Source organism: Micromonospora sp. HM5-17 (assembly GCF_003762835.1).
Taxonomy (GTDB): domain Bacteria; phylum Actinomycetota; class Actinomycetes; order Mycobacteriales; family Micromonosporaceae; genus Plantactinospora.
The window spans coordinates 115,343-226,348 of sequence record NZ_RJWA01000009.1; the positions used below are offsets into that span (position 1 = coordinate 115,343).

A 111,006-nucleotide genomic window follows, 5' to 3' on the forward strand; every position below is an offset into this window, starting at 1 on the left:
CGACATCGCCGGACGGCACATCGTGGTGGTCGAGGACATCGTCGACTCCGGCCTGACCCTCAACTGGCTGCTCCGGTACCTGGAGTCTCGCGAGGCGGCCAGCGTCGAGGTCGTCGCGTTGTTCCGCAAGCCGGACGCGATCAAGGTCCCGGTGCCGGTCAAGTACGTGGGGTTCGACATCCCGAGCGAGTTCGTCGTCGGCTACGGCCTCGACTTCGGCGAGCGCTACCGGGAGGTGCCGTACGTCGGGGTGTTGAAGCCCGAGGTCTACGCCCGTTCCTGATCCGTTGTCCCGGTCGCGTACCCGATCGGCTGGTCCGGTACGTTCTGACCGTCCTGATCGCCGCCCTCAGAATGTGGAGCGGACGTACAGCGCGTTCCCAGGAAACGCGGTTACGGTATGCGGTGGTGGCGCGGAAGCAGCGCGCGCCCGGCCTCCTGCCCGGGCAGAGCCGGACACGGTGCCGGCGTCGCGGGCCGGTGGCCGGGGCTGGCTCCGCCGTCACCGGCGCACACTGGGCGCGAGCGCACCTGTCACCCCGGGGGCTCGCAGGCTCGCTCCTCGCGTTCACGGTGTACGGTCGAATGACCGCGGCGCGGCGGGAAGCGCCCCGGTGTCGGAACCGTCCCCATCCGGGAGGGCTCCGGCGGCCGCTCCGGCGGCGACAGGTAGGCAACCAGACGATCAGGACGTCGATCAGGAGGGTCCGGGCGCATCGGCGCTCGACAACAGCATGGAACGTACGCGTTTCTTCCGCCGGCCGGTGGTCTGGATCATCCTGGTGATCATCGGCGCGATCGCGCTCAGCTCTTTCTTCAGTGGTGGCCCGAGCTACCACAAGGTCGACACCACGGTGGTGCTCGACCAGCTCAACAAGGGCGGCATCGAGAAGGCCACCTTCCAGGACAAGGAGCAGACGCTCCAGCTCGACCTGGCGCAACCGGCCAAGTTCGGGGACACCGAGACCGACAAGATCCAGGCCCAGTTCCCGTACGAGGTCGGCAACGAGGTCTGGAACCAGGTCCTCGCGGCGAAGGCCGCCAACCGGATCACCGGACCGGCCGACACCAAGGTCTCCGGCGACAACCTGCTCGTGTCGCTGCTGGTCAACCTGCTGCCGATCGCGATCCTGGTGATCTTGCTGCTGCTCTTCATGTCGCAGATGCAGGGCGGCGGTTCCCGGGTGCTCAACTTCGGCAAGTCCAAGGCCAAGATGATCACCAAGGACACGCCGAAGACCACCTTCGCCGACGTCGCGGGCGCGGACGAGGCCGTCGAGGAGCTGCAGGAGATCAAGGACTTCCTGCAGAACCCGGCGAAGTACCAGGCGCTCGGCGCCAAGATCCCCAAGGGTGTGCTGCTCTTCGGTCCGCCCGGCACCGGCAAGACCCTGCTCGCCCGGGCCGTGGCCGGCGAGGCCGGGGTCCCGTTCTACTCCATCTCCGGGTCCGACTTCGTCGAGATGTTCGTCGGTGTCGGCGCGAGCCGGGTCCGTGACCTGTTCGAGCAGGCCAAGGCGAACGCGCCGGCGATCGTCTTCGTCGACGAGATCGACGCGGTCGGCCGGCACCGCGGCGCCGGCATGGGCGGCGGCCACGACGAGCGGGAGCAGACCCTCAACCAGCTCCTGGTGGAGATGGACGGCTTCGACACCAAGGGCGGCGTGATCCTGATCGCCGCGACCAACCGGCCGGACATCCTCGACCCGGCGCTGCTGCGGCCGGGCCGGTTCGACCGGCAGATCGCGGTCGACACCCCGGACATGGAGGGCCGCAAGGCGATCCTGCGGGTGCACGCCAAGGGCAAGCCGTTCTCGCCGGACGTCGACCTCGACGCGGTGGCCCGGCGTACCCCCGGCTTCACCGGCGCCGACCTGGCCAACGTGATCAACGAGGCGGCGCTGCTGACCGCCCGCGGCAACAAGCGGGCGATCACCAACGAGGCGCTGGAGGAGTCGATCGACCGGGTCGTTGCCGGCCCGCAGCGCCGGACCCGGGTGATGAGCGACAAGGAAAAGAAGATCACCGCCTACCACGAGGGCGGGCACGCCCTGGTCGCCTGGGCGCTGCCGCACGCCGCCCCGGTGCACAAGGTCACGATCCTCTCCCGGAGCCGCTCGCTCGGGCACACCCTGGTGCTGCCGACCGAGGACAAGTACACCCAGACCCGGGCCGAGATGATCGACACGCTGGCGTACGCCCTCGGTGGCCGCGCCGCCGAGGAGCTGGTCTTCCACGAGCCGACCACCGGCGCCAGCAACGACATCGAGAAGGCCAGCGCGCTGGCCCGGGCCATGATCACCCAGTACGGCATGAGCTCCAAGCTCGGCGCGATCAAGTACGGCAGCGGCTCCGACGAGCCGTTCCTGGGCCGCACCATGGGCCACGAGCGGGACTACTCGGACGCGGTGGCTGCCGAGATCGACGCCGAGATCCGGTCACTCATCGAGCTGGCCCACGACGAGGCGTGGGAGATTCTGGTGGAGTACCGGGACGTCCTGGACAACCTCGTACTCGAGCTGATGGAAAAGGAGACCCTCTCCACGGCCGACATGGCGCGGATCTGTGCCCGGGTGGTGAAGCGGCCGCCGATGGCGCCGTACAACGGCTTCGGCAAGCGCCAGCCGTCGAGCCTGCCGCCCGTGCTCACCCCCGCCGAGAAGGAGGCGCTGAAGGCACAGGCCGAGGCGGATGGCGTCCAGGCGACGCTGGGCAACAACCCCTCGTCGTCCCCGAACAACTCGGACGGGGCCCACTGAGCGCCAACCACCGGGCCGTCGGCGAGGGCGCCGGCGGCCCGGCCGTGTCGTCGCCCCCCGCCTCCTCCACCGAGCCGGACGACGAGCTCGACTACCTCGCCGCCCGGCTGGTCAACGGCCGGCTGACCGGCGGGCCGGTCGAGCAGAGCGTCGACCTGGCCCGGATCGAGCGGGCGGTGCGGGAGATCCTCATCGCGGTCGGCGAGGATCCGGACCGGGACGGGTTGCGGCAGACGCCGGCCCGGGTCGCCCGGGCGTACGCCGAGCTCTTCGCCGGGTTGCGGGTCGACCCCGCCCAGGTGCTGAGCACGACGTTCGAGGCCAACCACGAGGAGTTGGTGCTGGTCCGCGACATCGACGTGATGAGCCTCTGCGAGCACCACCTCCTGCCGTTCCGCGGTGTGGCCCACATCGGCTACATCCCGGGGGAGAGCGGCCGGATCACCGGCCTGTCCAAGCTGGCCCGGCTGGTCGAGGTCTTTGCCCGGCGGCCCCAGGTGCAGGAGCGGCTCACCTCGCAGATCGCGGACCTGCTGATGGAGCGGCTGCACCCGCGGGGCGTGCTGGTGGTGCTGGAGTGCGAGCACATGTGTATGGCGATGCGCGGCATCCAGAAGGCCGGCGCCAAGACGATCACCTCGGCCGTGCGCGGGCTGCTTCAGCAGGACGCCAAGTCGCGCGCCGAGGCGATGTCGCTGATCCTCCGCTCCTGACCCGCCCGATCGGACCGGCCCCGGTTCCTCCGCCGGGACCGCCGCCTCCCACCGGAACCGACCGTCGCCGTCCTGGCCGGACCGTCGCCGGCGACCGGTACGCCCGCGTGCGCCCCACTGGTCGCGCGTGGCCCCGTTCGCCCTGTTCGCGCCCTGGCCGCGCCGGCGCGACGTCCCGACCGGGTACCCGGACGACGTCCGTGCCGGCTCAGCTCAGCAGGTAGAACCCGCCGAGGCAGAGCGCGGCGAGCACCGCCAGGACCGACAGTCCGGCGACCGCGACGACGAGCACCTGCCACCAGGTGTCCGGCCGGGACAGGAACGACCGCGCCAGGGGCGGCCGGATCGCGGCCTCCGCCGCCTCCACGCTCGCCCGGGCCCGGCGCAGCGCCGCCCGTACCGCCTCCGGGCCACCCGCCATCGCCTGGGCCGCCGCCACCACCTCCGGCTCCGTGGGCGTCAGCTCCCCCTCCGGCACGCCGAGCCCGCGAAGCCGGGCCTGCTGCGGTACCAGCCGGGCGCGGAGCGCGGTCAGCTCCTCCCGGGCGGCGTGGACGCTCCGGGCCTGCTCGCTCGCTGCCGTGGCCGCCTCCCGGCGTACCGCGTCGAGGCGCTGCGCGGCGGTTAGGTACTCCCGCCAGGCGTCGTCGCTCATGGCGTACGCCTCCTCGGGCGGGCGGCGAAGGGCACGATCAGGGTCGCCCGCTCGGTCCGCCGGTCGTAGAGCAGCGCCCGCCCGGGACGCGGACGCCACGGTACGTTCCGGCCCAGGACCAGCCCCACCTCCCGCTCCGGTACGTCCAGGAAGACCAGGTTGTCGATCGGTGACCCCGGTGCCTCCGTCGGCTCCGGCCCGGACCCGAGGGCGAGCTGGGCGACGAACCGGCTGGCCGCCCGCCACCAGGAGATCAGGTGCAGCCCCCGGGACGGTCCGTCCCGCAGGACGGCACGGAACCGTTCCGGGGGCAGGGCCTCGCGGCGCCACTCGTCCATCCCGAACACCACGAGGTAGCCGGGGCGGGCCTGCTCCAGCGCCCCGGTCAGGCCGGCTCCGTCGACCCGGTCCACCGGGTGCCGTCGGGCGAGGTCGGCGCCGAGCGCGTCCGCGACGGCCCGTCCCTGGTCGGCCAGCGCGGCGACCACGAACCGGACGCTGCCCGCCGGATGCTGGCGCGCCAGGTCGCGCGCGGCCGCGTCCAGGACCTCCGCTCCGGCGTCGCCGGGACCGAGCACCGCGAGATGCTGGCCGGGCACCGGATCGAGCGGGACCGCCGCCATGCGCAGCGGGACGTCCACCACCCGGCCGAGCAGCGCGTGTGCCGACCGTGTGGCCGCCGCGCCGTCGCCGGCGGTCGTGTCACCGACGGGCTCGGCACCGCCGGCCGCCGCACCGTCCGCCCCCGACTTCGGCGCTCCGGTCCCCGCGCTCTCCTCCGTCACCGCGGCGGCCCGCGGGGCCGGAACAGCGGCTCGTGCGGATGCTGCCGGGTCGGGTGGGCCCACGGATGGCTCCTCGGGCCGGGGCGGGGCGAGGTATCCGGTGAAGACGACGGGGGCGGGCGTCGACGGCGGGCGCTCCGCCCAGAGCCGGTGCCGCAGTCCGGCGAGGAGCCTCTCGTCGGCGTGCGGGTCCGGGAACCGGACCACCCGTTCGTGCCCCCGGGTGGCGCCCCGCGGGCCGCCGAGGCCGCCGGCGGTGTTCACCACCGCGGCTCCGAGCGGTAGCCCGGCTGCCGCGTCGTTCGCCGGCTCCAGCACGTCCGCGCCGCCGGGCAGCGCCACCCGGACCGGGAACTGGGCGAAGACCGAGTCCCGCCGGTCCCGCAGCGGGGCCAACGCCGGCGCCGGCCGGCTGGCGAGGATCAGGTGGACGCCGGCGGTACGACCCCGGCGGGCCACCGACTCCAGCCGGGCGAGCGCCTCGGCCCCCACCGCGTCCTGCTCCGCGAGCAGGACGGGAAACTCGTCCAGGACGCAGAGGATCCGAGGCGGCTTCGGCCGGTCGCCGTCGCCCCCCGCCGGGTCGACCGCGGCCGTGCGCCGGTCCAGCTCCGCGTCGAGTTCGCGGAGCACCGCGAGACCGTACTCCCGGTCGGCCTGGACGCCGGCGGCCCGGACGTGCGGCAGCCACGGCCGGTCGCCCTCGGCCGCCTCGCCGTCGGCCCAGAGTTCCTCGCTCTCCGGCAGAAAGCCGTCGGCCTCCGGCCCCGGGCCGCGTTCGGCGGGAACGAACTCGGCGAACGCGGCTCCCTCCGCGAAACTGACCAGGTAGACGGCAAGATCCTCGGGGTGGTACCGGGCGCAGAGGCCGTAGAGGACGTTGACCAGGAAGGCGCTCTTGCCGGCGCCGGCCCGGCCTCCGACCAGCCAGTGCGGGGTGCGTTCGTCGAAGCCGAGCGTCACGGTCCGATCGCCGTCGTGCCCGACCGGGGTGCTGAGCCCGTCGGCCGCGTGCTCGGTCCAGAGCTTCTCCGGTGGATCCGGTAGCAGGTCGGCGAGGGTACGCCGGTAGTCGGCGTGGAACCGCGCGGCAAGTTTCCGGCAGACCCGGTCCAGCAGGGCCGGCGGTGGGGCGTCGTCGAGGAAGACCGGCGCGTTGAGCCCGGCCGGGGGCGGCTGTGCGCCCGGCGTGGTGAACGAGCCGCCCGGCGGGTCGCCGACCAGCGCGTACGGGTTGCGGACCGAGATCATCGTGCTCCGGGGCAGCGGCGGCTGGGTCGTCTCCTCGGTGAGCGGCGGCGGGGGCCAGCCCGCCACCAGCAGGTGTAGTCCGGCCTCCGGGCCCGTGCGGGCCAGCGCGCCGAATCGGGCCAGATCCTCGCCCTCGGTCAGCTCCGGCAGCGAGCCGATCACCAGCAGCAGCGTCCGGTCGTGCCGCTGGTGGCGGGTGTCGGTGGGGCGGGTCGGCCGTACCCAGAGCTCCGCCTCGGCCAGTACGGTCCGCAGCCCGACCTGGTCGGCGACCGGCGGCGGCATCAGGCCGGCGTCGGCGAGCGGGGCGAACGGGGCGAAGAGCTCCCCCTCGGTGGCCGCGTCCACGCCCCGGACCAGCAGCGACCCGGCCGGGGCGGCGGCGAGCAGGCGCAGCAGTACGGCCTGGAGCAGTCCCGCCACCCGGGGATCCCGACTGTCGGCGTCAACGGTGAGATGGCCGGTGCCGAGCAGCGGTACCACCACCGGAAAGCGTGCGTCGTCCAGCGGTTGAGCGACGCCGACCCGGACGAAGGCCGGCAGCCCGGGCCCGCCGAGCGGAGCGTCCGCGGACTGGGCGTCGAGCGGCGCGCCGAGCCAACCCGGGGTGAGCCGGCTCGCCGCGGCCCGGAGCAGTTCGGCGAGCTCGTGCTGCTCGCGCTGGCTGGCGGGGGCCGGCCGGATCGTCTCCAGTACGCCGGCGGCCGCGGCCGTGATGGCGGCGGCCTGCCGGTGCAGCCCGACGGCCCCCGCGCTACCGGGTCCCCAGCGGTACGTGGCGGCGTGGCTGACCCGTTCCCTCCAGGTGTCCACCGCACCAACTCCTCCGCCGTCGGCCGTGGCCGGCGCCTGTTGTTTCGCTGAGACGGTATCCCAGCAGGCCGGTCATCGTTGCGAACCCCGGCGGGCTGTCGAGCCGAGACTGCCAGCATTGATAGCGGAAAGTTATAACGCAATCTCTTATGGTTACCAAGCTGGAATCCGCGGCCATTGGGTACCGGGGCGCCAGCCGATAGCCTCAGGGTGTGGAATCCGCGCACCCCCCGGCCGATTCCCAGGTGTCCCGGCTCCCCAACCAGCGGACACCGGCCGGACCGGCCGTACCCGAGCCGCCGGTCGCGCCGTCTCCGACGCCCCCGGATCCCACCGCCGCGCCCGTCGCGGAACCTGTGGCGGCTCCGGCTCCCCCGCCCACGCCCGCACCACCACCCGCTCCCGCGCCGTCTCCGGCGCCGACGCCCAGCCCGGTGCCGCGCCGCCGCCCCTGGCGGATGGTCCTGACGGTGGTCGCCGCGGCGACCGCGCTCTTCTGCCTGGCCGGTGTCGCCGTCGCCTACACCATCTACGACCGCGTCACCGCCCCCGACCGGAGCGCCCCGGACGTCACCGTCGACAACTACCTACGGGCCTTCATGGTGGACCACAACGACGTCCTGGCCGAGCAGTTCACCTGCGACGACTCCGGGTCCGGGCTCGCCGAGCTGCGCGCCCTGCGCGACGACCTGGCGGCGCGGGAGCAGCGGTTCCAGGTCACCTTCGTGGTGCGGTGGGGCCCGCTCGACGTGCGGACCCGGGGCGACGTCGCCGAGGTCCACGTCGAACTGGTCATCTCGTACCCGGTGGGGAACCTCTCGAGCACCGACCACCAGCCGTGGCGGTTCGTGACGCGCGAGGACGACGGCTGGCGGGTCTGCGAGGCACACCGCGCCTGAGCCGTCCGCCCGACCGCCCGGCACGTCCTCGCGGCTGGCCCGGCCGAGGCGGCTGCGCCCGGCCCCACCCCGCTCGCCGGCCACCGGCACCGCCCCACGATCCAGGCCGGCCCCGGCCGGGCGGGTTCCGGTCGCGGAGCGCTACTCGATCCAGAGCAGGTGCACCGGCACCTCCTGCGTGGTCGGGGGCCGTCCGCTCCACGCCCAGCGGTACCAGTCGAGTTCGGTGGCGACCCGGACGCAGATGTCCCCCTCGGCGCTGGTGTAGACCTCGGTGACCGCCCGCAGGTCACGCTGTTCGCCGGTCTCGTCGACCCGGACCACCCGGCGACCGGAGACCGCGTCCGCCTCGACGACCGGCACCGGCGGCGGATGGCTCGGCGCGTCCAGCGACACCAGCCGGGAGACGACGTCGCCGCGGGCGGGCCGGGGGATGGGAGGCCCGTCGACACCCCACCGCGGCGGATCGCCGAGGACCTCCACCCAGACCCGTTCCGCCGGGACCAGCGGGGCGAAGACCTCGATTCGCTCCGCCTCGGCCCGGTACCACTCCTGCTCCGGCAGCACCGGCACGTACGTCCGGCTGCCCTGCACGACCCGCTCGTCCGCGCGCAGGTCGCTCCGCCAACCCAACCCGGGCAGCCCGATCAGCACCCGCCGGCCGCGCAGCTCGACCCGTTCGTTGGCGGCGACCACCAGCACCGGACGGGGTGGGGCCGGGGCCCAGTCGGGCTGCCCGGCGAACGGATCGGGGAGGGGGTCGTGGTTCATCGGCACGGCTCCGCGCGGGTCACTGGTCGGCGGTGAACGGGGCGCCCCTGGCCTGCATGAACGGTACCGGGTCGATCGCCCCCCGGCTGCTGCGGTCCCGGTTGAGGTGCACCTCGAAGTGCAGGTGCGGTCCGGAGGAGTTGCCGCTGGACCCGACGTAGCCGATCACCTCGCCGGCCCGTACCGTGTCGTTCTTCCTCACCAGCGGCTTCCGCACCATGTGGCAGTATCGGGTGATCACGTCGTCCGCGTGCAGGATGTCGACGAACCAGCCGCAGCCGCCCTTGCCCGGGTAGCCGTCGACGTTGCAGCTCAGCCGTCCCCGGTTGTCGGGATCGCACCGCGAGACGATCACCTTGCCGGCCGCCGCCGCCCGGATCGGGGTTTCCTTCTTCGCTCCGATGTCGACGCCGTTGTGCGACGGCCGGCTGGCGGTCCGGAAGCCGGAGCCGACGGCCCCCGGGATCGGCGCGGTCCAGCCGGAGGCGGCGATGTCGGCACCGTCCGCGCAGGACAGGTCGACGCTGGCGCCGTCCGCCCGGCCCGCCCCGCCGGTCAACGCGCTGACGATCGCCTCCGCCTCCGGCTCGTGCTCGGCGTACGCGTCGGGGTAGGCGCTGACCTGCACCGCCTGGGCCGCCACGGTGAGCGGCCGGTTCTGCCAGTCCGGCACCGTGAGCAGCTTCTCGTAGAACTTCGTCGACGCGTAGACCGGATCCTGCACCTGTTGCGGGGTTCCCCAGCCCATGCTCGGGCGCTGCTGGAACAGGCCGAGCGAGTCGTGGTCGTTGGCCGTGCCCAGGTGACCCAGGTTGCGCAGCGTCGACTCCTGGATCGCCGTCGCCACCGCGATCACCCAGCCCCGGGGCGGGACGTCCAACTCGATCCCCACGTTGATGATGATCGCGGCGTTCCGCATCTGGTGGGCGTCGTACGGAGGGACCAGCGGGAGGTCGCCGTCGACGTCGATCCGCCCCTCCGTGCCGCAGCCGAGGGTGAGCGCGTACGCGTTGTCCTCCTCGACGGCGTACATGGTCATCACGAACGCCGTCGCGCCGCCGGCGCAGCAGAGCAGCGCGAGCACGGCGGTCAGCCCGAGCGCCAGGGTGGCCCGCCGGACCGGCCGTCGGCGGGGAAAAACCATCTCCTACCCACCTCCCCGATCGTCAGCCCCGCTGCCAGTTCACCGTGTCGACCCGCCACCGGCCCTCCTCGGCCTCCAAGCCGAGCCGCAGCTCACCGGTGTCGACCGGGAGCACCACCTCGACCAGGCTGTCGGTGACCGGCACGGTGCGCGGCTCCCCGGTGATCCGCTCCGCCGGTATGCCGGCCGGGTCGACCCCGGCGAGCTTGTCGAGCAACTCCTCGGTGGCGTACGGCCGCAGCCCGTCGTGCCACTGCGCGGCCGTGACCCCGGCGCGCCGGAGCCAGGCGTCGGCGAAGGCGCGGGCCACCTCGGCCGGCTCCGGGGCGCCCGGGCTGGTCCACGGGCTCGGCTCCTCGACCACGGTCAGCCCGTCGTCGCCCGCCTCGGCGTCGCTGGTGCTGATCGGCGGCACGGCCCCGCCGGGCAGTGGCGGCCGGGCGTCCGTGGGGCCGGCGACCAGCCGGGCGGCACCGACGATCCCGAGCACCAGTACGGCGATGCCGAGCGCCAGCCCCAGCCGGGAGCGCAGCACCCGGGTGACGAGGTACTCGACGACGCGGCGCATCTGTCACCTCGCCTCGGATCGGACCCTCGGCGCCCGGGCCGGCGCCGGTGTCGGGTCCGCCGACGGCGTGGAGTCGGGCCGGTAGATGACGTACGACGGGTTCTCGGCCGGCACGTCCGGCTCGGTCCACTCCGTCGGGCGGCGCCGGACCGGCCGACTCCGGGTCCCCGTGCCGACCTCGGGCTCCGACTCGCCGGAGCGGGTGGTGGTCTCGATCTCCGCCTCGGTCCGTTCTCGGCGGGAGTCGACGGTGGGCACCGGCTCCTCCCGTCGGGCCTCCGGTCGGGTCGTGATGGTGGTGTAGGTGCGGTTGTCGTTCTTGACCTGGATGACGACGTCGCCGTCCTCGTCGCCGAGCCGACCGCCGGACCGGATGTCGCGCAGGAACCGGCGGTGCCAGGAGCCCGGCGAGGCGATCACCGCGGCGCTGTCCTTGCCGCCGAGCTGGGTGATCCGGCGGTACGGCCGCAGCAGCAGCCAGCCCACCACGCCACAGAGCCAGACCAGCACCACCTGGAGCCAGCCGGGCAGGGTCGGGGTGCTCATCACCAGGTCGACGGCGAAGAGGTAGACCGCGGCGCCGGTGCCGAAGATGGCGATGTTGAAGACGGCAGCCACCACCGCGTTGCCGAGCCGGCGCAGCCCGGCGCTGGCCGGGCGCATCAGTCCGATCGTGCCCAGGATCGGGGCGGCGATCACCGCCCACCGGAAGAGCAGGAACCCGAGGAGCACCAGCACCGAGGCGGTGATGTCGAAGAGCGCGAAGAGCACCGCGGCGAGGATCGCGATCAGTCCGGCGCCGACCCGGTCGGAGTCCCGTGCCCCGCGCAGGTACTCGTACGCCTCGGGGTCCTCGACCCGGATCTGCTCGGCGACCTTGCGCCACTGGTTCTGCTTCGCCTTCACGGTGGCCGCCCGCGTGTCCGGGTTGTTCCGGACCCGCTCGGCCTCCTCCCAGGTCAGCGACTTGGCGTCGTAGAGCGCCCGACCGTACTTGCGAGCCGTCTCGCTGTCGGCGGAGCCGAGGACCCCGCGCAGCCAGTTGCGGTACAGCATCGTCTCGGTGACCGTGTCGCTGGCCCGCAGCGCCGGCGGCCGGTTGTCGGCGCAGGTGCCGCCGGTCGGCGCGGCGCACTCCTCCGGCGGGATCGCCTTCGGACGCGGCCCGACCGCCTCGTGGACGACGTTCAGGGTGGTGACCAGGCTCTGGTCGGCGAGGTTCGCCGAGCTGACCGGCCACCTGGCGATCGCGGTCACCACCACCATCACCAGGATGGCCCAGCCGGCCGTGGTGATCGCGTTGCTCATGTCGGACTGCCGGGATCGCCAGAGCAGGTAGAGGCCGACCACGCAGAGGGTGATCAGGCCGAAGACGCTGAAGACCCGGTCGTAGACGGCTCGGGTCGCCTGCTCGACCAGCGGGTCGGCCCAGTCCCACATGCTGCCCGGGTCCCAGGCCCGCTCGCGCAGCGCGTTCGAGGCGCCGATGATGCCACCGGCGAACCGGATCTCGAAGTCGGCGAGCTTGTTGACGACCTTGCTGCCGGGGTCGATCACGTCGGAGGCGCAGCCGCCGCTGTCGTCGTACGTCTCGTAGCTGTAGCCGGCGTGGCCGTACTCGGTGTAGAGGCCCTTCAGACCCGGCTTCCTGCTGGCCTCGTGCCGGGTGGCGAAGAAGCCGGCGACGCCGGAGTCGGGCTCGCTCGGCACCGGCGCGTTCAGGCAGTGCAGGTTGGCCTCGCTGACGTCGGCGAGCCGGTCGACGCAGCTCCGGAAGTCCGCCTCCCACTCGGCGGTGGTGCACAGGCCCGCCGGGGCCCGGGTCGGGACCGGGGCGGCGGCCGCCGGAGCGGGGGTGCCGAGCACCGGCCAGACCAGCGTGGCGACGGCGAGCACCCCGATGACGAGGAGCAGGGCGGCGACGCGCGCCCGACGCTCCGCCGGTGAACCCTTCGCAACCTGGACGACGCGGCGCGGGCCGGCGTGACGAGCCGCACGTGGAGGTTGACCAGGGTTCATCGCTCAGTCCTCCAGGTCCGCGGCGGGGGAGGGGGCGTTCGGGGTGGCGGCCTTGACCGCTACCGGGGTGGTGTCGAGGTGCTCGAGCAGGCCCGGCACGTAGGAGACGTCGACCCGGACCTTCTGCACCCGACCGTCGACGTCGCGCATCACGAACTCGCGGAAGCCGAGCCGGTCGGCGGAGCTGGTGTCGACGGCGGAGAGCGAGGCGAGGGTCGCCTCGTACCCGTCGTTGACCGGCACCCGGAGCAGCCGCAACGCCTCGGAGGCGATCTCCTCGTCCTCGGCGATCCGGCCGACGAAGACCGTGGAGACCAGGTTCTGCACGTCCAGCCCGAGGATGTCCTTCGGGTTCTGCGAGGAGACCAGCGCGGCGAGGTTCCACTTACGGGAGTCCCGGGCGAGCCGCACCAGGAACGACCGACCGGAGCGCCACCCTTCCATGAAGTGGGCCTCGTCGAGGCCGACCAGCTTGCGCTGCGACATCGAACCGCCGTAGCAGCGCCGGACCGCGAGCCGGTGCGCGGTGTGCAGCATCGGCAGCGCGAGCGCCTCCTCGGCCGACCAGTACTCCCGCTCGATCTTCAGGTCCGGCAGCCGCAACCCGGCCATGGTGATCACGGTGAGGGTGGCGTCGCCGCCGACCATCTCCTGCGGCGGCCGGCCGAAGAAGAGCAGCGCCAGCGGCATCTCCGCGGTGTCGAGCAGGAGGTTGGCCAGTTCCCGGCCCTCCTCCTCCTGGCCGTTCAGGCAGGCCACCACGTCGTCCAGAGTGGAGCTCTCCTCGGCCGGCACCTGTCGGACCGCGTGTCGCAGCAGGGTCGCGGTGGAGGCCTCCCGGGCCACCTGAGGCGGCACCAGCATCATGCAGATGTCCTGGACCAGCATCCGGCGCTCGGCCCGGGCGTTCGAGACCGCGATCTGGTACTCCCGGTCGCCGGCGGACCCCTCCGGGAACTCGCTGCGTCGCGGGGTGGGGATCAACGCGTACGGCGCCAGCGTCCCCTGCTCGGAGCCGGTCAGGTTCACCACCCGCGAGTACGGCCGCAACTCGGGCATCTGGGCCAGCCGGGCCAGCGGACCCGAGGGGTCGAGCAGGGTCACCTGGACCCCGCGCCGGGCCGCCAGGTAGCCGAGCGCGCCGAGCAGCGTCGACTTGCCACCGCCCGGTTCGGCGACGAAGACGGCGAGGCCGGAGCGTTCCCGAACCTCCATCGGGAAGTGCAGGTCGAGGAAAACCGGCCGGCGGCAGGTGCCGGCGGTCCGACCGATCAGGTCGCCGCGCCGGTCGCCGACGGTGGAGGCGGCCTGCGGCAGCGCGGCGGCGAGCAGGTTGACCGGCATCCGCCGCAGGTAGCCGGTGTTGGCGACCGGCTCGCCGGGAATGAACTCCCGGGCCAGCCAGTCCTGGTTCTTCGGGTGTTGCAGCGAGATCCGCAGCTCCCGGGAGTAGAGCTGGATGAGCCGCCGGGCCCGTTCCAGGCACTCTTCCCGGGTACGACCGCCGACCGCGATCCGGTGCCAGCCGTGCGCCCGGGCGGAGTCGACCGGCAGGCCGGTGGTCATCTCGTCGCCGATGATCAGCGCCCGCTTGGCGAGCCGTTCCAGCTCGGGTGGGGCGTCGATGCCGTGCTCGGCGTAGTCGAGCTGCTGGGACCGGATCATCCGGAGCCGGTGCTCCAGGTTCCGGAACGAGTCCCCGGGGCCGAGGATGTCGACCCGGGTGGAGAGCTCCATCGGCCAGGGCAGCCGCTCGTGGAAGTGCAGCCAGGGCTCGTGGCGTTCCGGGATCTCCAGGGGCTCCATCCGCCCGACGGTGAGGACGGCGACGTGTCGCTCCTCGCCGGTCATCCGGTTGACCAGCTTGACCGTGGAGCCGTACGGGGTGCGGTAGCGCTCGATCTGCTCGGTCAGGGCCAGCAGGTCGCCGCGTTCCCACCGCCCGTTGGTGACCGGCGAGAGGGCGCTGGGCGGCGCCATGCAGAGCGCGACCGAGCGGTAGAGCAGCCACTCCAGCTCGTCGGGCGTGACCTGCCGCCCCCGCATGCCGAACGCGCCGAGCACCTCGTCGAACTGTCCCACGGTGCGGCCCAGCTTGCGGCGTTCTCCGTCGGCCACGCCCCGACCGAAGACCCGGAGAATCCGTTCGACCAGGTTGTTCCCGAGTGACCGGCGGGCGAAGGTGACCCCGAGGTAGGTCTGCCCCTCGGCGTGGTTGACCGAGAGCAGGTGACGCTGGGCCGCGACCAGGTGGTCCGACCAGCTCGGGGCGCCAGGGACCGGGGGCAGCGGCGCCGGGGTGTGCGCGTCGATGGTGCGGGCCCACTCGTCGGCCGGGAACGGCCGGGTGGTTCGCCGCAGGTGGAGCCGGAACCCGGCGAGGCCGGCGTACTGCTCGGAGATGGCCCGCAGCAGCGCCTCGCGCTCGGCGTCCGGCCGGAAGGCCCAGCGCACCTCCGGCAGCCAGTACCAGGCGGTGACGGTGTTCGGGGTGAAGGTGAGGTGGCCGGCGATCTCGGTGATCGCGAGTTCGACGGCGGGGTCCCGGTCGCGGAACCGCACCTTCGGGGGGCGGATCGGCTTCGGTTTCGTGAGTGGGGCGGGCCGCGATCGGGCGGGCTTCGCCTCCCCACCCCGGCCGGCCTTCTTCGCCGTACGCTGCTTCGGCGGCACCACCGGCTCCGTGCCGCGGTCCGGGGCCCCGCTCCGGGACCGCGCCGACGGCCCGCCGGGGTCGTCGGGCTCCCGGACCGGCGGAAGCGGCCCGGAGCGCTCGGGTTCGCGCTGGTGCGGCGCGGGTACGGGGGCGGGGCGGGCGGCCTCCGGCACGGGCGGGACGGCCTCCGGTGCGACGCCGGGTGCCGGTCCCGGCTCCGGACCCCATCCGGCGGGACGGCGGGGGGCCGGCGGCGTGTGCGGGGGCCCGGCCGCTACGGGCACGGCCGGGACCGGCACCGTCGCGGCGGGGGGCGGCGCGACGGCGGTCGGGGGTGGCGTCGGCACGCCGCTCGGGGCGACCACCGGCGGCGGGGGCGGGACCGGGCCGGTGCCGAAGAGGTCGAGGAAGGGCGAGTCGATGTCCGGGTGCTCGATCGGCACCGGCCGGGCCGGCTGGGACCGCGTCGGTTGTGGAGTGGGCCGGGGGCGCTTCCGGGCCGGCGGCTGGGGGGCCTGGAAGACGGCGACGCCGCCGTGCCCGGTGTTGCTGAGCAGCGCCGGGTCGTACTCGGTTTCGTCCACATTGTCCGACGTCAGGTAGTCGGAGTGCTGCGTACCGTGACCATGGCTGTCGGCCCGCCGGCCGGCCGGGTACGGCGAACCCGGCGGAGAGGGGCGCGTCATACCCGTGCCTCGCCGCGGTGGGTCACCATCTCGCTCCGCTCGCTCATGACGTCTCCTCGCTCCGTTCATCGTCGTCATGAGCAGGACGAATGAGTCGACTCATTCCGCTCATGTCACCTGCTCCCGGATCCTGATGCGGGACGCGACCAGCCGGGGGTCGCGTTGCTCCTTCGCCGGCTCGCGGGTACGCCGCCAGTCGGTCAAGGCGGTGCGGATGACCATCCGGGCGGGCCGGTCGGGATCGACGTGCCGAAAGATGAATGAGGTGGTGACGATGGCGAGCGCGATCTCCCAGGCGGGGATCAGCTCGACCTTGAACGTGAAGAGCCAGTGGATGAACATGTAGAGCGGCACCAGCACCATGAACAACCCGTACTGCGCGTAGGGCAGGTGCACGGGCAGGGTGTAACCGGGCGGCCCGAGGTAGACCAGGCGGGCCCGATAGATGTCGTCGTCGGTGCGCAGCCGCATCTGTGGTCCGGTGGCTACTCGAAGATCAGGTTGATCAGGTAGTCGCCGACGAAGAACAGGGTCGCCGCGCCGGCGATGAACGCGAGGCCGAGGATCGCGATCGCCGAGCTGGTCAGCACCTTCGAGATCTCGCCGCGGCTGGCCCGCCCGATGAAGATCACCCCGAGCGCGGCGAGCAGGATCGGTGCGATGTTGGTGGCGAAGAAGTTGACGACGCCATCGGTGTTGATGCCTGCGGGCCCCGGATCCTCCCCGGCCACGATCATGATCGAGTGGAGCGCGTGCGTGGCAGTCGGCGACGCCGTCTCCAGCAGCTCCATGGCGAACATCAGAATCCTCCCCGGTGCGGCGGCGGTCGCCCCCGCACAGTTGTGTCGTGCCCGGTCAACCGGGTCGATCGTGGGGTGTTGATCGACCCTGCGTTTCGCAATCACCGCGTACGGTGACGGTTTCTGGGCGTCTTTGTCCTGTTTCGGCCCGTCTCTTAGGCTTCGGCATCTGGCTGATGCGAGCGTACGGCCCGGGTGTGTTCAGAACAAGCGGCGCCGAGTGACACCAATCCGTCCCGACCATCCGTTTTGCCGAGGCTGGTCGGGGTGGGCCGGACGGGCTACCAGGGACGGCCGGTAACGTCGACCCGTGACCGAGTCAGCGCAGCGCCCAACCGCGCCCGGCGGCGGCCGATCCACCGCGATCGCCGACCTCCTCCGTACCCCCGGACCGGTGGTGATGGGCGTACTCAACGTCACCCCCGACTCCTTCTCCGACGGCGGGCGCTACACCGACCTCGACGCCGCCGTCCGGCACGGTGTACAGATGCACCAGGACGGCGCGCACCTGGTGGACGTCGGCGGGGAGTCCACCCGGCCCGGCGCCGACCGGGTCGACGCCGAGACCGAGGCTCGCCGGGTGCTGCCGGTCATCCGGGAACTCGCCGCCGAGGGCGTGCCGATGAGCATCGACACGTACCGGGCCGGCGTCGCCGCCGCCGCGTTGGAGGCGGGCGCCACCGTCGTCAACGACGTCTCCGGCGGCCTCGCCGACCCGGACATGGCCAAGGTGGTCGTCGAGGCCAACTGCCCCTGGATCCTGATGCACTGGCGGGGGCACTCCAAGCGGATGCAGGAACTCGCCCACTACACCGACGTGGTCGCCGACGTGCGGGCCGAGCTGGCCCAGCGGGTCGCCGACGCGCTGGCCGCCGGCGTCGCCGCCGACCGTATCGTGATCGACCCCGGGCTCGGCTTCGCCAAGACGGCCGCCCACAACTGGCAGCTCAGCGCCCGCCTCCCGGAACTGGTCTCCCTCGGCTATCCACTGCTCTTCGCCTCCAGCCGCAAGTCGTACCTGGGCGCGCTGCTGGCATCGCCGGACGGCACGCCCCGGCCGACCGGAGAACGCACCGCGGCCACCGTCGCCACCAGCGTGCTGGCGGTCGCGGCCGGCGCCTGGGGGGTACGGGTGCACGACGTCCGCGAGACCGTGGACGCGCTGGCGGTCTGGGAGGCCACGGGGCGGCCCCGGGTGGTCGGCGCCGCGCCGGACCAGACGACGACGCCGGTCCCGGGACCGGCCGGCGGGAGGGAGCCGCGGTGACCGACCGGATCGTCCTGACCGGACTGCGGGCGCACGGCCGGCACGGCGTCTACGACGTCGAGCGCGCCCAGGGCCAGGACTTCGTCGTCGACGTGGTGCTGGAGCTGGATCTCGCCCCCGCCGGCCGCTCCGACGACGTCGCCGACACCGTGCACTACGGCGAACTCGCCGACCGGCTCGTCGCGATCGTGACCGGCGAACCGGTGAACCTGATCGAGACGCTCGCCGAACGGCTCGCGGCGGCCTGCCTCGCCGACCCCCGGGTCCGCGCCGCGACGGTCACCGTGCACAAGCCACAGGCGCCGATCCCGCACGAGTTCGCCGACGTGGCGGTCACCCTCACCCGGCGGAGGGAGGCGTGACCCGCGCCCTGCTCTCCATCGGCAGCAACCTCGGGGACCGGCTCGACCACCTGCGGATCGCCGTCGACCGGCTGCGTGACGTACTGCTGGTGGCGTCCGGGGTCTACGAGACCCCGCCGTGGGGGGATCCGGACCAGCCGACGTACCTCAACGCGGTGCTGCTGGTCGGCGCGCCCGAGCTGGGGCCGTACGACTGGCTGGCCCGGGCGCGGGCCGCGGAGGAGGCCGCCGGCCGGGTCCGCGACCCGGGACGGCGCTTCGGCCCGCGCACCCTCGACGTCGACGTGATCGCGGTCTGGACCGAGGAGGGCGAGCCGGTGCACAGCGACGACCCGGAGCTGGTCCTGCCACACCCCCGGGCCCACCAGCGGGCGTTCGTGCTCCGGCCGTGGATCGACATCCAGCCGTACGGGCGGCTGCCCGGCCACGGCTGGCTCACCGACCTGCTTGCCGCTGAGCCGGTCGCCAGCGACGTGCTGGACCTGCGCCCTCGGCCGGATCTGCGGCTAGAGTCGGAAACCGAACGAGACACAGGGGGCGAGCCGGCGTAACCGGTCGGCCGCACGGAGTGACGGAGGTGGGGCGGTGACCGACCGGCGGTCCTCGCCGCGTGGGCCGGCGCCCGACCGGGACCGGATGGGTCCGACCAGGCCCGCCACCCTGGTGGTGGCCGGTCTGGCCGCCGCGGCGCTGGCCTGGCTGCTGGTCTCCAGCTTCTACAGCCGGATTCCGCCCCTGCCCTGGCTGCCGACCGCGACCCTGCTCGGCCTCGCCGTCCTGGAGGCGTACGCCGCGGTCAACACCCGCGCCCGGATCGAGCGCAAGCCGGGCCGCGACCCCGTCGACCCGCTGGTCGTGGCCCGGTTCGTCGTGTTGGCCAAGGCGTCGGCGCTGGCCGGGTCGATCTTCGCCGGCTTCTACGCCGGGCTCGACGCCTGGCTGCTCGTCGAGCGGACCCGGGCCGCCTCGAACGACGTCCCGGCAGCCAGCGCCGGCCTCGCCGCGTCCCTGGCTCTGGTCGGGGCGGCGCTCTGGCTCGAGCGGTCCTGCCGGGTCCCCGAGCGTCCGGACCGGGACGCCGCGGACGCCGACCGGGAGCGGCGCGAGCAGCGCTGAGGAGTCCGCTCGACGTCCCGGGCGATGCCCGCCTGACCGCCGACTCGTCGCACATGGGGGGTTACGTCGAGCGGTGGAGCCGAGTACGGTGCCGACCGGGCCATCCATCGGATCAGCGCGATGGGGACCGGTTCCGCCGGATCGGCCCGATGTTCGACCGCTCCGCACCGCCAGGCCGTCCGGGGTGCGGGGGCCCGTACGGGGCGGACGGGACCAGGAGGCGCGGGCGAGATGGCGTACGACGATTCGATCTACCGGCGGCGGGAGGCCGGTGGCGGGGATCCGGTCGGTGCCCGGGAGGAGTCCTGGTACGGCGGCGACGCCGGCTACCGGGACGGCGGCGAGGCACGCGCCGGCTCCACCCACGTCCGGGGCCGGTTCATGGAGAACGCCGCGCCCGACGTACCGGGCGATCCGGAGCCGGCCGAGCCGGCGCGGCGCCGGGGCGTCTCGCCCACCGGGCCGGAGGACGCCTTCGACGACCCGGAGCACGGCGAGCCGGGGCGGGACCGGATGGGCGTGCACCTGCTCTGGGAGCTGGTCCTGCTGGTCGTGGTGGCGGTGCTCGTCTATCTCTGCAACCGGGACTACCCGGGGCTGCTGCGCGGCGATCGGCTCTCCAGCCTGCTGGTCTTTGGCACGGCACTCGGCCTGCTCACCCTCGCCGCCGCCCTGACCCTCCGGATCGGCGCCCCCAACCTCGCCATCGGTCCGGTCGGGGTCGCCGCCGCGCTGCACTTCGCCGAGAACTCCGACCACGGCGTGGTCGCGGTGCTGATCCCGGCGACGCTGATCGCGCTGGTCGGCGGGCTGGTGGTCGCGCTGCTGGTGGCGGGCTTCCACGTACCCGGCTGGGCGGCCAGCCTCGCCGCCGCGCTGGCGGTGGTCGTCTTCATCCAGCAACGGACCGGCCCGGTCGAGGTCCAGGGCGACTACGACCCGCGGCGGCACGCCCTCTACCTGTTCGGCGGGTTCGCGGCGGTCTCCGTCATCGCCGGGCTCTTCGGCAGCGTCACGACCGTACGCCGGCTGGTCGGCCGGTTTCGCCCGGTCGCCGACCCCGCGCTGCGGCGCGGCGCGGCCGCCGGGGTGATCGTCGTGTTCGGCACCGTGCTGTCGATGGTTCTCGCGGTGCTGGCCGGGGTGCTGCTCGCCGCCGGTGGCAGCGGGCGGGTCGCCCCGACGACCGGGTTCGAGTGGACCGGACTGGCGCTCGGGGCCGCGCTGCTCGGCGGGGCCAGCGCCTTCGGCCGGCGGGGCGGGATCGCCGGCGGGCTCCTCGCCGCCACCGCGCTCACCCTCTTCATCTCGTACGCCGACGAGCGGAACCTCGACATCGCGCCGGCGGCGGTCGCCGCGGTCGTGGTGGCGGCCGGGCTGGTGGTGACCCGGCTCGTCGAGACGTACGGCCGGCCCGGCTCGTCCGACGGTGAGGCCGAACCGGAGTGGGAGCCCGAGCCGGCGGGGGTGGCCCGTTCCGGATGGGGCGGCACCCGGAGCGACCCGGTGCCGGAGCCCTGGGGAGTCTCCCCGTCGAGCCACCCGGGTGAGAGCCGGGACCGCTGGGGTGGCGACCGCTGGGGTGTCCCGGAGCGCTGACCAGGGCGGACGGCAGTGCGGGCGGCTAGGCTCGGCGTATGACCGAGTCAGGCTCCGGGCACCGGCCGCCGAGCTTCGCCGAGCTGGACGCGCTCTCCACGGAGGAACTGCGGGAGCGGGCCTTCGCGCTGGCCCGTCGGCGCCGCGATCTCGGGTTCTTCTGGTCGGTGTTCCGGCACCTGCCGAACGCCGACGAGGCGGCGATCCTGGACGGCTCGCCGAACGCCGCCGGCCCCACCGTGGACGAGGCGGTCGCGCTCTGGCGGGAGTTCACCGGGCACGGCTACGAGGAAACCGCGCCGCTGCTGCGGGCCGCCTTCATCGACTACCTGCGGCGGGCCTGAGCCACGACCCGAGGCGTCCGGGTTCTCTTCCTGCTCCCCGGCTCCCAGCCGGCCCGGGCCCGGGTACGCGGTGGCCGGCGGGGCCGCACCTGACGACCGGCCGGTCCGCCGGTTCCGAGCCGGCTAGGGACCGAGGACGCGCTGCCGGCTCAACAGCCCCACCGGCTCCCCGCCCTCGCCGGTCACCCGCGCGCAGTCGGCGCCGGTGCCGAGCAGCAGGGCCAGGGCGTCGTAGAGCGACGAGCCGAGGGGCACGGTCGGCAGCTCCTCCGCGGCCCCGTTCGGCGGGAGCGGGGCCAGCAGGTCGGCGGTGACCGGGGTCACGGCCAGCCGGCGGATGGCCCGGTCGGCACCGACGAACTCGCGGACGAACGGGGTGGCCGGTTCGCCGAGCAGGACGGCCGGGTCCGCGTACTGCTCCAGCCTGCCGCCCTGGGAGAGGACCACGATGCGGTCGCCGAGCCGGACCGCCTCGTCCAGGTCGTGCGTGACCAGCACAATCGTCTTGCGTACCTCGGCCTGTAGCCGCAGGAACTCCTCCTGGAGTCGGGCCCGGGCGATGGGGTCGACGGCCGAGAAGGGCTCGTCCATCAGCAGCACGACGGGATCCGCCGCCAGCGCCCGGGCCACCCCGACCCGCTGTCGTTGCCCGCCGGAGAGTTCGTGCGGGTAGCGCCGGCCGAAGACCGCCGGATCGAGCCCGACCAGGTCGAGCAGCTCGGCGGAGCGGTTCCGGATCCGGGACCGGGACCAGCCGAGCAGCCGGGGCACGGTGCCGACGTTCGCCAGCACGGTCTGGTGGGGGAAGAGGCCGACGTTCTGGATGACGTACCCGATCCGGCGCCGGAGCTCCACCGGGTCGGCGCGGGTCACGTCCTCGTCGCCGAGGAGGATTCGCCCCGAGGTCGGCTCGATCATCCGGTTGATCATGCGCAGCACGGTGGACTTGCCGCAGCCCGAGGGACCGATGAGCACCACCAGCTCGCCGGTACCGACCGTCAGGCTCAACTCTCCGACCGCCACCGTCTCGTCCGAGTACCGCTTGTGCACCCGGTCGAGGGTGATCGCGGCGGTGTCGGGCGTTCCGGGGCTGCCGGCGGCACCGGCGACGCGGGCCTCCGGGGTAACGTCCACGTATGTCCTTCCGCATGATCGCCCAGGAGCGTCCGGGTAACCCGTGGTTCTCCTGGGACTACGTGCAGGGCAACTCCGACACGATCCTCGCCGCGCTGCGGGAGCACGCCGCGCTGACCGCCCAGGCGGTGCTGATCGCCACGGTGGTGGCGATCCCGCTTGCCGTGCTGGCGTACTGGGTCCGGCCGCTCACCGGGCCGATTCTCGCACTCTCCGGGGCGCTCTACACAATCCCGTCGCTGGCGCTGTTCGCCTTCATCGCGCCGTACCTCGGCACCGGCACCTCGACCGTGCTGGTCGGGCTCGTCGTCTACGCCCTGCTGCTGATCATCCGGAACACCCTCGCCGGGCTCAACCAGGTTCCGCCCGAGGTGCGGGACGCGGCCCGGGGCATGGGGTACGGCCGCCTCGCCCAGCTGCTCCGGATCGAGCTGCCGCTCGCGCTGCCCGGCATCCTCACCGGCGTACGGCTCGCCACCGTCTCGACGGTGGCGTTGACGACGGTCGGCGTCCTGGTGGGGCACGGTGGCCTCGGGCAGCTGATCCTCGGCGGGTTCCGCAACAACTTCTTCCGGGCGGAGATCATGACCGGCACCCTGCTCTGCGTGCTGCTGGCCCTGGTCCTGGACCTGCTTCTGGCGGGGGCGGAACGGCTCCTCACCCCCTGGTCCCGTCGGCGGGCGGAGGCCGGGTGAACCCGATCGACCAGGCGGTGCGCTGGCTCAACGACCCGCTGAACTGGACCAATCCCGGGGGGATCCTCGACCGGCTGGTCGAGCACCTGGGGATCTCGGCGGCGGCGGTCGCGCTCGGCTGCCTCGTCGCCTGGCCGCTCGGGCTCTGGCTCGGCCACATCGGCCGGGGCGGCGGCCTGGTGGTGCTGGTCTCCAACGTCACCCTCGCCATCCCGACCATCGCGTTGCTGACGATCCTGCCGCTGACCCCGATCGGGTTCGGCAAGCCTCCGGTGATTCTCGCGTTGGCGGTCTTCGCCGTGCCGCCGCTGCTGGCGAACGCCTACACCGGGATCCGGCAGGTCGACCCGGAGGTACGGGAGGCGGCACGCGGGATGGGCCTGTCCGGCGGGCAGTTGCTGCGTCGGGTGGAGCTTCCGCTGGCGGTGCCGTACCTGGCCGCCGGGTTCCGGACCGCCGCGGTGCAGGTGGTGGCGACCGCCGCGCTCGCCTCGTTCGTGAACGGGGGCGGACTGGGCCAGATCGTGGCGGCCGGGTTCGGCCTCGGCATCTCGGTCGGCGGGGGCCAGATCCTGGCCGGCGGTCTCCTCGTCGCCCTGCTCGCGCTCCTGGTCGAACTGGTCCTTGCGCTGGTCGAGCGGCTGGTGACGCCCCGACCGCTGCGTCGGGCGGTGCGTCGTACCCGCCGTCGGGCCGATCAGCGGGCCACCGCGGCGATCACCGGGTCCTGACCGCTCCGGCCGGTACGGACCCAGCCGTCACGGTCCTGACCGGTCTGGCAGCGGTGCGGACCGGCAATCGCACCTAGGTTTCGTCCCGTTCATGACGGATGCGAGCGGTTGTCCTGAAACCTTTTGTGACGATTCCATGACAAGGCTCGCCGCGACATTGTCGGCTCGAACCAGAGGATGTTTCGTAGACGGCACGGGCGACCGCATGTCGCTCGTCGGACACGCGGCCGGCCCACCCGGGTCGTGCCGGGACACAGGAGGCGGGCGTTTCATGCGGTTACAGACGCGTCTGGCGATCGGCGCCCTCGGCGCCGTGACGGTGGCCGGGATACTCGGCGGTTGCGGGGAGGCCGGTTCCTCGGGCACCCAGGCCCCGGCGACCGGGGCGCAGGGTGCTGGCTGCGCGCCGGTGGCCGGCAGCACGCTCCTCGTCCTCGACGACGACAAGAAGCTCCAGAACAGCGACAACATCATCCCGGCGATCAACAGCCGCGCGGCCCAACCGCCGTTGGTCGCCGCGCTCGACAAGGTCTCGGACAGCCTCGACACCGCGACGCTGATAAAGCTGAACCGGGCTGTTGACGTCGACCGGAAGTCCTCGAAGGTGGCCGCCGAGGAGTTCGCCGCCGCCCACAACCTGACCGCCGGGATCCCCACCGGCGGTAGCGGTTCGATCGTGATCGGGGCGGCGAACTTCAGCGAGAGCCAGACCCTCGGCGAGCTGTACCGGATCGCCCTCACCGCGGCCGGTTACCAGGCCCGGGTCCAGCAGATCGGCAACCGCGAGCTGTACGAGCCCGCCCTGGAGAAGGGCGAGATCCAGGTGGTTCCGGAGTACGCCGCCACCCTGGCCGACTTTCTCAACAACAAGCTCAACCGGCAGCCGGGCGGGGCCACCCCGCCACCGGTCTCCTCACCGGACCTCAACCAGACGCTGAACGCGCTGAAGGCGCTCGGCGAGAAGGTTGGACTCACCTTCGGCAAGGCTTCCGCCGCGCAGAACCAGAACGCCTTCGCGGTCACCCGCGAGTTCGCCGACAGGTACGGCGTCCGGACCCTCAGCCAGCTCGCCGAGAAGTGCTCCGGGACGGCGACCGTCCTCGCCGGACCGCCCGAGTGCCCGCAGCGGCCGAAGTGCCAGGTGGGGCTGGTACAGGTCTACAACTTCCAGGCGGGTCGGTTCAGCTCCTTCGACGCCGGCGGTCCGTTGACCAAGTCCGCGTTGACCCGAGGCGAGGCCAGCGTGGGCCTGGTCTTCTCCTCCGACGGGGAACTCGCCACCGGCTGAGGCGGCGCGACCGCGGCAGGGCGGTGGCAGCGCGGTGGCCGGCCCGTGGAGCCCCCAGGCCCGGTCGCCGCTTCGGTGCCGGCCCAGGGCCGACTCGCCGACGCGTGACCGGCGTCGGGCGCTGTCCACCGGACCCGCACCGGCCTCCCGTTCGTTCGCGACTGTGGGTAGGCTCCACTGCCATGTCGGCCCGCGAGACCTCCGACGAGTCACGCCGCAAGCCACTGCTGACCGTACTCTTCTGGTCGGGGGTCGGACTCGCACCGATGGCGGCCCTGCTGCTCCTGGTCGGTGACGGTAACGGGCCGCTACGGATCGCCGCGGTCCTCGCCGTACTCGCGGTTGTCCTGATCGGACTGTCGATTGCGCTGCGTGGTGACGCCGACAGCGTTCGGGTGGAGCTGGAGGAAACCCTCCTGGAGGAACTCGACGACCTGCGCGGCGAACTCCGGGGCGAGATCGCCACCGCCGCCCGGAACACGCACAGGACCCTCGGTGAGCGACTGGACGAGGTGCAGGGCAGCGTCGAGGCGCTGCGGGGCCAGCTCGAGGCCGTCCGGTCCGGCCAGGATCCGGGCCGGGTGAGTGCGGGTGCGGCCGTACCCGTGGCGGCCGGCGCGGCGGCACCGGCGGCCCGGGACGCGAACGACTCCGCGCCGACCGGCCGTGCGTCGGCCAGGCATGCGCAGGGCAGCGCCGGTCCGGATCGTTCCGACGTGGCCGAGGGCGGTCGGGGTCGTGCGGCCGTGACCTGGGCGGACAGCCCGCGCGAGGAGGCCGTGCCGGCGGGGTCGGCGGGACGCCGCGGCGGCGCGGCCCGGGGCGCGGAGTACGGCTCGCCGCGCGGCGCGGAGTACGGCTCCGGACGGGACGACGACCGGTACCCCGACGACCCGAGGTCCCCCTACGACGAGGACGACCACCCCGACGGCCGTCGGCGCGGCCGGGGCAGGGGCCGGTACGAGCGGCCCGACGGGCCGGCCGCCCCGGGGCCCGGCACGTACGGGCATTCCGGCGGCGGACCGGAGGCATACTCCGGCGGCGCGCAGTGGCCGCCGCCCGGCGGTGCCCAACACGGGGCGACGGGCAGCCTGCCCCGGCTCGGCCCCGGCGTCGTCCAGCACACCGAGACCGTCCAGGTGACCACCCGGCACACCATCGTCGGCGCCGCCGACGAGGACTTCCACCCCGGCACCGTCTACGGCGGCGGCACCTACGGCACCGTCTACGGCGGTGGCCGGTCCGGCGGCACCTACGGCGGCGGGGTGTACGGCGGTCGGGGCGATCGGCCCGACGACCGGGACGTCGACTTCCCCGACGATCGCGCCGAGGAACCGGAGGAACGGCCGCGCCGGGGTCGCCGGGGCGGTGAACCGGACGAGGGTGGCTCCGGTGGCCGGCGCTTCGCCGGCGTGCGCCTCGGCGACTTCGGCCTCGGCGAGATGCCGTGGCGGAACCGGTCGGCGGAGCCCGACCCCGACCTGGTGACCGGCGATCCCGCCGACGACTCCTACTGGTCCGAGCTGCGCTCGGACGACCGGTGGCCCGCAGCCAGGGACGATGACCAGGGTCAGGAGCTCCGGATGGGCCAGCGGCGGGCCTCGGTCCGCGCCGACGAGTCCGGAGTGGAGATGCGGGTCGAGGACCGCTGGGCCGAGGTCCGCCACGGCGACGAGCGCGGTCGGAGTCGCCGCTGGTCCGACGCCGACGACGAGCGTCGCCCGGGCCGCCGCTGGTCCGACGCCGACGACGAACCTGGCGGCCCGACCGATCGGTCTGGGGCGGGACGCTGGGGCGGAGACAGGGACGACCGGCGGCCCGATCCGCGGGCCGGCCGGGGGCGGAGCTCCTGGGACGACCCGGATGTCGGTCGCGGTTCGGGCCGGCGGGGCGCGTCCGCGCCCGCGCTGCCGGCCGGAGGTGTCGACCCGGTCAGCGCCTGGGCGCCGTCCGGCGCCGAGTGGGGGCCACGACGGTCACCTGAGCCCGAGCCGGTGTCGCGGGGGCGGCGGCACCGGGACGACGAGGAGTACGGCTACCCGCCGGACGACGAGGCACCCCGGGCCGGCGGGACCCGGCGGAGCGCCGACTACGGATACGGCGCCGACTACGGCTACCGCTGACCGGTGCGGTGTCGTCCCCGCTCCCGTCGCACGCGTACCGCCGATCGGCTCACTTGTCGATGTCGCCGACGACGAAGAACATCGATCCGAGGATCGCGATCAGGTCCGGCACCAGGCAGCCGGGCAGCAGCGTGGTCAGGGCCTGCACGTTGGCGTACGAGGCGGTGCGCAGCTTCATCCGCCATGGCGTCTTCTCGCCCCGCGACACGAGGTAGTAGCCGTTGATCCCGAGGGGGTTCTCGGTCCACGCGTACGTGTGCCCTTCCGGGGCCTTGACGACCTTCGGCAGCCGGACGTTCACCGGCCCGCGGATCCGGTCGACCTGCTCCAGGCACCGCTCGGCGAGGTCGAGGGAGACGTACACCTGGTCGAGCAGCACCTCGAACCGGGCGTGGCAGTCCCCGGCGGTCCGGGTCACGACCGGCACCTCCAGCGACCCGTACGCCAGGTAGGGCTCGTCACGGCGCAGGTCGAAGTCGAGCCCGGAGGCGCGGGCCACCGGTCCGGAGGCACCGTACGCGGCGGCGTCGGCGGCGGAGAGCACCCCGATCCCGACCGTACGGGCGAGGAAGATGTCGTTGTGCCGGATCAGCCTGTCCAGGTCGGGCAGGCGACGCCGGACCTCGCCGATCGCCGCCCGGGCCCGGCGGGTCCAGCCGGCCGGCACCTCCTCCTTGAGCCCGCCGATCCGGTTGAACATGTAGTGGATCCGGCCGCCGGAGACCTCCTCCAGCACCGCCTGCAGGGTCTCCCGCTCGCGGAACGCGTAGAACATCGGCGTGATCGCGCCGATCTCCAGGGGGTACGAGCCGAGAAACATCAGGTGGTTCAGCACCCGGTTGAGTTCGGCGAGCGCGGTACGCAGCCAGACCGCCCGCTCGGGGACCTCGATCCCCATCAGCCGCTCGACCGCGAGGACCACGCCCAGCTCGTTGGAGAACGCGGACAGCCAGTCGTGCCGGTTCGCCAGGACGATGATCTGCCGGTAGTCGCGGACCTCGAAGAGCTTCTCCGCACCCCGGTGCATGTAGCCGACGATCGGTTCACAGGAGACCACCCGTTCGCCGTCGAGCACCAGCCTGAGCCGGAGTACGCCGTGCGTCGACGGGTGCTGCGGCCCGATGTTGAGCACCATGTCGGCGGTGTCGAGGCCCGTGCCGGTGCCGACGGTCAGCTCCCGCAGTGCCCCGGTGTCGGCTGTCATGTCGGACATCGTGCCACGCCACGAAGTCCATCGCCGTCGTCCGGTCAGGCCCTCCCGCCGTGCGGCTCTCCGGCCGGGGCGTCGCCGACCGGCTCGAGGGTGGGTCCGACGTCCGGCTCGGGGTTCGCGCCGCCGGCGGTTTCGGCGGCGGTGATGAGCCGGTGGCCGGAGGCGAGTACGGCGATGGCCAGTATGAAGGCGAATCCGCCCAGGTAGAACGGGATGCTCAGGTCTGTCGCGTCGGCGAGCTTGCCCGCGGCGTACGGGGCGAGGCCGCCGCCGATGAACCGGACGAACCCGTACGCGGACGAGGCGACCGGCCGTTCGACCGGCGAGACCAGCATGACGGCCTGGGTGGTCAGGGTGTTGTTGATGCCGATGAACGCGCCGCTGAGGATGACCGCGACGATGACGGCGGCCGGGGTCTCCACGCCGAGCCCGATGACCGCCATGACGACGCCGAGGCCGATCAGGTTGACGTAGAGGACGGGCGCGGTGCCGAAGTGTGCCTGCAGGCGCGGCGCGACGAGGACGCTGAAGATCGCGACCAGCAGACCCCAGCAGGTGAAGACGAGGCCGAGCTGGTGGGCGTTCAGTTCCATCGGGTACGGCGCGTACCCGAGCATGGTGAAGAAGCCCCAGTTGTAGCAGAGGGCCATGACCGCCATGATCAGCAGTCCCCGGTGCCGCAGCGCCTTCAGCGGCGCCGCCAGCGACGTACGCCGGGCTGGCCGGGGCAGGGCCGGGACGGTGACGAGCGTGGCGGCCAGGGCGATGAACATCAGCGCCGCCACCCCGAAGAACGGCCCCCGCCAGCTGATGCTGCCGAGTTCGCCGCCGAGGAGCGGGCCGACCGCGATGCCGAGCCCCAGCGCGGTCTCGTAGAGGATGATCGCGCCGGCGAAACCGCCACTGGCGGATGACACGATGACCGCGAGGCTGGTGGCGATGAACAGGGCGTTGCCCAGCCCCCAGCCGGCGCGGAACCCGACGATTCCCCCGATCGAGTCCGACGTTCCGGCGAGCGCGGCGAAGATGACGATCAGGGCGAGACCGATCACCAGGGTACGTTTGCCGCCCAGGCGGCTGGACACCCAGCCGACCACCAGCATCGCCACGGCGGTGACGACCAGGTAGCTGGTGAACAGCAGGGACACCTGGCTCGGTGTCGCCTTCAGGTTGGCCGCGAGCGCCGGCAGGATCGGGTCGACGAGCCCGATGCCCATGAACGAGATGACGCACGCGAACGCCACGGCCCAGACGGCTCGGGGCTGTCGGAACGGGTTCGCGGCCTTGTCGGGTGGTGCGGTCATGCGGGTTTTCCTCGCTGGTCGTCCTGGTTTCGCTGCGGTTCGCCGGTGGGTGTGTCGGCGAGCTGGGTGTCGACGAGCCGGGCGAGCGCGGGCAGCGCCGCGACGATCGCCGCCCGGTCCGCGGGGTCGAGCTGGCCGAGCAGGTGCGACAGCGCCTCGGCGCGCTGGGCCCGGCGGCGGTGGAGCAGCTCGACGCCGGCCTCGGTCGCCTCGACCAGCACGCCCCGCCGGTCGGTACTGGTGGCGGTGCGGCGTACCAGGCCCTCGCGTTCGAGCCGGCTGACGAGCTGGGTCATCCCCGGCTGCGAGACACGCTCGGCGTCGGCCAGCTCGGTGAGCCGCCGTGGGCCCTCCCGAACCAGCCTGGCCAGCAGCGAGGCGGCGGCCATGCTCAGGTCGCCGAGGGTGGTGAGTTGCCGGACGAAGCGGACGAGCCGTTCGAACACGGCGGCCAACTCGGCTCCCTCGCCGACATGATTCATAACGTCATTATGAACATTGCCGCTTCCGGGCCGCACCGTGAGCTGGCTGACGCCGTCCGCGCCGTCGGGTCGCCGACCGGTCGTTCAGCGAGAACACGGTCGGCAAGGAACGTGGTCAGCGAGGAACGCGGATCACCGGCCCGGTCACCGAGCCTGCGGCGGCGCCTCCGCTGGCGCCTCCGCCGGCCAGGGCGGCAGGACCGCCGCCGGGGCGATCCCGACCGGCTGGAACAGCCACCAGTGGCCGCCGAGCCCGGCCGGGTCGGTCAGCTCGGCCGCCGTCGACGCGGCGGCGAGGGCGCGGACGTAGCCGGCGGGATCGGTCGAGGCGAGAGCGAGCGGTGGGCGGGCGCCGTCGACGCCGAGGGCCCGCAGGGCGGCGCGCTGGCGCACCAGGGCGTACGGCAGCCCGGCCACCGCCGACCCGGCCGCCGCGACCGAGTCGATCGCGACGTGGGCGGTCAGGTCACAGCGCCCGTCCGGCACCGGCGGCACCTGGCGGCCGTCCCGGAACCCGGTGAGGGTGCCGTACGGCGGTCGGGCCTGGCGCAGGTGCCCGTAGTCGACGGCGAGGGCCAGCCCCCGGTCCAGCGCCGCCACGGCGGCGGCCCAGGCGTCGTCGCGGGGCAGACCGATCTCGGCCCGTTCCGGAGCCTCGGCCGGGGCCGCTGCCCCGGACCACCCGGGCGCCGGCTCCGGGGCCGGCCACCACCGGGCGAGCCAGTCCGCCTCGGCGCCGTCGACCGGCCCGCCGGCCGACTCGACGCCGGTGGCGGGCTCGACCAGCACCCGGCGCCACCCGGTCGGCCCGGACTCCACCACCTCCAGCGGCACGTTGTCCAGCCACTCCGTGCCGAGGAGCAGCCCGACGACCCGCTCCGGCAGGTCGGCCCGCCAGTCGATCGCCGGGGCCAGCTCCGGTGGACGCGGGGCGAGTTCGACGGCGGTGAGCCGGAGCCGGTCGGCGAGGCCGGAAGGGGCGAGCCGGGCCAGGGTGGTCAGCAGTTCGCCCCGGCCGGCGCCGACGTCGACCACGTCCAGCCGGTCCGGCCGACCGAGCGCGGCGTCGAGACGGTCCAGCAGCCGTACCAGCGCGGTGCCGAGCACCGGCACGACGTGCGCGCTGGTCCGGAAGTGCGCCGCCGGCCCGGCCCCGGCGACGAAGAAGCCGCCCTCGCCGTACAGCGCGGCCGACATCGCCGCCGCCCAGCCGATCGCCACCGATCCAGGCTATGCGTCGCCGCGCATCCCGGTTCCTCCGCCGTACCGCGGCCCACACCGCTGCCGCCCGGCCACGCGGCATTCCCGTACCCCGCCGGTCCGGCCCGGCCGTCGTGGGTCGCGGCGGGGGCACCGGCGGCGGTGAAGGTGTTCACAACCACGTGGTCGAGATCGGGCCCGACGGCGCATACTTGCGATCGACCGGTACCACTTGTCGAGGACTGGATCATCATCATGAGCGCATCGCCGCGCCCGGGCTCCGCCACGCCCGGAGGGCTGGCTCCGCCGTCCGGCGTCGAGCCGGCGACCACGGCTCCGCAGAGCCACGCCGGGCCCACCGGCACCGGGCCGGCCGTCCCTGGCGCGCCCGACGCCACCGTTCCCACCACCCCGCCGCGCCGGCTCACCGTCGGGATCGTCGGTGCCGGACGGGTCGGGCCCGTGCTCGGCGCCGCCCTGGCCCGGGCCGGCCATCGGGTGGTCGCCATCACCGGCGTCTCGACCGCCGCCCGGGAGCGGATCGCCCGGCTGCTTCCCACCGCCGCCGTCCGGCCCGCCGACGAGGTGGCCCGAGCCGCCACCGACCTGCTGCTGATCGCCGTACCGGACGATGCGCTCGCCGGGGTCGTGACCGGGCTCGCCCGGACCGGCGCGCTGCGCCCCGGGCAGGTGGTCGCACACACCTCGGGGGCGCACGGCACCGGCGTGCTGGGGCCGGTCCGGGCGGTCGGCGCCCTGCCGCTCGCCCTGCACCCCGCGATGACCTTCACCGGCACCGCCGACGACCTCACCCGGCTCCCCGGCATCTCGTACGGCGTCACCGCCCCGGTGCCGCTGCGCGCGTACGTGGCACGACTCGTCGCCGACCTGGGCGGCGTACCGGAGTGGATCTCCGAGTCGGACCGGCCGCTCTACCACGCGGCGCTCGCGCACGGCGCCAACCACCTGGTCACCCTCGTCAACGAGGCGGCCGACCGGCTCCGCGACGCCGGGGTCGGCGACCCGGCGAAGGTGCTCGGGCCGCTGCTGACGGCCGCCCTGGAGAACGCGTTGCGGCTCGGCGACGCGGCGCTGACCGGGCCGGTGTCCCGGGGCGACGCCGGAACCGTCGCCCGGCACCTGGACCGGCTCGCCGTGGCCGCACCCGACTCGGTGCCCAGCTACCTCGCGCTGGCCCGCCGCACCGCCGACCGGGCGATCGCCGCCGGCCGGCTCCGGCCGGTCGACGCCGAGTCGCTGCTCGGCGTGCTCGCGGACCGGGATCGGGAGGTCGCCCGCGACCGGGTGGACGCGCCCGGCCGCCGGGCCGGAACGACGGGTGGGGCCCGATGACCGAGGTGCTCCGGACCAGGGCCGAACTCGCCTCCGCACTGGCCTCCCGCTCGGGAACGCTGGCGGTGGTGATGACCATGGGCGCCCTGCACTCGGGCCACGAGGCGCTGCTGCGCGCGGCCCGGGAGCGGGCGGACGACGTCCTCGCGACGATCTTCGTCAACCCGCTCCAGTTCGGGCCGAACGAGGACTTCGACCGCTATCCCCGGACCTTCGACGCCGACCTGGCGGTCTGCGCGGCCGCCGGGGTCCGGTACGTCTTCGCGCCGTCCCGGGAGGAGATGTACCCGGACGGCGAGCCGATGGTCCGGGTCAACCCGGGCGGCCTCGGCGAGGAGCTGGAGGGGGCGAGTCGGCCGGGCTTCTTCACCGGTGTCCTGACCGTGGTGCTGAAGCTGCTGAACCTGATCCGCCCGGACGTCGCGTTCTTCGGCGAGAAGGACTACCAGCAGCTCGTCCTGGTCCGGCGGATGGTCCGGGACCTGGCGTTGGACGTGGAGATCGTCGGGGTGCCGACGGTACGGGAGCCGGACGGGCTCGCCCTCTCCAGCCGGAACCGGTACCTCTCCGCCGCGGAGCGGACCGCCGCGCTGAGCCTCTCGGCCGCGCTGCGGGCCGGGGCGGAGGCCGCCGCTGCGGGCCGGGGCGCCGACGGCGCGCTCGCCGCCGCCTTCCGGGCCTTCGGTGCGGGCGCCGGTGGCGGTACGCCCGACGCGGTCACCGGCCCGGCCACCGGCTCCGCTGCCCCGACCACCGCCGGTGAGTCCGGTGCCGGCGCGCCCGCCGGCTCGCCGGCCGCGGGTGGGTCGGACGGCGCCGCCCCGGCGGCCCGGCTCGACTACCTGGTGCTGACCGATCCCGAACTCGGGCCGCCGCCGGCGACCGGTCCGGCCCGGATGCTGATCGCCGCCTGGGTCGGCACCACCCGATTGATCGACAACATGCCGGTGGAACTGGCGCCGGTCACCCCGGAGGGATAACCCGATGCTCCGTACCATGCTCAAGTCGAAGATCCACCGGGCCACGGTGACCCAGGCCGACCTGCACTACGTCGGGTCGGTCACCGTCGACGCCGACCTCCTCGACGCCGCCGACCTCCTCCCCGGCGAGCAGGTCGCGATCGTGGACGTGACCAACGGGGCGCGACTGGAGACGTACGTGATCCCGGGCGAGCGGGGCAGCGGGGTGCTCGGCATCAACGGCGCCGCCGCCCACCTGGTCCACCCCGGCGACCTGGTCATCCTGATCTCGTACGCCCAGCTCGACGACGCCACCGCCCGGACGTACCAGCCGCGGATCGTCCACGTTGACGCGCGGAACCGGATCATCGAGCTGGGCGCCGATCCGGCCGCGGCGGTGCCGGGGATGGTCGGCGACCCGGTCCGGGGAGACGCGCTCGCCGCACATTGATCTTCCTGTTCGGGTGACCGCTCCGGTTACCGTAAGGTGCAACCGGACGGTGGCCCGTGGGGAGGGACGCATGCGGCGATGGATGACGGCCCTGGCGCTGGCCGGGGTTGTTGGCCTGGTCCTCGGCGGCTGCGGAGCTCCGGGCGGTGCCGACGGCAACCTCGTCGACGACTGGGCCGCGATCGGCGAGCCGAAGATGTTCGTCCCGACGCCCGAGACGTGCCATCCGGCCGACTTCGTCGAGACGGTGTACCTGTCGTCGTACTTCCCCGTCGACTGCTCCGTCAGCCACCGGGTCGAGACCGTCCACGTGGGAACCTTCACCGGCGCGCTCGACAGTGCCGCACCGCCGGCCAGGGGCTCGGCGCCGCGCCGCGCCGCGTACGCGGAATGTGACCGGCAGGCGCGGGGCTTTCTCGGCGCGGACTGGCGGGTGGCCCGGCTCTGGCTCGGGGTGGCGATCCCGTCGGAACGAGCCTGGCTCGCCGGCGCCCGCTGGTTCCGCTGCGACCTCGTGGAAATGATCGAGGTCGAGGAGAACAACATCTCGACCACCCGAACCGGCAGCCTCAAGGGAGCGCTGCGCAGCCCCGGGCCGCTGCACCTCACCTGCTACCACACCACGCTCGACCGCAACGACCAGATTGACCGGATGCCCGCCGTCGACTGCGACGAGCGGCACAACAGCGAGTTCGCCGGGGTGTGGCGGGCGCCGGAAGACCTGGGGTACCCGGACGCGGAACGGGACTGGCAGGACTTCTACGACGGCTGTTACCGCGTCGTCGCCCGGTACGTCGAGGTGCCGCAGAGCAGTGTCCGGTTCCGTACCGGGATCGTGGCGCTGCCGGGCCGGCCGGACGACTGGGAGGCCGGTGACCGGGGCGTGCGCTGCTACCTCTGGATCTCGGACGGCCGGTTCACCCGCTCGCTCAAGGGCGCGGGCCCGGCAGGACTGCCGATCCGGACCGGGTGACGCCCGCGTCGGCCCGGCCGGGGTCGCACGCCCGGGACGCCGTACCGGCTCGGCGCCGGCGTTCCCGGCCAGCCGTGCCCGCCCGGGCCTGGCTCGAAGGCCCGGCTGACCAGTCGGGTCGACCCGGCGCCAGCCGCCGACCGGGGGTGGTACGCCACCGGGCCGAGAGCGTCGCCACTTTCTCCGCCCCCGGCCCACCGGACGAATCCGTTTCGGGTTGACTGGAGGGATGCGCCTTCCGACCCTCGACCTGCCGGTGCTGCCCCGGTTGCTGACCGCGCCGCCGCCCGGCTGGGTGGAGACCACCGACGTGGTGGTGGTCGGGTCGGGCATCGCCGGGCTCACCGCCGCGCTGCACCTGCGGGAGGCGGGGCTGCACGTCACCGTCGTCACCAAGGTCAATATCGACGACGGCTCGACCCGGTGGGCCCAGGGCGGCATCGCGGCCGTACTCGACCCGCTGGACACCCCCGCGGCGCACGCCGCGGACACCGAGGTGGCCGGGGTCGGGCTCTGCGATCCGGACGCGGTCCGGGTCCTGGTCGAGGAGGGGCCGACCCGGTTGCGCGAGCTGATCCGGGTGGGCGCCGAGTTCGACCGCAATCCGGACGGCTCGCTGATGCTGACCCGCGAGGGTGGCCACCACGCCAACCGGATCGTGCACGCCGGTGGTGACGCGACCGGTGCCGAGGTCCAGCGGGCCCTGCACGCGGCGGTGGGACGGGACCCCTGGATCCGGCTCGTCGAGCACGCGCTCGTCCTGGATCTGCTCCGGGCTCCCGGCGACGGGCCGGACGGGCTCGGCCGGGCCTGCGGGGTCACCCTGCACGTGCTCGGCGAGGGGACCGAGGACGGCGTGGGTGCGATCCTGGCCCGGGCGGTGGTGCTGGCCACCGGCGGGATGGGCCAGATCTTCGCCGCCACCACCAACCCGGCGGTCTCCACCGGCGACGGGGTGGCGCTCGCCCTGCGGGCCGGTGCGGCCGTGACCGACCTGGAGTTCGTCCAGTTCCATCCCACCGCGCTGATCCGGCCGCCCGGGCCGGACGCCCCGACCGCTGCCGCGCAGCAGCCCCTGGTGTCGGAGGCGCTGCGGGGCGAGGGAGCGTACCTGGTCGACGCCGACGGAAAGCGGTTCATGGTCGGCCAGCACGAACTCGCCGAGCTGGCGCCCCGGGACGTGGTCGCGAAGGGCATCCACCGGGTGCTGCTGGCCACCGGTGCCGACCACGTCTACCTGGACGCCCGGCACCTCGGCCGAGACTTCCTGCACCGGCGGTTCCCCACCATCGTCGCCTCCTGCCTGGCGGCCGGGATCGACCCCGCGGTCGACCCGATCCCGGTCGCGCCGGCCGCCCACTACGCCTCCGGCGGGGTCCGGACCGACCTGTACGGGCGGACCAGCATCCCCGGCCTGTACGCCTGCGGCGAGGTGGCCTGCACCGGGGTGCACGGCGCCAACCGGCTGGCCAGCAACTCGTTGCTGGAGGGGCTGGTCTTCGCCCGCCGGATCGCCGAGCACCTCAGCCGGGAGCTGCCGGAACCGGCCGAGCCGGCGCCCACCGGCGCGTGGCGCGGCGCGGCGGGCTGGGTGGTCGACCCGGGGATCCGGCCGGCGCTGGCCCGGGCGATGAGTCGGGGGGCCGGTGTGCTCCGGTCGGCGGAGACGCTGCGCGCCACCGCCGCCGAACTGGTGACCCTCGGCGCCACCCGGGGCACGCCCCGGACCGCGAGCTGGGAGGCGACGAACCTGATCACGGTCGCCGCGGCCCTGGTCAACGCGGCCTACGCCCGGGAGGAGACCCGCGGCTGCCACTGGCGGGAGGATCACCCGGGGACCCGGGACGAGTGGCTCGGACACCTGGTCGGGTCGATCGACCCCGCCGGCAGGCTGGCCCAGCGCTGGGAGGCGCTGGACCGACCGGCGTGACCGGAGGTGGGAGGGCGCGGAAAGCCGGGCGGCGTGACGGGACGGGCGTGACGGATCCCGGTGGTCCGGCCCGGCGACGGGTGACCGACCCGTGCCCGGCTGGGACGGAGTGCGAGGCGGCGTACGGGAGGACGAGGGAGGCGGGATGGTGACGGACCCGACGGGGCGGGCGCTGCGGGCCGCCGGGCTGGACCCCGCGGAGGTGGAACGGATCGTCCAGAACGCGCTGGACGAGGACCTGGGACCCGAGCGCCGCGACGTGACCAGCATGGCGACGATCCCGGCCGACCAGGTCGACACCGCCGACCTGGTGGCTCGGGCGGACGGCGTGGTCGCCGGCCTCGCCGTGGCCGCGGCCGTCTTCGACGTCACCGGCGCGGGTGCGGTCCGGTTCGCGGCGGTGGCGGCGGACGGCGACCGGGTACGCCGAGGCGACGTGCTGGCGACGGTGACCGGGCCGACGCGGGCGCTGCTGACCGCCGAGCGGACCGCGCTGAACCTGCTCTGCCGGATGTCCGGGGTGGCGACGCACACCCGGGCCTGGGTCGAGGCGCTGGCCGGCAGCAAGGCGACCGTGCTGGACACCCGGAAGACCACCCCGGGCCTGCGGACGCTGGAGAAGTACGCGGTCCGGGCCGGTGGCGGCGCCAACAAGCGGATGGGCCTGTACGACGTCGCCATGATCAAGGACAACCACAAGCTGGCGGCCGGCGGCATCGCCGCGGCGTACCGGCGGGTGCGGGAGGCGTTCCCGGAGGTGCCTATCCAGGTCGAGGTGACCACGGTGGCCGAGGCCATCGAGGCGGTGGAGGCCGGGGCCGACTTCCTGCTCTGCGACAACATGACGCCGGCGGGACTCGCCGAGGTGGTGGCCGCCGTGGGCGACCGGGCCGAACTGGAGGCGACCGGGGGACTGACTCTGGCCACCGCCGCCGAGTACGCCGCCACCGGCGTCGACTACCTCTCGGTTGGGGCGCTCACCCACTCCTCCCCTATCGTGGACATCGCGATGGACCTCCGGCCGCGTTGACGTGGGCCGGTGCGGGACGAACCTCTCCGGCCGGACGGTGTGGGCCGGCCGGCACGACCTCGGGGCTTCGGGGCTGACGAATGCTGCTGTGTATCGACATCGGTAACACCAACACGGTCCTGGCGACCTTCGAGGGCGACAAGCTGGTCCACTCCTGGCGGATCAAGACCGACGCCCGCTCGACCGCGGACGAGCTGGGGCTGAAGTTCCGGGGCCTGCTCGCGGGCGACGCGGTCGAGATCACCGGCGTCGCCGCCTGCTCGACCGTGCCGGCCGCGCTGCGCTCGCTGCGGACGATGCTGGCGCGGTACTACACGGACGTCCCGAACGTGATCGTCGAGCCCGGAGTGCGCACCGGCGTGCAACTGGCGATCGACAATCCGAAGGAGGTCGGTGCGGACCGGGTGGTGAACACCCTGGCCGCGTACAGTCTCTACGGCGGGCCGTCGATCGTTGTCGACTTCGGCACCACCACCAACTTCGACGTGATCAGCGGGCGGGGGGAGTTCCTCGGCGGGGCGTTCGCGCCCGGGATCGAGATCTCGTTCGACGCGCTCGCCGCGCGCGCGGCCCAGCTGCGAAAGGTTGAGCCGGCGGCACCCCGCTCGGTGATCGGCAAGAACACCGTGGAGTGCCTCCAGGCCGGGATGTACTTCGGCTTCGCCGGCCAGGTGGACCGGATCGTCGAGCGGATGATCGAGGAGCTGGGCGAGGCGCGAGCGGTGATCGCCACGGGCGGGCTGGCGCCGCTGGTGATCGGTGAGTGTCGGACCATCACCCACCACGAGCCGATGATCACGCTGATCGGACTTCGGATGGTCTACGAGCGCAACCGCTGAGCCGCCCACCCTCGGAACGGGCGCGCGGCGGTGCGCCGTCCGGGCCGGCCCGGGGGCCCCTACGGCCCGGCCGACCGCCGGTCCGGGCACCCCGACCGCCCGGCCGACCGCCGGTCCGGGGTTGGGCCGGCCGGTACGGTCGCCCGCGCCCGTGGCCCGGCCGAACGAGCGGGTGCGGGTGTGTGATCGACCATGGCATCGCGGTTATCCCGCTGCCTGTCCGGCCGGCCCTTGAGTACGCTCGGGGCCGAACTCCGCCGACAATTCCCGAGGAAGCATCCGTGAGCCAGCAGATTCCCCAGCCCGCCGACCCTGCCGACGACCTTCCCGAGCAGATGCGGGTGCGCCGGGAGAAGCGGGAGCGCATGCTCGCCGACGGCGTCGAGCCGTATCGCCTGGGATATCCGCGTACCGCCACCCTGGCCGAGATCCGGGCCCGATACGCGGATCTCCCGACCGACACCGCCACCGGCGACACCGCCGCGGTCACCGGTCGGGTGATCTTCGTCCGGAATACCGGGAAGCTCTGCTTCGCCACGCTTCGGGACGGGGACGGCACCGAATTGCAGGCCATGCTCTCGCTGGACCGGGTCGGCCCGGAACGGCTCGAAGAGTGGAAGCGGCTGGTGGACATCGGCGACCACGTCGGCGTGACGGGCGAGGTCATTACCAGCCGTCGGGGCGAGCTTTCCGTACTCGCCGATTCCTGGTCGATGACCTCCAAGGCGCTCCGGCCGCTGCCCGTGGCACACAAGCCGTTGAGCGAGGAGGCGCGGGTCCGGCAGCGTTACGTGGATCTGATCGTCCGGCCGCAGGCCCGCCAGATGGTGCGGACCAGGGCGGCGGCCGTGCGCAGTCTGCGCGATTCGCTGCATGCCCGGAGTTTCATCGAAGTGGAAACCCCGATGCTCCAGACGCTCCCGGGCGGGGCCACCGCGCGGCCATTCGTGACGCACAGCAATGCACTGGATACCGATCTGTATCTGCGAATCGCGCCGGAGCTTTATCTCAAGCGGGCGGTGGTTGGCGGCATCGACCGGGTCTTCGAGATCAACCGGAACTTCCGCAATGAGGGTGTCGACTCCTCGCACTCGCCGGAGTTCGCGATGTTGGAGGCGTACCAGGCGTACGGCGACTACGACACCGTGGCCGAGCTGGTCCGTGACCTGGTGCAGGAGGCCGCGCTCGCGACGGCCGGGTCGCACGTCGTGACGCACGCGGACGGCACCGAGCTCGACCTGGGCGGCCGGTGGCGGTCGGTGACCCTCTACGGGTCGCTCTCCGCCGCGCTGGGCGAGGAGGTGACAATCCGGACGCCCATGGCCGACCTGCTGCGCTACGCGGAGAAGGTGGGACTGGCCGTCGACCCCACGTGGGGCCCGGGCAAGCTCGCGGAGGAGCTTTTCGAGGAACTCGTGGTGCCGGGTCTGCGCGAGCCCACGTTCGTCCGGGACTACCCGGAGGAGACCAGTCCACTGGTCCGCCAGCACCGGGCCGAGCCGGGGCTCACCGAGAAATGGGATCTCTACGTGCTGGGATTCGAGCTGGCTACGGGCTACTCGGAGCTCGTCGATCCCGTGGTACAGCGGCAGCGGCTGGTGGCCCAGGCGCAGCAGGGGGCCCGGGGAGACGACGAGGCGATGCGGCTCGACGAGGACTTCCTGCGCGCGTTGGAGTACGGAATGCCACCGACCGGGGGCTTGGGAATGGGAATCGATCGGCTGCTGATGACCCTCACCGGCCTGGGAATTCGGGAAACCATCCTGTTCCCGATGGTCCGCCCGGAGTAGTAGTCCTTCCCGTACACCGAGCGACTTCGGTCCTGGCTTGTCCCCGAGTTAGGCAGGGTGAGGCGGCGCAGTTCGGTCACGGCTCGTCGCGTGGTTTCGCCCTGCTATTGACGGAGCAAGCATCTCGCGAGCTATTGTGCTCTTGTTTGCGGAGAACCTGCTCGAAAGGATAGCGACGCGTGGCCAAGCAGATCATTCACAAGCTGGTCGATGACCTGGACGGCGGAGACGCGGACGAGACCGTCAAGTTCTCGCTCGACGGCGTGCAGTACGAGATCGACCTGTCGAGTAAGAACGCCAGCAAATTGCGGGAGCTATTCGCCCCGTACGTCGCTGCCGGGACCAAGGTCGGCCGGGGCGGAGTGGTCGTCGGTGGTCGTGCCGCCCGAGGCCGTGGCGGTGCTACCGCCGACCGGGAGCAGAACAAGGCGATCCGGGCCTGGGCCAAGAAGGAAGGCAAGGAGATCTCCGACCGTGGGCGTATCCCTCAGGAGATCGTGGACGAGTACCACGCCAAGGCCGGTCGCTAGCCGAAGCCACCGCCGGATGCGGGGTGGTTGCGGGCTTTCGCCCCACCCGCCCCGCATTCGACATTTTTAGGGAGTATTGGCATCTCCGCCCTGGATGCCTGAAAAATCCCTCGTGCTCTCCGCCGCCGTGCTGCGCTGCGGAGACGTACCCGGGCTCCGGCCGATCCGTCGGCAGCCACCGGGAACATCCTGGCGTCCCCGGCGTTGTCCACAACCGGTGGACGATGTTGTCCACAGCCTGTGGATGGCGCGGGGCCGCGCCGTCCCGTCGGAGGGCGTGAATTTCGCTCTGCGCGTACAGCCCATGGCTCGGGAAGCATCGCTGAGCGTGGGCGTTGGGGAAAAACGTCGCGTACGTGGCTCATTGCAGCAACGCACGACCTCAGGAGAGTCGGCTCGCGGCGATAGAGTAAGGGAGCACGGTCGTCCGCCCCGGACGTCCGAGTGGTGGCCCCGCCACGATGCTTGACCACCAAGATCGAGTGCGCACGGCACGTGAGGAGCACGAGGGCATGTTCGAGCGGTTCACCGACCGAGCGCGGCGGGTTGTCGTCCTGGCTCAGGAAGAAGCCCGGATGCTCAACCACAACTACATCGGTACGGAGCACATCCTGCTGGGTCTCATCCACGAGGGTGAGGGCGTGGCGGCGAAGGCCCTGGAGAGCCTGGGTATCTCTCTGGAGGGCGTCCGCCAGCAGGTGGAGGAGATCATCGGCCAGGGTCAGCAGGCGCCGAGCGGGCATATCCCGTTCACCCCGCGGGCCAAGAAGGTGCTGGAGCTGTCCCTGCGGGAGGCGCTCCAGCTGGGCCACAACTACATCGGTACGGAGCACATCCTGCTCGGCCTCATCCGGGAGGGCGAGGGCGTCGCGGCCCAGGTGCTGGTGAAGCTCGGCGCGGACCTCAACCGGGTCCGTCAGCAGGTGATCCAGCTGCTCTCGGGCTACCAGGGCAAGGAGCCGGCGGCCGCCGGTACCGCGTCGGGCGAGTCCGCCCCGTCGACCAGCCTGGTGCTCGACCAGTTCGGTCGGAACCTGACCCAGGCGGCCCGGGAGGGCAAGCTCGACCCGGTCATCGGGCGCGAGAAGGAGATCGAGCGGGTGATGCAGGTGCTCTCCCGCCGGACGAAGAACAACCCGGTCCTGATCGGCGAGCCCGGCGTCGGCAAGACCGCCGTCGTCGAGGGCCTCTCCCAGAAGATCATCAAGGGTGAGGTTCCGGAGACGCTCAAGGACAAGCAGCTCTACACGCTTGACCTGGGCGCCCTGGTCGCCGGCTCGCGGTACCGCGGTGACTTCGAGGAACGCCTGAAGAAGGTGCTCAAGGAGATTCGGACCCGGGGCGACATCATCCTGTTCATCGACGAGATCCACACCCTGGTCGGCGCGGGTGCCGCCGAGGGTGCGATCGACGCGGCGAGCATCCTCAAGCCGATGCTGGCCCGCGGCGAGCTGCAGACCATCGGCGCGACCACCCTCGACGAGTACCGCAAGTACCTGGAGAAGGACGCCGCCCTGGAGCGGCGGTTCCAGCCGATCCAGGTGGGTGAGCCGTCGCTGGCCCACACCATCGAGATCCTGAAGGGCCTGCGGGACCGTTACGAGGCGCACCACCGGGTGAGCATCACCGACGCCGCGCTGGTGGCGGCGGCGACGCTGGCCGACCGGTACATCTCGGACCGGTTCCTGCCGGACAAGGCGATCGACCTGATCGACGAGGCCGGCGCCCGGATGCGGATCCGCCGGATGACCGCGCCGCCAGACCTGCGCGACTTCGACGAGCGGATCGCCCAGGTGCGTCGCGACAAGGAGTCCGCGATCGACGCGCAGGACTTCGAGCGCGCCGCCCAGCTGCGGGACAAGGAGAAGCAGCTCCTCGGCCAGAAGGCGCAGCGGGAGAAGGAGTGGAAGGCCGGTGACCTGGACGTCGTCAGCGAGGTCGACGACGAGCAGATCGCCGAGGTCCTCGCCAACTGGACCGGCATCCCGGTCTACAAGCTGACCGAGGAGGAGACCTCCCGGCTGCTCCGGATGGAGGACGAACTGCACAAGCGGGTCGTCGGCCAGGAGGACGCGGTCAAGGCGGTCTCGAAGGCCATCCGGCGTACCCGGGCGGGCCTGAAGGACCCGAAGCGCCCGTCGGGCTCGTTCATCTTCGCCGGTCCCTCCGGCGTCGGTAAGACCGAGCTCTCCAAGGCGCTCGCGGAGTTCCTGTTCGGCAGCGAGGACGCGCTGATCCAGCTCGACATGTCGGAGTTCCACGACCGGTACACGGTGTCCCGGCTCGTCGGCGCGCCTCCCGGCTACGTCGGCTACGACGAGGGTGGCCAGCTGACCGAGAAGGTGCGGCGCCGGCCGTTCTCCGTGGTCCTCTTCGACGAGATCGAGAAGGCCCACCCGGACGTGTTCAACACCCTGCTCCAGATCCTGGAGGACGGGCGGCTCACGGACGGCCAGGGTCGGATCGTCGACTTCAAGAACACGGTCATCATCCTGACCACCAACCTGGGTACCAGGGACGTGGCCAAGGCGGTGTCCATGGGCTTCCAGGCGTCGGAGGACAACGAGTCCAACTACGACCGGATGAAGCAGAAGGTCAACGACGAGCTGAGGCAGCACTTCCGGCCGGAGTTCCTGAACCGGATCGACGACACGATCGTGTTCCACCAGCTCAGCCAGGCCGAGATCCTGTCGATCGTGGACATCATGATCCAGCGGATCGAGACCCAGCTCAAGAACAAGGACATGGGCCTCGAGCTGACCGACAACGCCAAGAAGTACCTGGCGAAGAAGGGCTTCGACCCCGTGCTGGGCGCCCGGCCGCTGCGCCGGACCATCCAGCGCGACATCGAGGACAGTCTGTCGGAGCGGATCCTGTTCAACGAGTTGACCCCGGGCCAGATCGTGGTCGTGGACTGCGAGGGCGACCCGGACAACATCGACAAGTCCCGCCTGGTGTTCCGCGGTGCGGACAAGCCGGTCGCGGTACCGGACGCGGTGCCGGCCGACCTCGGCGACACCGCCGCCGCGGGCGCGGACGAGTAGGAGGCAGGACGACCGGCGAGGCCCGGCGGCACGTGCCGCCGGGCCTCGCTGTGTCTGGGCCGTGGGGGGACCACCGTTCCCGCGCCGCGGCCGGGGACGGCTACAGCCGCAGGACGGGGCCGGTCCGGTCGCCGGCCAGCGCGTAGACATCGGCGGCGACGACCTGCACCAGACCGTCCTCGACCAGGCCGGCCAGTGCCCGGGCCCGCTGCACGTCGTCCGCCCAGACCAGGTCCAGCCGTTCCCGCGGTACCGGGCCGGTGGCCTCGCGCAGCACCGCCAGCAGTCGACCCCGGACCTGCCGGTCCGTGCCGGCGTACCGCTGGGGCCGCCGGGTCGGCCCGGTCGGCGCCGGCCGGCCCGAGGCGCGCCAGGCACAGCGGTCGACCAGTGGGCAGTCGAGGCAACGCGGTGACCGGGCCGTGCAGACGAGCGCGCCGAGCTCCATGAAGGCGGCGCTGACCCGGGCCGCGACGGCGGGTTCCGCCGGAAGCAGTGCCTCGGTCGCCGCCAGGTCTGCCGGGCGGGTTGCCGGGCCCGCGTCGGGCTCACCCGCGACCGCCCGGGCCACCAGCCGGCGGACGTTCGTGTCCACCACCGGGTGACGTTGCCCGAACGCGAACGCCGCCACCGCCCGCGCGGTGTAGCTGCCCACGCCGGGCAGCGCCAGCAACTGCTCCAGGTCGGCCGGGACCTCGCCGCCGTGCCGCTCCACCAGCGCCACCGCGCACTCGTGCAGCCGCAGCGCCCGCCGTGGATAGCCGAGCCGGCCCCACATCCGGATCGCCTCCGCCGGGGCGTCGGCGGCCAGCGCGGCCGGCTCCGGCCAGCGGTCGAGCCAGGCCCGCCAGGCCGGGAGCACCCGGACCACCGGGGTCTGTTGCAGCATGACCTCGCTGACCAGGATCGGCCACGCCCCGATACCGGGCTCCCGCCACGGCAGGTCGCGGGCGTTCTCGTCGTACCACCGGAGGGCCAGGGCGGCGAGTTCGGTCTCTGACACGGCGTCCTCTGACATGGCGTTGTCGATCCTGTCATGCCGGCATCCACCCGGTGCGGTCCGGCCCGCTGCCGAGCCGGTTCCAGGGCGGCGTCCGGCGGGTGCCGGTGTCCCGCAGCGTGGGCGGGGTGTCGGGTCGGGCCGAGGGGGCTGGCCCGGATCAGGCAGACTGCCCGGATGAACGAGCTGGCGATCACCGTCATCGGCCCGGACCGTCCCGGCATCGTGGCCGACGTCGCGGAGGCACTCGCCCGGGTCGGTGCCAACCTCACGGACTCGACCATGACCCGGCTCCGCGGCCACTTCGCGATGACCCTGATCTGCGCCGGACCGTCCGCCGACCAGGCGGAGGCGGCGCTCGCGCCGGTCGTCGCCGACGGCCCCCTCGTGGCGACCGTACGGCAGGTCGGGGCGGAGGCGGTGCGGACGTCGGTCGGCGAGCCGTACCTGATGGCCGTGCACGGCGCGGACCGGCTCGGCATCGTCGCCGCCCTGACCCGGGTTCTGGCCGAGGCGGGCGGCAACATCACCGACCTGAGCACCCGGCTCACCGGACAGCTCTACGTGCTGCTGGCCGAGGTGGAGCTGCCGCCGGGTGCCGCCGACGGGCTGGCCGAGCGGCTCAGTGCGGTGGCCGCCAGCCTTGACGTCGAGGTCAGCCTGCGCCGAGCCGAGTCGGATCTGCTTTGATGGCGGACGAGTCTGACATGGCGGTCGAGGTCTCCGGTCTGGGCGACTGGACACCGGAGGTGCTGGGCGAGCCTGGCCGGGTACGCCCCGTGGTCACCGCGCCGGCCACCGTGCTGAGCCGTCCCGGCGAGACCGTCGACCCGCTCGCCCCCGACGTCGTACGCCTCGCCGCCGACCTGATCGCGACCATGCGGGTCTCGCCCGGTTGCGTCGGGCTGGCCGCGCCGCAGATCGGTGTCGGGGCCCGAGTCTTCGCGGTCGACGTGACCGGGCATCCGAAGACCGTCACCTCACACGGCACCTTCGTGCTCTGCAACGCGGAGGTCGTCGAGGCGAGCCGGTGGCGGTTGGGCCGGGAGGGGTGCATGTCGGTGCCGGACCTCACGGGGGACGTCAAGCGGGCCGGCCGGGTCGTCGTCCGCGGAACGCTGCCGGGGACCGGCGCCGAGGTGCGGTTGACGACCGACGCCTTCGAGGCCCGGGCGCTGCAACACGAGATCGACCACTGCGCCGGCCTGCTCTTCCTCGACCGGGTGGCCGGGGCACACGCCGTCTACCCGCGCAAGGTCTATCTCTGACGAGCGGCGGGTCCGGTCACCGGGCGGCGGCCCGCGGTGCCCGTCGGCCGGTCGGTGCCAGGGGCGCCGTGCTTGGTCGGCGGGTCAGTTTCCGGGCACTCCGTGGTTCGTTGGCGGTCGGTTTCAGGGCGCTCGTGGTTCGTCGGCGCGTCGCGGGGATCGACGGTGCGGCGACCGATACGGTGAGGACATTATGCGTCTGACGGTTGGCCCCCTACCGCCCGCCGTGTACTGGCGGCGGCGTGCCGTCGTGCTCGGTGTCGTGCTGCTGTTCGTGGTCGTGTTGATCTATTCCTGCACGGGTCCGGGCGAGACGGACGAGACCGGCCGAGGCGCGGGTGATCCGACCCCGGGTTCGACCCTGCTGACCCCGGAGTCGGGCGCGCCGGCCACGGGCGTACCCGAGTCAGGCGCACCGACGCCGGAACCGTCCGACCCCGCGGCCGGTGACGAGGCGGCGCCCCCGGTCGCACCTGTCGGCGGGTCGACCGGCGGTGGGCAGCAACTGCCGGAGCCGCCGCCACCGGTCGAGAACGAGTGCACCGACGAGGAGATGTCGGTGATTCCGGTGCCCTCGCAGACCTCGGCGCAGCGGGGCGAGCCGATCGTGCTACGGCTGCGGATCAGGAACGTGTCGGACCGGACGTGCAACCGGGACGTCGGCGCCGACCTCCAGGAGCTGTACATCAAGTCCGGGGCCAACAAGGTCTGGTCCTCGGACTCCTGCAGCACGATCCGAAACAACAACGTCAAGCCCTTCCCGCCGAACCACGAGGAGGAGTACACGGTCTCCTGGAACGGCCGGAAGAGTTCCCGGTGCACCAACGGCGTGGCCGCCGGTCCCTTCCCGGACCCCGGCACCTACCAGCTCTTCGGCCGGCTCGGCAACAAACACAGCGACCCGGTGCGGATCACCATCACCAACTGAGCATCCACTGATCTCGGCCCGACGCTGACGCTAACCGCCGGGACTCGATCCCGGACCGTCGAGGACGTCCGGCGGCCGCGTGTTGGTCCCGGAGGTCCGGAAACCGGCCCGGCGGCCGACGCGGTGGGCGCCGGGCCGACGCCCGGAGGGGTCAGACGTACCGCTCCAGGATGGACGCCTCGGCGAGTCGGGAGAGGCCCTCACGGACGCTCCGGGCCCGGGTGTCGCCGACGCCCTCCACGGCCTGAAGATCCTCGACGGTGGCGCCGAGCAGCCGCTGGAGGCTGCCGAAGTGGTCGACCAGCCGGTCGATGACCAGGCCGGGGAGGCGAGGGACCTTGGCGAGCAGCCGGAACCCCCGCGGGCTCACCGCGGCGTCGAGCGCGTCGGAGGCGCCCGGGTAGCCGATCGCCTTGGCGACGGCGACCAGGTCGATCAGCTCGGTCGCGGAGAGGAGGTCCAGTTCGACCAGGGCCTCGTCGAGGGTACGGGCCTTCCGGCCACTCGGCAGGTAGTCCCGGATCACCAGCGTGCGGTCGGCGTCCACCCCGGCCATCAGCTCGTCGAGCTGGAGCGCGAGGAGCCGGCCGTCGGTGCCGAGCTCCACCACGTACCCGGCGATCTCGTCGGCTATCCGGCGGACCATCTCCAACCGCTGCACCACGGCCACGGCGTCCCGGACCGTGACCAGGTCCTCGATCTCCAGGGCGGAGAGCGTGCCGGACACCTCGTCCAACCGGAGCTTGTAACGCTCGAGCGTGGCCAGCGCCTGGTTGGCGCGGGAGAGGATCGCGGCCGAGTCGTCCAGCACGTGGCGCTGGCCGTTGACGTAGAGACTGATGATCCGCATGGACTGGCTGACCGAGATCACCGGGAAGCCGGTCTGCCGGGCGACCCGCTCGGCCGTCCGGTGCCGGGTGCCGGACTCCTCGGTGGGGATCGACGGGTCAGGCATCAGGTGCACGGCGGCACGGACGATCCGGGTGCCGTCGCTGGAGAGCACCACCGCGCCGTCCATCTTGCACAGTTCGCGGATCCGGGTCGCGGAGAACTCGACGTCGAGGGGGAACCCACCGGTGCAGATGCTCTCGACGGTCTTGTCGTAGCCGAGCACGATCAGGGCGCCGGTCCGGCCCCGTAGGATCCGTTCGAGCCCGTCGCGGAGCGCCGTACCCGGCGCCATCAGCGCGAGGTTGGCCCGCAACGGATCTCCGGTCGGTCCTCCGCCGCTCATGCTCACGCCGGCGCTGACGGTACGCGCCGCGGAGCCGACAGTGCTGCTGCGGGCAGGCGAAGCCGCGCTAGCGGTTCGGTTCGCGTCGCGGTCGATCGGCACTCGGACATTCTACGGACCGCCCTGCGTTGGGTGCTGTCGCGGTTACTGTGACGTGCCACTGTGCCGGCATCCTCCCGTTGCGGTACGCCCTCGGCGGCTCGTGTGAGCTCGGCGGGATGTGTCCAGTCTGTACTTGATCGCGGGTCTTGCCGGGGCTTGTGCCCCGCTGGGGCCGGGACCGTGTGCGGCGTGTGCATGGTACGACGGGCAGTCGTGCACCTGAAGTGACTGTACGGCTACTCAGCAGATACCCGGGCCACGCACTGCAGCGCCGATCGTACGTCGGTGACTTCCATCACTCGCATGTTTTCCGGCGTCACCCCGCTGCTTTCGGGGCCGCAACCGGCCGGGACCAGCGCGTACCGGAAGCCGAGCCGGGCCGCCTCCGCGAGACGCCGGGGCACCGCGGACACCCGGCGTACCTCGCCGGTGAGCCCCACCTCGCCGATCGCCACCAGGTCGGGGGCGATGGCCAGATTCAGCCCGCCGGAGGCCACCGCGAGCGCCATCGCCAGGTCGGCGGCCGGCTCGACCACCCGGATCCCGCCGACGGTGGCCGCGAAGACCTCCCGGTCGTGCAGGGTCAGGCGCTCGGTCCGCCGCTGCAGCACGGCGAGGACCATCGCCAACCGGGCGCTGTCGAGCCCGGAGACGGTCCGTCGGGGCGAGCCGGCGACGGTGGCGCCGATCAGCGCCTGCACCTCGGTGACCAGCGCCCGCCGCCCCTCCATCGCCACCGTGACGCACGTCCCGGGGACCGGGTCGGCGGACCGGGTCAGGAAGAGCCCGGACGGGTCCGCGAGGCTGGTGATCCCGCCCTCGTGCATCTCGAAGCAGCCGACCTCGTCAGCGGTGCCGAACCGGTTCTTCACGCCCCGGACCATCCGCAACGACGAGTGCTTGTCGCCCTCGAAGTGAAGTACCACGTCGACCAGGTGCTCCAGCACCCGCGGACCGGCGACCTGGCCGTCCTTGGTGACGTGTCCCACCAGCACCGTCGCGATGCCCCGTTCCTTGGCGACCGAGACCAGCGCCGCGGTGACCGCCCGAACCTGGGTGACCCCGCCGGGCACCCCCTCGGCGCCGGCGATGGAGACCGTCTGCACGGAGTCGAGCACCAGCAGGCCCGGCTTGACCGCGTCCAGGTGGCCGAGGACGGCACCAAGATCGTTCTCGGCGGCCAGGTAGAGCCGCTCGTGCAGGGTTCCCATCCGCTCGGCCCGGAGCCGGACCTGGCTCACCGACTCCTCGCCGCTGACCACGAGCGACGGGGAGCCGGCATTGGCGGCCCACTGCTGGGCGACGTCGAGGAGCAGGGTGGACTTGCCGACCCCCGGCTCCCCGGCGAGCAGCACCACCGCGCCGGGGACCAGGCCCCCGCCAAGCACCCGGTCCAGCTCGGGAACGCCGGTCGGCCGGGCCCGGGCCGGAGCGGCGCTGATCGTGGCGATCGGGCGGGCCGGCTCGGCCGGGGTGCGGGAACTCACCACCCGGCCAGAGACGGTCGGACCGGTCAGGGTGGACTCGACGACGGAGCCCCACTCACCGCACTCCGGGCAGCGTCCCACCCATTTCGGCGGCTGGTGGCCGCAGGCGTCGCACTCGTAGCTGGGCCGCGGGTCGCGGGCGGTGGTCCGGCCGCGCCCGACGGCGGCACGGGAGGTCGCTCGGCTGGTCACCCCAGCACGCTAACGAACCCGTACGACGGAACGCGCCCTGCCCCGGGGGCCGGGACAGGGCGCCACGGATCGGGCCCGGGTCACTCGTGGGCGGCGCCGCCCTCCTCCTCGACCACCGGGGTCGCGACCGGGGCCGGCGACAGCGGCACCGCGACCGGGGCCGGGGTGTCGACCCGGGTGCCACCGAAGTCGAAGGTCATCGGCACCGACTCGCCCGGAGGCAGTGCGGCGGCGAGACCGTTGAGCTGAAGCCAGGTGCCGGTCGCCCTGCTCAGGACGACGAAGCCTCGCGCCGGGATCTGGATCTCCGCCGGCACCTCGGGCGCCGCGGTCGGGGACGGCGCCGCCGACGGCGAGCCGCCCGAGGACGGGCTGCCGGCGGCCTCGGGCGGGGTGGCCGACGGCGAGCCGCCCAGGCTCGGGCTCTCCACCCCGGTGGGGGTCGGCGTCGGGCCGGCCGTGGTCGGCGAGGGGCTGGCCGCGGCGGCGTTGGTCAGCACGACGATGCGGGCGGCGCTGCTGCTGACCCGGACCGTCACCGCCCGGTCGGAGTCGTTGTAGAGGGCGACGCTCAGCGGGGCGTTGCCGCCTGCCGGGTAGCCGGTGGTGTCCAGGTAGTCGATCGAGAGATTCCGGATCTTGAAGGAGCCGTCCGCCGAATCCGCGTTGACCCCCACGCTGGTGGGGATCCGCAGGCTGGTCTCGGCGTAATGGCCGGCGCCGCATCCGGAGAGCAGCAGGGTGGTGACGGCCGCCGTACCGGCCAGCACCGCCGTGGCGCGCCAAGCCCTCCTGATCGACCCCGTCACTGCTCCTCCTCGTTGCGCTCTGGTCGCGTGTCGCGGTCGCCGGCGGCGACGCGTCCTCGGCACGCGTTCGACACCTGCCCGGACAGGCTCCAGGGTAGTGGGCGGTGATCGGCTGCCGTACGCGGACCCGGTATCCCGGTCCGCCACGGCACCGGTCACACGAGCCGGCCGCTCGCCACGAGCAGGACGACGTCGAGGAGGGCCACCAGCATCACGGCTCGGAAGATCGCGACCGGGCGCTCGCCCCGGAGGCTGGCGGCTCGGCCGGCGTACCAGACGGCGGGCGGGACCACGGCGGCGACCGCGATCGCCGCGAGCCCGGCCCAGGACGGCGGGCCGGGCGGCCCGAGGGCCAGCGTCGCGGTCGCGGCGAGGAGCAGTCCGACCGCCGCCGCCCGGGAGCCGCTCGGCCCGAGCCGGTGCGGCAGGCCCCGGACCCCGGTCCGGGTGTCGTCGGCCAGGTCCGGCAGAACGTTCGCGAAGTGCGCTCCGGCCCCGAGCAGTGCGCCCGCCGCGACCAGCCAGGCGGGCGGGGTCGGGGAGCCGGGTAGCGCGAGGACGACGAACGCCGGCAACGCCCCGAACGAGACCGCGTACGGCAGCACAGAGGCCGGGGTCGACTTCAGCGGCCAGTTGTAGAGCAGCGCGGAGACCAGCGCGACCGTCGCCCAGAGTGCGGCGGCCGGATGGAGGGCGAACGCCGGTAGCGGCGTGACGACGGCGGCCAGTACCCCGGCGACCGTGACCGTACGGCGTCGAAGCCGGCCGTTGGCGACCGGCTTGTCCCGGCGGCCGACCGCGGCGTCGCGGTCGGCGTCGAGACGGTCGTTGACCCAGCCGATGGCGAGCTGGCTGGCGAGCACGGTGAGAGCGACCGCGGCGATCCCGGCGGGCGGGTGTCCGACACCCCAGGCGAGCAGGGCGGCGACGGTGGTCACCGCCGCCGCCGGCTCCGGGTGGCTTGCCCGGACCAGCCCTAACACCACCTGCGACATATGGGAAGTCTGGTGGTTACCACCCGGTCGTGCCAGGCTCGATGACATGCGCGACGACCAGGCCGGGGCGGTGCCGGAGCCCGGGTCGCCGACCGCCCGGGCCGCGGCTGCCGGAGTCCACCCGCGACCCGGCCGGGTGCTGCCGCGTAACGACCCCCGGCAGTACGACGACCTGGCCGACCAGTGGTGGGACCCGGATGGCGCGTTCGCGATGTTGCACTGGCTGGCCGAGGCGCGGGCGGCGCTGGTCCCGCCGGCCCGGCGGCCCGGTGCGGTCCTGGTCGACCTCGGCTGCGGCGCCGGCCTGCTCGCCCCGCGGGTGGCCGGCCGGGGCTACCGGCACGTCGGGGTCGATCTTGTCCGGTCCGCCCTCGTCCAGGCCGCCGCGCACGGGGTCCGGCCGGTCAACGCCGATGTCGGCGCCGTGCCGCTGGCGGACGGCTGCGCCGACGTGGTCGCCGCCGGCGAGGTTCTGGAACACGTACCCGACTGGTCCCGGGTGGTGGCCGAGGCGGCCCGGATACTCCGCCCCGGCGGTCTGCTGGTGCTCGACACGCTGAACGCGACCGCGCTGAGCCGCCTGGTGGCGGTCCGGTTGGCCGAGCACCTGCCGGGGGTGCCCCGAGGTATCCACGACCCGCGTCTCTTCGTCGACGCCCGGGCGTTGGTCCGGGAGTGTGGCCGGCACGGCATCAGCCTGCGGGTCCGGGGCGTCCGGCCGGAGGCCTGGGGGCTGGTCCGCTGGCTGGTCCGTCGGGCGGTGCGTCGCGCGGCGCGGGCGGGTGCCGGGACCCGGGCGGCGGCGGGCGGCCCGCCGGTCCGGACGGAGTCGGGGGCGTCCGTGGCGCGTGCCGACGTGGTCGGGGACGCGCCACGGATCGTGCCGACCTGGTCGGCGGCGGTGCTCTACCAGGGGTGGGGAACCAAGGAGCGGTAGTTCGGCGGCAGCGGCGGGGCGATCTGCCCGGTGCGGAGAGGGGGCACGGATGACGGTGGACGCGCTGGCGGCGGCGCGCCGGTTGGCGCCGCGACTGGCGGCCCGGGCGGCCGGTTACGACCGGGACGGAAGCTTTCCGGTCGAGGACTTCGCCGACCTGCGGGACGCCGGGCTTTTTGGCCTGATGGTCCCGCCGGAACTGGGCGGGCTCGGCGTCAGCTTCGCCGGGTACGCCGCGGTCGCCACCGAGCTGGCTCGGGGCAACGGGGCGACGGCGCTGGTGTTCAACATGCACGCCTCGGTGACCGGTGCGCTCGGCGCGCTCACCAAGGAGCTGGCGGAGGCGCTCGGCGTACCGGACGAGGCGCTGGCGGCCCGGGACCGGCTGCTCGCCGAGGCGGCGGCCGGGGCCTGGTACGCCGTGGCGATGAGCGAGCGGGGTGTCGGCTCCCGGCTGTCGAGGTTGACCACGACGTACGAGCCGGTGGACGGGGGCTACCACATCCGGGGAGTGAAGACCTTCTGCTCCGGTGCGGGTCACGCGGACGCGTACCTGGTCGCCGCCCGCAGCGTCGCGGATCAGACGGTGGTCTCGCAGTTCCTGGTACCGGCCACTCCGGACGGGCTGCGGGTGGAGCCGACCTGGGATTCCCTCGGTATGCGGGCCACCGCCTCACACGACCTGCACCTGGACGTGGTGGTGCCGGCCGACCGGCTGCTCGGCGGGGTGGAGGGGCTGGCGCTGGTGGTCGCCCAGCTGATGCCGCACTGGCTGGTGGCGAGCTACGCCGCCGTCTACGTCGGAGTGGCCCGGGCGGCGATCGACGCCGCGGTCGAGCACCTGACCGCCCGCGGACTGGACACGTTGCCGGCGGTCCGGGCGCGGGTGGGACGGGCGGACGCGGCCGTGGCCGCCGCCGAGCTGGCGGTGGCCGAGGCGGCCCGCCGGGTCGACGAGGCGCCGGGCGACCCGGAGACGAACCGTTGGGTGTGGCGGGCCAAGCTGCTCGCCGGTACGACCGCGGCGGAGGTGGCGGCGTCGATGGTGGAGGCCGCCGGCACCTCGGCGACCCGCCGGGGGCATCCGCTGGAGCGGCTCTACCGAGACGCCCGGTGCGGCTCGCTGCACCCGGCCACCTCGGACGTCTGTGCGGACTGGTTGGGCGTGGCGGCGCTCGGCGGTGACCCGGACCGGGATGGCACGACGCCGCGTTGGTGAGCGCGCGCCACGCTGGTTTCGGGGTGCCACCCTGGGAGACGTGGCGCCGCCATCGGGCGGCCGGGATGCCTCCCGGTGGGCCGCGCGGCGGCGACGCCCGGGCAGCCGGCACCCGGCCCACCGGCCGGCGGCGCGCTCACCCAGCCGGGCAGGGCGGTACGGCGTCGCGGGTCCGGCCGAGCCGATCCGCGGGGCACCGGCGGGTACGTTCCCGCGTCCCCCGGTCGCGCTCCGGGGTTGGGCTCGGTGAGCGCGTGGTACGCGAGCTGGCGCGGGTCGCGATCGGAGGGCGGTATGGGTAGCGGGAGCAGCGGATACGGGCCCGGGGTGATCGCCGGGGTGGGGGTGTCCCTGCCCCCGGCGTCCGGTCAGGACGAGTTGTGGGAGGGCTTCTTCGCCCGGCACTTCTCCGGGACGACCCGGACGCTCGCCGAGCGGATCTTCGCGAACTCCGGGGTGAGCCGGCGGCAGGCGGCGGTGAATCCGCTGCTGGAGGACGTCTCGGAGTGGCCAACCGAGCGACGGATGCGTCGGTACCAGATCGAGGCGCTGCCGCTGGGTAAGGAGGCGGTGGACCGGGCGCTGACCGACGCGGGCCTGCGGGCCGGGGACGTCGGCCTCTTCGTGGTCTGCTCGTGCACCGGCTACGCGACCCCGGGCCTGGACATCCTGCTGGCCCGGGACATGGGTATGGCCCCGGACACCCAGCGGATGTTCGTGGGACACATGGGGTGTTACGCCGCGCTCCCCGGGCTCGGCGCCGCGAACGACTTCGTGACGGCCCGGGGCCGTCCGGCGCTGCTCCTCTGCGCGGAACTGACCAGTCTGCACCTCCAGCCCGCGTCGGCCCGGATGGACACCCAGCAGATCATCTCGCACGCGCTCTTCTCCGACGCCGCCGTCGCGGTCGTGGTCGTGCCCGGCGACCGCCCCGGATACGCCATCCGCGAGGTGACCGCCGTGACGGATACCTCGACGGCGGACCACATGACCTGGGAGCTGACCGACACCGGTTTCCGAATGGGGTTGTCGCCGAAGGTGCCGCAGGTCCTGGCGCTCTACGTGGCGGAGCTGGTCACCGGCCTGCTGGCCCGGAACGGTCGGCGGATCTCCGAGGTGGACGGCTGGGCGGTGCACCCGGGCGGCCCCCGGATCCTGAACGTGGTGGAGGAGAAGCTGGGTCTGCCCCCGGAGGCGCTGGCCGCGTCCCGGGCGATTCTCGACGAGCACGGGAACTGTTCCTCGCCGACGTCGCTGCTGATCCTCGACCGGCTCCGGCGGTCCGCCGCCGTGCCCCGTACCGTGGTGATGCTCGCCTTCGGCCCGGGCCTGACCCTCTACGCGGCGCTGCTGGACCGGCTTCCCGGCACGGGGCGGGCCGGGTTCTAGCTGGACGGCCGGATGGGCCGGCCGGTGTGGACGCGGGGGAAGCGGATTGCGCCGGCTCGCGCTGCCGAGGGACACCGTGCTGACCCCGGGAGCGAGGGCTGGTGGCGGGTGGCCCGCCGGGCGGTCGGAGGTGGCGCCGACGGCGAATCGCCGGTTCGCGGCGGAGGGGACCCGGCGGCGACCGGGGCTCATCCCGCCGAGGACAGTCGCGCGAGGTCGGCCTGGTACTCCGCGCTCGTGGTGAGCTCCGGCACGGTGCGGATGATCTCACCGGATCGGGTCACCACCAGGGCGCTCGCGGTGCCCGGCGGTGCGGTCAGGTGCAGCGAGGTACGCAGTTCGGAGGCGGGGTCGGTGAGGAACCGGAGGGCCGGGCCATCCCCTGGTGTGGTCGCGGGTCGGGCGCCGGGTGTGGTCTGGCGGGTGCGGACCACCACCACGTTCACCCCGGGCGGCGCGGCGCGGCGGGCCGCGTCGAGTTCCTCGGCGCACGGGCAGCCGTCGGCGATGATGATCATCGCGGGGAGCAGGCTGCGCAGGGGGACGAGACCGCCGTCCTCGCCGAGCAGGTCCAGGGCGGGCAGGGTGTGGTCGGGTTGATTGCCCGGGGATGTCCGGACGGTGGCCGTGGGGCGCTGCCCGGGCCAGGCGAAGGCGAAGAGGCTGATCAGGGTCGCGATGATGGCGACCGACATGATCACCAGCGCGAGTCGTAGCGGCGCCGGACCGGTGGTGGCGGAGGCCAGCCCGAGGCGGCGACGCCAGGCGTCCCGGCGGGCGCGGCGGCGGAGTTCGCGGCGTACCTGGGCGGCCTCCGCGGCCAGCTCGGCGGGATCGTCGGGGATCACTATCGAACCCCAGTCGGCGGGCAGGTCAGGCAGGTCGTCGAAGCCGCCGTTGTCCGGCCGTCCGTCGCCGTCGGCAGACGTGCTCATAGCGCGCCCCCTGACCGCTCAGCTGAGGAGTGGTTCGGTGTGGTACCAGGGTCCCCCACCGGCGGGCGTATCGCCAGTGGGGGACGGCGGCTGTCCCGAAGAGATACCCTTGGAGGGCCGCAACTCCGTAGATCCGATTTTTCCGACCCGTCTTGCCGACCCGTGATCCGTACGTCACGCAGCGTGTTGAAATCCACGGATCGGTGTGCTGTCAAGCCGAAGAAAGACCTCTCACAGGGCCTCTGAGCTGCGCTAACGGTCAGGACTGCGGTGGGACATCGGTGCCTGAGCGTGTTACCCTAGACACAGCGAAAGGGGTTTCGAACCTATGGTTTTCAGTGTCGGCGAGACCGTTGTTTACCCCCACCACGGGGCCGCACTCATCGAGGCGATCGAGACTCGGATCATCAAGGGCGAGCCCAAGCAGTACCTCGTCCTCAGGGTCGCTCAGGGTGATCTGACGGTCCGGGTGCCCGCCGAGAACGCCGAGATCGTGGGCGTGCGCGAGGTGGTTGGCGAAGAGGGCCTGGGCAAGGTCTTCGATGTCCTTCGTGCCCCGCACACCGAGGAGCCGACCAACTGGTCGCGGCGTTACAAGGCAAACCTGGAAAAGCTGGCTTCCGGTAACCCCCTCAAGGTGGCCGAGGTCGTTCGGGACCTTTGGCGCCGCGAGCGGGAGCGGGGCCTTTCGGCGGGCGAGAAGCGGATGCTCGCCAAGGCCCGCGACATTCTGGTCGGTGAGGTCGCGCTCGCCGAAAAGAGCACCAAGGACGAGGCCGAAGTCCTGCTCGACAAGGTGCTCGCCGAGGCATAGGTCTCAGACCGGCACGATCCGGCCGTGTCGGTGTCGTACCCGAGAAAGCAGACGAGGACCGCGACGTGACCGCGCAGCTCAATCCGCGCGGTGACGTCGCGGTCCTCGTTCCTGCCGCCGGGGCCGGGGTACGGCTCGGTCCCGGCGCCCCCAAGGCGCTGCGCCGGCTCGGTGGCGAGCCCCTGCTGACCCACGCGGTACGCCGGGTCGCCGCGGCCCCCTCGGTGCACAGCATCGTGGTCGCGGCCCCGGCCACCGAGGTCGCGGCGGTCCGGGAACTGCTCGCCCCGGTCGCCGAGGTGACGGTGGTGCCGGGCGGGGCCACCCGGCAGGCGTCCGTCGCCGCCGCCCTGGCCGCGGTCCCGGCCGGGCCGGAGATCATCCTGGTGCACGACGCGGCCCGGGCGCTGACCCCGGCCGCGCTGGTGGAGTCGGTCGCCGCGGCGGTGCGCGCCGGCGCCGAGGCCGTGATCCCGGTGCTCCCGGTCGTCGACACGATCAAGGAGGTCTCGGCCGACGAGGTGGTGCTCGGCACCGTCGATCGGGCGGCGCTTCGGGCCGTGCAGACCCCCCAGGGGTTCCGGCGCGCGGTGCTCACGGCGGCGCACGCCGCCGCCGTCGACCCGCTCACCGACGACGCGGGCCTGGTCGAGAAGCAGGGCGTCCGGGTCGTCTGCGTCCCCGGCTCCGAGTACGCCCTGAAGATCACCCGCCCCTTCGACCTGGCCCTGGCCGAGTACCTGTTGGGGAGCGCGCCGGTCGCCGGGCAATCCTGATCACTACGCTTGGCGGACATGACCGTTCCTGTCGTCGGCATCGGGACCGACGTGCACGCCTTCGAGGCGGGGCGCGAGTGCTGGGTGGCGGGCCTGTACTGGCCCGGCGTGACCGGGTTGGCCGGGCACTCCGACGGCGACGTCGCCGCGCACGCGGCGTGCGACGCGCTGCTCTCCGCGGCCGGTCTGGGCGATCTCGGCAGCAACTTCGGGGTCGCCGAGCCGGAGTGGGCCGGTGCCGCCGGGGTGACCCTGCTCGCCGAGACGGCCCGGCGGGTTCGGGCCGCCGGTTTCGAGATCGGCAACGTCTCGATCCAGGTGATCGGCGTCCGTCCCAAGATCGGGCCGCGTCGGGCCGAGGCCCAGGCGGCGCTGACCGAGGCGGTCGGCGCCCCGGTCACCGTCTCCGGTACGACGACCGACGGGCTGGGCCTGACCGGGCGGGGAGAGGGTCTGGCCGGCCTCGCGGTGGCCCTGATCCACCGCCGGTCCGGCTGAGCGGCCGATCCGTTCAGGAGGAATTCCGGGCCGGCGTGGTGGATCGGAGCGGCGAGCCCAGGAACAGCGCGAACGCCAACAGCAGCGTGCCCCACATCACCGTGGACAACCCGTTGCCCGTCTGCCAGGCCTCGATCGCGACGGTCGGACCGGAGTCGGGGAACCGGATGTCGCTGCCGAAGCCACCGGCGAACGCCGTCAGCCCCACCACGGCGAACATCAGGAGGTCGCCCCGTTCCCTGCCGGTCAGGTGGTACGCCAGCACCACGGCGAGCGTGCCAGCGGTCGCCACCAGTGCGAGGAGCAGCGCGACCCCGTCGAGGTACGCCTCGTGCCATCCGCCGAGCTCGGCACCGAGGCCACGCAGCAGGTCCGCATAGTCGAGGTAACCGACCTGGACCCACCCCGTCCCGTAGTTGATCCTCGCCCAGGGAGAGACGAAGAACCCCACCCCCTGCACGCCGGCCGCGACCGCGATGACGGCCAGTCGGAACACGAGGCCGTATCGGGTCGGCCCCCGCCCGGTCCTGCCCGGCCGCTGCGTCCGGCCGGCCGGGATGCCCGGCGGCGGGGAGGGAGTGCCCAGGGTTGGCGTTCCGACCGTGGTCGGAGCGGGTGGGGTCGCGGGAGCGGGGGCGTCCGGCGGGAGGGCGGTTCCGGGGACGGCGTCCGTGGAGCCGGCTGCCACCGGCGGTGGGGGAGTCGGCGCGGGTGGTCGGGGCGTCGAGGCCGCGACGGCGGCATCAAGCGGATCGACCAGCGGGCGCTGCCAACCGTCCAGCACCTGCGGAGTCCACTGTTGGCCGTCGTGCCAGCGCAACGGGTGGCGCCCCGACGGGTCCGGATACCAGCCGGGTTGCATCTGGACCTCCATCCGCATGCAGGCCGGATCGGAGTCTACCGCCCGGCGGCGACGTCATGATCCGGTAACGGTCGCGCGGCCCCGCGAGCCTCCGCTGCGGGGATCACGCGTACTGGCGCCGGTGGTCGGCCACTGTGGACGGCCGCTGCGGGCTCCTGCCGATCGCGACTCCTGGGCGCGGTACCGCGTCGCTTTCCTAATGGGCGAGTGCCCACTAAAGTGGGCGCATGGTCACTTCGGCACAGGAGCAACCAGGCTGGTCCCCGGCGGAGCTGCACCGCAAGCGGCGGGTGGCCGAGTCGTTCGGCGCCGACGCGCAACGCTACGACCGGATCCGACCCGGCTACCCCGATGCCCTGGTGGCGCGGATCGTCTCCAGCAGTCCCGGCCCGGACGTGCTCGACGTGGGATGTGGGACCGGCATCGCGGCCCGCCAGTTCCGGACCGCCGGCTGCACGGTGCTCGGGGTCGAACCGGATGCGCGGATGGCCGATGTCGCGCGGTCCCACGGCCTGCGCGTCGAGGTGGCGACCTTCGAAGCCTGGGCACCGGCCGGCCGGACGTTCGACGCGGTGATCGCCGCCCAGTCGTGGCACTGGATCGATCCGGTCGCCGGCGCGGTCAAGGCGGCCCAGGTACTGCGCCCGAACGGGCTGCTGGCGATCTTCGGGCACGTGTTCGAGCCGCCCGTCGAGGTGGCCGAGGCGCTCGCCGACGCCGTCCGGCGGCTGGTGCCGGACTCGCCGTTCGGCACGCTGCCGGCCCGTCGGCCGCTGGAGATGTACCAGGCGGGGTACGCGAAGATCGCCGGCACGATTCGCGAGACGGGACGGTTCCACGAACCCGAACAGTGGCGGTTCGACTGGGAGCGGTCGTACACGCGCGACCAGTGGCTGGCCCTGCTCCCCACCACCGGTGTCCTCACCCACCTACCACCCGACACGACAGCCGGCATCCTGCGCGCCGTCGGGGCCGCGGTCGACGCGCTGGGCGGGCACTTCACGGCCCGGCACACCACCCTGGCGACCGCCGCCGTACGGGTCGACACCGCCTGACCGTCGCCACGGCACCGACCCCGGAAGCGTGGGCTGGCTGGGGGGAGACAAGGACCAAGCCTGACGCCACGGGGGGAGCGCCAGGCTTGGTCCGTCCACGGTATCGCTGATTGCCGCCGATGGGGAGTGGCGTTTCGGCGGGTCGCGCGGACAGATGCGGCGTGTCGCCACCAGGGCTTCGGCATGCCGCCAGCGGCGGGCCGGTCGGGCGCCACCGGTCGTCCAGCCAACCGCCGCCCACCGTGGGCCCGAGGAGTGCCGGCGCCGGTCGGGCAGGCGGCCACCGCCCGCCGGACCGTGGCCGCGGTGGGCGGCGGACGATCCGACGAGACACACCCGGATACGCTTCGGCACGTGTCCAGTGACGCCGAATCCGACCAGTCCGCCACCGCCGACAGCTACGTCCAGCGGGCCGAACTCCTCGCCGAACTGGGCCGGTACGACGAGGCCGCCGCCGAGGTCGGGTTCGCCATCGCGCTCGAACCCGACCACCTGCCGGCGCTGCTGCTCCTGGCCCGCATCCGGCTCGCCGCCGGCGATCCGGCCCGGGCACTGGAGGCCGCCGACGCGGCGATCGCCGTCGCCCCGACCCTGTTCCACCCGCTGGTGCTCCGCGGCCACGCCCTCGTCGATCTGCGCCGGTTCAAGGAGGCGGCGGCCGTCGCCGACGAGATCCTGGCGCTCGGCCCGGACGACGCGTACGCGCAGCGCAGCGCCGCCGCGATCCTCGGCGAGGCGCGCAACGGCCAGCAGGCCCTCAACGCCGCGTGGCGCGCGGTCGAGCTGGATCCGGAGGAACCGCAGGCGCACCTGGTGCTGGGCCTCGTGGCCGCGCGGATGGAGCTCTTCGACCTGGCCGAGCGCGCGTACCGGGAGGCGCTCCGGCTCGACCCGGAGCTGGCCGAGGCGCAGCACGACATCGGGGTGATCCGGCTGGAGCAGCGGCGCTACGCCGAGGCCCTGGAACACCTGGCCGACGCCGCCGCGCTCGCCCCCGGCCGGGTGGACAGCGGGGCCACCATCGCCCAGGGACTGCGCCGGATCGTGATGTACGCCCTCGGCTACACCATCGTGGCGGCGGTGCTGGTCGCCTGCATGGCCGGGCTGAACCCGACCCCTGGCCGGGTCTGGGCCGGGATCGCCTCGCTGGTCGGCGGAATCCTGCTGTGGCGGCTGGCCCGCCGGGTGCCGAACCTGGGCCGGGGTCGGCTGCCCGAGCTGATCCGGGGTGACCGGATGCTCGCCGTCGCGGTGTACGCGGCCGCGGCCGGTCCGGTGCTGATCCTGCTCTACGCGCTGGTCGGCATCCCCTGGCTGCTCGTTCTGGCGATCGTCGCCGCCACCGCGGCCGAACTCGCGGTGATCTTCGCCTGGGATCCGGAGAGCGAGCAGAAGCAGTGATCGACGCCGAGCCGAGCGGCGGGCACGTGGTCGTTGGACCAGGCCCTGCCGATCGGCAACGGAACCCTGACCGGGCCGGCACCGCGCGCAGGCCGAGATACGGCTCGAGGCCGACCGGCGCGCATCAGGTCACCGGCACGCATCAGGTGGGGGCGGGGCGGGACCAGGTCCAGGCATACTCGCCGTCCTCACAGGCCAGGGCCGGTTCGCAGAGGTCGAGTGGGCGGAACGTGTCGACCATGACCGCCAGCTCGTCGAAGCGCTCGGCGCCGATGGACCGCTCCGGCGCACCGGGCTGCGGGCCGTGGGTGAAGCCGGCCGGGTGTAGCGAGATCGAGCCCTGCTCGATGCCGGAGCCGCGCCGCGCCTCGTAGTTGCCGCCGGTGTAGAAGAGCACCTCGTCGGAGTCGGTGTTGTGGTGGTTGTACGGCACCGGAATCGCCAGCGGGTGATAGTCGACCTTGCGCGGGACGAAGGAGCAGATGACGAAGTTCGGGCCCTGGAACGTCTGGTGCACCGGCGGCGGCTGGTGGATCCGGCCGGTGATCGGCTCGAAGTCGTGGATGGAGAAGGCCCACGGGTAGAGGTGTCCGTCCCAGCCGACGACGTCGAACGGGTGGTGGGCGTAGACGTGCCGGGTCCAGCCGCGACGGTGCTGGACGTACACCTCGACGTCGGTCCCCTCGACGAGCAGCGGCGACTCCGGCCCCCGGATGTCGCGCTCGCAGTACGGCGAGTGCTCCAGGAACTGGCCCCGGACCGAGAGGTAGCGCTTGGGTGGGCCGATGTGCCCGGACGCCTCGATGGTGAGCATCCGGAGCGGGTCCGGGGCGACCGGTACGACCCGGTAGATCACCGAGGTCGGGATGATGACGTAGTCGCCGGCGGTCACGCCGAGGACGCCGAAGGTCGACTCGATGCGGGCGGCGCCGGACTCGACGTACAGGCACTCGTCGCCGACGGCGTTGCGGTAGAGCGGGGAGGGGCGGTCGGCGACGACGTACGAGATCCGGACATCGTCATTGACCAGCAGGTGCTGCCGGCCGAGCACCGCGTCGGCCCCGGAGGAGTCGAGCTTGTGGGTACGCAGGTGGCGCGGCTTGAGCGGCCGGTTCGGCACCCGCGCCCAGGTCGGTGGGGTGAACTCCTCGGCCGCGACGATCGCGGTCGGCAGGTGGCGGTGGTAGAGCAGCGACGAGTCCGACGAGAAGCCCTCCTGCCCCATCAACTCCTCGGCGTAGAGGCTGCCGTCGGGTTGCCGGAACTGGGTGTGGCGCTTGCGGGGTACCTCGCCGACCCTGCGGTAGTACGGCATTGTCGCCTCCCTTTTGTCCCAGTCAGCGGCCAAGAACGTCCGATAATCGGACGCTGTTGTCCGCTAGTCGTAGCGTCCCGTAAGTTTTCTGTTCGTGTCAACGCAGGTCCCCCGGCTCTTCACCGGGCTGGTCGACGACGCCGCCGTCTTTCCGCCCGGCAGCGCGACCCTGCCCGAGGCGGTCGCCGCCCACCGTCGACACCGGGCGGCCTGGTACGCCGACCTGGTCGGCCCGCTGCTCCTCCCCGCCTCGGCCCTGCCGGAGCTGCCGGCGCTGCTCGGCCCCGACGAGCAGCTCGAGATCGGCGTCGTCGGCGACGTGCCGATCGCCCGGCTGTACCAGCTCCGTGACCAGGTCGACTCGCGGATCCGGATCCGCCAGGTCGAGGCGGCGGTGGCCAAGCGCGGCGAGGACCCGCAGCCCGGCCTCGCCGAACTCGTCGGCCTCCCCGCCCACCTCGACGATGCCGACGTCTATGCCGAAATCCCGCTGACGTGGGGCCTGCTCGGCGCGCTCGACCGGCTCGCCGCCGAGCGGGCCGCCGGGAAGCGGATCGCGGCGAAGTTCCGCACCGGCGGGCTCGCCGCCGAACTCTTCCCCACCCCGGTCGAGCTGGCGGCCGTGATCGGCGCCTGCCGGGACCGGAAGCTGCCGTTCAAGCTCACCGCCGGGCTGCACCACGCGATCCGGCACATCGACCCGGAGACGGGCTTCACCCACCACGGGTTCGTCAACATCCTGGCCGCCACCGCCGCCGGGGACGCCGGAGCCGAGGTGACGGAGATGGCCGAACTGCTGGCCGCGACCGACCCGGTGCCGCTGGTCGAGGCCGCGCGGTCCCGACGGGACCAGAATCGTCCACTCTGGATCGGCTTTGGCTCGTGCAGCGTCATGGAGCCGCTCATCGACCTGGTTCGGCTCGGGCTGGTGAACGGAGGGTACGAGGAATGACCACGCGGAGCGGAGGGTACGGGGCGTGACCTGGGTGACGGGGGCGGCCGATTCCCCGTACGGGGTGCACAACCTGCCGTACGGAGTCTTCGTCGAGGGGGGCCGGGCGCCCCGGATCGGCGTACGGATCGGCGACGCCGTGCTCGACCTCGACGGTGCGGAGGCGGCCGGGCTGGTCCTGGCGGGTGGCGCGCTGCGCCAGCCGAGCCTCAACGCCTTCATGGCGCTCGGGCGTGGCCAGTGGACCACGGTACGCCGCCGGATCGTCGAGCTGCTCACCGCCGAGGAACACCGCGCCGCCGTGGCGCCACTGCTCCGTCCGCTCGACGAGGTCGAGCTGGTCCTCCCCTTCGCGGTCGGCGACTACGTCGACTTCTACTCCTCCGAACACCACGCGGCGAACGTCGGGCAGATCTTCCGGCCCGGCCAGCCCCCGCTGCTGCCGAACTGGCGGCACCTGCCGGTCGGCTACCACGGCCGGGCCGGCACGGTGGTGGTCTCCGGTACGCCGATCGTCCGTCCGACCGGGCAGCGGGCCACCCCGGAGGGGCCGGTCGTCGGGCCGTCCACCCGGCTCGACATCGAGGCGGAGGTCGGGTTCGTGGTCGGGGTGCCGTCGCCGCTCGGCCAGCGGGTCGGCGTCGCCGACCTCGCCACGTACGTCTTCGGGGTGGTGCTGGTCAACGACTGGTCGGCCCGGGACATCCAGGCCTGGGAGTACCAGCCGCTCGGCCCGTTCCTCGGCAAGTCCTTCGCCACCTCGATCTCGCCCTGGGTGGTGCCGTTGGAGGCGCTGGAGCACGCCTGGGTCCCGGCTCCGGCGCAGGACCCGCCGGTGCTGGAGTACCTTCGGGACGTCCCACACCGGGGGCTGGACCTGCGGCTGGCCGTCGACTGGAACGGTCACCGGGTCAGCGAACCGCCGTTCGCGTCGATGTACTGGACACCGGCCCAGCAACTCGCCCACCTGACCGTCAACGGCGCGGCCCTGCGGACCGGCGACCTGTACGCCTCCGGCACGGTCTCCGGGCCCCGGCGCGACCAGACCGGCTCGTTCCTGGAGCTGACCTGGGGCGGCGCCGAGCCGGTCCGGTTGCCGGACGGATCGACCCGGACCTTCCTCGCCGACGGGGACACGGTCACGATCAGCGGGACCGCGCCGGGCCCGGACGGCGCCCTCGTCGGCCTCGGCGAGGTCACCGGCACGATCGTCCCCGCCCGACCGGTCTGACGCCGCCGGGATCCGGCGACCCGCGCGGTCGCACTCGGCGTGCGATCGGTTCATCGCGTCGAGTAACAGGAACACCGATGCCGCGTTGAGTATCTCGGCGGACGAGTTTCGCCCATATGGTGCTTAACTGGCTGAAAGGGTTCGACAATGCTTGACCGTGCGCGTGCGGTGTGGCGCAAGAGCAGCCGCTCCAACGACCAGGGCCTCTGCATCGAGGTCGCGGACAACCTCCCCGGGATCGTCGGCGTGCGTGACTCCAAGGACCCCGGTCCGGTGCTGGAGTTCACCCCCGCCACCTGGGCGGCGTTCGTGGCGGCGGCCCGATCCGGGCGGTTCCGCGGCTGAGCGGGGCCTCGGCGGGGTTCCGTGACCGAGCCGGACGCCGGCGCCGGCCCAGGACTGCCGTACACCTGCCAGGATGAGGTCCGGTCCTGATCGGTAGGGTGCCCGGCGGAGGTGCGGGCATGGCGACGCCGAACGGTTCCGGGAGACCGACCGGTTCGAGGCTGAGGCGACGGATCCCCCTCGCCGTCGCCACGGCCGTACTGGTCCTGTCCGCCTCCGTCGCGGTCGGCTACCGGGTGCTCGCCCCCGCCGAGGTGGTCATCCCGGCCCGGGTGGGCCTTCCGGTCGTCCCGGACCCGGCCCCCGGGGTGATCGGCACCCTGAACGCGGCCCCGCTGATCGTCGACGGCCGGCTGCGGGTCTACGCCACCACCCGGACGGTCTGGGCCGACCACCCGATCGACGCGCGGACCCGGCGGACACCGTACTGGTCGTACCGACGGTGGCCGGCACAGCTCGCCGGTGTGGTGGCGGCCGGCACCACGGTGGTGACCCGCTGGTCCGACGGGGAGCTGGTCGCCCTCGACGCCCGCACCGGCCAGCCCCGCTGGCGCGCCGTCGGGCCACGGCCCGGACACGGGTACGTCGGACGGCGCACCGGGGCCGCGACCGTCTACGCCCCGACCGGCCTCTTCACCGCCGTCGCCGCGGACGGGACCCGGGTGCTGGTGATTGCCGGTTCGACCGAGCGCCGGGGCATGGACCTCGACTCCGGCCGCCTGCTGTGGCGGTCGGACGTCGACCGCGGCTGCCGGGCCGGGGATCCGGAGGCGGGGTTGACCACCGGCAGCGGAGAGCTCGTCCTTCCCGAGACCTGTGCCGGCGCCGCGCTCCTCGGCTTCTACGACGTCGCCACCGGGCGGCTCGTGACCCGGTGGCATCCGACGGGTCCCGGTGCGGCCGGACCGGGATCGGACCGCCCCGGTCTGGCCGGACCCGCCCCGACCGGCCGCGCAACGACCGGCCCCGGCCCGGTCGGTCCCCGGGGCGCCGGCTCCAGCCCGCTCGCTCCCCGGGACGTCGCTCCTGAACCGGCCGGCGCGCCCGGCGGTGCACCGGCGGCGGAGCCGGGTGTCGAGAAGGCGGCCACGGGCGACCTCCGGGTCGTCCCGCTGGGCTGCCCGACCGGCCGCTCGGGCTGCCGGGCGATCCGGACCGAGTACGCCGGCGTCACCCGGGGCTGGCTGCTCGACCAGGGCGCGCCGGTCGCCGCCCCCACCTTGGACTGGCCGGAAACCGTGCTCGTCGACGACGTGGCGGTGGCACCCGACGAGACCGGGCTGGTGGCGCGCGCGGTGCGGTCCGGTGCCCGGCGCTGGCGGTGGACGGGCGGCCGGGCCCGGGTGCTCGCCGTCCAGCCGGGCCGGGTGCACCTGCGGACCGAGGCGGCGCCGGGTGGCGGGGCGGGGGACCTGGTCACGCTGGAGACGGCGACCGGGGCGGAGCGCTCCCGCTTCCCGTTCACGTACGGCCGGGACTCCACCACCTGGGCACCCGGGTTCGCGTACGCGGCCAGCGGGTTCGTCGCGGTGGAGCGGTTGGCCGAACCGGTCGACCCGACCGACGACGACCGCGGCTACTACCTGGGGGACCAGCCGGTCATCCTTGCCGCCACCTGAGCGCGCCGTACCGCCCGCCCGATCAGAGGGCGGTCTCGGCCGCGGCGAGGAAGGCGTCGTTCTCGGCCGGGGTGCCGATGGTGACCCGAACCCCGTCGCCGGCGAAGGGCCGCACGATGACCCCGCGCGCCTCACAGGCCTGGGCGAACGGCACCGCCCGGTCGCCGAGCGGCAGCCAGACGAAGTTCGCCTGGCTCTCCGGAACGGTCACGCCGGCCGGTAGCCGCTTGCGCAGCGTCTCGGTCACCCGCTCCCGCTCGGCGATCACCAGGGCGCACCGGCGGCGTACCTCGTCGGCCTGTCGGAGCGCGGCCATCGCCCCGGCCTGGGCGGCCAGGCTGGTGGAGAACGGGGTGATCACCTTGCGTACGGCACCGACCACCTCGGGACTGCCGACCAGGAAGCCGACCCGCAGCCCGGCCAGCCCCCACGCCTTGGAGAGGGTACGCAGCACGACCACGTTGGGCCGGTCCCCGTACGTCGTCAGCCCGTCCGGTACCTCGGGGTCGGTGACGAACTCCCGGTACGCCTCGTCGAGCACCACCAGCACGTCGTCGGGGACGGCGGCGAGGAACCGGTCCAACTCGGCCCGGCGTAGCGCGGTCCCGGTCGGGTTGTTCGGGTTGCAGACGAAGACCAGCCTCGTCCGGTCGGTCACCGCCGCCGCCATCGCCGCCAGGTCGTGCCCGTGGCCGGCGTCGTTCGGCACCCGTACGCTGGAGGCGCCGCTGGTCGCCACGATGATCGGGTACGCCTCGAAGGAGCGCCACGAGTAGAGGACCTCGTCCCCGGGCAGGCAGGTCGCCCGGACCAGGTGTTCGGCGAGCGCCACCGACCCGCAGCCGGTGGCGATCCGGTCCGGGCTGACCCCGTACCGCTCGGCCAGCACGTCCCGGAGCGCCACCACGCCCATGTCCGGATAGCGGTGCGTCCCCGCCACCGCCTCGGCGACCGCCTCGACGACCCCCGGAAGCGGACCGTACGGCACCTCGTTGCTGGCCAACTTGATCGCCTCGGGCAACCCCAGCTCACGGGCGAGGTCCGCGGGGTTGCGTCCGGGCACGTAGCTCGGCAGTGCGTCGAGGTCGGCCCGGGTCAGCCGGGTGGTGCGGGGGGTCCGGTCGGGGGTCGGGCTGGTCATGACTCGGTGCCTCCAGAGCGGTCGGTGGGGGAGCCGGTGGGGCCGGCGGGCGAGGAGGGGGATGCCGGTGGGGCGGCCGGTGGGGGCGCCGTGCGGGCAAGCTGGACCACGACGGTCTGGGCGCGCTTGTCGTGCAGCGCCTGCCGAAGCGGCCGGTCGATCGCCGGGAGCCCGCAGTCGAGCAGTTGGATCAGGAAGCCGATCCCGCAGCAGCTCCAGAGAAAGACCGGCAGGCCGAGCATGTTCCAGCGCCGGAACGAGCGGCCGAAGCTCACCCGCTCCGTCTCCGACACCGGCACGACCTTGATGCCCATCACGCGCTTGCCGAAGGTCTGCCCGGTGTTGGCCACCGACGGCACCTCGTAGGCGAACCAGAGCGCGACCGCGATGAGCAGGATCACCACCTGTAGCCAGTCGGCCTGCCGGCTGGCCTGCGGCACCGTGAGCGGACCCGTCCCGCCGGACGCGAGCCACCGGTTGATCTCCCGGGAGATCGGCTCGATCTCCTGGACGAACCGCCAGACGAACCAGCCGTTGACCAGGACGTTGAGCAGGAACACGATGCTGATGTCGATCAGCCGGGCGACGAGCCGGGCGCCGAGCGGCGCCAGTTCCAGCCCGTGCGGCCGGGGTGGCGGTCCCGCCCAGGCGGGGTACCGGCTCGGCGGCCAGCCCGGCGGTGGGGCGCTGCCCGGGGGCCAACCCGACGGTGGGCCGGGCGGGCCACCGTACGGCGGGAGGCCGGGTCCGTACGACGGCGGGACGCCGGGGCCGGAGATTCCGGGCGGAGCCGGCGGGGCGGGCGAGCCAAGGGCCGAGGGTGGGGCGCCGGGGGTGCCGGGCGCGGGGCTCGCCGGGGAGCCCGGGGCTCCGCCCCCGACGGGTGGCGCGGAGGCCGGGGCCGGCTCGGCCGGCGGCGGACCGGGGGGTGGGGTGGCGTCGACGGGCAGCGGCGCGCCGATCCAGCCCTCGCCGTCCCAGTACCGCTGCGTGGTCGGGTCGGCGGGGTCGGGGTACCAACCCGGCTGCACCGTCACCGCGACGACCTCGGTTCAGTCCTGACGTTCACGCTGGAACCTTAACCACCACGGTCCGGGCGAACTTGTCGTGGAGGCACTGCTGGTACGGCTTGTCCCAGAGCTGCCAGAGGCCGTCGACGTAACTCATCCCCGGAACCAGGCCGCAGCCGAGCTGGGCGAGGAAGCGGCGGGCGAGGACGCCCCGGGTCAGCGACCCGGTCGGGTCGAGGGGCGCGATGCGGATCTTCATCACCCGCTTGCCGACGGTCTGCCCGGTACGTCGTGACATCTCGACGGAGTAGACGTACTGCACGACGAGCATCACCGCGAACAGGGCCGCCTCCATCAGGAGCAACGGCACGATGATGGCGGCGAGGTCCGGCGTGGCGACGGTGCCGTCCGGTTGGTACTCGACGGCGGTGAGCTCCGGCCCGACGGCGACGAAGAAGATGATCACCGCGGGGATCGCGCAGACCAGGCCGATCCCGCCGAGGATGGCGCCGTCGATCAACACGGCGAGGAGCCGGTCCGTGAACGAGGCGAGCGGCTGCCCGCCCGGGCTGGTCGGCGGCGGGCCCGGCACCGGGTGGCCGGGCCGGGCGCCGTAACCGGGTGGCGTGCCGTATCCCGGCGGGGCGCCGGGGGCGGCGTACCCGGGCGTGACCGGCTGGCCCGGCGGGGCGCCGGGGGCGGGGTGTCCGGGCTGGCCGCCGGGGACGGGCTGATCCGCCGGCCGGGGCTGCGGTACGGGCGTGGTGGCGGACGGGCCGGCCGGTGGCCGGCCCTCGCCGGACGACGTCGACGGGGGAACCTGCTCGGTCACGTCGGACAGTGTTACAGGTTTCCGCGAGCCGCCTGTTCCCGCTCGATCGCCTCGAAGAGCGCCTTGAAGTTGCCCTTGCCGAAACCGAGGGATCCGTGCCGCTCGATCAGCTCGAAGAACACCGTCGGCCGGTCCTGCACCGGCTTGGTGAAGATCTGGAGCAGGTAGCCGTCCTCGTCCCGGTCGACCAGGATCCGCCGCTTCTTCAGCTCCTCGATCGGCACCCGCACCGTACCGATCCGGGCCCGCAGTTCCGGGTCGTCGTAGTACGAGTCCGGGGTGTCCAGGAACTCGACGCCGGCCGCCCGCATCGCGTCGACGCTGGCCAGGATGTCGTTCGTCGCCACCGCGATGTGCTGGGCACCCGGACCCTGGTAGTACTCCAGGTACTCGTCGATCTGGGACTTGCGGCGGCCGATCGCCGGCTCGTTGAGCGGGAACTTCACCCGGCGGGTGCCGTTCGCGACCACCTTCGACATCAGCGCCGAGTATTCGGTGGCGATGTCGTCACCGATGAACTCGGCCATGTTGGTGAAGCCCATGACCCGGCGGTAGAACTCCACCCACTCGTCCATCTTGCCCAGTTCGACGTTGCCGACCACGTGGTCGACGGCCTGGAAGAAGCGCTTGGGCTGGACGCCGGCATCGATCATCGGCTGCCGGTCGACGATCGGCGGCCGGGCGACGAACCCGGGCAGGAAGGGGCCGTCGTACCGGGAGCGGTCGACGAGGCTGTGCCGGGTGTCGCCGTACGTCGCGATGCTGGCCACCCGTACCGTGCCGTGCTCGTCGGTGAGGTCGTGCGGCTCGACCAGGCCGGTCGCGCCCTGTGCGGTGGCGTACGCGTACGCCGCGTCGACGTCCGGCACCTCGAGTGCGATGTCGCGGATGCCGTCGCCGTGCTTGGTCACGTGTGCGGCCTCCGGCGCGTCGGGCCGGACGGCACCGGTGAAGACGAACCGGGCGGAGCCGCTGGTCAGCACGTACTCCGCGTAGTCGCGGTAGCCCTGCTCGGGCCCACGGTAGGCGACGCAGGTCATGCCGAACGCGGTCGAGTAGTAGTGCGCGCTCTGCTTCGCGTTGCCGACCACGAAGCGGATGTGGTCGATGCCCTGCACCGGGAAGGGGTCGGTGGAGTCGTCGTGCGCGACGGCGCCGATGAGCCGGTCCACGTCGACGTCGGGCTCCGCGCCGGTGGTGGCGGGCTGCTGGAGTGCGCTGGTCATCGTCGTGCCTCCCTGACATACCGCGGCCGGCCGGGCGGCACGGCCGTCTCCCCGCGCGGGCGTCGCGGCGTGTCCGCGAGCCGCGCCACTGCCTGCCGCGTCACCCGGGTTCCCCGGGGCGGCGCGGCCGTTTCCGTGAGCATCGCGGCCGGTGGCCACCTGGGCAACACATCCGGAAACCGCTGAGCAGGTTGTGCATTTAGTACGGTCGACTACCGTTACTGCTATGCAGGATGTCCAGCTCGATCAGCTCGATGTCAGGTTGATCGACCTACTCGCCGCCGAACCCCGGATCGGGGTCCTCGAGTGCTCGCGGCGGCTGCGGGTCGCCCGTGGCACCGTGCAGGCCCGGCTTGACAAGCTGATCGCCCGGGGCGTCATCCAGGGTTTCGGACCGGACGTCGATCCGGCCGCCGTCGGCTTCGGGGTGACCTCGTTCGTCACGCTCGAGATCAACCAGCGGCACGGCCACGATCCGGTGACGACCCATCTGCGGGCGATACCCGAGGTACTGGAGGCACACACCATCACCGGCTCCGGCGACGTGCTCTGCCGGATCGTCGCCCGCTCCAACGCCGACCTGCAGCGGGTGCTCGACCAGGTCATGTCGCACGAGGGGATCGCCCGGGCGTCGAGCATCATCGCGCTCGCGCAGAAGATCCCCTACCGGGTCCTGCCACTGCTGCGCTCGATCGCCGGCCCGGGCCCCGCCGGCTCCGGGGCGGCGTCTCCGGCCGGGTCCGGCGGGGCGCCCGTCGCCGACCCCGGCGGTTCGGGGCCGGTCGGCCCCGGTGGCCCCGGCTCCGCCGCCTCGGCCGCCAGCGCGTCGCCGAGCGAGGTGCGTTCGTAGCGGACCGACCGGCCCATCCGGATGCGGCTGACCAGGCCGGCCTGCCGCAGCACCGCGAGGTGCCCACCGACGTTGCCCAGACCCGTGCCGAGCTGGGCGACGAGCTGACTGGTCGTGGCGGGAACGGCCAGAGCCCGCAGGATCGCCGCCCGGGTCGGGCCGATCAGTCGGTCCAGCGCCTCCGGGCTGCGGTCCGGCTGCGGGGGGCCGAGCAGGTCGGCGACGCCCCGGGCCGGGTAGACGATCGCGTACGGCCAGGGCGGGTCGACGTAGGTGATCATCGGACCGAAGACGCTCGGCACGAAGAGCAGTCCCCGGCCGGCCAGGGCGTACGTGCCCCGGTCCTGGTGCCGAATGTCGATCCGGCTGCCGTGCCGGTCGGTGACGAAGCGCAGCCGTGGATCGAGGTCGGCCAGGGCCGCCGCCCAGCCGTACGTGGCGAGCTGTCCCGCCCGCTGCACCACGTCCCGTTCGAGGATCGCCCGCAGCCGAGGCCACTCCGGCGCCACCAGGGCAACCCACGCCGCCTCGATCGCCTCGGCGATCCGGGCCACGACATCCGACATCGCGAGGAGCCGCTGGGCGTACGCCGGGGGGTTCGGGTGCCCGGCCAGGTTCCGGGCCAGCTCGTCCCGGGCCTGTTCGACCGGGGTGGCCCTGACCACGGCGAGCTCGTCGGCGAAGCTCATCCCGATCCCGGTCGGGGGCGGTTGGATGAAGTCCGCGTTGTACCCGTTGCGGCGCAGCAGCCCGAGCAGCGCGGCGACCGCCGGGTACTCCCGGCGCAGCCGCAGGTAGCGCTCCCGGGTCCGGGCCAGCCACGGTCGCAGCACCGCCGACGAACTCTGGCCGGCGTGCAGCCGCAGCGCCGCCATCGTCTCGCCGAGCGGCGAGATGGCGAACCGACTCGCCGCGACATCGGCCGGCGTGACCTCGATCCGCACGTCTTCCAGGGTAGGGAGGATCCCCTCCGGCAGCCGCCGGGCGTACGTCCGCAGACCCCGACGTTTCGCTGGTGGGCGAAACCATGGTCGTCCCGTCCTCCCCCGGTGACCCTGGTGCGGTGACCCCCTCCCGCAGTCGTGAGACCGTCGCCGGGGAGCGGCCGGCCACCTTCCGGACCGTGCTGGCCGTACCCGAGTTCGTGGCGCTCCTCGCCGGCTTCGGCGTCTTCATGGTCGGCGAGACGGCGAAGATGCTCGCCCTCGCCGTGCTGGTGTACGACCGCACCGGGTCGCCGCTGCTCTCCGCGTTCGCGTACGTGGTCGGGTTCCTGCCACACGCCCTGGGTGGCATGCTCCTGATCTCCCTCGCCGACCGGTGGCCACCCCGGGCCCTGCTGGTCGGCTACGACCTGCTGCGGATGGCGAGCGTCGTGGTGCTCGCCTGGGGGGTCCTGCCCCCGGCCGGGATGCTCGGGCTCGTCTTCGCCGTCGGGCTCGTCGCGCCGGCCAGCACGGCGGCCCGTAACGCCCTGCTGCCGGAGTTGCTGGCCGGGGACGCCTACGTGCTCGGCCGCTCCCTCTTCACGGTCGCCGCCGGCGCGACCCAGGTGCTCGGGTTCGCGGCCGGAGGCCTGCTCCTCGACCTGGTCGGCCCGTACGGTGCACTGTGGCTGACCGCCGCCACCTGTCTGGTCTCGGCACTCCTGACCCGGTTCGGCCTCGCGGCCCGTCCGGCCCGGTCCGCGACGGGGGCGGCGCCGGCCGGCGCCGACGGAGCCGCGCCGGCCCCGACCGCCCAGCGAGGCGGCGGCGCAGAGCGGCGCGTGAGCGTCGTCCGGGAGACCTGGCGGGTCAACCGACTCCTCCTCGCCGACCCGCGGATCCGGGGGTTGCTGCTGGCCCAGTGGCTGCCCGGAGACCTGGTTGTGGCCGCCGAGGGCGTGATCGTGCCGTACGTCTCGGAGCTGGGGCTCGCGGCCGGCGCCGGAGCGCTCCTCGCGGCCTCCGCGCTCGGCATGCTGACCGGGGAACTCGTGGTGGGCCGGTGGGTCGCGCCGGCCCGACGGGAGCGACTGACACCGTGGCTCGCCCTGCTGCTCGGTACGCCGATGCTGGCCTTCGTCACCCGACCCGGACTGGCGGTCGCCACCGCGCTCTTCGCGCTGGCCACCTTCGGCTTCGGCTACCAGCTCGGGCTGGCCCGGCGCTTCCTCGCCGCGGTGCCCGAGTCACGGCGCGGCCAGGCGTTTGGGCTGCTCAGCACCGGGATGATGACCGCGCAGGGCCTCGCTGTCGGCCTCGCCGGCGCGCTCGCCGAGGTGCTCGCGCCCGGCACGGTGATGGCGCTCGCCGGCGTCGCGTCGCTGATCGCGACCGGGCTGCTCTGGCCCCAGCTGCGTCCGGAGCCCACCGCGGCCGACCCGGACCCCGATTCCTCGCCATCCCCGGCGGACGCCCCGGCGCCCCACCCCGACGCCGGGCCGACGGACCGGCCCGCTCCCGCGCCCGAGCTGCGTGTTCCTGCCAGCGACACGGACAAAACGCCCTAGCCGCCCTTGCCGGGCGATCTCGTTTACGGTAACGGGATGGCGAAGGGGAGCGCCGGCCTGGGTCCGAAGATCTCGTTGGCCGTCGCGCTGATCGCGGTGATCGTGCTCGCCGCCACGAACGTCTGGAACCCGTTTCCGGGCGTGTGGGGCTGGGTCAACCGCGACCGTCCCCTCGCCGAACCCGACGTCGTCTGGCAACAGCGGATCGGCGGCACGCCGCAGAACGTCACCATCGCCGGCAACACGGTGGTGATCCGCTACCGCACCCGGGTGGAGGCGCGCAGTCTCGCCACCGGCCTGCGGCTCTGGGAGCGGAAGGCGGACTGGGCGGCGGTCGCCGGGGGCGACCGGGACGCCGTCATCGCGGTCGGCAAGCTGCTCAGCAAGGGCTACGAACTGCTGGACCCCGAGACCGGGGCGGTGCGGCGCAGGGACACCGTGGCGGCCGGGGTCTGGACGTACCGCAACGCCGTGCTCGACGCGCGCTGCCGGGACCCGCGGGACTGCCAGTTGACGGCGTACGAGCCGCGGGGGACGACCCCGATCTGGAACACGTTCCTGCCGGGTGTGGAGACCGGGCCGCTCGCCGGCAATCCCGAGGTGCAGGGCACGCGGCGGCTGACGACCCGGGACGTGCACGACGGGGCCGCCGGACCGGTGGAGATGCCGCCGCTGATCGGCTTCCCCGTCGACGGGCGGGTGCACGTCGTCGACACCGCGACGGGTCGGACCGTGCAGAACATCGAGCCGGGGCCGCGGGACCGGATCGTGGTGGTCGGCGGCCGGATGCTGCGGATCGAGGCCCGCAGCGCGGACGGCACCTGCTACTTCACCGTGGTGGCCCGCGATCCGGTGACCGGGCTGGAGGTGTGGCGGCGCGACGGGCTCAACCTGCGGACCGCCGACGGCGCCGGCTGCCCGCAGCGGGAGGACCCGCAGGGCGGGGAGAACGTCATCGTCGGGGTCACCCCGGACGGTCGGGAGACGGTCATCGACGCGTACGACGGTCGGGCCCTCTGGACCGGCGGCAGGGGCGAGAAGCTCCTCGCCGTCGACGACCGGTACGCGCTGACCCGCTCCGCCGACCGACGTACCGTGACCGGGCACGAACTCGGCATCGACCGGCCCCGGTGGACCCGGCCGCTCCACCCGGACGGTGGCGCCGCGCTCGCCCCGTACGCCGCGGTGCTGATCGACCGTGACCCGGACCGGATCATCGCGCTCGACCCGCGGAGCGGACGCGAACTCGCCAGCGTCCGCTCCTCGGCGAAGGTGCTCGCGGTGGGACCGGCGGGCATGGTGATCGGGGAGGGCCGCGACCTCGGATACGTCCGCTTCGGCGGTGCGTCCGGCGGGCCGGCGCCGGGCGGGCCGTACCCCGATCCGGGCGCCGGGCCGGACTGCGGTGGCCCGAAACAGCCGGCGTGTCCGCCGGCCAACGGTGGTAAGGCCGGCTGATCCGGGCGGGGGACGGCGAGCCCGACGGGCCGGGGCGGCCGGATGAGAGCGGTGTCGCACGGTCGACCCGGTGGGTGGGACGGACTGGGCGGACTGTCCTAGGCTTGCCGGCTATGAGCAGTGGCGCGGCGTTCTCCTACTCTCCCCTGTTGCCCGTCGGCGCCGACCAGACCGAGTACCGCCTGGTCACCGACGAGGGTGTCGACGTGGTCCACGGGCCGGGCGGCCGGCGCTTCCTGACGGTGGAGCCGGCGGCGCTCACCGCACTGACCGCCGAGGCGATGCACGACATCGCCCACTACCTGCGACCGGCACACCTCGCCCAGCTCCGAGCCATCATCGACGATCCGGCCGCCTCGCCGAACGACCGCTTCGTCGCGCTCGACCTGCTCCGCAACGCCAACATCGCGGCCGGCGGGGTCCTGCCGATGTGCCAGGACACCGGGACCGCGATCGTCATGGGCAAGCGCGGCCGTCACGTGCTGACCGACGGATCCGACGAGGAGGCGATCTCGCGGGGCGTCTACCAGGCGTACACCCGGCTCAACCTCCGGTACTCCCAGCTCGCCCCGCTCACCATGTGGGAGGAGCGCAACACCGGCAACAACCTGCCGGCCCAGATCGAGATCTACGCCGAGGACCCGGACGGGCATCCGGACACCTACAAGTTCCTCTTCATGGCCAAGGGCGGTGGCTCGGCCAACAAGTCGTTCCTCTACCAGGAGACGAAGGCGCTGCTGAATCCGACCCGGCTGATGCAGTTCCTCGAGGAGAAGCTGCGGCTGATCGGCACCTCGGCCTGCCCGCCGTACCACCTGGCGATCGTGGTCGGCGGCACCTCCGCCGAGTACGCCCTGAAGACCGCGAAGCTCGCCTCGGCGAAGTACCTCGACAACCTGCCCACCTCCGGCTCGCTGCTCGGGCACGGCTTCCGCGACCTGGAGCTGGAGGCCGAGGTGCTGGAGATGACCCGGCAGTTCGGCATCGGTGCGCAGTTCGGTGGCCGGTACTTCTGCCACGACGTCCGGGTGGTCCGGCTGCCCCGGCACGGTGCCTCCTGCCCGGTCGCGATCGCGGTCTCCTGCTCCGCCGACCGGCAGGCGATGGGCAAGATCACCCCGTCCGGGGTGTGGCTGGAGCGGCTGGAGACGGATCCGGCGCGGTTCCTGCCCGACGTCACCGACGCCCAGCTCGACCAGGGCACCGAGGTGGTGCGGATCGACCTCAACCGCCCGATGGACGAGATCCGGGCAGAGCTGTCGAAGTACCCGGTCAAGACCCGGCTCTCCCTCACCGGCCCGCTGGTGGTGGCCCGGGACATCGCGCACGCCAAGATCGCCGAGCGGCTGGACGCCGGTGAGCCGATGCCGCAGTACATGCGGGACCACGCGGTCTACTACGCCGGCCCGGCGAAGACCCCGGAGGGCTACGCCTCGGGCTCGTTCGGCCCGACCACCGCGGGCCGGATGGACGCGTACGTGGAGAAGTTCCAGGCAGCCGGCGGGTCGTACGTGATGCTGGCCAAGGGGAACCGCTCCGCTCAGGTCACCCGCTCCTGCCAGCAGTACGGCGGCTTCTACCTCGGCTCGATCGGCGGCCCGGCGGCCCGGCTCGCCCAGGACTGCATCAAGCACGTCGAGGTGCTGGAATACCCGGAACTCGGCATGGAGGCGGTCTGGAAGATCGAGGTGGAGGACTTCCCGGCCTTCATCGTCGTCGACGACAAGGGCAACGACTTCTTCGCCGAGGTGACCAAGCCGGTGCTGACCATCGGCCGGCGCTGACCACGGACACCGGCCGGCCGCGTGGGGCCGGCCGGGTGGAACCGGGCGGCGTCGGGCGCGGAGCCGACCGCGGTCGGCCGGTGTGGATCCACGACCGCCGGGCCGGCTGTCGGCGGGCCGCCCGCGGGGCGACGGTGCGTGCGGCACCGTCCGCCGGGTACACCGGAATCGGCGTGGACCGATGATCGCCGCGAACGCCATGGCTGCCGGGCCGTCCCACGAGCGACCCGGCAGCCCGCCGTCTCCGCCCGGCGCGGGTCGGGCTGGTACGGCTCAGGCGGCGGAGGGCAGCGCGCTGGTGCGGACCAGCACCTGGCGTTCGGGCCCGGTGCTGCCGTCCTGGCGCAACTCCACGCCGTGCAGCGACAGCCATTCGAGTTGTGGGTAGTGGCGGAGGTCCGCGCCGACTCGCGTGACGCGCAACACAAGCGGGCCGACCCCGTAACAGTAGTCGGACTCGGCAAAGTGGAGAACGTCCCCGACGGCCGGTGCCGTCCGGCCCGTCGCGGGTGCTGCGGCGGCGTCCATCAGTGGCGTCTCCCTCAGGTGTGGAAGCCGGCGAAGGGCATCGCTCCGAATCGGTGCGTCCACCCGCGCGCCGTGGCGGAGCGGACGCACCGCCCCCGTCGGTATCGATTACGTGCTGTTATGCGTCCCGCAGGCTAGTGTCACCGCCTGCGCTATCGATCCGCTGCCACCTCGCTCTCATCTCGATTCTGCTGACTGTGACCGGCGGGTTACCCTGCTGCCGGACACCACCACGGTCAGGGAGATGCCATGCGATTCGGGATCCTTGGCCCGCTCCAGGTGGGCGGCGGTGAGTCGGTGGTGACGGCCAACCGGGACCGGATCGTCCTCGCCATGCTGCTGCTGCACGCCGGCCAGGTGGTCCCCGTCGACGATCTGGTCGACGCGGTGTGGGAGACCGGGCCACCGGTCACCGCCCGGGGGCAGTTGCAGACCTGCGTGTCCCGACTGCGCCGGCTCCTCGCCACCGCCGGGGTGCCGGGCGACACCATCGTCACCGGTCCCGCCGGCTACCGCGTCGAGATCGGTCCGGACGACCTCGACGCCCAGGTGTTCGAGCGGATGGTCGCCGAGGCCCGGGCTGCCGCCGCCGCACGGGAGTGGGTGGCGGCGGGCGAGACGTACCGGGCGGCGTTGGCGCTGTGGCGCGGCCCGGCCCTGGCCGGACTCTCCGGCGCGGCGGTCCGGCGCGGCGCCGCCTTCCTCGACGAGCAGCGCATGCTCGCGCTGGAGGAGCGCTTCGAGGTGGAGCTGCGGCTCGGCGGGTCGGGTGACCTGGTCGCCGAGTTGACCGAGCTGGTCGAGCGACACCCGTTGCGGGAGCGACTTCGTGGCCAGCTCATGCTGGCGCTCGCCGACAGCGGCCGGCGGGCCGAGGCGCTCGCCGTGTTCCGGTCCGGCCGGGAGATTCTGCTCGGCGAACTCGGCATCGAGCCCGGCGCCGCGTTGCGGGAGATCCAGCGGCGGCTGCTCGCCGGAGACGATCCCGCCGGGGACGCGGCCGACCGTGTCCCCGGCCGGGAGGAGAGCGGACGGGCTCCGGGCGGCGAGGCCGGCGGACGCGTCGCCGATCCGGAGGCGGGCGTCGCCATCCGGGAGGCCGGCGGCCCGGAACCCACCGGGAGCGTCGGAGCCGAGGAGGCGGTCCTCCCCACCACCGGGGCCCAGGGGAGCCCGGCACCGGCGTCCCGGCCACCGGTCCGCTGCCTGCCCCGGGCGATCGCGGACTTCACGGGCCGGCAGGACACCGTCGCGCGGCTGCGTAAGGAGATCGAGGACGGCGGGCCGGACGTTCCGGCCGTCTACGTCATCGACGGCATGCCGGGCAGCGGCAAGACGACCCTCGCCGTGCACCTGGCCACCGCGCTCGGCCCCCGGTACCCGGACGCGCACCTCTTCGTCGACCTCCAGGGCCACAGCGTGCGGGGTCCGCTCACCCCGTCCACCGCCCTCGCCGCGTTGCTGCGCCAGCTCGGCATCCCCGGAGAACGGATCCCGGCCGACCACGCCGACCGGATCGCGCTGTGGCGGACCGAACTGGCCAACCGACGGGCGCTGGTGGTGCTGGACAACGCGGCGAGCACCGCCCAGGTCAGTCCACTGTTGCCGGCGGGGGCCGGCTGCCTGACCCTGGTCACCAGCCGGCGGCGCCTGGTCGGGCTCGACGGGGTCCGGGCCCAGTCGTTGAGCGTGCTGGAGCCCGGCGAGGCGGTCGAACTGCTGGCCCGGATCGCCGGTCCGGAGCGGATCCGGGCCGAACCGGAGGCCGCCGCGGAGGTGGTCCGCCGCTGCGGCTACCTGCCGCTGGCGATCCGGCTCGCCGGGTCCCGGCTGGCGCACCGGCCCCGGTGGCGGGTCGCCGACCTGGTTGAACGGCTCGGTGAGGAGGACCGGCCGGTACTGGCCGAGTTCGCGGTCGAGCACCGCACCCTGGTGGACGCGTTCGCGCTGTCGTACGCGCAGTTGCCCGGACCGGTGCAGCGGACGTTCCGGCGCCTCGGGCTGCACCCCGGCGAGGGGTTCGATCGGTGCGCGGTGGCGGCGTTGACCGGGCTGTCGCTGGCGGCCGCCCGGGAGCATCTCGACGAGCTGGTCGACGCCCACCTGGTCGACGAGGTGGACGCCGGCCGGTTCCGGCTCCACGACCTCGTCCGGCAGTACGCCGCCGAGCTGGCCGTGGTCGCCGACGCCGAGCCGGACCGGCGGGAGGCGGTGCGGGCGCTGCTCGACTTCTGCCTGCACACCGCGGTCGAGGTGAGCGCGACGTTCGAGGCGTCCGGAAACCTGCGCTCGGTCGTACCGGGGAAGCCGGCCCGGCCCGACCTGGTGGCGGTCTCCGCCCGCCAGGGGCGGGGGTGGCTGGACGCCGAGCGGGCCAACCTCGTCCCGCTGGTCATCCTCGCCGTCGAGCAGGGGCTGTACCGGTACGGCTGGCAGCTCGCCCGAGCCAACTGGCGGGAGCTGTACGTCGGCGGCCACCTCGACGAGCTGATCCAGACCCACACCCACGGGCTGCGGGCCGCGGAGGCACTCGGCGACGACAGCGGCATCGCCACCATGCACAACTATCTGGCGTCGGCGTACTTCCGGCTGGGCGAGTTCCAGCGCTCGGCGGACTCGCTCCAGGTGGTCATCGCGATCTGGGAGCGGCTCGGCGACGTCGCCGGCCTGTCCATGGCGTACGTCAACCTCGGCCTGCCGCTGATGATGCTGGGCCGGACCAGCGAGGCGGTACGGCATCTCGAACACGGGCTGGCGCTGGCCCGGCAGACGGACGACTGGCGCACGATGCCCAACGCGCTGACCAACCTGGGCAACGGCTACATGGAGCTGGGCCGGTACGCCGACGCGCTGCGGGTGCTGCGGAACCGGCTCTTCCTGGCCCGGCAGCACGGCAAGATCGACGTGGTGGCGGACACCCTCGGCGGGATCGGCGCGGTGTACGGCCGGATGGGCGCGTACGACGCGGCCCTGAGCCGGATGTACGCGGCCCTGCGGGTGCTGCGGACGCTGCGCAACCACTTCGCCGAGGGGGACCTGCTCAACGAGATCGGCGCGGTCGAGCGCGCCTGTGGGCGGCCGGCCGAGGCGGCGGCCCGACACCGGGCGGCGCTCGCCGCGATGCGGGACGCGGGGGATCGGGGTGGCGAGTGCACCGCCCGGAACCTGCTGGGTCGGGACCTGCGTGATCTCGGGGAGGTCGGTGCCGCGCTGGAGCTGCATCACCAGGCCCTGCACGCGGCGACCCGGATCCAGTGCCTGCCCGAGCAGGCCCGGGCCCTGGACGGCATCGCCGCCTGCCTGCGCCCGACCGACCCGGCCGCGGCCCGGTCGTACTGGACCCGGGCGCTGGCCCTGTACGTCCAGGCCGAGTCCCCGGAGCAGCACGAGGTGCGGCGACGCCTGCAGGAGCTGGACCGGGCCGTGGACGGCGATCCGGGGTGAGGTGACCGCGATCATCTGCGGGGCGGCGCGCCGCGGGGCAGGATGGTAGCCGTGAGCACACCAGAGGCGACCGGCTACCGGGTCGAACGCGACACCATGGGCGAGGTGGAGGTTCCCGTCGAGGCGCTGTGGCGGGCCCAGACCCAGCGCGCGGTGCAGAACTTCCCGATCTCGGGGCGCGGCCTGGAACCGGCCCACATCAGGGCGCTGGCCCAGATCAAGGGGGCGGCGGCTCGGGCCAACGCCGAGCTGGGGGTGATCGACGCGGACGTGGCCGAGGCGATCGCGACCGCGGCGGCGCACGTCGCGGACGGCGGCTACGACGACCAGTTCCCGGTCGACGTCTTCCAGACCGGCTCCGGCACCTCGTCCAACATGAACGCCAACGAGGTGATCGCCACCCTCGCCGCCCGGGAGCTGGGCCGGGAGGTGCACCCGAACGACGACGTCAACGCGTCGCAGTCCAGCAACGACGTCTTCCCGTCCTCGATCCACCTCGCCGCCACCCAGGCGGTGGTACACGACCTCCTGCCCGCGCTGCGCCACCTCCAGTTCACGCTGGAGTCCAAGGTGGACGAGTTCGCCGAGGTGGTGAAGGCGGGGCGTACGCACCTGATGGACGCCACGCCGGTGACGCTGGGCCAGGAGTTCTCCGGCTACGCCACGCAGGTGCAGTACGGGATCGAGCGGCTGGAGGGTTGCCTGCCCCGCCTCGCCGAGCTGCCGCTCGGCGGGACCGCCGTCGGCACCGGCATCAACACTCCGGTCGGATTCGCGCCGAAGGTGATCGAGAAGCTGCGTGAGATGACCGGGCTGCCGCTGACCGAGGCTCGCAACCACTTCGAGGCGCAGGGGGCCCGGGACGCCCTGGTGGAGGTCTCCGGACAGCTCAAGACGTACGCCGTCGGGCTCTACAAGATCGCCAACGACATCCGGTGGATGGGTTCCGGACCCCGCGCCGGGCTGCGCGAGTTGCAGATCCCCGACCTCCAGCCCGGGTCGTCGATCATGCCGGGCAAGGTGAACCCGGTGGTCTGCGAGGCGGTGCGGCAGGTCTGCGCGCAGGTGATCGGCAACGACGCCGCGGTCGCGTTTGCCGGCTCGCAGGGCGACTTCGAGCTGAACGTGATGCTGCCGGTGCTGGCTCGCAACGTCCTGGAGTCGATCCGGCTGCTGGCCGCCGCGAGCCGGTTGCTCGCCGACCGCTGCGTGGTCGGGCTGGTCGCCAACGTTGACGTCTGCCTGGCGTACGCCGAAGGGTCGCCGTCGATCGTCACCCCGCTCAACCGCTACCTCGGGTACGACGAGGCGGCCTCGATCGCCAAGGAGGCGCTGGCCAAGGAGATGTCGATCCGGGCGGTGGTGATCGAACGCGGTCACGTGGAGGACGGCCGCCTCACCGAGCAGCAGCTCGACGACGCCTTGGACGTGCTCCGGATGACACATCCCTGACTCCTCGGTGAGTGGCTGCTTCTCCCGCCCCGGTACCCTCGCCGGGTGCTCACCACGGTCGTGTTCGACGCGGATCACACCCTGCTCGACCTGGATCCGGCGGTCGACGGCGGGCTGGCTGCCGTACTCGGGGAGATACGGCGGCTGACCCCGGCGGCGGCCGGGGTGTCCCTCGCGGATCTACGCGCCGACTTCGCCGCATGCCTCGCCGAGCGGCCCGACGAGCCGGTCGTGGCGGTCCGGCGGGCCGCGCTGGCCCGGTCCCTCGACCGGGTCGGGCTCGGCCACGAACTGGACCGGATGGCCACGCTCTTCTTCGCCCGCCGATTCGCCCTGACCGAGCCGTTTGCCGACGTGATACCGGTGCTGGCCGCGCTGCGGTCGTCGTACACGCTCGGGTACGCGACGAACGGCAACAGCCGGGCCGACCGGTGCGGGCTCGCCGCCCAGTTCGCCTTCGAGATCTATGCGCACGAGGCCGGGGTGCCGAAGAAACCCGCACCCGCCTTCTTCGCCGCCGTCGCCGCGGCGGCGGGTGCCCCGCCCGCCTCCATCGTGTACGTCGGTGACTCGCCGGAGCACGACGTCCGGGCCCCGCAGGCGGCCGGGTTGCGCTCGGTGTGGTTGAACCGGGCCGGGCTACCGCGTCCGGCGGACCTGCGTCCGGACGCCGAGATCCGGTCCCTGGCCGAGCTGCCGGCGGTGCTCGCCGGGTGGCGGTGACGGACCCCGCTGGGGCTCCTCAGCGGTTCGTCACGGCGTCGGATGACGCGTGCGGGCCGGTGCTGGCCCTGGCGATTTCCGGCCGTCTGGCCGCTCAGGAGTGCGTCGCGGCTCAGGCGAGCGCGGTCGCGATCTCGGTGGCCGCGACGGCGACCCGGGCGCCGACCGTGTTGACGTCCAGCGGGGCCAGCGCCACCACGCCGACGCTCGCCTCCAGGCCCGGCACCCCGAGGACGGGTACGGCGACCCCGTACGCGCCGGCCTGAAGTTCGCCGCTGGTCGCCACCGGCTCGGCCCGACCCTGCCGACCGGCCAGGATCGCCCGGCCGGCGGCGCCGCGTTCCAGCGGGTGCCGCGTCCCGGCCCGGTACGCCACGTGGAACGTCGTCCAGCTCGGCTCGACCACGGCCAGCGCCATTCCCTCTCCGCCGTCGACCACGGTCAGGTGGGCGGTGGCACCGGTCTGCTCGGCGAGCCGGCGCAGCGCCGGCAGCGCCCCGTCGGCAAGCAGTGGCTGGGCACGCCGGGCCAGGTGCAGCAGCCCGGCGCCGAGGTGCAGTCGTCCGGCGCTGTCCCGGCGCAGCATCCCATGCTCGGTGAGCGTGCCGAGCAGCCGGTACACGACCGCCCGGCCGACGCCGAGCCGGGCCGCCGCCTCGGTCACGGTGAGTCCGCCGGTTGTTTCGGCGACGAGGTGTAGTAGTCGGAGGCCGCGGTCCAGGGTTTGGGCGGTTTCGCCTCCGCCTCGGCTGGGGGTGGCGTCGGTGGCGGGGGTTCCGTCCGTGGTGCGGGTTTCGCTGGTACGGGGTGTGTCGTTTGCCGTCGTCGCCACATCAGGGAGCGTACGGCCGGTGTTTGGGTGTGGCGAAGGTTGGCGGACTGGGGTGGTTCCCGGTCCCGGGGCTATGCGGTCGTGGGGGCGGCGGGTGGCGCGTCCGGTGGCCGAACCGACTGAGACGGCGCCGGCGGCCCGGCCAGCCCGTGCAACGTGAAGTCCGTGAGGGTCTCCACCACGCGGTCGTCGTCGGGTGAGTCCGGGGTCTTGAGCAGCGCGTAGTTGAGCGTGAGGAGCATCGCGCCGATCGCCGCCGCGACGAGCTCCGGATCGCCGGGCAGCCGGTGTCCGCGTTCGACGAGGTATTCCAGGTGCTCACGGATGGTGCGGGTCTGCTCCCGCAGATCGCGCCAGGCGCGGCCCGAGCCGGGGTCGTCGGCCACCATCGCCTGGAACAGCGCGACCGCCACCGGGCGGTTGTCACGCATCACGGTCCACGCGGCGGCGAGGTGGTCGCGTAGCTGGTCGCGGTCGGTCAGGTCGTGCTCGCGCGGGTGCTCCATGGCGACGACGTGCGCGTCGACCGCGTCCTCCAACTCGGCGAGGAGCGCCGTGAGCAGTTCCTCCTTGCTGGCGAAGTGCTCGTAGAACGAACCCGTGGCACGTCCGGCCGCGGCCGTGATGTCGGTGATCTTCGTGTTGAGGTAGCCGCGCTCGCTGAACAGCCGTCGCGCCGCCTCGAGCAGCGCGGCGCGGGTCTCGGCCGCCTTCGCCTTCCGGGTGGTGCTCCTCTCCCGCGGCATCCCGTCCTCCATCGCCTGTTGACCCGGCCCATACTATCGAACATACTTTCACTGAAACACAATTCAGTGAATCGGCGTTCAGGGAGGCGTCATGAAGGTGATCGTGATCGGAGGCGGCATAGCCGGGCCCGCCACCGCGCTCGCGCTGCGGCGGGACGGCCACGACGTGACCGTCTACGAGGCGTACGAGGACCCGGCCGGGGACGTCGGCGGCCACCTCAGCCTCGCGGTCAACGGGCTGCGTTGCCTGGAGAGGCTGGGCTGCCTGCGCGAGGTGCAGGCGGCCGGCCACGAGATCGAGCGGATGCGCTTCTACACCGGGAGCGGACGCCTGCTGGGTGATGTACCGCGCCTTCGCCGCGAGGCCGACCCGATGCGGAGCGTCACGATCATGCGCGGGCGGCTGGTGAGCATCCTGCGGCGCGCCGCCCTCGACGCGGGCGCGCGCATCGTCACCGGCGAACGCCTGGTGGACATGCGGGAGACGTCGGACCACGTGACGGCCGAGTTCGCCTCCGGCCGCAGGGACACCGCGGAGCTACTCGTGGGCGCCGACGGCATCCACTCGACCGTGCGTCGGCTGCTCGACCCGTCCGCGCCGCGCGCCGAGTACGCGGGGCTCTACGCGGTCGGCGGGGCCGCCACGATCAGGGACGCCGAGGTCGGCGTCTGGAGCGCCACCATGGGACGAAACGGTGTCTTCGTCTACAGCACCATCGACGAACAGACCGCGTGGTGGGCGGCCCAGGTCGCCGACCCCGTGCCGCCCCGGCTACGCGACGTCGACGAGGCGGAATGGCGACGGCGCCTGCCCGAGCTGTTCCCGGAGGCCGTGCCGTCGGCCATCCTGGCCGCCGCCACGGAGATCTTCGCGACCGCCCAGATGTACGTCTGCGACCGGATCCGGACCTGGCACAGCGTTCGCGTCGTCCTGGTCGGCGACGCCGCCCACCCGGTCGGGGTCGGGCAGGGCGCCTCGATGTCCATCGAGGACGCATTGGTGATCACCGCGGCACTGCGGGCCGCGCCGACGATTCCCGCGGCGCTTCGTGCCTATGAGGCGGAACGCCGCCCGCGCATCACCAGGCTGCTCAAACACGCCGACGACGCCCGCGACGGCAAGAAGCCCGGACCCGTGAAGCGTTACCTGGACGCGGCGATGATGCGCCTGCTCCTCCCGTTCTACGAGCGGGCCCAGGGATACCTGTACGACTACGAGCCGACCATCTCCACGGTGCCGGCCGGGGTGTGACGCTGGGCGGCGGCCCGGGCCGTTCCCGAGCCGCCGCCCTCACCTCATATCGATTTATCGGCGCGGTCGTCGATCGGATGTTCCGAGATCGGCCGTGGCTTCGCGCATTTCATGATCCTCAATTGCTCGTACCCGTTCGGCGGGATCCCGGTGCCTCGACGGCCCTGGCCAGCCCAGAACGGCAGGGGTACGGGCGGGTACGGTCTCATCGGAATCCGAGAAGCGAGGCTCATCCTCGTACCCGGTACCCTTGTACGGTGACGCTGCGCCTGTACGACACCGCTGCCCGTTCGGTGCGGGACTTCGTCCCCCTGCGTCCCGGTCGGGTGGGGATCTACCTGTGTGGTCTCACCGTCCAGTCCCCGCCGCACATCGGCCACCTTCGCTCCGGTGTCAACTACGACGTGCTGCGGCGCTGGCTGCTGCGCAGCGGCTACCAGGTGACGTTCGTCCGCAACGTCACCGACATCGACGACAAGATCCTGGCGAAGGCGGTCCAGCAGCAGCGCCCGTTCTGGTCGATCGCGTACGCCAACGAGGTGATCCTCGGCGCCGCCTACCGGTCGCTCAACGTGCTGCCGCCGACGTACGAGCCCCGGGCCACCGGGCACATCCCGGAGATGCACGAGCTGATCAAGAAGCTCATCGCGGCCGGGCACGCCTACCCGGCCGACGACGGCTCCGGCGACGTCTACTTCGACGTCCAGTCGTACCCGCGGTATGGCGTCCTCTCCCACCAGGACCCGGACGCGACGCAGGTGACCGGGGAGGTCGAGGAGCGGGGCAAACGGGATCCCCGGGACTTCGCGCTCTGGAAGGGCGCCAAGCCGGACGAGCCGGCCGAGGCCGCCTGGCCGTCGCCGTGGGGGCCCGGTCGCCCGGGCTGGCACATCGAGTGCTCGGCGATGTGCTGGCGCTACCTCGGCCCCGAGTTCGACATCCACGGCGGCGGGCTGGACCTGACCTTCCCGCACCACGAGAACGAGCTGGCCCAATCCCGGGCCGCCGGGCTGCCGTTCGCCCGCTACTGGGTCCACCACGGCCTGCTCAACCTCGGCGAGGCCAAGATGAGCAAGTCGCTCGGCAACGTGATCGACCTCGACCACGTCACCCGGATCGGGGTACGGCCGGCGGAGCTGCGCTACTACATGGTCGCCCCGCACTACCGTTCCCGGATCGACTACTCCGACGAGTCGCTGCGGGAGTCGGCCGTGGCGTACCGGCGGGTGGAGGGTTTTGTCCGGCGGGCCGCCGACCGGGTCGGGGCCGGCAAACTCGGCGACCTTCCCGACGCCTTCGGTGCGGCACTCGACGACGACCTCAACACCTCCGCCGCCCTCGCCGTCCTGCACGAGACGGTCAAGAACGGCCAGCTCGCGCTGAACGGCGGCGACGACGAGGGGACCCGGACGGCACTGGCCGAGGTCCGGGCGATGCTCGACGTCCTCGGTCTCGACCCCCTCGACCCGGCCTGGGACGGGGACGGGCAGGATGGTGACCTGCGGGGCGTGGTCGACGCGCTCGTCGAGCTGGCGATCGAGCAGCGGGCCCAGGCCCGGGCCCGGAAGGACTGGGCCACCGCCGACGCCGTGCGGGATCGTCTGCGCAAGGCCGGCGTGGTGGTCGAGGACACCCCGCAGGGCACCCGTTGGACGATCGGAGAGCAGGACTGATGCCCGGAAACTCGCAGCGTCGCGGCCGTCGGGTCACCCCGAAGAAGGGCGCCCCGGTCGGCTCCGGTGGCAAGAACCGGGCGCGCCTCGCCGGCCGGGGCCGGACCCTGCCCGCCGACGAACGTCCGTGGCACAAGGCGTACTCCGGCACCGAGAAGCTGCCGCGCCGTACCGCCTGGAAGCAGGAGAAGGAGCGTCGCGCCGCCGCCGCCGAGGGTCGGATCCCCAAGGTCGGCATTCCCGGCACCAAGGACACCACCTGGGGCAAGGGCGGCCGCCGAGCGGTCAGCGCCGGTCGGGGCGCGGCGACCGCCGGGCGGACCACCACCAAGCCGGTGCCGCGGCCCGGACCCCGGGTCGCGCCCGGGCGCAAGGGCACGCCCGGCCGGGAGGCCGCCGAGCTGCTGGTTGGCCGGAATCCGGTGGTGGAGGCGCTCCGGACGAACGTACCGGCGACCGCGTTGTACGTCGCCCAGGGCATCGACATCGACGACCGGGTGAACGAGGCGGTCCGGACGGCGGCCGACCGGGGTATCGCGATCATCGAGGTCAGCCGGGCCGAGCTGGACCGAATGACCGGCGGGGTGCTGCACCAGGGGATCGGCGTGCAGGTGCCGCCGTTCGCCTACGAGGTCTACGAGGACATGCTCGCGGTGGCGCTGGAACAGCCCTCCCCGCTGCTGGTCGGGCTCGACGGGGTCACCGACCCGCGCAACCTCGGTGCGGTGATCCGGTCGGCGGCGGCGTTCGGCGCCCAGGGTGTCTTCGTACCCGAGCGGCGAGCCGCCGGGATCACCGCGACCGCATGGCGGACCAGCGCGGGAGCGGCGGCCCGGGTGCCGGTCGCCCAGGTCACGAATCTGACCCGGGCGGTGAAGCTCGCCCAGCAGGAGGGCTTCCTGGTGGTCGGGCTGGACGCCGACGGCGAGACCGACCTGTACGACCTGGAGGCGGCGACCGGTCCGCTCGTGGTGGTGGTCGGCTCCGAGGGACGGGGCCTGTCCCGGCTCGTCGGGCAGACCTGCGACCTGCGGGTACGTATCCCGATGGCCTCCGAGGTCGAGTCGCTGAACGCCAGCGTGGCGGCGGCGGTCGCCCTCGCCGAGGTGTCCCGGCGCCGTCTCGCCGCCTGAACGCCTGAGTGTTAGGAAGGGCCCCTTCTACAACAAAAAACGATAGGAAGGGGCCCTTCCTTTCAGCTAGACCAGCGGTTCGTCTGAGGAGGGGCACCTTGACCGGGTTCACCGACGCCGAGCGCAGCTACCTGTCCCAACAACGGCTCGGTCGGCTCGCCACCGTCGATGCCGCTGGCCAGCCCCACGTCGTACCGGTCGGGGTCCGGTTCGATGCCGGCGACGGCACCCTCGCCATCGGCGCCGCCGACCTGCCCGGCCGGGGCCAACGGCGCCACTACCTCCGCAACATCGAGACCGACCCCCGGGTCGCCGTCGTGATCGACGACCTCGCCTCGCTCGACCCCTTCCACCCGCGCGGGGTGTCGATCCGGGGCCGGGCGGAGATTGTCGGCACCGGCGGCGAACGCCTCGGCCCCGGCTTCGGACCCCTCTGGGTACGCGTCACGCCCGTCTGGATCTCGTCCTGGGGCATCGAGAGCGGTCCCTACGATCCGCCGCACACCCGTTCGCTGTCCGTCGAGCCGCTAGCGGGGTAACCGGAGCGGGCCGGCGGGTCTGCCCGTCGCCCACCACCTCGGGTGATACCGCCACACGACTCCACGTCGTCGTGGTCACGGAAGGTCAGCGTGAACGGCGGGCCCGGTCGCGTCGGCTGCCAGCCCGCGGCGAGCGCCCGGCGGACAGCCAGCGCCACGAGTACGGGTCGAACCGTCGTGCTCGGCAGGCCGAGCCAGTTCCCGGGGTGCGCGTACGGCAACGACACGACCAGTACGCTGCCCGGCCGGTCGGCCCGGTGGACCACGAATCTCAGCGGTGTCCACCCGTTGGCCTGACAGTACGTGGGTCGTCGGCGTACCGCCCAGCGGAACGCGACCTGGTCGACGACGATCCGCCGACTGCCCTTCCGGGCCAGTGACACCGTGCCAGCCTCCCCTTGCGCCGCGGCGGCCCGCACCGTCGCACACGCTGCCCGAGGCCATGCGGCCCGGTTGCCCGGGCCATGCGGCGACGTGGAGGCCGGCAGCAAGTCCCGTCCCGGTTGAGAGTTGCCTGAGCGCGCCACCCGGTCCAGGTTGGGTTGACCGCCCGTGGGGCACGGGCTGACCGCCCGTGGGGCACCGGCGGCCTCCGACGATCATTCTCCCGCCTTCGTGCCGTCGCGCGGGGCCGTCCGGGCCGGTGCCAGGCAGCGTCCGTAACATGCAGGGCCGGGCAACGTCCACGTCCGGCGGAGGAGTCACTGCATGGAAGGCCAGGACGGCGGAGGCTACGGGCTCGGCGTCGACCTTGGAACCTCACACACCGTGGCGGTACTGCGGTGGCCCGACGGCCGGACCAGGCCGCTGCTCTTCGACGGACAGCCAATCCTGCCCTCCGGTGTCTTCCTCGGCCCCGACGGACGGCTGTACGTGGGCCGGGACGCGCAGCGGCTGGCGCAGGCCGACCCGGCCCGGTACGAGCCGAACCCGAAGCGACGGATCGACGAGCCGGCGGTGCTGCTCGGCGACCGGGAGATCCCGACAGCGGAGTTGCTCGCCAGCGTGCTGCGGGCGGTGGCGAACGCCGCCGTGGAGGCGGTCGGCTTCCTGCCCCCGGCGGTGCTGACCTATCCCGCCACCTGGGGCGCCCGGCGCCGGGAGGCGCTCGCCGCCGCCGTCGCCCAGGCCGGCTGGCCCCCGGTCGGCGGGGTCGCCGCAGGGCCGGTCGTCGACCCGGACGATGCCGAGCCGACGGTCCGGCTCGGCTCGGCCCCGGCCGCCCCCGCCGGCCCGGGGAGCGCCCCGGTCGTGCCGGCGCCCCGGTCCGCGGGCGGCGGCACGCTGCTGGTGCCCGAGCCGGTCGCGGCCGCGCGCTACTTCGTCGACGTCCTGCGCCGCCCGGTGCCGGTCGGTTCGGCCCTCGCGGTCTTCGACTTCGGCGGCGGCACCCTGGACATTGCCGTGGTCCGCAACGAGGGGGTCGACGGGAACGGCCGGCCACGGTTCGCGGTGATCGGGTCGGGTGGCGTTCCCGACCTCGGCGGGCTTGACCTCGACGCCGCGCTCGTCCAGCACCTCGGCACCGTCATCAGCGTCGCGCACGGGCCGGTCTGGCAGCAGCTCAACCAGCCGGTCACGGCCAGCCAGTGGCGTAACCGCCGGCAGTTCTGGGACGACGTGCGGGGAGCGAAGGAGATGCTCTCCCGCGCCGCGACCGCCCCGGTGCCGGTGCCCGGGATCGAGCAGGCGTTGCACCTGACCCGGGAGGAGCTGGAGCGGGTCATCACGCCGCTGCTCCGCCGTGGCGTCTTCGAGACCGCGACGGTGATCGCGAACTGCCGGCTCACCGCCGACCAGCTCGCCGGGCTGTTCCTGGTCGGCGGTTCCTCGCGGGTCCCGCTGGTGGCCCGGCTGCTACATGCCGAACTCGGGATCGCCCCCACCGTGCTCGAACAGCCGGAGCTGCCGGTCGCCGAGGGTGCGCTCGCCGAACTGGCGCCGGCGGTGCCGGCGGCCGGGACGGAGGCGCCGGCCGGCGTGGCCGGGGTGGCGCCGACTACGGGCGTGCCGGTGAGCCCCGCCGGCGGGCTGGTCTCGGGCGCCCCGGCGGGCGCCGTGCCCGTCAGCGGCGCGCCGGCCGGGGGGTACGAGCCGGGACGGGCGCCGGTGGCCACGGCGCCGCATCCGGTGTCGCCCGGCCAGCCCGGAGCGCCGGGTAGCCCGCCGCCGTACGGGGCGGCCGGGGCGCCGGCGTACCCGAACGGGCCGGCCGGGGGCGGGATGCCACCAACCGGGGGCGCGGCACGGCTGGCCGGGTGGGCCGAACTGCTGCGCCGCCGCGTGGTCTGGCTCGGCGCGGGTGCGGCGGTCGCGGTGGTGGCCGTGGCCGCCGCGGCGGTGCTGTACCTGACCCGGGACCCCTATCCCGCCCTCGACTTCGCTCCCTTCGCCGAGGTCGGGCGGATCGCCACCCGGGAGCCGGACGCGACGACGCTGCTGACCACCACCGGTGGCGACCGGGCCTACGTCGGCTACCAGCGTTCCGACAACCGGCTGGATGTCGCCGTCGTCGACCCGACGACGGCGAAGGTCGCCCGGTGGTTCACCACCGACGAGACCGCCGAGCGGTGGCTCTGGTTGCAGGCACTGCCGAAGGCGCTCATCGTCCGGGGTGGTGCGACCAGCTCCAGCGACCCCGGTGTCCTGGTCGGCTTCGACCCGGACACCGGGAAGAAGCTGTGGAGCCGGCAGATCAGCGGCGGCGCCGAGGCCCACAGCTACGACGAGTACGTCGTCCTGCTGGACAGGGACGCCGACGCGGTCATCGGAATCAACGCCCGGACCGGCCGGGAGTGGAGTCTGCCGAGCCCGAAGGGTGAGTTCGGCAGTGACTCGGCCGTGGAGCCGGTGCACACCCCGGGGGAGTACGGCGGGACGGCGGACGCGTACGGCAACCACATGCTGCCGAACCGGGGCAAGGAGCCCGGGCTGGTCGAGGTCGGCGCCGACGGCTCGGTCCGGCTCATCGACGTGGCGGCCGGCAAGGTCCTGAAGGAGCGCGCGAACGCCGCGGACACCGACGACCTGCTGCTGGCGTACGAGGGGGAGCTTTTCGTGGCCCCGAAGAGCGGCGGTTACGGGCTCGCGCGGTTTGACCTGAGGACCCTCGGCACGCCGACGACCGTCTACACGGCACCGGACAAGAGCCGCCAGCCCGTCGACCTGCTGCCCTGCGGCGAGCACCAGGTCTGCGTGCTGGAGACCGCCGGCACGGACAGCGCGACCGCGCAGCTCGTGGCGGTCCGGACGGACAAGGCGGAGGTGGCCTGGCGGCGGGACGTGCCGAAGGGCGAGCGGCTCCGCGCGGTCGGCCAGAACATCGTGGTGCAGACGACCAGCTCGGGGACGACCGTCCGACTCTTCACCCCGGACGGTCGGAAGGTGCTGGAGCGGGAGGGCGTGGCGAGCCGGATCAACGGCGGTAACCTGCTGCTCTTCGACGACGCGCTGTCGACGTACCCCGGCACCATGAGCGTCGCCGGGGTGGTGGCCAAATCCGGCAGGCTGACCCAGCTCGGCCCGCTCAAGGAGGTCGTCGGGACCAGTTGCTCCTGGACCACCTCGGTACTGATCTGCGCCGGCCGGTCGGAGTTCGTGCTCACCCGGTTCGTCGCGGAGTAACCTCGCCGCGGTACGTCTCTGACGGACAACCGCCGGTACGGGACCGTGGCCCCGGGATGCGGGCATCCGTCGGCTGGCCCGGCAGGCATTCGCGGGTGTCCCCGGACGATTCGGCCTCCCCGCAGGCCCACCCTCCGTCGGCTTGGTATCCGCCGGCCCGGGTACGCGCGCCACATTCGTCGGACCGGGGAATCCTCGCCCGGCATCCGCCGGATCAGACGCGTCTGCGCCCGCCGGGCTGGACGCGCGCCGGCATCCCTCCTGCCTGCCGTGGGTCTGTCGGGGGTGTCGGAGTCCAGGTCAGGACAGGTCCGACCCGGCGATCCGGCGCGTGGTGGCGTGCAGTCCGAGCAGGGTGTAACCGAGCAGGATCGGGGTGAGCAGCGGCAGCACGAGGACGCAGAGCAGGCCCGCCAGCGCGACCACCCCGGCGGTGCCGAGCAGTACGGCCGGGCGGGCGGCGATGAGGCGGGCGGCGGCGCGGGCCGCCGTGCCCCACCCCTCGCCGCCCTGCCGGCCGAGCTGGACGATGGTCAGTCCGGCGAAGCCGCCGGCGGCCACCGCCAGGGCGACGGTGACCGCGACGAGCACCGTGCCGCCGGGAACGACGCCGCGCCCCAGTACCAGCAGGTTCACCGCAAGGAGCGTGCCGGCGAGGCCGGCGACGGCGGTGGCTCCGGCGCCGGGCAGCACCCGACGGCCGAAACCGCGCAGCGTCGCCCGGAGGCCGGGCCAGGAGCCGGTCTCGATCCAGTGGTGCAGCGCGGCGCTGGCGGTACCGAGGGCGGCGCCGGCGGTGACCACCGGCAGCGTCGCGACGGTGGCTGCGATGCCGAGCAGGGCCAGGTCGGCGGCGTTGCGCAGGGTGTCCCGCCAGTCCGGTCGGTCGGCGCCCGGCGCGGGCGGCTCCTCCGGCCAGGTCGGCGTGGCTGGCCGCTGTCGGTCGACGCCCGGGCCGCCCGGGTGCTCTGCCCGGTTCGGCGTGCCCGGCTGCACCGGCTGGTTCGGCCCGACCGGCGGCCGTTGCCGACCCACCTCCGACGCCCCGCGGGCGACCTCGGCCATCGCGTCACTCCGTCCCCGCTGCGTCACCTCGCCCCCTCTGCGTCACCTCGCCCCCTCTGCGTCACCGCGGGCCGCCCCGCTGCCCATACCCGACCACCGGCGGGCCGCCCCGCGTGGCTGCGGGCCGGCCGCGTGGCTGCGGGCGGTTTCCCGTGTCTCCGAGCCGCCTGCAGTCTTCGGGCCGCTCCGCATTGTTTGCGGGCCGCCGCCGCGACATGGGGCATCATCCCTTCAATCCGCTGGTGTTGATCCCCTCCACCAGCATGCGCTGGAACGCGACGAAGAACAGGAACACCGGCAGCAGCGACAGCAGCGACATGGCGAACATCGGGCCGACCGCGCTCTGGCTGGTCGAGTCGATGAAGAGGGTCAGCGCCACCGGCACCGTGTAGGCGTCCAGGTCGGAGATGTAGACGAGCTGACGGAAGAACTCGTTCCAGGTCCAGATGAACGAGAAGATCGCCGTGGTGACCAGCGCCGGCCGGCTCAGCGGCAGGATCACGTACCGGAAGATCCCGTACGCGTTGGCGCCGTCGATCTTCGCCGCCTCGTCCAGCTCGCGCGGGATGCCCCGCATGAACTGAACCATCAGGAAGACGAAGAACGCCTCGGTGGCGAGGAACTGCGGCAGCACCAGCGGCAGGTACGGCCACGGTCCGCCGACCATGTCGAGCTTCCGGAACAGGATGTACTGCGGCACCGTCAGCACGTGCCCGGGGAGCAGCAGCGTCCCGATCATGATGGCGAACCAGAAGCGCCGCAGCCGGAACCGCAGCCGGGCGAAGGCGTACGCGGCCAGCAGGCAGGAGACCATGTTGCCCACCACCGTCAGCAGGCTGACCATCGCGCTGTTCAGGAAGAAGCGGCCAAAGCTGACGTCGAAGTTGTTCCATCCCTCGGTGAAGTTGCCCGGGGTGAACCTGCGGGGGATGAGCCCGATGTTGTTGACGATCTCCTCTTGCGACTTGAACGAGGTGCCGATCATCCAGATCAGCGGGTAGAGCACGACGGCGAGGATCGCCACCAGGATGGCGAGCCGGACGACCTGCCGGCCGACGCCAGAGCGACGGCGGGCGGTGGCCGTACGGTCGCCGCCGGCGGCGACCGGGGTGTGCGCGACCATCAGTGTCCGTCTCCGTCCGAGTAGTGCACCCAGAACCGTCCGGTGCTGAAGAAGACCGCGGTGACCAGGGCGATCGCCACCAGGAAGACCCAGGCCATGGCCGAGGCGTAGCCCATCTCCAGCTCGGTGAAGCCGGTGATGTACAGGTTCAGCGTGTACATCAGGGTCGAGTCCACCGGCCCTCCGGTGCCGTTGCTCAGCACGAACGCCGCGGTGAAGCCCTGGAACCCATTGATCGTCTCCAGCACCAGGTTGAAGAAGATCACCGGCGAGAGCATCGGCAGTGTGATGCGGAAGAACTGGCGGACCCGCCCGGCACCGTCGACCGCGGCGGCCTCGTACAGCTCGGTCGGCACCTGCTTCAGTCCGGCCAGGAAGATCACCATCGGCGCGCCGAACTGCCAGATGGCGAGGACCATCAGGGTCTCCAGGGCCCACTCCGGGTCGTTGACCCAGGGCTTGCCCTCGATGCCGAAGAGCCCGAGGAACGAGTTGAACGCCCCGTCCCGGTTGAACATGTTCACCCAGACGATGGCGAGCGCCACGCTGCCGCCGAGCAGCGACGGCAGGTAGAAGAGACCGCGGAACAACCCGACACCGCGCCAGGCGCGGTTGAGCAGCAGCGCGACCCCGAGCGCCGCGACCAGCTTCAGCGGTACGGCGATCAGCGCGAACATCACCGTCACCTGCACCGAGTGCCAGTACGACGGGTCCGCGGTGAACATCCGCCGGTAGTTCTCCAGACCCACCCACTCGACGTCGGACAGGTCGGTCAGGATGTCGTAGTTGGTGAAGCTCAGGTAGAGCGAGAGCAGCATGGGGATCGCCGTGATGCCCATCAGGCCGAGCAGCCACGGCGACAGGAAGACGTACCCGGCCAGACCCTCACCGTGCCGGATCCGTCCGGGCCGCCGCGTCTTGGCGGCGGCCCGGACGGACTTCTTGGCCGGCGGAGTCGGGGCGGGCGCCGTGGTCAACGCCACGAGCGGACTCCTCTCCGACGGTTCCGACCGGCTAGGCGATCGCAGCCTTGCAGGCCTCGACGAACGCGGCCGCCGCCTGGGCCGGCGTCTGCCGCCCGTACTGGACCTCCTCGGCGAACTTGACCAGCTCGGACCGGACCTTGCTGTGGCCCTTGAGCGGCACCTGCGGCGAGGGGCCGAACTTGGCGCCCAGCTCGTTCTCGACCTGGATCGACAGCTTCATCGCCGGGTCGGTCACCGTCTCCTCGACCGCCTTGCGGATTTCCAGATTGGACGGAAGACCACGGTCGGTGCCGAGGATCTTGCCCGCCTCCGGGTCGTTGGCCAGGAAGTTGATCACGTCCACCGCGACGTCGGCGTGCTTGGAGCCGCGGAACACCGAGAAGTACATCGAGGCCCGGGCCCACTGGGCACTCGGGTCACCCGGGTACGCGATCACGCCCAGCTCGTCGGTGGTGTTCTTCTTCAGCTCCGGCATCTGGTTGGCCCAGACGAACGACGTGGCCGCCTTGCCGGTGACCACGAGCTGCTTGGTGATGTCGGTGGCGTTACCCTCGTGGATCACGTCCGCGGTCGGGGTGGCGCCCCGGTCCCGGGCGCCCTTCCACAGCTCGAACCACCTGGTCACGTCCTCGACGGTGAAGCCGAGGTCCTTGCCCTTGTAGAGGTCCTTGCCCTGCTGCCGTAGCCAGACCCACAACGCCTTGTAGTCGGCGCTCGGGTCCATCGTGCCGGGGATCTTGGTCGTCTTGGAGACGTTCTCCGCCCAGGCGATGAACTCCTCCCAGCTCATCCCGGTCTTCGGCTCGGGCAGGTTGTGCTTGGCCAGCAGCGACTTGTTGTAGACCAGGCCCTGGGTGTTCTCCCCGAACGCGACCCCGGCGAGCTTGCCGTCGACGACGCCGTACTGCCAGAGGCTCTCCGGGAACTTGGAGAGGTCGAGCTTTCCCTCGTTCTTGTACGGCATCAGGTCCAGGGTGGCGTTGCGGGAAGCGTACTCGGTGAGGAAGTTGTCGTCGATCTGGAAGATGTCGGGCGCGTCGCCGCCGGCGGTCAGCGTGGCGAGCTTGTCGAAGTAGCCCTGGTTGGCCTGCCAGGTCTTCTTGAACCTGACGTTGGGGTTCTTCGACTCGTAGAGCGCGAGAGCCTCCTCGGTGAGCTTGGCGCGGGCGTCGCCTCCCCACCAGAAGATCGAGATCTCGATCTTCCCGTCAGAGCCGGCGTCGTCGTCGCCGCAGGCCGCGGCGCCGAGGACGAGGGGAACGGCGAGCACCGCGGCGGTGAGCCGCCGGAGCAGGCCGGCCCGCCGCGGGGCGGTGCGGTGGCCACGCGCGGCCGGCGCGTCAGCCGTCGGGGATGTAGCGGGGTGCATGAGTGCTCACTCCTCGGGGTTAGGAGACGACAACGTCGGGGGTGGCCGGGGCTGCGCTGCCCGGGTCCGCGTGGCCGTGCGAACCCGGAACCGCGGGGGATGTCGCGTACCGGTCGGCTGCCGCCGCCGGTCCGGCCCGGTGGGCCGGTGCCGCCGGACCCACACCCGTCGAGTCGCGGATGACCAGTTCGGTCTGGAGCGTTACCTGTGCGGTGGTACGACGGTCGTCGCTGGTGCCGCTCCGGCCGCGTCCCGTACGTGGGGACGCGGACTTGTCGTGCTGGAGCAGCATATCGACGGCCGTCCGGCCGGCGGCCGCGGTTGGCGTGGCCACCGTCGTCAACTTGGGGCGGGTGAGCCGGCTCAGCGCGATGTCGTCGATGCCGACCACGCTGATGTCCTGCGGCACCCTCAGCCCGAGCGCGTCGAGCCCTTCAAGCAGGCCGATCGCCATCAGGTCGTTGTAGGTGAGCACGGCGGTGGCGCCGGTGCGGCGTACCTGTTCCGCCATGGCGAACCCGCCGTCCTCGGTCGGCGCGTTGGGGCCGAGTACGGTCAGCCGGGCCTCGGCGGCCCGGGCCGCCGCCGTCGCCGATCGCCGGATCTCCCGGCTGGTCCACGAGCCACGCGGCCCGGCCAGCAGGGCGAGGTCGCGGTGGCCCAGCCCGGTCAGGTGCTCTATGGCGAGCCGGGCGCCCTGGCCGACGTCCATCACCACCGCGGGCAGCCCGGCCACCTGGCGGTTGATCACCACCAGGGGCACCTCGCGGCTGAGCTGCTCGATCAGGCTGTTGCTCATCCGGGGACTGCACAGCAGCACGCCGTCGACCTGCTTGGCCAGGGCGTGCACCAGATCCTCCTCGACGGCCGGATCCTCGTTCGTGTCGGCGACGAAGATGTGGTAGTCGCGCTGCCGGGCCTGGCTCTCCGCCGCCTTGATCAGGGGTGGGAAGAACGGGTTGGCGATGTCGGCGACGATCAGCCCGATGTTGTGGGTGCGACCGGTGATCAGTGCGCGGGCCGCCCGGTTCGGCCGGTAGCCGAGCCTCTCGGCACAGGCCAGCACCCGGTTGCGGGTCTCCGGGTTGACCAGGTGCGGGGCCGAGAACGTCCGCGACACCGTGGAGATGTGTACTCCGGAGGCACGCGCGACGTCTCGAATGGTGGCGGGCACGCGACTCCTCTCCGTGGCGGCCGGCGCGACGTCCGGTGTGCGGTCTCTGGTCTACTACGGATGGTCTGACTACGCAGCGCTGTGGCTACCGTCACTATGGTTCGCCAATTAATGCAAACGGTTGCTCGGGTGTCAACGGGCTTCGGTTACGGATGTATTGCGGTGCGCAGCGTGCGGAGCGCTTCCATACCCGCAAATAGGAATATTTGTCGCATGTTTGTCGCGAGTCGTTGACGTCGCCTGGGTAGGCATGGTTACTTCTCCTGCAAACCTTTGCAGTACCCCTCGAACCTCGACGGCGCGGAGGCAACCGGGATGTCCGGATCAGCTGGAAGGCCCCAACGATTTGCCCTGGTTGGCACCGGTGCCCGGGCCGAGATGTTCGTCCGGGCCCTGGTCCTCGACCACCCCACCACCGCGCAGCTCGTCGCCTTCGCCGACACCAACCAGACGCGGATGAACGCGCACAACAAGTGGCTGGTCGAGCTGGGCTTCGACCCGGTGCCGACGTACCGGGCCAGCGAGTTCACGACCATGCTGGCGAAGGAGCGGGTCGACGTCGTCCTGGTGACGTCGGTCGACCGGACCCACGACGAGTACATCGTCGCCGCGCTGCGCGCCGGCTGCGACGTGGTCACCGAGAAGCCGATGACCATCGACGTGCCACGCTGCGACCGCATCCTCCGTACGGTGGCCGAGACCGGCCGCAACGTTTCGGTCGCCTTCAACTATCGCTACAACCCATTGCATGAGAAGGTCCGCGAGGTGCTCGCCGCCGGCACGATCGGGGAGATCGGCTCGGTGCACTTCGAGTGGCTGCTCGACGTCCGGCACGGTGCCGACTACTTCCGGCGCTGGCACCGGGAGAAGGCCAACTCCGGCGGCCTGATGGTGCACAAGGCCAGCCACCACTTCGACCTGGTCAACTGGTGGCTCGACGCCACTCCGGTCCAGGTGTACGCCGCCGGCCGGCTCTTCTTCTACGGCGAGAACGGCCGACGGCACGGCTACGCCCGCGACTACGACCGGGCACACGGCTCCCCGGCCGCCGCCGACGATCCGTTCGCGTTGCACCTGGCCGACCATCCGCGGCTGCGCGAGCTCTACCTGGAGGCGGAGGCCGAGGACGGCTACCACCGCGACCGGAACGTCTTCGCTCCCGGCGTCACCATCGAGGACGACATGTCGGTGCTGGCCACCTACTCCACCGGCGCCACCATGACGTACCACCTCACCGCGTACTCCCCGTGGGAGGGCTACCGGGTGATGGTCAACGGCAGCCGGGGCCGGCTGGAGCTGGAGGTGGTGGAGAACAACTTCGTCTCCCGGCAGGCCGCCGGCGCGCTGAAGGGCGCCGCGCTGCACGGCGCCGAGGCGGCCGTCGAGGAGGGGCACGCCCGGCTGACCGTGCACCCGTTCTGGGAGCAGGCCCGGGAGATTCCCGTCCCCGGCTACACGCGCGGTGGACACGGCGGCGCGGACGCTCGGATGACCGCGGTGCTGTTCGGCGGGCAGGTCGACCCGATGGGTCGGGCGGCGACCGCCCGGGACGGTGCCCTCGCCCTGCTCACCGGCCTAGCCGCGAACCGGTCCTTCGAGACCGGGGAACCGGTCCGGGTTGCCGACCTGCTCGCCGTCCCCTGATCCACCCCCTTGCTGTTAGGAAGGGGCCCTTCTTCGACAAAAAGCGATAGGAAGGGGCCCTTCCTTACACCTTCGACGAGTCAAGGAGCCCGCTGGTGTCGTCTGCTCAGTCCGACCGGCCCGACCTGCTCTTTCCGTCCGAACCCAGCCAGCGGGCGATCGCCCGCGAGCTCTACGCGCTGGCCCGGGACCGGCCGCTGATCTCGCCGCACGGGCACGTGGACCCGGGCATCCTCGCCGACGACGTCCCCTTCCCCGATCCGGCGCGGCTGATCATCGTGCCGGACCACTACGTCACCCGGATGCTGCTCAGCCAGGGCGTACCCCCGGCCGACCTCGGTGTGCCGACGGTGAACGGCGACCCCGTGGAGACCGACGGGCGGACCATCTGGCGGCGATTCGCGGCGCACTGGTACCTGTTCCGGGGCACTCCGTCCCGGCTCTGGCTGGAGGAGACGTTCCGCAACGTCTTCGGAATCACGACGCCGATGTCGCCGGCCACCGCCGACGAGATCTACGACGCGATCGCGGCCCAGCTCGCCCAGCCGGAGTTCCGGCCCCGGGCGCTCTTCGAGCGGTTCAACATCGAGGTGCTGGCGACCACGGAGTCGCCGCTCGACGACCTCGCCCGGCACGCGAAGCTCGCCGCCGACGGGTGGGGCGGTCCGGGCGGCCGGGTCATCACCACGTTCCGCCCGGACAACGTGGTCGACATGGAGTTCGAGGGCTGGGCCGAGAACGTGGCCCGGCTCGGCGAGATCACCGGCGAGGACACCGGCCGGTACGCCGGCTACCTCGCCGCCCTGCGCCGGCGCCGGGAGGCGTTCATCGCGGCCGGCGCGACCTCGACCGACCATGGCCACCCGACCGCGTTGACCCTGCAGCTGAGCGAGGCCGAGGCGGCGACACTCTACGAGCGCGGCCTGCGTGGCGAGGCGACCCCGGAGGACGCGGAGGCGTTCCGCGCGCACATGCTGGTCGAGTTCGCCCGAATGTCCATCGAGGACGGACTGGTGATGCAGCTGCATCCCGGCGCCGTGCGCAACCACAACCGGTGGCTCTACGCCACGCACGGCCGGGATGTCGGCGGCGACGTCCCGCAGGCAACCGAGTACGTGCACGCGCTCACCCCGCTGCTCGACGCGTACGGCAACGATCCTCGCCTGCGGTTGGTCGTCTACACCCTGGACGAGTACACGTTCACCCGGGAGCTGGCGCCGCTGGCCGGCGGCTACGCCGCCCTCTACCTCGGTGCGCCCTGGTGGTTCCTGGACTCGCCCGAGGTGCTGCGCCGGTTCCGGGAGGCGGTCACCGAGACCGCCGGCTTCTACAACACCGCCGGCTTCGTCGACGACACCCGGGCCTTCTGCTCGATCCCGGTCCGGCACGACGTGGCCCGGCGGATCGACGCCGGCTACCTGGCCCGGCTGGTCGCCGAGCACCGGCTCACGTTCGACGAGGCGGCCGAGACGATCGTCGACCTCGCGTACCACCTGCCGAAAAAGGTCTTCAAGCTCGGGGGTGCCCACCAGTGACCGTCACCATCACCGGTCTCGACGTCCACGACGTCCGGTTCCCCACGGCGGCGGCCGGGGACGGCTCGGACGCGATCAACCGAGGCGACTACTCCGCCACCTACGTCGAGCTGCGTACCGACGCGCCGGACGGGACCTTCGGCGCCGGCTTCACCTTCACCAACGGGCGGGGCAACGAGCTGACCTGCGGGGCGGTCCGGGCGCTGGCGCACCACGTGGTGGGCCGGACCATGGACGAGATCGCCGCCGAGCCGGTGGCCTTCTGGCGCGCGCTCACCGCCGACGTGCAGCTGCGCTGGCTCGGGCCGGAGAAGGGCGTCATCCACATGGCGACCGGCGCGCTGGTCAACGCGGTCTGGGACCTGCGGGCCAAGCTGGCCGGGGTGCCGTTGTGGCGGCTGCTGGCCGAGATGCCGACCGAGGAACTGGTTCGCAACGTCGACTTCCACCACATCACCGACGCGATCACCGCGGACGAGGCCGCCGCGATCCTGGACAAGGGACAGGTCGGGCTGGCCGAGCGCCGCGCCGAGCTGGAGCGGGACGGCTTCCCGTCGTACACCACCTCGGTCGGCTGGCTCGGCTATCCGGACGAGAAGGTCCGGGCGCTGACCCGCGAGGCGTACGCCCAGGGGTGGCGGGCGATGAAGATGAAGGTCGGCGGCCCGATCGACGACGATGTGCGGCGGGCGCGGATCATCCGGGAGGAGATCGGCCCGGACGCGTTGCTGATGATGGACGCCAACCAGGTCTGGGACGTCGACGAGGCGATCGCCAACATGGCCCGGCTCGCCGAGTTCGACCCGTACTGGATCGAGGAGCCGACCCACGCGGACGACGTGCTCGGGCACGCCCGGATCGCACGGGCGGTGGCCGAGCTGACCGGCGGGCGCTGCCGGGTCGCCACCGGCGAGGTGGCGGCGAACCGCGTCATCTTCAAGCAGCTCATGCAGGCCGAGGCGATCCGGGTATGCCAGATCGACGCGTGTCGGATGGGCGGGGTCAACGAGGTCCTCGCGGTGATGCTGATGGCGGCGAAGTTCGGCGTGCCGATCTGCCCGCACGCCGGCGGCGTCGGCCTCTGCGAGTACGTCCAGCACCTGGCGGTCTTCGACTACCTGCGGGTGGGGACCTCGCTCGACGGCCGGATGATCGAGTACGTCGACCACCTGCACGAGCACTTCGTCGACCCGGTCCGCACCCGCGGCGGTCGGTACCTGCTCCCCGAGCAGCCCGGCTACAGCGCCACGATGAAGCCCGAGTCGATCGCCGAGTACTCCTTCCCAGACGGTCCGGTATGGCGGCGGTGATGGCGGACGGGTCCCACACGCCGGCGGACGGCTCCGACACCCCGGCGGATGGGTCCCGCGCGGCGGTGGGCGGTTCCGGGCCGGCGGGCGGCGCACCCGAAGCCACGTCCGGGGCGCCCGCGGCCACGTCCGCTGTGTCCGGCCCGGCGGGGTCGAGCGGCGTGGCCCGACTGGGCCTCGGCGCGCTGGGTCGGCTGCCGGAGGCGAGCCGCCCGCTGCTTCGTCCCGGAGACGTGCCGGCCGGGGTCGTGCATCTCGGGCTGGGCGCGTTTCACCGTGCCCACCAGGCGGTCTACACCGAGGAGGCGGTCGCCCGGGCCGGCGGTGACTGGGGCATCATCGCGGTGGCGCCGCGCAGCGTCGACATCGTTCGCGCCCTCACCGAGCAGGACGGCCTGTTCAGCGTCACCAGCAACTCGGGCGAGGGCAGTCGGACCCGGGTGGTCGGCGCGCTGGCCGGGGTCCGGCACGCCGCGGGTGATCCGGCCGGGGTCGTGGCGCTGCTGGCCGACCCGGCGATCCGGGTGCTGACCCTCACCGTGACGGAGAAGGCGTACCAGCTCGACCCGGCGACCGGGCAGCTGCGCCCGGACGCGGAGCTGGTCGCCGACCTGACCACGGACCGGCCGCCCCGGACCGTGCCCGGCCTGCTGGTCCGGGGCCTGCTCGCCCGGGCGGCCGCCGACGCCGGCCCGATCGCCCTGGTGAGCTGCGACAACCTGCCCTCGAACGGCCGGCTGCTGCGGGGCCTGGTGACCCGTTCGCTGGAGTACGCCGACGGCCGGGTGCCGGCTGGCGCCGCCGACTGGGTACGCGACCACGTCAGCTTCCCCTGCACCATGGTGGACCGGATTGTCCCGGCCAGCACCCCGCAGACGCTGGCCGACGCCGAACGGGCGCTCGGGGTGGTGGACCTGGCGGCGGTGGCCGCCGAGCCGTACCGACAGTGGGTGATCGAGGACGACTTCCCCGGTGGCCGTCCGGCCTGGGAGCGGGCGGGGGCGGTGCTGACCACGGACGCCGGCCCCTGGGAGCGGCTCAAGCTGCGGGCGTTGAACGGCCTGCACTCGGCGACCGCCTATCTTGGCGCGCTCGCCGGACGGGAGACCATCGCGGAGGCGCTGCGGATCCCGCACCTGACCACGGTGCTGCGCCGGCTGGTCGCCGAGGAGGTGGCGGTCAGCTTCACGCCCCCCGACGGGGTCTCGGTCGTCGACTACGGCGAGGAGGTGCTGGCCCGGTTCGCCAACCCGGTGATCCGGCACCGCACCATCCAGATCGCCATGGACGGCTCGCAGAAGCTGCCGCAGCGGGTGCTGCACACCATCGCCGACCTGCGCGCCGCCGGAGTCCGGCCCCGCTGGGCGGCGCTGGTGGTCGCGGCGTGGATGCGCTTCGCGCAGGGGCGGGCCGACGACGGTACGGTGCTGCCGCTGGACGATCCGCTCGCCGCGCGGATCCGCGCGGCACTGGCCGGAGCGAGGACGTCACCGGAAGGGGTGGTGGAGGCGTTGTTCGGGCTGACCGAGGTCTTCCCGGCGGAGTTGGCCGCCGACGACGAGGTCCGGGAGCCGGTGGTCGAGTGGCTGACCGCCCTGGACCGGTACGGCGTGGAGAAGACCCTGGCGGGTGCGGCATGACCGGCGCGGTCGGCACCGGGACGCCGCCCCGGCCGGTTGGGCGGCCGCCGCGGGTGGCGCTGGTCGGGGCGAACGGACACGGCCTCTGGCACCGCCGGATCATCGCGCCGCTGCACGAGGCCGGCCAGCTCGAACTGGTCGCGCTGGTCGACGTACGACCGGTCGAGTCGGAACCGGAGGCACCGATCCCGCCTGGCGCGGGCATCTTCACCGACCACGCCGAGATGCTGGCGGTGGCCCGCCCGGACGTGGTGGTGATCTGCTCGCCGCCGCACACCCACCTGCCGATCGCCCTGGCAGCGCTGCGGGCCGGCGCGGATCTGCTGCTGGAGAAGCCGCCCGTACTCTCCCTGGCCGAGCATCGCGAACTGGCGGCGGCGCTGGCCGAGACCGGCCGGGTATGCCAGGTCGGCTTCCAGGCGCTGGGGTCGGCGGCGCTGGCCGAGTTGACCGCGGCGGTGGCCGCCGGCCGGCTGGGCCGGATCACCGGAATCTCCACCGTCGCCTCCTGGCAGCGCACCGACGGCTACTACGCCCGCGCCCCGTGGGCGGGGCGGCGGAGTCTGGACGGTCGTCCGGTGCTGGACGGGGTGCTGGTCAACCCGCTGGCGCACGCGGTGATGCAGAGCCTGGCCGTCGCCGAGGCCGCGGTCGCGGCCGGGATGGTGGAGCCGGCCGGCGCGCTCGACGGCGTCGCGCCGGAGTGGCCGGCCCAGGCCGAGCTGGAGCGGTACCGGGTTCGGCCGATCGAGGTGGACGACACCGCCGCGCTGCGGGTGGTCCTCGGCTGTGGGCTGTCGGTGGTGGCGGCGGTGACCCTGGCCGGCGAGGACTTCATCGCCGGTGAGGTGATCGTGCACGGTACGGCGGGCCGGGCGGTGCTGGAGTACCCGACCGACCGGCTGGCCCTGCCGGGCGAGGCGGGGCTGCGCGAGGTGCCGGGCCGGACGGGCCTGCTGGTGAACCTGCTCGCCCACCGGGCCGACCCGGCCGGTACGCCGCTGATCGCGCCGCTGGCCCGGACCGCCGGGTTCACCGCGCTGGTGGAGGTGATCCGGGCCGCGCCGGAGCCGACCCTGCTCGACGACGAGCGGCTGGTGGCGACGGGTACCGGACCCGACCGGGTCTTCACCATCCGAGGAATCAACGCGGTGCTGCGGCGAGCCGCTGCCGAGGGTGCGTTGCTCTCCGAGCTGGCGGTGCCGTGGGCGGTGAAGCCGTACCGGGCGGCGGTGGAGACGGAGGCGTAGCGATCGCGGTGCCGTTGCACACGGACGGTGAACGGGCTGCAAATCGCGGGGGCGAGCGTGCGGTAGAAATCGGATCGAATACGCCACTTCTCGGCGTGGCATCGCCGAGACAATCGATATTGTGTGCATTTTCTGCAATAAATCTGCAAACGCAGCGCATTGACACTGTTTGGTGCTCTTACCTACCGTTCCAATAACGAGGGATTTCGTATTCGTTACGCGATCCGGCAAACGGTAGGCAGACGGAGAGTGCGATGCGATCGACAAGGTTGACCGCCGCCGTGGTCGGCAGCCTCGTCGCCGTGGCCTCCGGCGTCCTCGTGGCGCCCGGTCCGGTGGGGGCGAGCGGGCGAGACGCCGACCGGCTGTCCTGGGGAGCGCGTCTGCTGGGCCGGCAGATGCTGCCGGCGAACGACGGATGGGCCGCCGCCGGCCCCGGCACCACCGGCGGATCGGCGGCGGCGCCGGACCAGGCGCACGTGGTCGAGACCCGGGCGGAGCTGATCGCGGCGCTCTGCGGCGACAACGCCACCAACGCGACCAACGCCACGCCGAAGATCATCTACGTCAAGGGGACGATCGACGGGTTCGAGGGTCCGGATGGGCGGCTGTTGAGCTGCGCCGACCTGGCCGACCCGGGGTAGTCGCTGGCGGCGTACCTGGCTGCGTACGACCCGGCGACCTGGGTCGGGTGGCCCCGTCCGGCCCGCTGGAGGAGGCCCGGGTGCGGTCGGTGGCGAACCAGACCCGGCAGACCCAGATCAACGTCGGCGCCAACACCACCATCATCGGTCTGCGCGGGGCCACCCTGCGCGGGCTGACCCTGATGGTGGACCGGGTGAGCAACGTGATCATCCGTAACCCGAATCTCGTTGACGCCCGGGACTGCTTCCCGGCGTGGTCGCCGACGGACGGGGACGCGGGGAACTGGAATTCACAATTCGATCTGGTGTCGGTACGGCGGAGCGAGAACGTCTGGATCGACCACAACACCTTTTCGGACGGCGACAACCCGGATCGCGACCTGCCGATCTATTTCGGACGGCCGTACATGGTGCACGACGGCGCGCTGGACGTCACCCACACCGCCAGCCTGGTCACCGCGTCGTACAACCGGTTCCTCGGCCGGGACAAGGTGATGCTGATCGGGTCGTCGAACACCGTCGGCCCGGACGTCGGCCGGCTCAACGTTACCCTGCACCACAACCTCTTCGACGGCACGCTCCAGCGGTTGCCCCGGGTACGCTTCGGCCAGGTCGACATCTACAACAACCTCTACCGCCTCGCCGGCGACGGCTTCGGTTACGCCCTCGGGGTCGGGGTCCAGTCGGCGATCTACGCCGAGAACAACTTCTTCGCCCTCGGTGCTGGCGTCACCGCGGCGGATCTGCTCTACGACTGGGGCGGCACCGTGATCACCGAGCGGGGCACCTGGGTCCGCCCGGAGAGAGGGCTGGCCCGGCCGGTCAGCCTGCTCGACGCGTACAACGCCGAACACGACCCCGACCTCGGCGGGGACGCCGGCTGGACGCCGACCCTGCGGGCCGGGCCGGTGCTTCCGACACCGCTGGTGCCGGTGGTCGTGCCAGCCCTCGCCGGAGCCGGCCGACTACCGGTCTGACCGTCCGCCGACCCCGGGTACGCCCCACCCTGCACACCAACGGCGTCGGACGGCAACGCCGGCGGCGGGTCCACCTCCGGCGGAAGCTGGTCAGTGACCACCGACGAACCCCGGGGCTACCGACGGTCGGGCGGCGCAGCGACCCGTACGGCTACACCGTCGAGAACCTCGGCACCGTCAAGGCATCCGTCACCGCGGGTGCCGGCGCGGGCAGGATCTGACGCCGCGCCGGGGGTCGGAAAGCCGCCCGGAAAACGGCGTCAGGCGGCCGCCTCGACCGAGGCGGCCGCCCGACGGGTGTCCGGGGACCGGGAGCGAGCAGACCCGCGTCCGGGGACCACTCGGCTGGGTTCCGGTCAGATCCGCTTGTTGCTGACCGCGTGGAAGACGTGGTGCCGGCCGGGACGCGGCTTGATGTACACGGTCTCGCCCATGTTCGGCATGTGCTGGCGGTCGGTGCGGACCACGAACCGCTCGGAGTTGCCGTCCATCGTGGCGTGGCCGTAGACGTTGGCGTCCGAGCCGAGGTCCTCGACCAGCTCGACGACCAGCGCGAGGCCGCCGTCGTTCTGCGAGACCAGGTCGCAGTCCTCCGGACGGAAGCCGATCACGACCTTGCCGTTACCGCCGTCGGCCTGGGCCGCGGCGACCTGCTCGCGGGTGAGCGGTACGGTCAGGTCGGCGAGAGCGGCACCCGCCTCGGTCAGCGGGACGGTCTTGATGTTCATCGCGGGGGAGCCCATGAACCCGGCGACGAAGACGTTGGCCGGCTTGTCGTAAAGCTCGCGCGGGGTGTCCACCTGCTGGAGCACGCCGTCCAGCATGACCGCCACCCGGTGTCCCATGGTCATGGCCTCGACCTGGTCGTGGGTCACGTAGACCGTGGTCACGCCGAGCTTGGCCTGGAGCGTCGCGATCTGGGTACGGGTCTGCACCCGGAGCTTGGCGTCGAGGTTGGAGAGCGGCTCGTCCATGAGGAAGACCTGCGGCTCCCGGACGATCGCCCGGCCCATCGCCACCCGCTGCCGCTGACCACCGGAGAGAGCCTTCGGCTTGCGGTTGAGGAACTCCTCCAGCTGGAGCAGCTTCGCCGCCTCCTTGACCCGCCGGTCGATCTCCGCCTTCGACGTCTTGCGGAGCTTCAGCGCGAACGCCATGTTCTCGTACACGGTCATGTGCGGGTAGAGCGCGTAGTTCTGGAAGACCATCGCGATGTCCCGGGCCTTCGGCGGCAGGTGGGTGACGTCGCGGGTGTCGATGAAGATCGCGCCGTCGTCGACGTCCTCCAGACCGGCGAGCATCCGGAGGCTGGTCGACTTACCGCAGCCGGAGGGGCCGACGAGGACGAGGAACTCGCCGTCGCCGATCTCCAGGTCGAGGTGGTCGACCGCGGGGCGCTGCGTGCCCGGGTAGATCCGGGTGGCCTTCGCATAGGTGACCGTAGCCATGGTGAAGCGCTTCCTTTCACCGGCAGGAACGTGCCGGACGATCCGAGTGAAGGAGCAACCGGTGCGTTGCCGCACCGGCGTTTGCGGCGGCATCCGGGCGGCCCAGGGGCAGCGTCGGGCTGTCATCCGCGTCACGCCACGGTAAACGGGTTTTTCTCACATGCCAAGGTCGCGCCTCCGCATTGGGACCTATCCGACGAACATTTCGGGCATCTCGGGACGGTGTTCCCGAGGCACCCGGGCCGTGCCCGAATAGTCGGTGGTGGGGGCCCATGGCGGACGTGGTAGAAGGGGATCGGTGGCTATGCTGACCACGGACATCCTGCCCCTGTAGCTCAGTTGGCCAGAGCACTCGCCTTGTAAGCGAGATGTCGCCGGTTCGAGCCCGGCCGGGGGCTCCAGACTCACCAGGAGTGATGCGACGGGCAGCGCCGGGAGCCCACAGGGCTGACAGCAACGCC

Annotated in this window: 92 protein-coding genes, 1 tRNA gene and 3 pseudogenes (1 of these 96 running past the window's edge); 59 read left to right on the top strand and 37 right to left on the bottom strand. The window is 73.0% G+C overall.

The genetic code is table 11. The annotated features are described in order from the left end of the window. The 3 genes from hpt to folE form a co-directional block, all read left to right on the top strand. A protein-coding gene (hpt, locus tag EF879_RS22610) for a hypoxanthine phosphoribosyltransferase (RefSeq protein WP_123561859.1) crosses the window boundary here: on the top strand, positions 1 to 283 show its 3' portion. 293 nt of this gene lie to the left of the window's left edge; only the last 283 of its 576 coding nucleotides appear in the window; its start codon lies beyond the left edge, outside the window; the stop codon is at positions 281 to 283. 451 nt (positions 284 to 734) lie between these two features. Next, positions 735 to 2,759, top strand: a complete 2,025-nt coding sequence (gene ftsH, locus EF879_RS22615; RefSeq protein WP_123561861.1) for an ATP-dependent zinc metalloprotease FtsH — start codon at positions 735 to 737, stop codon at positions 2,757 to 2,759. A gap of 44 nt (positions 2,760 to 2,803) precedes the next feature. Continuing rightward, positions 2,804 to 3,472, top strand: coding sequence for a GTP cyclohydrolase I FolE (gene folE, locus EF879_RS22620; protein ID WP_123561863.1), 669 nt, complete (start codon positions 2,804 to 2,806; stop codon positions 3,470 to 3,472). A gap of 208 nt (positions 3,473 to 3,680) precedes the next feature. Here folE and EF879_RS27785 read toward each other — a convergent pair whose 3' ends face one another. Then, entirely contained in the window at positions 3,681 to 4,127 is a 447-nt protein-coding gene (locus EF879_RS27785) for a hypothetical protein (protein ID WP_123561865.1), read from the bottom strand. Then, positions 4,124 to 6,976, bottom strand: a complete 2,853-nt coding sequence (locus EF879_RS22630) for an FtsK/SpoIIIE domain-containing protein (RefSeq protein WP_233604673.1) — start codon at positions 6,974 to 6,976, stop codon at positions 4,124 to 4,126. The genes EF879_RS27785 and EF879_RS22630 overlap by 4 nt, the downstream gene beginning before the upstream one ends. Before the next feature lie 434 nt (positions 6,977 to 7,410). Here EF879_RS22630 and EF879_RS22635 point away from each other — a divergent pair, with 434 nt between their 5' ends. Next, positions 7,411 to 7,875: a hypothetical protein gene (locus EF879_RS22635; RefSeq protein WP_233604674.1), complete on the top strand. Its 465-nt coding sequence runs from the start codon at positions 7,411 to 7,413 to the stop codon at positions 7,873 to 7,875. 141 nt (positions 7,876 to 8,016) lie between these two features. On the opposite strand, the gene EF879_RS22640 is transcribed toward EF879_RS22635, so the two are convergent. The 7 genes from EF879_RS22640 to EF879_RS22670 all read right to left on the bottom strand — a co-directional run bounded on the left by EF879_RS22640 (position 8,017) and on the right by EF879_RS22670 (position 16,519). Beyond that, the gene (locus EF879_RS22640) at positions 8,017 to 8,646 is read right to left on the bottom strand and encodes a hypothetical protein (RefSeq protein ID WP_123561867.1); all 630 of its coding nucleotides are present in this window, start codon (positions 8,644 to 8,646) and stop codon (positions 8,017 to 8,019) included. 19 nt (positions 8,647 to 8,665) lie between these two features. Further along, entirely contained in the window at positions 8,666 to 9,790 is a 1,125-nt protein-coding gene (locus tag EF879_RS22645; RefSeq protein WP_123561869.1) for a M23 family metallopeptidase, read from the bottom strand. Between the two features lie 22 nt (positions 9,791 to 9,812). Continuing rightward, entirely contained in the window at positions 9,813 to 10,358 is a 546-nt protein-coding gene (locus EF879_RS22650) for a hypothetical protein (RefSeq protein ID WP_123561871.1), read from the bottom strand. A 3-nt stretch (positions 10,359 to 10,361) separates the two neighbouring features. Next, positions 10,362 to 12,377, bottom strand: a complete 2,016-nt coding sequence (locus EF879_RS22655) for an MFS transporter (protein ID WP_233604675.1) — start codon at positions 12,375 to 12,377, stop codon at positions 10,362 to 10,364. Between the two features lie 3 nt (positions 12,378 to 12,380). Beyond that, entirely contained in the window at positions 12,381 to 15,719 is a 3,339-nt protein-coding gene (locus EF879_RS22660; RefSeq protein WP_123561873.1) for an ATP-binding protein, read from the bottom strand. Between the two features lie 108 nt (positions 15,720 to 15,827). Further along, positions 15,828 to 16,190, bottom strand: a complete 363-nt coding sequence (locus EF879_RS22665; RefSeq protein ID WP_123561875.1) for a hypothetical protein — start codon at positions 16,188 to 16,190, stop codon at positions 15,828 to 15,830. A gap of 14 nt (positions 16,191 to 16,204) precedes the next feature. Beyond that, complete coding sequence (locus EF879_RS22670) at positions 16,205 to 16,519, bottom strand: hypothetical protein (protein ID WP_123561877.1); 315 nt, start codon at positions 16,517 to 16,519, stop codon at positions 16,205 to 16,207. A 400-nt stretch (positions 16,520 to 16,919) separates the two neighbouring features. Here EF879_RS22670 and folP point away from each other — a divergent pair, with 400 nt between their 5' ends. The 6 genes from folP to EF879_RS22700 all read left to right on the top strand — a co-directional run bounded on the left by folP (position 16,920) and on the right by EF879_RS22700 (position 21,207). Further along, a complete protein-coding gene (gene folP, locus EF879_RS22675; RefSeq protein ID WP_370375549.1) occupies positions 16,920 to 17,786 on the top strand; it encodes a dihydropteroate synthase in 867 nt (288 codons plus the stop codon). Further along, entirely contained in the window at positions 17,783 to 18,148 is a 366-nt protein-coding gene (folB, locus tag EF879_RS22680; protein ID WP_123561879.1) for a dihydroneopterin aldolase, read from the top strand. The genes folP and folB overlap by 4 nt, the downstream gene beginning before the upstream one ends. Next, a complete protein-coding gene (gene folK / locus EF879_RS22685) occupies positions 18,145 to 18,699 on the top strand; it encodes a 2-amino-4-hydroxy-6-hydroxymethyldihydropteridine diphosphokinase (protein WP_123561881.1) in 555 nt (184 codons plus the stop codon). Before folB ends, folK begins: the two co-directional genes overlap by 4 nt. An 85-nt stretch (positions 18,700 to 18,784) precedes the next feature. Beyond that, positions 18,785 to 19,264 carry a DUF3180 domain-containing protein gene (locus EF879_RS22690; protein WP_123562051.1) on the top strand — a complete coding sequence of 160 codons (480 nt, stop codon included), beginning with the start codon at positions 18,785 to 18,787 and terminating at the stop codon, positions 19,262 to 19,264. A gap of 381 nt (positions 19,265 to 19,645) precedes the next feature. Continuing rightward, positions 19,646 to 20,863, top strand: a complete 1,218-nt coding sequence (locus EF879_RS27350) for an ABC transporter permease (RefSeq protein ID WP_370375550.1) — start codon at positions 19,646 to 19,648, stop codon at positions 20,861 to 20,863. A gap of 38 nt (positions 20,864 to 20,901) precedes the next feature. Next, positions 20,902 to 21,207, top strand: a complete 306-nt coding sequence (locus tag EF879_RS22700) for a hypothetical protein (RefSeq protein ID WP_123561883.1) — start codon at positions 20,902 to 20,904, stop codon at positions 21,205 to 21,207. 123 nt (positions 21,208 to 21,330) lie between these two features. Here the strand turns inward: EF879_RS22700 and EF879_RS22705 are convergent, their stop codons facing one another. After that, positions 21,331 to 22,341, bottom strand: a complete 1,011-nt coding sequence (locus tag EF879_RS22705; RefSeq protein ID WP_123561885.1) for an ABC transporter ATP-binding protein — start codon at positions 22,339 to 22,341, stop codon at positions 21,331 to 21,333. A 2-nt stretch (positions 22,342 to 22,343) separates the two neighbouring features. Between EF879_RS22705 and EF879_RS22710 the strand changes: the two genes are divergently transcribed. From EF879_RS22710 to EF879_RS22725, 4 genes are all read left to right on the top strand, one after another. Further along, a complete protein-coding gene (locus EF879_RS22710; RefSeq protein ID WP_123561887.1) occupies positions 22,344 to 23,036 on the top strand; it encodes an ABC transporter permease in 693 nt (230 codons plus the stop codon). Then, the gene (locus EF879_RS22715; protein WP_123561889.1) at positions 23,033 to 23,767 is read left to right on the top strand and encodes an ABC transporter permease; all 735 of its coding nucleotides are present in this window, start codon (positions 23,033 to 23,035) and stop codon (positions 23,765 to 23,767) included. The genes EF879_RS22710 and EF879_RS22715 overlap by 4 nt, the downstream gene beginning before the upstream one ends. Before the next feature lie 271 nt (positions 23,768 to 24,038). Continuing rightward, on the top strand, positions 24,039 to 25,055 hold the full coding sequence (locus EF879_RS22720) for a glycine betaine ABC transporter substrate-binding protein (RefSeq protein WP_123561891.1): 1,017 nt from the start codon (positions 24,039 to 24,041) through the stop codon (positions 25,053 to 25,055). Positions 25,056 to 25,237: 182 nt separating this feature from the next. Continuing rightward, positions 25,238 to 27,178 carry a hypothetical protein gene (locus EF879_RS22725; RefSeq protein ID WP_123561893.1) on the top strand — a complete coding sequence of 647 codons (1,941 nt, stop codon included), beginning with the start codon at positions 25,238 to 25,240 and terminating at the stop codon, positions 27,176 to 27,178. A 49-nt stretch (positions 27,179 to 27,227) separates the two neighbouring features. Here the strand turns inward: EF879_RS22725 and EF879_RS22730 are convergent, their stop codons facing one another. The 4 genes from EF879_RS22730 to EF879_RS22745 form a co-directional block, all read right to left on the bottom strand. Then, complete coding sequence (locus EF879_RS22730; RefSeq protein ID WP_123561895.1) at positions 27,228 to 28,391, bottom strand: NADH-quinone oxidoreductase subunit D; 1,164 nt, start codon at positions 28,389 to 28,391, stop codon at positions 27,228 to 27,230. A 35-nt stretch (positions 28,392 to 28,426) separates the two neighbouring features. Further along, complete coding sequence (locus EF879_RS22735; protein ID WP_123561897.1) at positions 28,427 to 29,695, bottom strand: MFS transporter; 1,269 nt, start codon at positions 29,693 to 29,695, stop codon at positions 28,427 to 28,429. Then, the gene (locus EF879_RS22740) at positions 29,692 to 30,177 is read right to left on the bottom strand and encodes a MarR family winged helix-turn-helix transcriptional regulator (protein ID WP_123561899.1); all 486 of its coding nucleotides are present in this window, start codon (positions 30,175 to 30,177) and stop codon (positions 29,692 to 29,694) included. Before EF879_RS22740 ends, EF879_RS22735 begins: the two co-directional genes overlap by 4 nt. Before the next feature lie 144 nt (positions 30,178 to 30,321). Next, on the bottom strand, positions 30,322 to 31,398 hold the full coding sequence (locus tag EF879_RS22745) for an SAM-dependent methyltransferase (RefSeq protein WP_305036055.1): 1,077 nt from the start codon (positions 31,396 to 31,398) through the stop codon (positions 30,322 to 30,324). Between the two features lie 234 nt (positions 31,399 to 31,632). On the opposite strand from EF879_RS22745, the gene EF879_RS22750 reads away from it, so the two are divergent. From EF879_RS22750 to EF879_RS22795, 10 genes are all read left to right on the top strand, one after another. Beyond that, positions 31,633 to 32,730: a Rossmann-like and DUF2520 domain-containing protein gene (locus EF879_RS22750; RefSeq protein WP_123561901.1), complete on the top strand. Its 1,098-nt coding sequence runs from the start codon at positions 31,633 to 31,635 to the stop codon at positions 32,728 to 32,730. Then, entirely contained in the window at positions 32,727 to 33,710 is a 984-nt protein-coding gene (gene panC, locus EF879_RS22755) for a pantoate--beta-alanine ligase (RefSeq protein ID WP_123561903.1), read from the top strand. Before EF879_RS22750 ends, panC begins: the two co-directional genes overlap by 4 nt. Positions 33,711 to 33,714: 4 nt before the next feature. Further along, complete coding sequence (gene panD, locus EF879_RS22760; RefSeq protein ID WP_123561905.1) at positions 33,715 to 34,140, top strand: aspartate 1-decarboxylase; 426 nt, start codon at positions 33,715 to 33,717, stop codon at positions 34,138 to 34,140. Between the two features lie 70 nt (positions 34,141 to 34,210). Continuing rightward, complete coding sequence (locus tag EF879_RS22765; protein WP_123561907.1) at positions 34,211 to 35,113, top strand: septum formation family protein; 903 nt, start codon at positions 34,211 to 34,213, stop codon at positions 35,111 to 35,113. Between the two features lie 229 nt (positions 35,114 to 35,342). Further along, entirely contained in the window at positions 35,343 to 37,043 is a 1,701-nt protein-coding gene (locus tag EF879_RS22770; protein WP_123561908.1) for an L-aspartate oxidase, read from the top strand. Between the two features lie 145 nt (positions 37,044 to 37,188). After that, a complete protein-coding gene (nadC, locus tag EF879_RS22775) occupies positions 37,189 to 38,073 on the top strand; it encodes a carboxylating nicotinate-nucleotide diphosphorylase (RefSeq protein ID WP_199736572.1) in 885 nt (294 codons plus the stop codon). 80 nt (positions 38,074 to 38,153) lie between these two features. Beyond that, the gene (locus tag EF879_RS22780) at positions 38,154 to 38,912 is read left to right on the top strand and encodes a type III pantothenate kinase (protein ID WP_123561910.1); all 759 of its coding nucleotides are present in this window, start codon (positions 38,154 to 38,156) and stop codon (positions 38,910 to 38,912) included. 335 nt (positions 38,913 to 39,247) lie between these two features. Beyond that, positions 39,248 to 40,702, top strand: coding sequence for a lysine--tRNA ligase (gene lysS / locus EF879_RS22785; RefSeq protein WP_370375551.1), 1,455 nt, complete (start codon positions 39,248 to 39,250; stop codon positions 40,700 to 40,702). A 179-nt stretch (positions 40,703 to 40,881) separates the two neighbouring features. After that, the gene (locus EF879_RS22790) at positions 40,882 to 41,232 is read left to right on the top strand and encodes an Lsr2 family protein (protein WP_123561914.1); all 351 of its coding nucleotides are present in this window, start codon (positions 40,882 to 40,884) and stop codon (positions 41,230 to 41,232) included. A 512-nt stretch (positions 41,233 to 41,744) separates the two neighbouring features. Further along, the gene (locus EF879_RS22795; protein ID WP_123561916.1) at positions 41,745 to 44,276 is read left to right on the top strand and encodes an ATP-dependent Clp protease ATP-binding subunit; all 2,532 of its coding nucleotides are present in this window, start codon (positions 41,745 to 41,747) and stop codon (positions 44,274 to 44,276) included. 100 nt (positions 44,277 to 44,376) lie between these two features. Here the strand turns inward: EF879_RS22795 and EF879_RS22800 are convergent, their stop codons facing one another. After that, complete coding sequence (locus EF879_RS22800) at positions 44,377 to 45,279, bottom strand: A/G-specific adenine glycosylase (RefSeq protein ID WP_370375552.1); 903 nt, start codon at positions 45,277 to 45,279, stop codon at positions 44,377 to 44,379. 174 nt (positions 45,280 to 45,453) lie between these two features. Between EF879_RS22800 and EF879_RS22805 the strand changes: the two genes are divergently transcribed. The 3 genes from EF879_RS22805 (at position 45,454) to EF879_RS22815 (ending at position 47,472) form a co-directional block, all read left to right on the top strand. After that, the gene (locus EF879_RS22805; RefSeq protein ID WP_123561920.1) at positions 45,454 to 45,966 is read left to right on the top strand and encodes a glycine cleavage system protein R; all 513 of its coding nucleotides are present in this window, start codon (positions 45,454 to 45,456) and stop codon (positions 45,964 to 45,966) included. 17 nt (positions 45,967 to 45,983) lie between these two features. Then, positions 45,984 to 46,544: a peptide deformylase gene (locus tag EF879_RS22810; RefSeq protein ID WP_123562058.1), complete on the top strand. Its 561-nt coding sequence runs from the start codon at positions 45,984 to 45,986 to the stop codon at positions 46,542 to 46,544. 193 nt (positions 46,545 to 46,737) lie between these two features. Further along, a complete protein-coding gene (locus EF879_RS22815; RefSeq protein WP_123561923.1) occupies positions 46,738 to 47,472 on the top strand; it encodes a hypothetical protein in 735 nt (244 codons plus the stop codon). 151 nt (positions 47,473 to 47,623) lie between these two features. On the opposite strand, the gene disA is transcribed toward EF879_RS22815, so the two are convergent. The 4 genes from disA to EF879_RS22835 form a co-directional block, all read right to left on the bottom strand. After that, a complete protein-coding gene (disA, locus tag EF879_RS22820; RefSeq protein WP_123561925.1) occupies positions 47,624 to 48,808 on the bottom strand; it encodes a DNA integrity scanning diadenylate cyclase DisA in 1,185 nt (394 codons plus the stop codon). A gap of 236 nt (positions 48,809 to 49,044) precedes the next feature. Further along, positions 49,045 to 50,487, bottom strand: a complete 1,443-nt coding sequence (radA, locus tag EF879_RS22825) for a DNA repair protein RadA (RefSeq protein WP_123561927.1) — start codon at positions 50,485 to 50,487, stop codon at positions 49,045 to 49,047. A gap of 80 nt (positions 50,488 to 50,567) precedes the next feature. Next, a complete protein-coding gene (locus EF879_RS22830; protein ID WP_148086523.1) occupies positions 50,568 to 51,296 on the bottom strand; it encodes a hypothetical protein in 729 nt (242 codons plus the stop codon). A gap of 155 nt (positions 51,297 to 51,451) precedes the next feature. Next, entirely contained in the window at positions 51,452 to 52,291 is an 840-nt protein-coding gene (locus EF879_RS22835; RefSeq protein WP_123561931.1) for a UbiA family prenyltransferase, read from the bottom strand. Between the two features lie 46 nt (positions 52,292 to 52,337). Here EF879_RS22835 and EF879_RS22840 point away from each other — a divergent pair, with 46 nt between their 5' ends. The 3 genes from EF879_RS22840 (at position 52,338) to EF879_RS22850 (ending at position 55,836) form a co-directional block, all read left to right on the top strand. Beyond that, positions 52,338 to 53,228, top strand: a complete 891-nt coding sequence (locus tag EF879_RS22840) for a methyltransferase domain-containing protein (RefSeq protein WP_123561933.1) — start codon at positions 52,338 to 52,340, stop codon at positions 53,226 to 53,228. A gap of 49 nt (positions 53,229 to 53,277) precedes the next feature. After that, complete coding sequence (locus tag EF879_RS22845; protein ID WP_123561935.1) at positions 53,278 to 54,447, top strand: acyl-CoA dehydrogenase family protein; 1,170 nt, start codon at positions 53,278 to 53,280, stop codon at positions 54,445 to 54,447. A 294-nt stretch (positions 54,448 to 54,741) separates the two neighbouring features. Then, on the top strand, positions 54,742 to 55,836 hold the full coding sequence (locus EF879_RS22850; protein WP_123561937.1) for a type III polyketide synthase: 1,095 nt from the start codon (positions 54,742 to 54,744) through the stop codon (positions 55,834 to 55,836). Positions 55,837 to 56,024: 188 nt separating this feature from the next. Here EF879_RS22850 and EF879_RS22855 read toward each other — a convergent pair whose 3' ends face one another. Continuing rightward, entirely contained in the window at positions 56,025 to 56,771 is a 747-nt protein-coding gene (locus EF879_RS22855; RefSeq protein WP_123561939.1) for a hypothetical protein, read from the bottom strand. 328 nt (positions 56,772 to 57,099) lie between these two features. On the opposite strand from EF879_RS22855, the gene EF879_RS22860 reads away from it, so the two are divergent. From EF879_RS22860 to ispF, 3 genes are all read left to right on the top strand, one after another. Then, positions 57,100 to 57,585, top strand: a complete 486-nt coding sequence (locus EF879_RS22860) for a CarD family transcriptional regulator (RefSeq protein ID WP_123561941.1) — start codon at positions 57,100 to 57,102, stop codon at positions 57,583 to 57,585. 65 nt (positions 57,586 to 57,650) lie between these two features. Further along, positions 57,651 to 58,361 (top strand): 2-C-methyl-D-erythritol 4-phosphate cytidylyltransferase, encoded by a 711-nt coding sequence (gene ispD / locus EF879_RS22865; protein WP_123561944.1) that lies wholly within the window; start codon positions 57,651 to 57,653, stop codon positions 58,359 to 58,361. A gap of 18 nt (positions 58,362 to 58,379) precedes the next feature. Further along, on the top strand, positions 58,380 to 58,859 hold the full coding sequence (gene ispF / locus EF879_RS22870) for a 2-C-methyl-D-erythritol 2,4-cyclodiphosphate synthase (protein ID WP_123561945.1): 480 nt from the start codon (positions 58,380 to 58,382) through the stop codon (positions 58,857 to 58,859). Between the two features lie 13 nt (positions 58,860 to 58,872). Here ispF and EF879_RS22875 read toward each other — a convergent pair whose 3' ends face one another. Further along, complete coding sequence (locus EF879_RS22875; protein ID WP_123561947.1) at positions 58,873 to 59,739, bottom strand: DUF2510 domain-containing protein; 867 nt, start codon at positions 59,737 to 59,739, stop codon at positions 58,873 to 58,875. Between the two features lie 209 nt (positions 59,740 to 59,948). Here EF879_RS22875 and EF879_RS22880 point away from each other — a divergent pair, with 209 nt between their 5' ends. Beyond that, complete coding sequence (locus EF879_RS22880; protein WP_123561949.1) at positions 59,949 to 60,776, top strand: class I SAM-dependent methyltransferase; 828 nt, start codon at positions 59,949 to 59,951, stop codon at positions 60,774 to 60,776. 354 nt (positions 60,777 to 61,130) lie between these two features. After that, the gene (locus EF879_RS22885; RefSeq protein ID WP_123562060.1) at positions 61,131 to 62,177 is read left to right on the top strand and encodes a tetratricopeptide repeat protein; all 1,047 of its coding nucleotides are present in this window, start codon (positions 61,131 to 61,133) and stop codon (positions 62,175 to 62,177) included. A gap of 142 nt (positions 62,178 to 62,319) precedes the next feature. On the opposite strand, the gene EF879_RS22890 is transcribed toward EF879_RS22885, so the two are convergent. After that, the gene (locus EF879_RS22890) at positions 62,320 to 63,492 is read right to left on the bottom strand and encodes a homogentisate 1,2-dioxygenase (protein WP_123561951.1); all 1,173 of its coding nucleotides are present in this window, start codon (positions 63,490 to 63,492) and stop codon (positions 62,320 to 62,322) included. 94 nt (positions 63,493 to 63,586) lie between these two features. Between EF879_RS22890 and EF879_RS22895 the strand changes: the two genes are divergently transcribed. The 4 genes from EF879_RS22895 to EF879_RS22910 all read left to right on the top strand — a co-directional run bounded on the left by EF879_RS22895 (position 63,587) and on the right by EF879_RS22910 (position 67,639). Next, complete coding sequence (locus EF879_RS22895) at positions 63,587 to 64,444, top strand: hypothetical protein (RefSeq protein WP_123561953.1); 858 nt, start codon at positions 63,587 to 63,589, stop codon at positions 64,442 to 64,444. Between the two features lie 25 nt (positions 64,445 to 64,469). Next, positions 64,470 to 65,675, top strand: coding sequence for a fumarylacetoacetase (gene fahA, locus EF879_RS22900; protein ID WP_123561955.1), 1,206 nt, complete (start codon positions 64,470 to 64,472; stop codon positions 65,673 to 65,675). Between the two features lie 147 nt (positions 65,676 to 65,822). After that, the gene (locus EF879_RS22905) at positions 65,823 to 66,020 is read left to right on the top strand and encodes a DUF397 domain-containing protein (protein ID WP_123561957.1); all 198 of its coding nucleotides are present in this window, start codon (positions 65,823 to 65,825) and stop codon (positions 66,018 to 66,020) included. Between the two features lie 119 nt (positions 66,021 to 66,139). Continuing rightward, a complete protein-coding gene (locus EF879_RS22910; protein WP_123561959.1) occupies positions 66,140 to 67,639 on the top strand; it encodes a PQQ-binding-like beta-propeller repeat protein in 1,500 nt (499 codons plus the stop codon). 22 nt (positions 67,640 to 67,661) lie between these two features. Here the strand turns inward: EF879_RS22910 and hisC are convergent, their stop codons facing one another. From hisC to hppD, 4 genes are read right to left on the bottom strand one after another with little or no spacing between them, the layout of a single operon-like run. After that, positions 67,662 to 68,780 carry a histidinol-phosphate transaminase gene (hisC, locus tag EF879_RS22915; RefSeq protein ID WP_123561961.1) on the bottom strand — a complete coding sequence of 373 codons (1,119 nt, stop codon included), beginning with the start codon at positions 68,778 to 68,780 and terminating at the stop codon, positions 67,662 to 67,664. Then, entirely contained in the window at positions 68,777 to 69,817 is a 1,041-nt protein-coding gene (locus EF879_RS22920) for an RDD family protein (protein WP_123561963.1), read from the bottom strand. Before EF879_RS22920 ends, hisC begins: the two co-directional genes overlap by 4 nt. Positions 69,818 to 69,845: 28 nt before the next feature. Continuing rightward, complete coding sequence (locus tag EF879_RS22925; protein ID WP_123561965.1) at positions 69,846 to 70,622, bottom strand: RDD family protein; 777 nt, start codon at positions 70,620 to 70,622, stop codon at positions 69,846 to 69,848. Between the two features lie 11 nt (positions 70,623 to 70,633). Then, the gene (hppD, locus tag EF879_RS22930; protein ID WP_123561967.1) at positions 70,634 to 71,848 is read right to left on the bottom strand and encodes a 4-hydroxyphenylpyruvate dioxygenase; all 1,215 of its coding nucleotides are present in this window, start codon (positions 71,846 to 71,848) and stop codon (positions 70,634 to 70,636) included. 226 nt (positions 71,849 to 72,074) lie between these two features. Between hppD and EF879_RS28335 the strand changes: the two are divergent. Continuing rightward, a pseudogene (locus EF879_RS28335) lies at positions 72,075 to 72,545 on the top strand (Lrp/AsnC family transcriptional regulator); the annotation flags it as partial. 119 nt (positions 72,546 to 72,664) lie between these two features. Here the strand turns inward: EF879_RS28335 and EF879_RS22940 are convergent. After that, positions 72,665 to 73,642: pseudogene (locus tag EF879_RS22940) on the bottom strand (DUF5937 family protein); the annotation flags it as partial. 119 nt (positions 73,643 to 73,761) lie between these two features. Between EF879_RS22940 and EF879_RS22945 the strand changes: the two are divergent. The 3 genes and pseudogenes from EF879_RS22945 to EF879_RS22955 form a co-directional block, all read left to right on the top strand. Beyond that, positions 73,762 to 75,051 (top strand): annotated as a pseudogene (locus EF879_RS22945) (MFS transporter); the annotation flags it as partial. Positions 75,052 to 75,228: 177 nt separating this feature from the next. Further along, entirely contained in the window at positions 75,229 to 76,650 is a 1,422-nt protein-coding gene (locus EF879_RS22950; RefSeq protein WP_233604677.1) for a PQQ-binding-like beta-propeller repeat protein, read from the top strand. A gap of 113 nt (positions 76,651 to 76,763) precedes the next feature. Further along, the gene (locus tag EF879_RS22955) at positions 76,764 to 78,434 is read left to right on the top strand and encodes a fumarate hydratase (protein ID WP_123561971.1); all 1,671 of its coding nucleotides are present in this window, start codon (positions 76,764 to 76,766) and stop codon (positions 78,432 to 78,434) included. A gap of 273 nt (positions 78,435 to 78,707) precedes the next feature. Here EF879_RS22955 and EF879_RS27355 read toward each other — a convergent pair whose 3' ends face one another. After that, positions 78,708 to 78,857: a hypothetical protein gene (locus tag EF879_RS27355; protein WP_158624257.1), complete on the bottom strand. Its 150-nt coding sequence runs from the start codon at positions 78,855 to 78,857 to the stop codon at positions 78,708 to 78,710. Positions 78,858 to 79,211: 354 nt separating this feature from the next. Between EF879_RS27355 and EF879_RS22965 the strand changes: the two genes are divergently transcribed. The 3 genes from EF879_RS22965 to EF879_RS22975 are packed head-to-tail and all read left to right on the top strand — an operon-like array spanning position 79,212 to position 84,581. After that, positions 79,212 to 82,406: a BTAD domain-containing putative transcriptional regulator gene (locus tag EF879_RS22965; RefSeq protein WP_123561976.1), complete on the top strand. Its 3,195-nt coding sequence runs from the start codon at positions 79,212 to 79,214 to the stop codon at positions 82,404 to 82,406. Positions 82,407 to 82,448: 42 nt separating this feature from the next. Beyond that, the gene (locus EF879_RS22970; protein WP_199736573.1) at positions 82,449 to 83,858 is read left to right on the top strand and encodes a class II fumarate hydratase; all 1,410 of its coding nucleotides are present in this window, start codon (positions 82,449 to 82,451) and stop codon (positions 83,856 to 83,858) included. Positions 83,859 to 83,903: 45 nt separating this feature from the next. Beyond that, a complete protein-coding gene (locus EF879_RS22975; protein WP_123561980.1) occupies positions 83,904 to 84,581 on the top strand; it encodes an HAD family hydrolase in 678 nt (225 codons plus the stop codon). 112 nt (positions 84,582 to 84,693) lie between these two features. Here the strand turns inward: EF879_RS22975 and EF879_RS22980 are convergent, their stop codons facing one another. Together EF879_RS22980 and EF879_RS22985 are read right to left on the bottom strand one after the other, a co-directional pair. Continuing rightward, positions 84,694 to 85,302 carry an IclR family transcriptional regulator gene (locus EF879_RS22980; protein WP_233604688.1) on the bottom strand — a complete coding sequence of 203 codons (609 nt, stop codon included), beginning with the start codon at positions 85,300 to 85,302 and terminating at the stop codon, positions 84,694 to 84,696. 182 nt (positions 85,303 to 85,484) lie between these two features. Continuing rightward, entirely contained in the window at positions 85,485 to 86,159 is a 675-nt protein-coding gene (locus EF879_RS22985; protein ID WP_123562066.1) for a TetR/AcrR family transcriptional regulator, read from the bottom strand. Between the two features lie 91 nt (positions 86,160 to 86,250). Between EF879_RS22985 and EF879_RS22990 the strand changes: the two genes are divergently transcribed. The 4 genes from EF879_RS22990 (at position 86,251) to EF879_RS23005 (ending at position 90,756) form a co-directional block, all read left to right on the top strand. Then, complete coding sequence (locus EF879_RS22990; protein ID WP_123561985.1) at positions 86,251 to 87,411, top strand: NAD(P)/FAD-dependent oxidoreductase; 1,161 nt, start codon at positions 86,251 to 86,253, stop codon at positions 87,409 to 87,411. Between the two features lie 257 nt (positions 87,412 to 87,668). Then, the gene (gene cysS, locus EF879_RS22995; protein WP_123561987.1) at positions 87,669 to 89,084 is read left to right on the top strand and encodes a cysteine--tRNA ligase; all 1,416 of its coding nucleotides are present in this window, start codon (positions 87,669 to 87,671) and stop codon (positions 89,082 to 89,084) included. Then, a complete protein-coding gene (rlmB, locus tag EF879_RS23000; RefSeq protein ID WP_123561988.1) occupies positions 89,084 to 90,217 on the top strand; it encodes a 23S rRNA (guanosine(2251)-2'-O)-methyltransferase RlmB in 1,134 nt (377 codons plus the stop codon). Before cysS ends, rlmB begins: the two co-directional genes overlap by 1 nt. Before the next feature lie 98 nt (positions 90,218 to 90,315). Next, positions 90,316 to 90,756, top strand: a complete 441-nt coding sequence (locus EF879_RS23005; RefSeq protein WP_123561990.1) for a PPOX class F420-dependent oxidoreductase — start codon at positions 90,316 to 90,318, stop codon at positions 90,754 to 90,756. Here the strand turns inward: EF879_RS23005 and EF879_RS23010 are convergent. Then, positions 90,705 to 91,139 carry a hypothetical protein gene (locus EF879_RS23010; RefSeq protein ID WP_199736574.1) on the bottom strand — a complete coding sequence of 145 codons (435 nt, stop codon included), beginning with the start codon at positions 91,137 to 91,139 and terminating at the stop codon, positions 90,705 to 90,707. The two genes, EF879_RS23005 and EF879_RS23010, sit on opposite strands and share 52 nt — an antisense overlap. A gap of 325 nt (positions 91,140 to 91,464) precedes the next feature. Here EF879_RS23010 and EF879_RS23015 point away from each other — a divergent pair, with 325 nt between their 5' ends. Continuing rightward, positions 91,465 to 94,380, top strand: a complete 2,916-nt coding sequence (locus tag EF879_RS23015; RefSeq protein ID WP_123561992.1) for an Hsp70 family protein — start codon at positions 91,465 to 91,467, stop codon at positions 94,378 to 94,380. A gap of 300 nt (positions 94,381 to 94,680) precedes the next feature. On the opposite strand, the gene EF879_RS23020 is transcribed toward EF879_RS23015, so the two are convergent. From EF879_RS23020 to EF879_RS23040, 5 genes are all read right to left on the bottom strand, one after another. Beyond that, entirely contained in the window at positions 94,681 to 95,445 is a 765-nt protein-coding gene (locus EF879_RS23020) for a hypothetical protein (protein ID WP_233604678.1), read from the bottom strand. A 223-nt stretch (positions 95,446 to 95,668) separates the two neighbouring features. Then, positions 95,669 to 96,568 (bottom strand): carbohydrate ABC transporter permease, encoded by a 900-nt coding sequence (locus tag EF879_RS23025; protein ID WP_123561994.1) that lies wholly within the window; start codon positions 96,566 to 96,568, stop codon positions 95,669 to 95,671. Next, positions 96,568 to 97,551 carry a carbohydrate ABC transporter permease gene (locus EF879_RS23030; RefSeq protein WP_123561996.1) on the bottom strand — a complete coding sequence of 328 codons (984 nt, stop codon included), beginning with the start codon at positions 97,549 to 97,551 and terminating at the stop codon, positions 96,568 to 96,570. The genes EF879_RS23025 and EF879_RS23030 overlap by 1 nt, the downstream gene beginning before the upstream one ends. Before the next feature lie 31 nt (positions 97,552 to 97,582). Beyond that, on the bottom strand, positions 97,583 to 98,923 hold the full coding sequence (locus EF879_RS23035) for an ABC transporter substrate-binding protein (protein WP_123561998.1): 1,341 nt from the start codon (positions 98,921 to 98,923) through the stop codon (positions 97,583 to 97,585). A 19-nt stretch (positions 98,924 to 98,942) separates the two neighbouring features. Next, positions 98,943 to 100,097, bottom strand: coding sequence for a LacI family DNA-binding transcriptional regulator (locus EF879_RS23040; protein ID WP_199736575.1), 1,155 nt, complete (start codon positions 100,095 to 100,097; stop codon positions 98,943 to 98,945). 315 nt (positions 100,098 to 100,412) lie between these two features. Between EF879_RS23040 and EF879_RS23045 the strand changes: the two genes are divergently transcribed. From EF879_RS23045 to EF879_RS23070, 7 genes are all read left to right on the top strand, one after another. Further along, complete coding sequence (locus EF879_RS23045; RefSeq protein WP_123562000.1) at positions 100,413 to 101,741, top strand: Gfo/Idh/MocA family protein; 1,329 nt, start codon at positions 100,413 to 100,415, stop codon at positions 101,739 to 101,741. A gap of 95 nt (positions 101,742 to 101,836) precedes the next feature. Then, a complete protein-coding gene (gene uxaC, locus EF879_RS23050; protein ID WP_123562002.1) occupies positions 101,837 to 103,276 on the top strand; it encodes a glucuronate isomerase in 1,440 nt (479 codons plus the stop codon). Continuing rightward, the gene (locus EF879_RS23055; RefSeq protein WP_123562005.1) at positions 103,273 to 104,586 is read left to right on the top strand and encodes an enolase C-terminal domain-like protein; all 1,314 of its coding nucleotides are present in this window, start codon (positions 103,273 to 103,275) and stop codon (positions 104,584 to 104,586) included. Before uxaC ends, EF879_RS23055 begins: the two co-directional genes overlap by 4 nt. A 161-nt stretch (positions 104,587 to 104,747) precedes the next feature. After that, positions 104,748 to 106,226, top strand: a complete 1,479-nt coding sequence (locus tag EF879_RS23060) for a mannitol dehydrogenase family protein (protein WP_233604679.1) — start codon at positions 104,748 to 104,750, stop codon at positions 106,224 to 106,226. After that, on the top strand, positions 106,223 to 107,476 hold the full coding sequence (locus EF879_RS23065; RefSeq protein ID WP_123562007.1) for a Gfo/Idh/MocA family protein: 1,254 nt from the start codon (positions 106,223 to 106,225) through the stop codon (positions 107,474 to 107,476). Before EF879_RS23060 ends, EF879_RS23065 begins: the two co-directional genes overlap by 4 nt. A gap of 254 nt (positions 107,477 to 107,730) precedes the next feature. After that, a complete protein-coding gene (locus EF879_RS28895; protein WP_370375541.1) occupies positions 107,731 to 108,120 on the top strand; it encodes a hypothetical protein in 390 nt (129 codons plus the stop codon). 80 nt (positions 108,121 to 108,200) lie between these two features. After that, positions 108,201 to 109,097 (top strand): polysaccharide lyase family 1 protein, encoded by an 897-nt coding sequence (locus EF879_RS23070; protein WP_370375542.1) that lies wholly within the window; start codon positions 108,201 to 108,203, stop codon positions 109,095 to 109,097. A 356-nt stretch (positions 109,098 to 109,453) separates the two neighbouring features. Here the strand turns inward: EF879_RS23070 and EF879_RS23075 are convergent, their stop codons facing one another. Further along, positions 109,454 to 110,545, bottom strand: a complete 1,092-nt coding sequence (locus EF879_RS23075) for an ABC transporter ATP-binding protein (protein ID WP_123562009.1) — start codon at positions 110,543 to 110,545, stop codon at positions 109,454 to 109,456. Positions 110,546 to 110,869: 324 nt separating this feature from the next. Between EF879_RS23075 and EF879_RS23080 the strand changes: the two genes are divergently transcribed. Next, positions 110,870 to 110,946 (top strand) — tRNA-Thr (locus EF879_RS23080). The last annotated feature ends 60 nt before the right edge of the window (positions 110,947 to 111,006 follow it).

Excerpts from the sequence above, each read along its gene's own strand:
- EF879_RS22955 (WP_123561971.1), top strand. The coding sequence starts at position 76,764 with ATGAGCAGTGGCGCGGCGTTCTCCTACTCTCCCCTGTTGCCCGTCGGC.
- rlmB (WP_123561988.1), top strand. The coding sequence starts at position 89,084 with ATGCCCGGAAACTCGCAGCGTCGCGGCCGTCGGGTCACCCCGAAGAAG.
- EF879_RS27785 (WP_123561865.1), bottom strand. The coding sequence starts at position 4,127 with ATGAGCGACGACGCCTGGCGGGAGTACCTAACCGCCGCGCAGCGCCTC.
- EF879_RS22720 (WP_123561891.1), top strand. The coding sequence starts at position 24,039 with ATGCGGTTACAGACGCGTCTGGCGATCGGCGCCCTCGGCGCCGTGACG.
- EF879_RS22855 (WP_123561939.1), bottom strand. The coding sequence starts at position 56,771 with ATGAGCACGTCTGCCGACGGCGACGGACGGCCGGACAACGGCGGCTTC.
- EF879_RS22750 (WP_123561901.1), top strand. The coding sequence starts at position 31,633 with ATGAGCGCATCGCCGCGCCCGGGCTCCGCCACGCCCGGAGGGCTGGCT.
- EF879_RS23065 (WP_123562007.1), top strand. The coding sequence starts at position 106,223 with ATGACCGGCGCGGTCGGCACCGGGACGCCGCCCCGGCCGGTTGGGCGG.
- hisC (WP_123561961.1), bottom strand. The coding sequence starts at position 68,780 with ATGACCAGCCCGACCCCCGACCGGACCCCCCGCACCACCCGGCTGACC.
- panC (WP_123561903.1), top strand. The coding sequence starts at position 32,727 with ATGACCGAGGTGCTCCGGACCAGGGCCGAACTCGCCTCCGCACTGGCC.
- EF879_RS22950 (WP_233604677.1), top strand. The coding sequence starts at position 75,229 with ATGGCGAAGGGGAGCGCCGGCCTGGGTCCGAAGATCTCGTTGGCCGTC.
- EF879_RS22815 (WP_123561923.1), top strand. The coding sequence starts at position 46,738 with ATGCGTCTGACGGTTGGCCCCCTACCGCCCGCCGTGTACTGGCGGCGG.
- EF879_RS27350 (WP_370375550.1), top strand. The coding sequence starts at position 19,646 with ATGGAGAACGCCGCGCCCGACGTACCGGGCGATCCGGAGCCGGCCGAG.
- EF879_RS22710 (WP_123561887.1), top strand. The coding sequence starts at position 22,344 with ATGTCCTTCCGCATGATCGCCCAGGAGCGTCCGGGTAACCCGTGGTTC.
- EF879_RS22670 (WP_123561877.1), bottom strand. The coding sequence starts at position 16,519 with ATGTTCGCCATGGAGCTGCTGGAGACGGCGTCGCCGACTGCCACGCAC.
- folP (WP_370375549.1), top strand. The coding sequence starts at position 16,920 with ATGGGCGTACTCAACGTCACCCCCGACTCCTTCTCCGACGGCGGGCGC.
- EF879_RS22970 (WP_199736573.1), top strand. The coding sequence starts at position 82,449 with ATGGTAGCCGTGAGCACACCAGAGGCGACCGGCTACCGGGTCGAACGC.
- ftsH (WP_123561861.1), top strand. The coding sequence starts at position 735 with ATGGAACGTACGCGTTTCTTCCGCCGGCCGGTGGTCTGGATCATCCTG.
- EF879_RS22655 (WP_233604675.1), bottom strand. The coding sequence starts at position 12,377 with ATGAACCCTGGTCAACCTCCACGTGCGGCTCGTCACGCCGGCCCGCGC.
- EF879_RS23015 (WP_123561992.1), top strand. The coding sequence starts at position 91,465 with ATGGAAGGCCAGGACGGCGGAGGCTACGGGCTCGGCGTCGACCTTGGA.
- EF879_RS22735 (WP_123561897.1), bottom strand. The coding sequence starts at position 29,695 with ATGACCGCACCACCCGACAAGGCCGCGAACCCGTTCCGACAGCCCCGA.
- EF879_RS23025 (WP_123561994.1), bottom strand. The coding sequence starts at position 96,568 with ATGGTCGCGCACACCCCGGTCGCCGCCGGCGGCGACCGTACGGCCACC.
- hppD (WP_123561967.1), bottom strand. The coding sequence starts at position 71,848 with ATGACCAGCGCACTCCAGCAGCCCGCCACCACCGGCGCGGAGCCCGAC.
- EF879_RS22905 (WP_123561957.1), top strand. The coding sequence starts at position 65,823 with ATGCTTGACCGTGCGCGTGCGGTGTGGCGCAAGAGCAGCCGCTCCAAC.
- EF879_RS22840 (WP_123561933.1), top strand. The coding sequence starts at position 52,338 with ATGCGCGACGACCAGGCCGGGGCGGTGCCGGAGCCCGGGTCGCCGACC.
- EF879_RS22640 (WP_123561867.1), bottom strand. The coding sequence starts at position 8,646 with ATGAACCACGACCCCCTCCCCGATCCGTTCGCCGGGCAGCCCGACTGG.
- EF879_RS22730 (WP_123561895.1), bottom strand. The coding sequence starts at position 28,391 with ATGTCCGACATGACAGCCGACACCGGGGCACTGCGGGAGCTGACCGTC.
- EF879_RS22860 (WP_123561941.1), top strand. The coding sequence starts at position 57,100 with ATGGTTTTCAGTGTCGGCGAGACCGTTGTTTACCCCCACCACGGGGCC.
- EF879_RS22650 (WP_123561871.1), bottom strand. The coding sequence starts at position 10,358 with ATGCGCCGCGTCGTCGAGTACCTCGTCACCCGGGTGCTGCGCTCCCGG.
- EF879_RS22990 (WP_123561985.1), top strand. The coding sequence starts at position 86,251 with ATGAAGGTGATCGTGATCGGAGGCGGCATAGCCGGGCCCGCCACCGCG.
- EF879_RS23035 (WP_123561998.1), bottom strand. The coding sequence starts at position 98,923 with ATGCACCCCGCTACATCCCCGACGGCTGACGCGCCGGCCGCGCGTGGC.
- EF879_RS22805 (WP_123561920.1), top strand. The coding sequence starts at position 45,454 with ATGAACGAGCTGGCGATCACCGTCATCGGCCCGGACCGTCCCGGCATC.
- EF879_RS22770 (WP_123561908.1), top strand. The coding sequence starts at position 35,343 with ATGCGCCTTCCGACCCTCGACCTGCCGGTGCTGCCCCGGTTGCTGACC.
- EF879_RS22795 (WP_123561916.1), top strand. The coding sequence starts at position 41,745 with ATGTTCGAGCGGTTCACCGACCGAGCGCGGCGGGTTGTCGTCCTGGCT.
- EF879_RS22845 (WP_123561935.1), top strand. The coding sequence starts at position 53,278 with ATGACGGTGGACGCGCTGGCGGCGGCGCGCCGGTTGGCGCCGCGACTG.
- EF879_RS23075 (WP_123562009.1), bottom strand. The coding sequence starts at position 110,545 with ATGGCTACGGTCACCTATGCGAAGGCCACCCGGATCTACCCGGGCACG.
- EF879_RS22890 (WP_123561951.1), bottom strand. The coding sequence starts at position 63,492 with ATGCCGTACTACCGCAGGGTCGGCGAGGTACCCCGCAAGCGCCACACC.
- EF879_RS23045 (WP_123562000.1), top strand. The coding sequence starts at position 100,413 with ATGTCCGGATCAGCTGGAAGGCCCCAACGATTTGCCCTGGTTGGCACC.
- EF879_RS22765 (WP_123561907.1), top strand. The coding sequence starts at position 34,211 with ATGCGGCGATGGATGACGGCCCTGGCGCTGGCCGGGGTTGTTGGCCTG.
- EF879_RS22645 (WP_123561869.1), bottom strand. The coding sequence starts at position 9,790 with ATGGTTTTTCCCCGCCGACGGCCGGTCCGGCGGGCCACCCTGGCGCTC.
- EF879_RS22880 (WP_123561949.1), top strand. The coding sequence starts at position 59,949 with ATGGTCACTTCGGCACAGGAGCAACCAGGCTGGTCCCCGGCGGAGCTG.
- EF879_RS22780 (WP_123561910.1), top strand. The coding sequence starts at position 38,154 with ATGCTGCTGTGTATCGACATCGGTAACACCAACACGGTCCTGGCGACC.
- EF879_RS22690 (WP_123562051.1), top strand. The coding sequence starts at position 18,785 with ATGGGTCCGACCAGGCCCGCCACCCTGGTGGTGGCCGGTCTGGCCGCC.
- EF879_RS22700 (WP_123561883.1), top strand. The coding sequence starts at position 20,902 with ATGACCGAGTCAGGCTCCGGGCACCGGCCGCCGAGCTTCGCCGAGCTG.
- EF879_RS22875 (WP_123561947.1), bottom strand. The coding sequence starts at position 59,739 with ATGCGGATGGAGGTCCAGATGCAACCCGGCTGGTATCCGGACCCGTCG.
- nadC (WP_199736572.1), top strand. The coding sequence starts at position 37,189 with ATGGTGACGGACCCGACGGGGCGGGCGCTGCGGGCCGCCGGGCTGGAC.
- lysS (WP_370375551.1), top strand. The coding sequence starts at position 39,248 with ATGCGGGTGCGCCGGGAGAAGCGGGAGCGCATGCTCGCCGACGGCGTC.
- EF879_RS28895 (WP_370375541.1), top strand. The coding sequence starts at position 107,731 with ATGCGATCGACAAGGTTGACCGCCGCCGTGGTCGGCAGCCTCGTCGCC.
- EF879_RS22725 (WP_123561893.1), top strand. The coding sequence starts at position 25,238 with ATGTCGGCCCGCGAGACCTCCGACGAGTCACGCCGCAAGCCACTGCTG.
- EF879_RS22740 (WP_123561899.1), bottom strand. The coding sequence starts at position 30,177 with ATGAATCATGTCGGCGAGGGAGCCGAGTTGGCCGCCGTGTTCGAACGG.
- EF879_RS22850 (WP_123561937.1), top strand. The coding sequence starts at position 54,742 with ATGGGTAGCGGGAGCAGCGGATACGGGCCCGGGGTGATCGCCGGGGTG.
- EF879_RS22985 (WP_123562066.1), bottom strand. The coding sequence starts at position 86,159 with ATGCCGCGGGAGAGGAGCACCACCCGGAAGGCGAAGGCGGCCGAGACC.
- EF879_RS22835 (WP_123561931.1), bottom strand. The coding sequence starts at position 52,291 with ATGTCGCAGGTGGTGTTAGGGCTGGTCCGGGCAAGCCACCCGGAGCCG.
- ispF (WP_123561945.1), top strand. The coding sequence starts at position 58,380 with ATGACCGTTCCTGTCGTCGGCATCGGGACCGACGTGCACGCCTTCGAG.
- EF879_RS22665 (WP_123561875.1), bottom strand. The coding sequence starts at position 16,190 with ATGCGGCTGCGCACCGACGACGACATCTATCGGGCCCGCCTGGTCTAC.
- EF879_RS22910 (WP_123561959.1), top strand. The coding sequence starts at position 66,140 with ATGGCGACGCCGAACGGTTCCGGGAGACCGACCGGTTCGAGGCTGAGG.
- EF879_RS22810 (WP_123562058.1), top strand. The coding sequence starts at position 45,984 with ATGGCGGTCGAGGTCTCCGGTCTGGGCGACTGGACACCGGAGGTGCTG.
- EF879_RS22660 (WP_123561873.1), bottom strand. The coding sequence starts at position 15,719 with ATGACGCGCCCCTCTCCGCCGGGTTCGCCGTACCCGGCCGGCCGGCGG.
- EF879_RS23020 (WP_233604678.1), bottom strand. The coding sequence starts at position 95,445 with ATGGCCGAGGTCGCCCGCGGGGCGTCGGAGGTGGGTCGGCAACGGCCG.
- panD (WP_123561905.1), top strand. The coding sequence starts at position 33,715 with ATGCTCCGTACCATGCTCAAGTCGAAGATCCACCGGGCCACGGTGACC.
- EF879_RS22965 (WP_123561976.1), top strand. The coding sequence starts at position 79,212 with ATGCGATTCGGGATCCTTGGCCCGCTCCAGGTGGGCGGCGGTGAGTCG.